The sequence below is a fragment of the Flagellimonas abyssi genome, from assembly GCF_019457905.1.
Taxonomy (GTDB): Bacteria; Bacteroidota; Bacteroidia; order Flavobacteriales; family Flavobacteriaceae; genus Flagellimonas; species Flagellimonas abyssi.
In genome coordinates this window covers 1-115343 of sequence record NZ_JAHZSV010000015.1, presented here as the reverse complement: position 1 = coordinate 115343, position 115343 = coordinate 1, and the positions used below count along the sequence as shown (strand labels likewise).

Annotated in this window: 92 protein-coding genes, 4 tRNA genes, 1 other RNA gene and 2 pseudogenes (1 of these 99 running past the window's edge); 56 read left to right on the top strand and 43 right to left on the bottom strand. The window is 41.2% G+C overall.

The window, feature by feature from the left end:
* The 10 genes from K1F36_RS12360 to K1F36_RS12315 all read left to right on the top strand — a co-directional run.
* A protein-coding gene (locus K1F36_RS12360) for a n-acyl-d-glucosamine 2-epimerase (RefSeq protein WP_220114103.1) crosses the window boundary here: on the top strand, positions 1-210 show its 3' end. It extends 960 nt beyond the left edge of the window; the window shows 210 of its 1170 coding nt (coding positions 961-1170); its start codon lies off the left edge, out of view; its stop codon occupies positions 208-210.
* The gene (locus tag K1F36_RS12355; protein ID WP_220114102.1) at positions 207-1805 is read left to right on the top strand and encodes a sialidase family protein; all 1599 of its coding nucleotides are present in this window, start codon (positions 207-209) and stop codon (positions 1803-1805) included. Before K1F36_RS12360 ends, K1F36_RS12355 begins: the two co-directional genes overlap by 4 nt.
* Before the next feature lie 9 nt (positions 1806-1814).
* Entirely contained in the window at positions 1815-3893 is a 2079-nt protein-coding gene (locus tag K1F36_RS12350) for a family 20 glycosylhydrolase (protein WP_220114101.1), read from the top strand.
* A complete protein-coding gene (locus K1F36_RS12345) occupies positions 3883-6498 on the top strand; it encodes a sodium:solute symporter family protein (RefSeq protein ID WP_220114100.1) in 2616 nt (871 codons plus the stop codon). Before K1F36_RS12350 ends, K1F36_RS12345 begins: the two co-directional genes overlap by 11 nt.
* Before the next feature lie 110 nt (positions 6499-6608).
* Entirely contained in the window at positions 6609-8129 is a 1521-nt protein-coding gene (locus K1F36_RS12340) for a sialate O-acetylesterase (RefSeq protein WP_258539053.1), read from the top strand.
* Positions 8130-8205: 76 nt separating this feature from the next.
* Positions 8206-9138: a hydroxypyruvate isomerase family protein gene (locus tag K1F36_RS12335; protein ID WP_220114121.1), complete on the top strand. Its 933-nt coding sequence runs from the start codon at positions 8206-8208 to the stop codon at positions 9136-9138.
* 14 nt (positions 9139-9152) lie between these two features.
* Positions 9153-10112 carry a formylglycine-generating enzyme family protein gene (locus tag K1F36_RS12330; RefSeq protein ID WP_220114099.1) on the top strand — a complete coding sequence of 320 codons (960 nt, stop codon included), beginning with the start codon at positions 9153-9155 and terminating at the stop codon, positions 10110-10112.
* Between the two features lie 24 nt (positions 10113-10136).
* Entirely contained in the window at positions 10137-11468 is a 1332-nt protein-coding gene (locus K1F36_RS12325; protein WP_220114098.1) for a Gfo/Idh/MocA family protein, read from the top strand.
* A gap of 37 nt (positions 11469-11505) precedes the next feature.
* On the top strand, positions 11506-12864 hold the full coding sequence (locus tag K1F36_RS12320) for a Gfo/Idh/MocA family protein (protein ID WP_220114097.1): 1359 nt from the start codon (positions 11506-11508) through the stop codon (positions 12862-12864).
* Between the two features lie 29 nt (positions 12865-12893).
* Positions 12894-13541 (top strand): sugar-binding protein, encoded by a 648-nt coding sequence (locus K1F36_RS12315; protein ID WP_220114096.1) that lies wholly within the window; start codon positions 12894-12896, stop codon positions 13539-13541.
* Here K1F36_RS12315 and K1F36_RS12310 read toward each other — a convergent pair.
* Complete coding sequence (locus K1F36_RS12310; protein ID WP_220114095.1) at positions 13532-14557, bottom strand: LacI family DNA-binding transcriptional regulator; 1026 nt, start codon at positions 14555-14557, stop codon at positions 13532-13534. The genes K1F36_RS12315 and K1F36_RS12310 overlap by 10 nt on opposite strands.
* Positions 14558-14695: 138 nt before the next feature.
* On the opposite strand from K1F36_RS12310, the gene K1F36_RS12305 reads away from it, so the two are divergent.
* From K1F36_RS12305 to K1F36_RS12275, 7 genes and pseudogenes are all read left to right on the top strand, one after another.
* Positions 14696-15811 carry a mevalonate kinase family protein gene (locus tag K1F36_RS12305; RefSeq protein ID WP_220114094.1) on the top strand — a complete coding sequence of 372 codons (1116 nt, stop codon included), beginning with the start codon at positions 14696-14698 and terminating at the stop codon, positions 15809-15811.
* Between the two features lie 9 nt (positions 15812-15820).
* Positions 15821-16690: a sugar phosphate nucleotidyltransferase gene (locus K1F36_RS12300; RefSeq protein WP_220114093.1), complete on the top strand. Its 870-nt coding sequence runs from the start codon at positions 15821-15823 to the stop codon at positions 16688-16690.
* Positions 16691-16782: 92 nt separating this feature from the next.
* Complete coding sequence (nagB, locus tag K1F36_RS12295; protein ID WP_220114092.1) at positions 16783-18714, top strand: glucosamine-6-phosphate deaminase; 1932 nt, start codon at positions 16783-16785, stop codon at positions 18712-18714.
* 8 nt (positions 18715-18722) lie between these two features.
* Positions 18723-19571 (top strand): hypothetical protein, encoded by an 849-nt coding sequence (locus K1F36_RS12290; protein ID WP_220114091.1) that lies wholly within the window; start codon positions 18723-18725, stop codon positions 19569-19571.
* A gap of 18 nt (positions 19572-19589) precedes the next feature.
* Positions 19590-21221, top strand: coding sequence for a sulfatase family protein (locus tag K1F36_RS12285; protein WP_220114090.1), 1632 nt, complete (start codon positions 19590-19592; stop codon positions 21219-21221).
* A 71-nt stretch (positions 21222-21292) separates the two neighbouring features.
* Entirely contained in the window at positions 21293-21988 is a 696-nt protein-coding gene (locus K1F36_RS12280) for a GDSL-type esterase/lipase family protein (RefSeq protein ID WP_220114089.1), read from the top strand.
* 163 nt (positions 21989-22151) lie between these two features.
* A pseudogene (locus K1F36_RS12275) lies at positions 22152-23963 on the top strand (sodium:solute symporter family protein).
* A 377-nt stretch (positions 23964-24340) separates the two neighbouring features.
* Here the strand turns inward: K1F36_RS12275 and K1F36_RS12270 are convergent.
* The 3 genes from K1F36_RS12270 to ssrA form a co-directional block, all read right to left on the bottom strand.
* Positions 24341-25786 (bottom strand): arylsulfatase, encoded by a 1446-nt coding sequence (locus tag K1F36_RS12270; RefSeq protein ID WP_220114088.1) that lies wholly within the window; start codon positions 25784-25786, stop codon positions 24341-24343.
* A gap of 235 nt (positions 25787-26021) precedes the next feature.
* Positions 26022-27248, bottom strand: coding sequence for a site-specific integrase (locus K1F36_RS12265; protein ID WP_220114087.1), 1227 nt, complete (start codon positions 27246-27248; stop codon positions 26022-26024).
* A 235-nt stretch (positions 27249-27483) separates the two neighbouring features.
* Positions 27484-27883, bottom strand: a transfer-messenger RNA (tmRNA) gene (ssrA, locus tag K1F36_RS12260).
* Between the two features lie 296 nt (positions 27884-28179).
* Here ssrA and K1F36_RS12255 point away from each other — a divergent pair.
* From K1F36_RS12255 to K1F36_RS12235, 5 genes are all read left to right on the top strand, one after another.
* On the top strand, positions 28180-29385 hold the full coding sequence (locus K1F36_RS12255) for an NAD(P)-dependent oxidoreductase (RefSeq protein WP_220114086.1): 1206 nt from the start codon (positions 28180-28182) through the stop codon (positions 29383-29385).
* 170 nt (positions 29386-29555) lie between these two features.
* A complete protein-coding gene (locus K1F36_RS12250) occupies positions 29556-29735 on the top strand; it encodes a hypothetical protein (RefSeq protein WP_220114085.1) in 180 nt (59 codons plus the stop codon).
* A 111-nt stretch (positions 29736-29846) separates the two neighbouring features.
* The gene (locus K1F36_RS12245; RefSeq protein ID WP_220114084.1) at positions 29847-30302 is read left to right on the top strand and encodes a COG2426 family protein; all 456 of its coding nucleotides are present in this window, start codon (positions 29847-29849) and stop codon (positions 30300-30302) included.
* A 91-nt stretch (positions 30303-30393) separates the two neighbouring features.
* Positions 30394-31266, top strand: a complete 873-nt coding sequence (locus K1F36_RS12240; protein ID WP_220114083.1) for a DUF808 domain-containing protein — start codon at positions 30394-30396, stop codon at positions 31264-31266.
* 13 nt (positions 31267-31279) lie between these two features.
* On the top strand, positions 31280-31648 hold the full coding sequence (locus K1F36_RS12235; RefSeq protein WP_220114082.1) for a DUF1801 domain-containing protein: 369 nt from the start codon (positions 31280-31282) through the stop codon (positions 31646-31648).
* 2 nt (positions 31649-31650) lie between these two features.
* On the opposite strand, the gene K1F36_RS12230 is transcribed toward K1F36_RS12235, so the two are convergent.
* The 6 genes from K1F36_RS12230 to kdsA form a co-directional block, all read right to left on the bottom strand.
* Positions 31651-33213, bottom strand: a complete 1563-nt coding sequence (locus tag K1F36_RS12230) for a PepSY-associated TM helix domain-containing protein (protein WP_220114081.1) — start codon at positions 33211-33213, stop codon at positions 31651-31653.
* Between the two features lie 3 nt (positions 33214-33216).
* Positions 33217-33516: a hypothetical protein gene (locus K1F36_RS12225; RefSeq protein WP_220114080.1), complete on the bottom strand. Its 300-nt coding sequence runs from the start codon at positions 33514-33516 to the stop codon at positions 33217-33219.
* Positions 33517-33519: 3 nt separating this feature from the next.
* The gene (locus K1F36_RS12220) at positions 33520-33852 is read right to left on the bottom strand and encodes a hypothetical protein (RefSeq protein ID WP_220114079.1); all 333 of its coding nucleotides are present in this window, start codon (positions 33850-33852) and stop codon (positions 33520-33522) included.
* A 2-nt stretch (positions 33853-33854) separates the two neighbouring features.
* Positions 33855-34571 (bottom strand): DUF4198 domain-containing protein, encoded by a 717-nt coding sequence (locus tag K1F36_RS12215; RefSeq protein ID WP_220114078.1) that lies wholly within the window; start codon positions 34569-34571, stop codon positions 33855-33857.
* 58 nt (positions 34572-34629) lie between these two features.
* On the bottom strand, positions 34630-36966 hold the full coding sequence (locus tag K1F36_RS12210; RefSeq protein ID WP_220114077.1) for a TonB-dependent receptor: 2337 nt from the start codon (positions 36964-36966) through the stop codon (positions 34630-34632).
* Positions 36967-37130: 164 nt separating this feature from the next.
* On the bottom strand, positions 37131-37949 hold the full coding sequence (kdsA, locus tag K1F36_RS12205) for a 3-deoxy-8-phosphooctulonate synthase (RefSeq protein ID WP_220114076.1): 819 nt from the start codon (positions 37947-37949) through the stop codon (positions 37131-37133).
* A gap of 73 nt (positions 37950-38022) precedes the next feature.
* Here kdsA and K1F36_RS12200 point away from each other — a divergent pair, with 73 nt between their 5' ends.
* The 3 genes from K1F36_RS12200 (at position 38023) to typA (ending at position 41122) form a co-directional block, all read left to right on the top strand.
* Positions 38023-38604, top strand: a complete 582-nt coding sequence (locus K1F36_RS12200) for a hypothetical protein (protein ID WP_220114075.1) — start codon at positions 38023-38025, stop codon at positions 38602-38604.
* A gap of 63 nt (positions 38605-38667) precedes the next feature.
* Complete coding sequence (locus K1F36_RS12195; RefSeq protein ID WP_220114074.1) at positions 38668-39225, top strand: hypothetical protein; 558 nt, start codon at positions 38668-38670, stop codon at positions 39223-39225.
* A gap of 97 nt (positions 39226-39322) precedes the next feature.
* On the top strand, positions 39323-41122 hold the full coding sequence (gene typA, locus K1F36_RS12190; protein WP_220114073.1) for a translational GTPase TypA: 1800 nt from the start codon (positions 39323-39325) through the stop codon (positions 41120-41122).
* A gap of 103 nt (positions 41123-41225) precedes the next feature.
* Here typA and ppgK read toward each other — a convergent pair whose 3' ends face one another.
* The 4 genes from ppgK to K1F36_RS12170 form a co-directional block, all read right to left on the bottom strand.
* Positions 41226-41984 carry a polyphosphate--glucose phosphotransferase gene (ppgK, locus tag K1F36_RS12185; RefSeq protein ID WP_220114072.1) on the bottom strand — a complete coding sequence of 253 codons (759 nt, stop codon included), beginning with the start codon at positions 41982-41984 and terminating at the stop codon, positions 41226-41228.
* Between the two features lie 97 nt (positions 41985-42081).
* Positions 42082-42765 (bottom strand): cell division ATP-binding protein FtsE, encoded by a 684-nt coding sequence (locus K1F36_RS12180; protein ID WP_220114071.1) that lies wholly within the window; start codon positions 42763-42765, stop codon positions 42082-42084.
* 177 nt (positions 42766-42942) lie between these two features.
* A complete protein-coding gene (locus tag K1F36_RS12175) occupies positions 42943-43971 on the bottom strand; it encodes a DUF3137 domain-containing protein (RefSeq protein WP_220114070.1) in 1029 nt (342 codons plus the stop codon).
* Between the two features lie 3 nt (positions 43972-43974).
* Positions 43975-44526 carry a LemA family protein gene (locus K1F36_RS12170; protein WP_220114069.1) on the bottom strand — a complete coding sequence of 184 codons (552 nt, stop codon included), beginning with the start codon at positions 44524-44526 and terminating at the stop codon, positions 43975-43977.
* Between the two features lie 263 nt (positions 44527-44789).
* Here K1F36_RS12170 and K1F36_RS12165 point away from each other — a divergent pair, with 263 nt between their 5' ends.
* Positions 44790-47813 carry a tetratricopeptide repeat protein gene (locus K1F36_RS12165; RefSeq protein WP_220114068.1) on the top strand — a complete coding sequence of 1008 codons (3024 nt, stop codon included), beginning with the start codon at positions 44790-44792 and terminating at the stop codon, positions 47811-47813.
* Between the two features lie 12 nt (positions 47814-47825).
* The gene (locus K1F36_RS12160) at positions 47826-49571 is read left to right on the top strand and encodes a TonB-dependent receptor (RefSeq protein ID WP_220114067.1); all 1746 of its coding nucleotides are present in this window, start codon (positions 47826-47828) and stop codon (positions 49569-49571) included.
* A gap of 110 nt (positions 49572-49681) precedes the next feature.
* On the opposite strand, the gene K1F36_RS12155 is transcribed toward K1F36_RS12160, so the two are convergent.
* The 3 genes from K1F36_RS12155 to K1F36_RS12145 form a co-directional block, all read right to left on the bottom strand.
* Positions 49682-51250, bottom strand: a complete 1569-nt coding sequence (locus K1F36_RS12155) for a RagB/SusD family nutrient uptake outer membrane protein (protein ID WP_220114066.1) — start codon at positions 51248-51250, stop codon at positions 49682-49684.
* 9 nt (positions 51251-51259) lie between these two features.
* Positions 51260-54364 carry a SusC/RagA family TonB-linked outer membrane protein gene (locus K1F36_RS12150; protein WP_220114065.1) on the bottom strand — a complete coding sequence of 1035 codons (3105 nt, stop codon included), beginning with the start codon at positions 54362-54364 and terminating at the stop codon, positions 51260-51262.
* Positions 54365-54683: 319 nt separating this feature from the next.
* Complete coding sequence (locus K1F36_RS12145) at positions 54684-55847, bottom strand: helix-turn-helix domain-containing protein (RefSeq protein ID WP_220114064.1); 1164 nt, start codon at positions 55845-55847, stop codon at positions 54684-54686.
* Between the two features lie 155 nt (positions 55848-56002).
* Between K1F36_RS12145 and K1F36_RS12140 the strand changes: the two genes are divergently transcribed.
* A complete protein-coding gene (locus tag K1F36_RS12140; protein ID WP_220114063.1) occupies positions 56003-57622 on the top strand; it encodes an amidohydrolase in 1620 nt (539 codons plus the stop codon).
* A gap of 80 nt (positions 57623-57702) precedes the next feature.
* On the opposite strand, the gene K1F36_RS12135 is transcribed toward K1F36_RS12140, so the two are convergent.
* Complete coding sequence (locus K1F36_RS12135) at positions 57703-58236, bottom strand: DUF2911 domain-containing protein (protein ID WP_220114062.1); 534 nt, start codon at positions 58234-58236, stop codon at positions 57703-57705.
* A 234-nt stretch (positions 58237-58470) separates the two neighbouring features.
* Here K1F36_RS12135 and asnB point away from each other — a divergent pair, with 234 nt between their 5' ends.
* From asnB to K1F36_RS12120, 3 genes are all read left to right on the top strand, one after another.
* Positions 58471-60141 (top strand): asparagine synthase B, encoded by a 1671-nt coding sequence (gene asnB / locus K1F36_RS12130; RefSeq protein ID WP_220114061.1) that lies wholly within the window; start codon positions 58471-58473, stop codon positions 60139-60141.
* Between the two features lie 254 nt (positions 60142-60395).
* The gene (gyrB, locus tag K1F36_RS12125; RefSeq protein WP_220114060.1) at positions 60396-62336 is read left to right on the top strand and encodes a DNA topoisomerase (ATP-hydrolyzing) subunit B; all 1941 of its coding nucleotides are present in this window, start codon (positions 60396-60398) and stop codon (positions 62334-62336) included.
* Positions 62337-62409: 73 nt separating this feature from the next.
* Entirely contained in the window at positions 62410-63420 is a 1011-nt protein-coding gene (locus K1F36_RS12120) for a DUF6588 family protein (RefSeq protein ID WP_220114059.1), read from the top strand.
* A 79-nt stretch (positions 63421-63499) separates the two neighbouring features.
* Here the strand turns inward: K1F36_RS12120 and K1F36_RS12115 are convergent, their stop codons facing one another.
* Entirely contained in the window at positions 63500-63871 is a 372-nt protein-coding gene (locus tag K1F36_RS12115) for a hypothetical protein (protein WP_220114058.1), read from the bottom strand.
* A 242-nt stretch (positions 63872-64113) separates the two neighbouring features.
* On the opposite strand from K1F36_RS12115, the gene K1F36_RS12110 reads away from it, so the two are divergent.
* Complete coding sequence (locus K1F36_RS12110; protein ID WP_220114057.1) at positions 64114-65040, top strand: malate dehydrogenase; 927 nt, start codon at positions 64114-64116, stop codon at positions 65038-65040.
* A 224-nt stretch (positions 65041-65264) separates the two neighbouring features.
* Entirely contained in the window at positions 65265-68231 is a 2967-nt protein-coding gene (gene secDF, locus K1F36_RS12105) for a protein translocase subunit SecDF (protein ID WP_220114056.1), read from the top strand.
* Positions 68232-68292: 61 nt separating this feature from the next.
* On the opposite strand, the gene K1F36_RS12100 is transcribed toward secDF, so the two are convergent.
* The 8 genes from K1F36_RS12100 to exaC form a co-directional block, all read right to left on the bottom strand.
* Positions 68293-69756, bottom strand: coding sequence for a glycosyltransferase (locus tag K1F36_RS12100; RefSeq protein WP_220114055.1), 1464 nt, complete (start codon positions 69754-69756; stop codon positions 68293-68295).
* A gap of 81 nt (positions 69757-69837) precedes the next feature.
* Positions 69838-71088 (bottom strand): ATP-binding cassette domain-containing protein, encoded by a 1251-nt coding sequence (locus K1F36_RS12095; RefSeq protein WP_220114054.1) that lies wholly within the window; start codon positions 71086-71088, stop codon positions 69838-69840.
* Positions 71089-71118: 30 nt separating this feature from the next.
* The gene (locus K1F36_RS12090) at positions 71119-71643 is read right to left on the bottom strand and encodes a GNAT family N-acetyltransferase (RefSeq protein ID WP_220114053.1); all 525 of its coding nucleotides are present in this window, start codon (positions 71641-71643) and stop codon (positions 71119-71121) included.
* Complete coding sequence (locus K1F36_RS12085; RefSeq protein WP_220114052.1) at positions 71644-72129, bottom strand: DUF192 domain-containing protein; 486 nt, start codon at positions 72127-72129, stop codon at positions 71644-71646.
* 4 nt (positions 72130-72133) lie between these two features.
* Positions 72134-73096 (bottom strand): prolipoprotein diacylglyceryl transferase, encoded by a 963-nt coding sequence (lgt, locus tag K1F36_RS12080; RefSeq protein WP_220114051.1) that lies wholly within the window; start codon positions 73094-73096, stop codon positions 72134-72136.
* 66 nt (positions 73097-73162) lie between these two features.
* Positions 73163-73384, bottom strand: coding sequence for a membrane protein insertion efficiency factor YidD (yidD, locus tag K1F36_RS12075; protein ID WP_220114050.1), 222 nt, complete (start codon positions 73382-73384; stop codon positions 73163-73165).
* A 63-nt stretch (positions 73385-73447) separates the two neighbouring features.
* The gene (locus K1F36_RS12070; RefSeq protein WP_220114049.1) at positions 73448-73834 is read right to left on the bottom strand and encodes a DUF779 domain-containing protein; all 387 of its coding nucleotides are present in this window, start codon (positions 73832-73834) and stop codon (positions 73448-73450) included.
* Between the two features lies 1 nt (position 73835).
* A complete protein-coding gene (gene exaC, locus K1F36_RS12065; RefSeq protein WP_220114048.1) occupies positions 73836-75359 on the bottom strand; it encodes an acetaldehyde dehydrogenase ExaC in 1524 nt (507 codons plus the stop codon).
* 206 nt (positions 75360-75565) lie between these two features.
* On the opposite strand from exaC, the gene K1F36_RS12060 reads away from it, so the two are divergent.
* Positions 75566-76474, top strand: a complete 909-nt coding sequence (locus K1F36_RS12060) for an AraC family transcriptional regulator (protein WP_220114047.1) — start codon at positions 75566-75568, stop codon at positions 76472-76474.
* Here K1F36_RS12060 and cysS read toward each other — a convergent pair.
* Both cysS and folE read right to left on the bottom strand, forming a co-directional pair.
* Entirely contained in the window at positions 76471-77952 is a 1482-nt protein-coding gene (cysS, locus tag K1F36_RS12055; protein ID WP_220114046.1) for a cysteine--tRNA ligase, read from the bottom strand. The genes K1F36_RS12060 and cysS overlap by 4 nt on opposite strands.
* Before the next feature lie 15 nt (positions 77953-77967).
* A complete protein-coding gene (gene folE / locus K1F36_RS12050; RefSeq protein WP_176620628.1) occupies positions 77968-78648 on the bottom strand; it encodes a GTP cyclohydrolase I FolE in 681 nt (226 codons plus the stop codon).
* A gap of 133 nt (positions 78649-78781) precedes the next feature.
* On the opposite strand from folE, the gene K1F36_RS12045 reads away from it, so the two are divergent.
* Positions 78782-80584 carry a T9SS type B sorting domain-containing protein gene (locus K1F36_RS12045; protein WP_220114045.1) on the top strand — a complete coding sequence of 601 codons (1803 nt, stop codon included), beginning with the start codon at positions 78782-78784 and terminating at the stop codon, positions 80582-80584.
* 112 nt (positions 80585-80696) lie between these two features.
* Complete coding sequence (locus K1F36_RS12040) at positions 80697-82139, top strand: T9SS type B sorting domain-containing protein (protein ID WP_220114044.1); 1443 nt, start codon at positions 80697-80699, stop codon at positions 82137-82139.
* A gap of 52 nt (positions 82140-82191) precedes the next feature.
* On the opposite strand, the gene K1F36_RS12035 is transcribed toward K1F36_RS12040, so the two are convergent.
* Together K1F36_RS12035 and K1F36_RS12030 are read right to left on the bottom strand one after the other, a co-directional pair.
* A complete protein-coding gene (locus K1F36_RS12035) occupies positions 82192-83694 on the bottom strand; it encodes an OmpP1/FadL family transporter (RefSeq protein ID WP_220114043.1) in 1503 nt (500 codons plus the stop codon).
* A 36-nt stretch (positions 83695-83730) separates the two neighbouring features.
* The gene (locus K1F36_RS12030; RefSeq protein WP_258539051.1) at positions 83731-85005 is read right to left on the bottom strand and encodes a hypothetical protein; all 1275 of its coding nucleotides are present in this window, start codon (positions 85003-85005) and stop codon (positions 83731-83733) included.
* A 94-nt stretch (positions 85006-85099) separates the two neighbouring features.
* Between K1F36_RS12030 and proS the strand changes: the two genes are divergently transcribed.
* The 6 genes from proS (at position 85100) to rpsT (ending at position 87455) form a co-directional block, all read left to right on the top strand.
* On the top strand, positions 85100-86575 hold the full coding sequence (proS, locus tag K1F36_RS12025) for a proline--tRNA ligase (RefSeq protein ID WP_220114042.1): 1476 nt from the start codon (positions 85100-85102) through the stop codon (positions 86573-86575).
* Positions 86576-86655: 80 nt separating this feature from the next.
* A tRNA-Glu gene (locus K1F36_RS12020) sits at positions 86656-86727 on the top strand.
* A 75-nt stretch (positions 86728-86802) separates the two neighbouring features.
* A tRNA-Glu gene (locus tag K1F36_RS12015) sits at positions 86803-86874 on the top strand.
* 75 nt (positions 86875-86949) lie between these two features.
* Positions 86950-87021, top strand: a tRNA-Glu gene (locus tag K1F36_RS12010).
* A gap of 75 nt (positions 87022-87096) precedes the next feature.
* A tRNA-Glu gene (locus K1F36_RS12005) sits at positions 87097-87168 on the top strand.
* Positions 87169-87203: 35 nt separating this feature from the next.
* On the top strand, positions 87204-87455 hold the full coding sequence (gene rpsT, locus K1F36_RS12000; RefSeq protein WP_207032733.1) for a 30S ribosomal protein S20: 252 nt from the start codon (positions 87204-87206) through the stop codon (positions 87453-87455).
* Between the two features lie 63 nt (positions 87456-87518).
* Here the strand turns inward: rpsT and K1F36_RS11995 are convergent, their stop codons facing one another.
* The 3 genes from K1F36_RS11995 to rho all read right to left on the bottom strand — a co-directional run bounded on the left by K1F36_RS11995 (position 87519) and on the right by rho (position 91429).
* Positions 87519-88205 carry a hypothetical protein gene (locus K1F36_RS11995; RefSeq protein ID WP_220114041.1) on the bottom strand — a complete coding sequence of 229 codons (687 nt, stop codon included), beginning with the start codon at positions 88203-88205 and terminating at the stop codon, positions 87519-87521.
* Between the two features lie 810 nt (positions 88206-89015).
* Positions 89016-89669 (bottom strand): hypothetical protein, encoded by a 654-nt coding sequence (locus tag K1F36_RS11990; protein WP_220114040.1) that lies wholly within the window; start codon positions 89667-89669, stop codon positions 89016-89018.
* A 128-nt stretch (positions 89670-89797) separates the two neighbouring features.
* Positions 89798-91429, bottom strand: coding sequence for a transcription termination factor Rho (gene rho, locus K1F36_RS11985; protein ID WP_220114039.1), 1632 nt, complete (start codon positions 91427-91429; stop codon positions 89798-89800).
* A 191-nt stretch (positions 91430-91620) separates the two neighbouring features.
* Here rho and K1F36_RS11980 point away from each other — a divergent pair, with 191 nt between their 5' ends.
* Positions 91621-92031, top strand: coding sequence for a DUF4293 domain-containing protein (locus K1F36_RS11980; protein WP_207032729.1), 411 nt, complete (start codon positions 91621-91623; stop codon positions 92029-92031).
* A gap of 66 nt (positions 92032-92097) precedes the next feature.
* Here the strand turns inward: K1F36_RS11980 and K1F36_RS11975 are convergent, their stop codons facing one another.
* On the bottom strand, positions 92098-92592 hold the full coding sequence (locus K1F36_RS11975) for a metallophosphoesterase family protein (RefSeq protein WP_220114038.1): 495 nt from the start codon (positions 92590-92592) through the stop codon (positions 92098-92100).
* 88 nt (positions 92593-92680) lie between these two features.
* On the opposite strand from K1F36_RS11975, the gene truA reads away from it, so the two are divergent.
* Positions 92681-93436: a tRNA pseudouridine(38-40) synthase TruA gene (gene truA / locus K1F36_RS11970; protein ID WP_220114037.1), complete on the top strand. Its 756-nt coding sequence runs from the start codon at positions 92681-92683 to the stop codon at positions 93434-93436.
* Positions 93420-95192 carry an ABC transporter ATP-binding protein gene (locus K1F36_RS11965; RefSeq protein WP_220114036.1) on the top strand — a complete coding sequence of 591 codons (1773 nt, stop codon included), beginning with the start codon at positions 93420-93422 and terminating at the stop codon, positions 95190-95192. Before truA ends, K1F36_RS11965 begins: the two co-directional genes overlap by 17 nt.
* A gap of 2 nt (positions 95193-95194) precedes the next feature.
* Here K1F36_RS11965 and K1F36_RS20155 read toward each other — a convergent pair whose 3' ends face one another.
* From K1F36_RS20155 to folP, 4 genes and pseudogenes are all read right to left on the bottom strand, one after another.
* Complete coding sequence (locus K1F36_RS20155) at positions 95195-95692, bottom strand: hypothetical protein (RefSeq protein ID WP_258539050.1); 498 nt, start codon at positions 95690-95692, stop codon at positions 95195-95197.
* 30 nt (positions 95693-95722) lie between these two features.
* Positions 95723-95977: pseudogene (locus tag K1F36_RS20400) on the bottom strand (DUF3667 domain-containing protein); the annotation flags it as partial.
* Positions 95974-96762 carry a diadenylate cyclase CdaA gene (gene cdaA / locus K1F36_RS11955; RefSeq protein WP_220114034.1) on the bottom strand — a complete coding sequence of 263 codons (789 nt, stop codon included), beginning with the start codon at positions 96760-96762 and terminating at the stop codon, positions 95974-95976. The pseudogene K1F36_RS20400 and the gene cdaA, both read right to left, overlap by 4 nt.
* A gap of 44 nt (positions 96763-96806) precedes the next feature.
* Positions 96807-97640: a dihydropteroate synthase gene (folP, locus tag K1F36_RS11950; RefSeq protein WP_220114033.1), complete on the bottom strand. Its 834-nt coding sequence runs from the start codon at positions 97638-97640 to the stop codon at positions 96807-96809.
* Between the two features lie 95 nt (positions 97641-97735).
* Between folP and K1F36_RS11945 the strand changes: the two genes are divergently transcribed.
* The 9 genes from K1F36_RS11945 to K1F36_RS11905 all read left to right on the top strand — a co-directional run bounded on the left by K1F36_RS11945 (position 97736) and on the right by K1F36_RS11905 (position 103536).
* Positions 97736-98281: a DUF1599 domain-containing protein gene (locus K1F36_RS11945; protein ID WP_220114032.1), complete on the top strand. Its 546-nt coding sequence runs from the start codon at positions 97736-97738 to the stop codon at positions 98279-98281.
* Positions 98282-98307: 26 nt separating this feature from the next.
* The gene (locus tag K1F36_RS11940; RefSeq protein ID WP_220114031.1) at positions 98308-98649 is read left to right on the top strand and encodes a four helix bundle protein; all 342 of its coding nucleotides are present in this window, start codon (positions 98308-98310) and stop codon (positions 98647-98649) included.
* Between the two features lie 54 nt (positions 98650-98703).
* Entirely contained in the window at positions 98704-99843 is a 1140-nt protein-coding gene (locus K1F36_RS11935) for a BT_3928 family protein (RefSeq protein WP_220114030.1), read from the top strand.
* A 37-nt stretch (positions 99844-99880) separates the two neighbouring features.
* Positions 99881-100285, top strand: coding sequence for a four helix bundle protein (locus K1F36_RS11930; RefSeq protein ID WP_220114029.1), 405 nt, complete (start codon positions 99881-99883; stop codon positions 100283-100285).
* Between the two features lie 115 nt (positions 100286-100400).
* The gene (gene tpiA, locus K1F36_RS11925) at positions 100401-101150 is read left to right on the top strand and encodes a triose-phosphate isomerase (protein WP_220114028.1); all 750 of its coding nucleotides are present in this window, start codon (positions 100401-100403) and stop codon (positions 101148-101150) included.
* Between the two features lie 11 nt (positions 101151-101161).
* Positions 101162-101989, top strand: a complete 828-nt coding sequence (gene prmA / locus K1F36_RS11920; RefSeq protein ID WP_220114027.1) for a 50S ribosomal protein L11 methyltransferase — start codon at positions 101162-101164, stop codon at positions 101987-101989.
* Positions 101990-102013: 24 nt separating this feature from the next.
* On the top strand, positions 102014-102289 hold the full coding sequence (locus K1F36_RS11915; RefSeq protein ID WP_220114026.1) for an ATP-dependent Clp protease adaptor ClpS: 276 nt from the start codon (positions 102014-102016) through the stop codon (positions 102287-102289).
* A 151-nt stretch (positions 102290-102440) separates the two neighbouring features.
* Positions 102441-103043, top strand: a complete 603-nt coding sequence (locus K1F36_RS11910; RefSeq protein WP_220114025.1) for a hypothetical protein — start codon at positions 102441-102443, stop codon at positions 103041-103043.
* 52 nt (positions 103044-103095) lie between these two features.
* Complete coding sequence (locus K1F36_RS11905; RefSeq protein WP_220114024.1) at positions 103096-103536, top strand: DsrE family protein; 441 nt, start codon at positions 103096-103098, stop codon at positions 103534-103536.
* 139 nt (positions 103537-103675) lie between these two features.
* On the opposite strand, the gene K1F36_RS11900 is transcribed toward K1F36_RS11905, so the two are convergent.
* From K1F36_RS11900 to K1F36_RS11885, 4 genes are all read right to left on the bottom strand, one after another.
* Complete coding sequence (locus K1F36_RS11900; RefSeq protein ID WP_220114023.1) at positions 103676-105664, bottom strand: ATP-binding protein; 1989 nt, start codon at positions 105662-105664, stop codon at positions 103676-103678.
* A 1393-nt stretch (positions 105665-107057) separates the two neighbouring features.
* Positions 107058-109040 carry a DUF3857 domain-containing protein gene (locus K1F36_RS11895; RefSeq protein ID WP_258539049.1) on the bottom strand — a complete coding sequence of 661 codons (1983 nt, stop codon included), beginning with the start codon at positions 109038-109040 and terminating at the stop codon, positions 107058-107060.
* Between the two features lie 6 nt (positions 109041-109046).
* A complete protein-coding gene (locus K1F36_RS11890) occupies positions 109047-110852 on the bottom strand; it encodes a DUF3857 domain-containing protein (RefSeq protein ID WP_258539047.1) in 1806 nt (601 codons plus the stop codon).
* A 112-nt stretch (positions 110853-110964) separates the two neighbouring features.
* Positions 110965-114264, bottom strand: coding sequence for a toxin-antitoxin system YwqK family antitoxin (locus K1F36_RS11885; protein WP_220114021.1), 3300 nt, complete (start codon positions 114262-114264; stop codon positions 110965-110967).
* A 220-nt stretch (positions 114265-114484) separates the two neighbouring features.
* On the opposite strand from K1F36_RS11885, the gene K1F36_RS11880 reads away from it, so the two are divergent.
* On the top strand, positions 114485-114991 hold the full coding sequence (locus K1F36_RS11880) for a DUF6843 domain-containing protein (protein WP_220114020.1): 507 nt from the start codon (positions 114485-114487) through the stop codon (positions 114989-114991).
* A 90-nt stretch (positions 114992-115081) separates the two neighbouring features.
* Positions 115082-115333 (top strand): hypothetical protein, encoded by a 252-nt coding sequence (locus K1F36_RS11875; protein ID WP_220114019.1) that lies wholly within the window; start codon positions 115082-115084, stop codon positions 115331-115333.
* Positions 115334-115343: the final 10 nt, after the last annotated feature.

Here is a 115343-nt window from a genome sequence, read left to right as displayed (position 1 = left end):
TGGGATTGGTATGATAGGGTCCACCAGTATACTTGGACCCATTTTCCGGACCCTGTCCATGGGGAGTGGTATGGGTACTTGAACCGACAGGGACACCCTCATTTAACATTGAAGGGAGGGAAGTGGAAAGGTTGTTTCCATGTACCTCGTGCCCTTTATCAATGTTGGAAGACATTCGAAAAAATAGAAAACAAAAAAACAGTGCAATGAATATGATCGATCGTAGGTTTGGAACGTCCATTTTGGGGCTCATTTTAATGTTGGCCCTTTCCTGTGGCAGCAAACAGAACAATGTTGTTGATATCAAGGCGCAACAACCTGTACTGCCGGTTTTGATAGGTAAAGATCAAAACCAAATTCTAAAAATTCAAATTCAAGTGCCCGATTCCTCCCAGGCGATAAGCATAGCGGAGCTCAAGTTTTCTTTGGAGGGGACATCGGATATCAATGATCTATCGGAGGTAACGCTTCATTACAGTACTAAGGACGATTTTGAAAGTGCTTCGATTGTGACAAAAACTTCAAATCTTGCACCGGAGTTCTCCCTAAAAGAGAATCGGTCCCTTTCCGCAGGAACACATTATTTTTGGTTGTCCACAAGCTTGAGCAGCAACCCTGATTTGACTGGTAAAATTGGTGTCAACCTCTTGGGGGCTATTCTATCCGATGGGTCAAATGTAACGCCCCGGATGGATGATGTATCCAGTGCACAGCGATTGGGTAATGCTCTAAGGCAGCAAGGACAAGATGGTATAGATACCTATCGCATACCAGGAATGGCCACAACAAATAAGGGTACCTTGATCGCAGTTTACGATAACCGATACAATGACCCAGTGGATCTTCAGGAGGATATCGACGTTGGCATGAGCCGAAGTACAGACGGAGGAGAGACCTGGGAGCCGATGAAAGTAATCATGGATATGGGTGAGTACGGTGGACTGCCAGAAGATCAGAACGGTATTGGGGACCCAGCAGTGCTTGTTGATCATAAGACGAACACCATTTGGGTTGCGGCCCTTTGGCTGCATGGATATCCTGGCAAACGAGCTTGGAATGCCTCTGAACCCGGATTGTCTCCAGACAAAACGGGGCAATTGATTCTAGTGAACAGTAAGGATGATGGTCTGACCTGGTCATCTCCCATAAATATTACTACATCCACCAAAAAACGGGAATGGCAGTTGTTCTTCAATGGGCCAGGGGCCGGTATTACTATGGAAAATGGGACTTTGGTCTTTCCGGCACAGTACAAGGATAAGAATCGAATACCTCATTCAACCATCATTTATAGTGAAGATGGGGGCGAATCCTGGGATGTGGGAACCGGGGCAAAATCGGAAACCACTGAAGCGCAGGTGGTACAGATATCCGAAGGAACGCTTATGCTGAATATGCGTGACGACCGCAATAGGGCCAATAGAAAGGACAGTCTGAACGGTCGATCGGTAGCTGTCAGTGGCGATATGGGAGAAACTTGGGAAGAACACCCGACATCGCGAAAGGCCTTGATCGAGCCCAATTGTATGGCGAGCATAGTTGCCTATGACCATCCACAACGTGGGAAAATTTTATTTTTTTCAAATCCTGATTCAAAAACCCGTCGTAACCATATTACGATAAAGACAAGTTTTGATCTGGGGATGTCCTGGCCAGAGGAAAATCAAATTGAACTTTATGCCGATGATACCTATGGGTACTCTTGTCTTTCTATTATTGATGAAAATCATTTGGGCATTCTCTATGAGGGGAAGAAGGAACTGTATTTTCAAAAAATCCCATTGAGCGAGTTGATCGGATCCTAAGATATATTGATGAAGGCACTTTTAATTTATCCCATACAGCTATTGACAAAACTTCAACTGGCGGTCTGTGGGATAGGAATCATTTTTGCTACGACTGCTGAAGCTTTAGCCCAAAGGGGTCAAGAAAAAGCATATCCCATTATACCCGTTCCAAAACATATCGAATATGGGAACGGGACCGTTGACTTTGATGGGTTCCACATACAATCCAATGATTTTTCTACGGAAACTTCCAGGTTGCTTCATGATTTTTTGGAGGGAAAAGGAATTCCGGACCGTAAGCGGGGGTTGGTGGTAAAACTGCAAAGGGATATATCCATTGAGCCCAATGACGAGTCATACGAACTCAAGATTGATAGTGCTGTGACGATTTCCACAGGTTCACAACAAGGAATTTATTACGCCATTGCAACCTTAAAACAGCTGTTTCGAAAAGTTGGTGGAAACGGACGTTTCCGTATGGTTGAAATCAAGGATTGGCCATCGTTTAGGATTAGGGGCTTCATGCACGATACTGGACGAAACTTTCAGTCTGTAGCGCAATTAAAAGAACAGATCGAGGTACTTTCCAATTACAAGTACAATATTTTCCATTGGCATTTAACGGATAATCCAGGATGGCGGTTGGAAAGTCGCAAATACCCACAATTGCAATCTGATAAGGCTTTTTCCAGAGATGTTGGACAATATTATACACAGGAAGATTTTAAGGAGATACTGGCCTTTTGCAAAGCGCGAAATATAACAGTTGTTCCCGAATTTGACATACCTGGTCATACGGAAGCCTTCCGCCGGGCCTTTGGTTTCGATAAAATGAACCATCCACAGGTATTGTCCATATTATTGGATTTATTCGATGAACTTATGTCGTTGGCCGATGCCAATGAGATGCCCTACATTCATATGGGTACGGATGAAGTGAGAAATAGAGCCGAAGAGGTCCCAAAAGAGTTTATCGAGACCATTGCCTTGCATATTCAAGAAAACAATCGCAAGGTCATTACGTGGAAGGAAGGTATCGAACTCAACAATGATATTGTGACCATACAACAATTATGGGCACAACATCCACCTTCAAAGGGCAAACAGTTTATTGATTCCAGAGCGAATTATATCAATCATTTAGATCCATTTGCAGGGATGGTAAGACTATTTTTCCAACAGCCAGGTCGTCAAAAAGAAGGAGATGATTTGGCTCTAGGGGGTATCTTATGTGCATGGCCCGATAACGACGTGAACGAGGAACGTGATATTTTACGTCAGAATCCCATCTACCCTTCCATCTTATTTTATTCGGATGCTATTTGGAACGGTAGACCCCAATACGACGAAAGGTTTTGGAGCACTCTTCCTGATGCAGGTTCTGAGGGCTACAATACCTTTCAGGAGTTGGAGGAAAAGGTGGTGCGGCATCGGGACCTGTTTTTTGCCAATAAAGAGTTTCCCTATGTTTCCCAATCCCGGATACCATGGCAGCTCATCGGTCCGTTCGATCATGGAGGGGATTTTTCAAAATCTTTTCCGGTGGAAAAGGAAATCAAAAAAAGCTACATTACGGATGCTGGGGTATTGAGCTGGAAAGGGCCTTATTATGGAGGGACCATACATTTAAAGCACTTTTTTGGATTCCCATCGATTACAGATGCCAAGCGTGGAACCTTTTATGCTACGACCCAGGTATATTCCCCTGAAGACCGTATACAGGATTTTTGGGTCGGTTTCCATGGTTGGTCACGATCGGGAGGAAGGCGTGGCGGCCCTTTTCCACAATTGGGCCAATGGCACCATACCCAACCTAAAATATGGGTGAATGGAAGCATAATAGCTCCTCCTGAATGGAAACAACCTGGGATAAGGGCCGATTCAGAAGAAATTCCCTTTCTTGATGAAGATTACTTTTATCGCGAACCCACAAAGATTCCATTGAAAAAGGGGTGGAACGATGTAGTTTTGAAGGTACCCTTTGGTGAGCCCTCCTGGAAGTGGATGTTTACGTGCATACCTATTAAAAGGACGGCAGAAGGTATCCGCGAGGCCAAAGGATTGAAATATAGAACGGCAATCAAAATGGAGCAGTATGATGATTAAACGGTTTATTGCAGTTGCAGCCCTGTGTTGTATCTCAGCCCTGTGCATGGGACAGGATCGACAAAAACTTATAGTGCAAAAACTGCCCAGCCTTTCGGGAAAGGGACTGGATACTTTCAATGGCTTTGCAGGAATGATGGGAGGTCGGCAGGATGGCGTGATAATTGCTGCTGGCGGTGCCAATTTTCCCGAGGGACTTCCTTGGGATGGTGGGGCAAAAGTCTGGAGCGACGCCATATATTTTCTCAAAGGGGAGCAGTGGCAACTCGCCTCAAAGACACTGCCAAGCCCATTGGCCTATGGGTCTTCCGTTATCCTGGAGGAAGGCATACTTTTGATTGGAGGGGAGAATTCCCAAGGGAGCATCGACCAAGTACTGCTGTTACAATTCAATTCCAACGACAATTCCATTGACATTACTGAACTTCCAAGCCTGCCGGAACCCCTGGCATATTCAGCTGCCGTGGTGGATAACGATTATGTCTACGTTGTTGGTGGGAAGAATGCGCAAAGGAGCACCAATTCCTTATATCGGCTGTCATTGACCAAAGAGTCTTGGGAAAAACTACCGGATTTCCCCGGTGAACCAAGGGCCCTGCATGTGGCGGCGATACAGGATACACAACATTCCAGAAAATTGTTTGTCATTGGGGGAAGGAATCAAATAAAGGGACAAAAATCGGTGCCATTGACCACTTATTTATCCTATGACCTCAATACAGGGGAATGGCAAGAGCAGGGAAGGTTAACAATCGATGATCGGCCTAGGGTACTGATGGGTGCCTATGGGCGCCCCACGGGATCGATGCATATTATGGTCTATGGCGGGTCGGACGAGGTGCTTTTCAACAAGTTGGAGGAAATCGCCTTGCGGATATCATCGGAATCCAATGATTCTCTTTTGAAAGACTTAAGGTCACGGCGCGATGAAATCTTGAATCACCATCCTGGATTTTCAAAGCAAGTACTATCCTATAATAGCATAACGGACCGATGGTTTGTATACGATACGCTGCCAAGACCCTTGCCGGTCACGGCTCTTTCCTTTGCTGATGGACAGGATGTGTTTATGGTCTCTGGAGAAGCATCCCCGGGTATTCGAACTACAACGGTTCAAAAAATTACGGAAGGGGAGGCAATGCAGCCATTTGGCACCATTAATTATATGGTGCTGTTCGGTTATCTTATGCTTTCTTTGCTTATTGGGGTCTATTTCTCCTATAAGCAAAAGTCAACCAACGATTACTTTGTCGGTGGTGGACGGATTCCCTGGTGGGCCAGTGGATTGAGCGTTTTTGGGACGTTGCTCAGCGCCATTACCTTTATGGCCATTCCGGCAAAAGCATTTGTAACCGATTGGTCCTTCTTTATGTTGAATATGGCCGCGATAGCCATTACTCCTTTGATTTCACTCGTGTTCATTCCTTTTTTCAATCGCTTGAAGATTACTACCGCCTATGAATTCTTGGAGGACCGTTTTAATTATACCGCACGGGCCTTTGGTAGCCTGTCCTTTATTCTGTTTCAATTAGGGCGTATTGGTATTGTTTTGTTGTTGCCCTCGTTGGCTATATCCATTGTTACCGGAATTCCGGTGGAAACCAGTATTCTTATCATGAGCGTACTTTGTATCGCCTACACCGCTTTTGGGGGAATTGAGGCCGTTATATGGACCGATGTCATGCAGGTCATTGTACTGCTGGGAGGGAGTGTGCTTGCTGTTGTGTGGATCATGCTGCATACGGAGAGTTCTTTTGGCGATATGATCACCTATGCTTCGGAACATCAGAAATTCAACGTAGCCAATATGGATTTTGATTTTACCAAGGCCACATTTTGGGTGGTTGCCATTGGAGGGCTCGCCTCGGCCATGGTAACCCAGGGAACGGACCAGACGATCGTTCAGAGATATCTGACCAGTACGGATATGAAAAACTCCCAAAAAACCCTGTATACCAATGCTGTGTTGACCCTTCCGGCCAGTATTATTTTCTTTGGTCTTGGGACCTTGCTGTTCATTTTTTATTCCGAATTTCCGGCGCGTTTGTCCCCTACGATTTCAAACAATGACTCCATTTTTCCAATGTACATCGTAAAGGAACTGCCCGTAGGGGTGTCGGGCCTTCTGGTGGCCGGTATTTTTTCTGCGGCCATGAGCAGCATCAGTAGCAGCCTCAATTCAGTTTCCACTGCTTTTTGCAATGATTTCTACAAACGATTTAAAATGGGTGTTCCGGATAAACGGTTATTGCGGATAGCTAGAATAGCGACCGTGCTAACCGGACTGATCGGGATGGTGCTGGCCCTTTGGATGGCCAATTCCAATATAAAATCCCTTTGGGACGAATTTTACAGATATCTCGGATTGTTCACCGGAGGTCTAGGGGGTATGTTCCTATTGGGAATGCTCACAAAAAGGGCGAATGCCAAGGGGACCCTTATGGGACTTTTTGCCAGTGCGGTCTTGATATGGTATATCAGTGTCCATACCGAAATAAGCTTTTTGATGTACGCCTTTTTTGGTGTTGTCTCCTGTTATGGATTTGGATACGCTTTTAGCTTGATGTTCCCTGAATCCGACCAAAAAGATATGCCAGGCAAATGATGTCTTCTGGTTCAAATAAAAAGGACAGGTTTAATTCAATGATGGCACCCAGGGATATTTTGAAAAGGATTGAATTTGGGGGTAAACCGTGCCAATGAATGATAATAAATATGAAAAAAGTCGCTACATACATGCTGGGTTGCCTGTTCTTATTGGGAACCTATACCATATTTGGTCAGGTTAAGCTACCTTCGATTTTTACGGATAACATGGTCATACAGCGTAATAAGCCCATCCATATATGGGGATGGGGTCGCCCTAATGAGATCGTGGAGGTTATGTTTGATGGGGAGGTCAAGGAGGTGACGGTAGAAGGCAATCACTCTTGGAGTATATGGCTACGTTCACGGAAAGCGGACACGACACCACACGTACTATATGTTCGTCATCAAGGCCAGGAAATTAGATTGAAAAATATTCTAATTGGTGATATATGGCTTTGTTCGGGTCAATCTAACATGGAATGGCCATTGGATAAGGAAATGCATTACCCCTCTGAGGTGTCCAAAACAGACCAAGGATTGTTACGTCTCTATAATCCCACCTATGCGGGTGAAAACATATACAACAAGGCCTTTGGTGATTCCATTGTAAAAAGGTTGAATAGGGAAGAGTTTTACTTAGGACATTGGGAGTCGAGCAATCAAACTACTTCAAGTTCCATGAGTGCAGTAGGATATTATTTTGGAAAAAAAATTCTTGAGGAAACCTCTGTTCCCATAGGATTGATACATCTAGCCATTGGAGGTGCCCCAATAGAGACATTTATAAGCGCCGAAACATTGTATGCTTCACGGGATTATCGAGGAAAAGTGACCAAGAATTGGCTTTATAACGATGCATTGCCGAAGTGGATCAGGGAAAGGGGCGTTCAGAACCTAGGTCGGGCAAAAGATGTTCTTGTGGACAGTTTGGGACCAAATCACGCCTACAAGCCTGGGTTTGCCTATCGGGCAGGTGTGCATCCACTTTTGAAAATGCCTATTAAGGGAATAATATGGTATCAGGGAGAGAGCAATGCGCAAGAACAGCCTCGGGTAGATGAATATGCCGAATTACAAGCAATGATGGTTCGGGATTACAGGGTAAAATGGGGCGACCTGCAAATGCCCTTTTACTGGGCACAACTTTCCGCGATTGATACCAAGAACTATAACGCTCATTTATGGCCGCAATTTCGGGATGAACAAAGAAAACTTTTGTACATGGTTCCCTATGGTGGAATGGCTGTTACCTCCGATATAGGAGCAAAAAATGACGTGCACCCTACGAATAAAAAAGCCGTGGGCGATCGATTGGCCCGATGGGCCTTACATAAGACCTATGGTCATGCCATTGTACCTTCGGGGCCTTTGGTCAAAAAGGTAAAGTTTAAAGGTGATCATCTCATGGTTTCCTTTGAGCACAGCAGTGGACTCACCACCAGTGATGGAATGGCATTACGAGGGTTTTCCTTGGATGGTAGGAGGGAGGTAAAGGCATATATCCAAAAGAGGCGGGTAATTATTCCCATAACCGAACAACCTGAATATTTATACTATGGTTGGAAAGCATGGACAAGGGGCAATCTGGTGAATTCAGAGGAACTGCCCGCATCCACCTTTAAGACATCTGTCAGTTACGATCGTTGACCGGTCGGTAAACTTAACTCAAGTAAACAGAAGTTCAAATGGGTCCCAATTAAAGAATAAAAAAAACTAGGATATGATGAATCGAAGAAATTTTGTAAAGGATAATGTAATGTTCTCAGGGGCCTTGGGCCTAGGGGTAACAGGAATATTCGCCCAGTCGGGAAAATCGGGTAACGGCGAGCCTGTTGTCCCGGGCCAATTCCATTTGAAATATGCCCCTCATTTGGGCATGTTCAAAGCTTTGGCAGGAGACGACCCCATCGACCAACTAAATTTTATGGCGGACATGGGATTTACCGCTTTTGAAGACAACGGTATGAAGGGCCGCTCCTTAGATCTTCAGAAACAAATGGCCGCAACTATGGAAAAACGTGGCTTGGAAATGGGTGTCTTTGTTGCCCACGAAATTTCTTGGAGCAAACCCAACCTAACCAATGGTGATACTTCACTCCGCGAAAAATTCCTGAAGGAAATCAGGGAATCTATCGAAGTTGCCAAGCGGGTGAATGCCAAATGGATGACCGTAGTGCCCGGTCATGTGGATCTTCGATTAAGAAAAGGCTACCAAACAGCCAATGTTGTAGAGTCGCTTAAACAGGCCAGCGCTCTTTTGGAACCTCATGGTTTAACCATGGTATTGGAGCCTCTAAACTTTAGGGACCACCCAGGACTTTTTCTTACGGATAGCCCTCAAGCCTATGAAATATGTAAAGCGGTGGGCAGCCCATCATGCAAAATCCTTTTCGACATCTATCATCAACAGATCCAAGAAGGGAATTTAATCCCAAATATAGATGCTTCATGGGAAGAGATTGCCTATTTCCAGGTAGGCGATAATCCAGGGCGAAAAGAGCCTACAACAGGTGAGATTAATTATCTAAATGTATTTAAGCACATTCATTCCAAGGGCTATCAAGGTATCGTAGGAATGGAACATGGCAATTCCGAACAAGGCAAAGCCGGTGAACAGGCGGTTATCGACGCTTATAAAGCAAGTGATTCATTTTAAATACTGTGAACTTAATGAAAATTAGAACGATCCATATTTTGTTAGCCTTAATGGTAACATTTGGTAATACCCATGCGCAACAGGAATCCGACTATACCCAAGATTTACCCGGGGTGGATGTCTCATTGGACATGATCACGATTCCCTCAGGAACATTTGATATGGGCAGTGAAGAGGGAGAACCAGGGAGAAATACAGACGAGGGGCCCATACGTGAAATTAAGGTCGAAGGATTCTGGATGTCAAAATTTGAAGTAACCTGGGAACTTTATAACCTGTTTATCGAAAGAGCCATTGACGATCTTGAAAATAGGTCAAAGGCAAACGAAATACAACTGAAGGCCGACGCAGTGTCTGGAGCAACGACCCCTTATGTGGACATGAGCCTGGGAATGGGCCGGGATGCAAATTATCCAGCCGTTAATGTCACTCAGCTGGCCGCTTCGTCTTTTTGTCAATGGCTGTCTGCGGTAACTGGGCGGTTTTATCGATTGCCGACCGAGGCCGAATGGGAGTATGCTGCACGGGCAGGGAGCGAAGGACCTTATCATTTTGGTTCGGACCCTGCAAAATTGGGAGCATATGCATGGTTTAAGCAAAACAGTGAAGGTTCTTACCATGCTGTAGGGGGAAAGAAGCCCAACCCTTGGGGGTTATATGACATGTACGGAAATGTGGCGGAATGGACCTTGGACCAATACCATGAAAATGGGTATGAAGATACCCGACTTCCCTTTGAGCCAGTGGTCAAGGAGTATCCAGTGGTCGTGAGGGGAGGTTCGTTCAAGGATGGGTCGGAAGGAATGCGAAGTGCCTCCAGAATGGCTTCCGATCCCATTTGGAAACAACGAGATCCACAATTTCCAAGGAGTAAATGGTGGTTCACCGATGCCGGTTTTGTAGGGTTTAGGGTGGTGCGTCCAAAAAAATTGCCGGACCCGAATGAGCTCAAGGAGTATTGGGTGGAAAATTAAATAAGAATAAAACATATGCGTAACATGAAAAATATGGATGGGACAAATAACAAGTCGAGAAGAAAGTTTATAAAAAATGCATCCATGGCATCAGGGGCGATGATCTTGCCCTCGCTGGGAGGCCATGGAATGGTCAATGTGTTCAACGAGAAAAAGCTAAAGATCGCCCTAGTGGGCTGTGGAGGTCGTGGAACAGGTGCTGCCAACCAAGCCCTTGAGGCCGATGACCATGTACAATTGGTCGCCATGGCAGATCTTTTTGAGGACCAGTTGAACTCCAGTTATGGCCATTTGTACGACAAATACAAGGATACCGGAAAAATCAATGTTAAGGATAAACATAAATTTGTTGGCTTTGAAGGTTTTAAAGAGGCGATAGACCTTGCCGATGTTGTAATTCTTACCACACCCCCAGGTTTTAGGCCCTACCACTTTGCCTATGCCATTGAAAATGACAAACACGTCTTTATGGAAAAACCGGTGGCCACCGACGCGCCCGGAATACGTAAGGTATTTGAGACTGCTAAGTTGGCCGATCAAAAGAAATTGAATGTCGTTGTCGGGCTACAGCGCCATTACCAGGAAAATTACATCAAAGTGAATTCACTTATCAAAGGCGGTGACCTTGGCAAAATCCTGTCGGGGCAGGTCTATTGGAACTCTTCCGGTGTATGGGTGCGTCAACGACAACCGGGACAGTCCGAACTGGAGTATCAGATGAGAAATTGGTATTATTTCAATTGGGTCTGCGGTGATCATATTCTTGAGCAGCATATCCACAATATCGATATAGCCAACTGGTTTATAGGGGAATACCCTGTATCTGCCCAGGGCATGGGCGGCCGCATGGTACGGAAAGGACCCGATCACGGAGAAATATTCGACCATCATTTTGTGGAGTTCACTTATCCCAGCGGAGCGGTCATCGCAAGCCAATGTAGGCACCAGCCCAACACCATGTACCGAGTGGGCGAGGCGTTCCAGCTGACCAATGGCAGGGTGGACACCCATGACGCAGGGGTCGCAAAGATCTATAACCTTGACGGTGAGGAAATACAGTCCATAGGAAACTCCAAAGGGCATAACCCCTACCAACAGGAACATAATGAACTGTTTGCTTCTATACGGAACAATACGGTGATCAACGATGCTTACAATGGAGCCAAAAGCACTATGACGGCGATAATGGGACGTATGGCCACCTACAGTGGAAAAGTCATCGGATGGGACGAGGCCCTAGCATCCGATCTACAACTTATGCCAGAAGAACTTAGCTGGGATTCTCCGACACCGACAAGCCCAGATGAAAATGGCAACTACCCTGTCCCGGTGCCAGGCCAGACCAAAGTGCTATAGTACTGACAAGGATTTACTGATATAAAATTTAGTTAATATGAGCTCAAGAAGAAAATTTGTAAAAAACACTTCCATATTTGGAACAGCAGTGGCGCTGGCCCCCGGACTGGCCCATGGTACCATGTATAGGTCGATTGGAAATAAGCTCAACATTGGTTTGATCGGTGTTGGACTTCGGGGTACCAATCACCTTTCCAATCTTTTAAGGCGAGACGATGTCCATATTGCTGCTATTTGTGATATCGATGAAAATCGAATCGGCGTTGCGATGGATTTGATATCCAAGGCCAATAGACAAAAACCAAAATCGTTTGGAAAGGACCCATATGATTATCGCAATCTATTGGAATTAAAAGACCTGGATGCTGTGGTCATTTCAACGCCATGGCTCTGGCACACCCGAATGACCGTTGATGCCATGGAGGCCGGAAAATATGCAGGAGTCGAGGTTTCTGCGGCCAATACCCTTGAAGAGTGTTGGGATTTGGTAAATACACACGAGCGTACGGGAACCCATATGATGATTCTGGAAAATGTGAATTATCGTCGTGATATCATGGCGGTGCTACATATGGTAAAGCAGGATGTCTTTGGTGAATTGGTTCACTTTCGCTGCGGTTATCAGCATGACCTTAGACATGTGAAGTTCAATGACGGAAAAACTGCCTACGGAAAGGGAGCTGAGTTTGGAGATAGGGGAATTTCAGAATCCAAATGGCGTACGGCGCATTCGGTAAAAAGAAATGCCGATGTATACCCAACCCATGGACTTGGTCCCATAGCCACAATGGCCGATGTCAATCGTGGCAATAGATTGGTTTCCATGACCTCCCATGCCACCAAAGGAATAGGTTTGCACAATTATATACTGGAAGTTGGAGGGGCGGACCACCCCAATGCCAAGGTCAAGTTCAAACAGGGGGATGTAATCACCTCTACCTTGGAAACGGCAAATGGCGAAACAATAATCGTTACCCATGACTGTAATTTGCCTAGACCATATTCTTTGGGCTTTAGGGTGCAGGGCTCCAAAGGGCTTTGGGAAGTGGATGGTAATCGGATGTATATTGAGGGACAATCGGAACCCCATCAATGGGATGAGGCAACTCCTTGGCTGGAACAGTACGATCACCCCCTTTGGAAAAAGTATGGTGAATATGCCTTAGGTGCAGGCCATGGTGGTATGGACTTTTTTGTAATGAATGCCTTTGTCGAAAGTGCCAAGGCCAATATCGCTCCACCTTTGGATGTTTATGATGCCGCTGCCTGGAGCGCAGTAACACCTTTGTCCGAAAGATCCATAGCCAATAATGGAGAGCCCCAGGATTTTCCTGATTTCACAAGAGGGCAATGGATTAAACGAGAACCATTTGACTGGGACAATGGTAGCTATTGAAACATATCACATGCTTTTGAAAAGGTAGGATGAAACAATATCCCGTATATCAAACCGTCCATCAAGGTGAAGGGAGAGTCAATTGGGAGCTTATTCCCCGCTTGGAAGCATTCATCAATCCATGGAGCCAAGGTACGATACAGAAAACACGGTTCATGGCACAACATGATTCCCATTGCCTTTATGCGCGTTTTGAGGTTTCGGAAACTTCCTTGAACGTTGAACGATTGCGCGATCATAAGTTGGAAGTTGTCAACTCTGACCGGGTGGAATTGTTTTTTACCGCCAATCTGGATTTGAAAAACTATTATTGTCTTGAACTCGACCCCTATGGTCGTGTCCTTGATTATGCCGCTTCCCACTATCGAAATTTTGATTACGATTGGAGATGGCCGTCGAATCAATTAGAAGTGAATTCGAGATTGACAGGGGATGGTTATCAAATAGAGGTGTCGGTCGGAAAAGCATCTTTGAATGCATTGGACCTAATCCATGACAACGGAATTTATATGGGAATATTCAGGGCCGACTGCAAAGGAGGAGGACAAAAGGGTAAAGGTCCTAAGATATTTGATTGGATCAGTTGGGTCGATCCAGGTACCAGGGAGCCGGACTTTCATGTACCCAGTGCTTTTGGTCGGTTGCAATTTTTGGATGCAATGCCTGCTCAAAGATAGCTGTTCACATTTTCCGAATTGATGATATCAATGGGTAGCAACTGTGAGTTGGGGAATTTTTTGTCAAAAAGCAATCTTTCAATGATATATCGAAGGGAAAGTGACGCCTGTTGCTTTGGGGCTTGATGGATCAGGAAGTTGATTTGGTCCTTCTTCAGGTAATCGATATTCCGTTCGATAAGATCATACCCTATAAGCGCTGAGTTCCACTCTTCTTGGTCCAAGACTTCTGCAACTTGGTAGGTTTTGGATGTGGTGACGAAAAAACCCGAAGGCTCGGATTCCTTAATGAACGATGTCAAACGGCTATGTACTTCATTTGAGCGTAAGGAAAGAGCAGTCAGTTTTTGGTATGGGCGCTTTTCCCTGAAAAATGACCTGAACCCTTCCTCTTTCTGTTTGATATGTATCGCATTGTGGGATTCATCGATATGAACGATTAAAATCGAGGCGGATTCAGGGAGCAAAATTGACATGAGTTTGGCGGCTACCCTCCCGCTGACAAATAAATCCTGTCCAACATGTTGTCCCATTTCATTGTTTAAGGGACTGTTGAAGGTACCCGTCACAATGTCCCTATCTTTCAATTCCTTAAGTAGGGTAGTGCTTTCCGTTTCGAAAAGCGGAACAAATAGCAAGGCATCCGGGCTATTCGCCATGACCTCGAACCCCTTGTTGAGAAACTGTTCCGGCAAGGACGGGTCAAAGTAGTGAACATTGAAGTCGATGTCAAAGGCCTCGAACTCTTGAATAATTTCATCAATTCCCTCGGAGCAAGAGGTCCAGTAGGGGTCTAAGGATGGATCGGGTATTAAGATCTGTATACGGAATACAGTATTGTTCTTTAGTATTCTGGCCAAAGGGTTGGGCTTATATTGCAGTTCTTCCATGACCTGATGAACACGATCATGAGCTTTTTGTGAAACTTTGCCCCGGTTGTGGATGACCCTGTCCACTGTTCCAATGGAAACATCGGCTAGGCGAGCGATATCTTTAATGGTAATTTTTTTCTTCACCAGACAAATATATTTAAAATAAATACTATTAATGTTAACGTTAACATTAATAGTGTGTTCGTACACATTTTTTATTATATTGCGACGGATTATGTCGAGCAAATCCATGTGTGACAGTTTTAAAAACAAAGGGATATAATGGATAGCAAGCCTAACCTATCAGGTAGGGAGACAGTTGTGGTCAAGACCCCAGGGAGGACTTGTTTGTTCGGTGACCACCAAGATTACTTGGAACTTCCTGTGATAAGCTGTGCCATTGATAGGCATATTACATTGGTCGCTAGGAAGAATACCACTGGTTTTTTGGTTATTGATCAACCAGACATGCGCCAAACACGGACCATAGACCCTAAAAGGAAGCTCACGGTCATTGAACAAGGGGATTTCTTTATGGCAGCCATCGATCTGCTGAAGGATTATGGTTGTTGCCCCGATTATGGATATGATATTGTCATCAAAGGCAATATTCCCATTAATGCGGGAACTTCAAGCTCCAGCGCCCTAGTCGTGGCTTGGGTGGAATTTTTGTTGTCCGCCTTTGGTTGCAATGTTCCCGTTACCAGGTCTTTGGTTGCACAGTTGGCCTATGAATCCGAGGTGGTCTATCACGGTAGACCTGGGGGGAGAATGGATCAGTTCAGTATAGCTATGGGTAATATCATTTACCTTGAAACAGGAAAGGAACCATACCATGAAACGTTTGAAAGGTTGATTCCTGGTCTGATCGTTGGGGAGTCTGGCATTCCTAAGGATACCTCCGGGGTACTCCGAGAATTAAAGGATAAGTCCCTATTGGCGGTAAAGACACTGAAAAAATATGTCAAGAACTTCGACTTGGGAAATGCGGATGTAAAAGATATTGATACTTACTTGCCCTATGTTCCGAAGGAATTGCAGGTATATTTTGTAGCCGCAATCCGTAACCATAGTATTACACAACGTGCGCTACTGGAGTTTAGAAGACCAGAGCTTGATTTAAAAAAAATAGGTGATTTGATGCTGGAGCATCATCTGGTGCTACGGGATTTTTTAAATATTAGCCTGCCCCTTATTGACAATATGATAGAAAGCGCCCTTGAAGCGGGTGCTTACGGGGCCAAGATTGTGGGATCCGGGAGGGGTGGTAGCATTGTTGTCCTATCGCCCGAGACTGTACAAGCCAAAGTTATTGCCGCCATCAAAGCGGCAGGCGCCAAGGATGCTTTTCAGGTCCAAGTGGACCCAGGATCCAGAATAATTGAAATGTACCATTAAAAATAACATATGAGTTCACTGAATAGTTTGGTGGTATTGGCCGGAGGAGCTTCATCCAGAATGAAGAAAAATGCCTCGAACCAGTCCATATTGAGTGCTGAAGAAATCCAGCAGGCCAATGAAAGAAGCAAAGGTTTGATAGGATTGGGAGGGAATGGACGTCCCATGTTGGATTATGTCCTTTATAATGCCAAACGTGCCGGTTATGAAAAAATTTATATTGTTATAGGGGAGCAAGGGGAATTGTTTCGTGATTTTTATGGTGGAAGCAATGGGTTTCATGGGTTGGAGGTGGTCTTTGCCATCCAACGTGTGCCATCAGAAAGGGAAAAGCCCTTCGGGACCGCAGATGCACTCTGTCAGGCCATGGAACAATATCCTGAACTACAGGAAAAGCGTTTCACTGTATGCAATAGCGACAATCTCTATTCTGTGGAAGCGTTTGACCTTTTGCGCAACACGGAATCACCGCAGGCCTTGATTACATATGATCGTGATGCCCTGGAATTCGATTCAGAAAGAATTTCACGCTTTGCCCTGGTCAAAATGGATGATTGGAACAATCTGATCGATATTATTGAAAAGCCCAAGTTGGATGAGGTAGGAAAATATAGGGATACCAAAGGTAAACTTAGGGTCAGTATGAACATATTCACCTTTGATGGGAAAAAACTTTTTCCTTACCTAAAGCACTGTCCGGTACATCCAGTACGACTGGAAAAGGAACTTTCGACCGCCTTATTGGGCATGCTCGGGAAGTTTTCTGGTGACATGAAAGGGATACCCATGGCCGAACATGTCCCTGACCTTACGGCCAAAAATGACATTGTGGAGGTGAAAAAGTACCTGAAGGAGCATTATTCGACATTGGAATGGTAGTTCCAAATAATATCCTTCGATGGAGGCCATGATATCAAGGCCAATAAGAATGATGAATTACAAAAATCTATGATATTCAATCTATAAATACAATGGAAACAATCACTAATCACAGTTCTATCGGTTACAAACCGGCGGGTCAATTTGAAGATACACGCTTCGAAAAGATCCACAACGTTATTTTTCAGGATTCCAAAGAAGGTTCCAAAATAGTGGCCGAGGAAATAGCACATCTGATCAAGGAAAAACAAAATAAAAGGCAGTCCTGTGTGCTTGGGTTGGCAACAGGATCCTCACCTATCAAAGTATATGAGGAGCTTGTGCGAATGCACAGGGAGGAGGGCCTGAGCTTTGGTAATGTGGTCACCTTTAACCTGGATGAATATTACCCCATGGAACGCAATAATGTTCAGAGTTACCATTATTTCATGCACCAACATCTCTTCGACCATATAGATATTGCACCGGAGAACATCAATATTCCAGATGGAACGGTTCCAAGGGAAGAGTTACAGGAGTACTGTAAAAGGTATGAGCAGGCTATTCAAGATGCAGGAGGTCTGGACTTTCAATTGTTGGGTATCGGCCGTTCCGGACACATTGGTTTTAACGAGCCGGGGTCCCATTTCAATTCCGTGACCAGGGACATCACCTTGGACCATATCACCCGTGTTGATGCCGCACCAGCCTTCAAAGGATTGGAAAATGTACCGAGGAAGGCGGTGACCATGGGAATCGGAACCATTAGTAAAGCCAAAAGGATTGTATTGCTCGCATGGGGACAGAACAAGTCAGAAATTGTACGGGATACCATAGAAGGGGAGATCAGTGCCCATGTACCTGCAACCTATCTCCAAGAACATGCAAACACTACATTTGTGCTGGACAAGGAAGCGGCTTCGCACCTTACCCGAATAGATACCCCATGGTTGGTAAGGACCTGTGATTGGACCAAGGATCTCACTCATAAAGCCGTAGTTTGGTTGAGTATGCAAAAAAACAAACCAATCCTGCAATTGACAGATAAGGACTATAATGATTCGGGGATGTCGGATCTTTTAAGTTCTGAGCAATCCTCATATGAACTGAACATCAAGACGTTCAATAGGCTTCAGCATACCATTACAGGATGGCCGGGAGGTAAGCCCCATGCAGATGATTCCAATCGTCCAGAACGTGCACAACCTGAAAGGAAGCGGGTCATTATTTTCAGTCCCCATCCGGATGATGATGTTATTTCAATGGGAGGGACCTTTGATCGTTTGGTCGCCCAAGGGCACGAAGTACATGTGGCGTATCAGACCTCCGGAAATATTGCGGTGCCCGATCATGAAGCGCTCAAAATAGCGGAGGTGGCCAATAGTTTGGAAAAATCGGAACTGTTTACAGAGGTCGTGCAAAATATATCCGACAAAACGGAGGAAGAATACGATTCGAAATTGGTAAGAAAACTCAAAGGGAATATCAGAAGGGCGGAAAGCTTGGCCGCTACTCGCTATATGGGAATTCCAGATAGTCAAGTTCACTTTTTGGACCTTCCCTTTTATGAAACCGGGGCTATAAGGAAAAAACCGTTGGGCGTTGATGATATCCGTATTATGAACCGTATTATTGAAGAGATCAAACCGCATCAAATTTATGCGGCCGGGGACTTGGCCGACCCCCATGGAACCCATCGGGTATGCTTGGAAGCGTTGTTTGCTTCCTTGGAGGAACTAAAGAGCAATGCCTTTATGGAAGATTGTTGGGTCTGGTTGTATAGAGGCGCATGGCACGAGTGGGAGACCCATGAGATCGAGATGGCCGTTCCGATGAGTCCGGCACAGGTTCTACGAAAACGAAAAGCTATATTTTTCCATCAAACACAAAAGGACGGGGTGATGTTCCAAGGAGAGGATCTCCGTGAATTTTGGGTGAGGGCCGAGGATAGGAACAAGGAAACCGCACAAAGGTATCAGTCCCTAGGATTGGCAAGTTATGCAGCAATGGAAGCATTTGTGCGTTATAATTTTCAACAGTTGTAGTTTTTGACATGATATTGGTCGCAGATTGCACAGCTTCAAAATGTGATTGGCACCTGTTGGATGCCAACAGGATTGGATTGTGCGAAAAAAGAACGATGGGACTCAATCCTATGATTGCTTCGGAAATGGAAATCAGGTCCCTTGTCCAGGAATTGAATGGAAGCTTTCGTCTTCATAGGATTTCCCGGGTTGAATTTTATTGCACTGGAGGAAAACAAGCGGTCCCCCAAAATATATTGCTCGGTTTTTTTCAGGAGTATGCGCCTGATATAAAAGTTGTTGTCGAGGAGGACCTGGACCTAGCGGTGAAGTGCAAGGGAGGGTCTCCTGCAGTGGTCTGCATTCTTGATGGAAACACCAAGAGCTGTTTCTATGATGGTCTGGAACTCCATAAACGATTACCGGATTTTGGATGTCCCATCATGGATGATGGCAGTAGTGTTTATTTTGGAAGAGAACTCCTTAGAAATTATGTCTTTGGGGTAATGCCCGAATCATTGAGAAGAAACTTGGAGGATTGTTATGGATTGGATGACTCAGAAATTCTGCAAGAAATTTACCATGGAACAAACCCAAGTGGTTACTTGGCAAATTTTGGTTGGTTCCTCATACAGAACCAAGAACATCCTTTTATCAAGGCAATGATTCAAATAGGGATCTGCAAGGTGTTTGACCATATCTTGGAGCCTTATGATAAGGAATTAAAGGCCCTGCCCTTACATTTCATAGGGGACCTGGCCTATTCTCTAAAGGATTCAATAAAAGTGGAAGCGTATAAGCGTGGATATGGAACCGTATTTTTTACCCAGAGTCCTATGGAAAAAGGGGATGTGCATCATCAACTAAACCTAGGGTAACCTTAAATTTCCATAAAGATGTCAAAGCAACCGTTGATTTATTTGATAGCCATTCTTTGTTTATTTTCCTGCGATAACCCCAATAGGGCAAAAGGGCAAGATGATGCAAATCGCCAAAAAAGACCGAATATCCTGTTCATCATGTCCGATGATCATGCCTATCAGGCGATAAGTGCATACGATACCCTAATTCGAACACCGAATATTGACAGGATTGCAAAGGAAGGAATGCTGTTTACAAATGCTTCGGTCACAAACTCGATATGTGCCCCATCAAGGGCTACCATTTTGACCGGAAAGCATGCACATATTAATGGGAAAATAGATAACCTTACTCCCTTTGATACCACACAGGTAACTTTTCCACAATTGTTCCAAGAGGCTGGATACCAGACCGCCATGTTCGGTAAACTTCATTTTGGCAATCGTCCCAAGGGCGTGGACGAGTTTATGATCGTTCCAGGGCAAGGACGTTACATTAATCCAGATTTCATTACTGAAGCTGGGGATACCGTCCAAAAAATGGGCTATGCCACCGATATAATTACCGATCTTACCTTGGAATGGCTTGATCAAAAAAGAGATACCTCCAAACCCTTTATGATGATGTACCTGCATAAAGCCCCACACCGGCCATGGTGGCCTAAAGCGGAAAAACTGCAAAAATGGTCCAAAATCAAGGTTCCGGAGCCTACTACGCTATTTGACGATTACGTCCATAGGGGAACAGCTGCCAAAACCGCGGAAATGAACATTTTAGAACATATGTTGATGAGCTATGACTGTAAGGTCTACCCAGACGTTTTGGAAGATATGGGCATTGAAATGGATCCTAGAAACCGAAACCTTTTTATAAATGGTGAGTTAAACCGACTTACGCAAGAACAACTCCAAGCTTATGCCCCGATTTTGGATTCCATCGCCGAAAACTTTATAAAACAATGGCCCCATTTGACAGAAGAACAAAAGATACAGTGGAAATACCAAAGGTATATGCAGGATTACTTGGCCAGTATTGAATCGGTGGACGACAATGTCGGCCGGGTTTTGGATTATCTGGAGAAAAATGGGCTATCGAAGAATACCTTGGTGGTATACACCTCCGACCAAGGGTTTTATCTGGGGGAACATGGCTGGTTCGATAAACGATTTATGTATCAACAATCCTTTAAGACCCCATTGTTGGTTCGTTGGCCGAACAAAATCGAACCAGGCAGTTCCAATGATGAGCTGGTCCAAAACTTGGATTTTGCACAAACCTTTTTGGATGCTGCGGGGATTAAGGTACCCAATGATATGCAGGGGGAAAGCTTAATACCGTTATTGACAGGCAATGATCGACAATGGAACCGGGAAAGCGTCTATTACCATTATTATGAATATCCTGCGGAACATGCTGTGAAACGCCATTATGGAATTTCAACTAAAACACATAAACTGATCCATTTTTATCATGATGTGGATGAATGGGAACTTTACGACCTTGTCGAAGACCCCAACGAGATGATAAATGTTTATAATGATGCCGAATACTCGAAAATACAAGCACAACTTAAGAAGGATTTGTCTCAGCTTCGAAAAACATATAAGGACTCAGAAGATCTTGATCAAAAATTTATCCAAACTTATAACGATAACCAACAGAATTGATCAATCCTTTTACGGAGGGAAGCAATTGGTGATGTCCGTACAAAAACAGGAATACTAAAAGAATTTGATTTATGATAAAGAACAAGGAGATATATAAACGTGGTTTGATATTCATAATTTGTTTTGTTTATGCGATTGTCTCTTTACAGGCTCAGCATAGTAGAAAGGTCGATAGTCTTGACAGGCCAAGTAACTTCTACGATAAGGTCGCTCAATTCAAGATGTTCCCAAACAGTACGGATGATATTGTTTTTTTAGGAAACAGTATAACGGCGGGGACAGAATGGAACGAATTGTTGAATGTGGACAATGCCGTCAATCGAGGTATTTCAGGGGACATGACTTTTGGTGTCCTGGAACGATTGGATGAGGTTACAGAAGGCAGACCGGCCAAGGTATTCATCTTGATCGGAATAAATGATTTGTCTCGGAATATCCCTGATAGCATTATCCTACGAAACTACCGGAAAATAATCGATCGAATAGTTCAGGAGTCTCCTTCAACGGAAATTTATGTGCAGACCCTATTGCCTGTAAACGATACGTTCAACCGGTTTGTAAATCATTACGATAAGGCTTCCAATATTCTAAACATCAATAGGGTCCTGCGAAAAATTGCTAAACAAAAAAATGTCGAGCTGATCGATCTATATCCACATTTTTTGGATGATAAGGGACGATTGGATGTTCAATATACCAATGATGGACTGCATTTAACAGCACAGGGCTACGCCCTATGGGCTAGGTTGTTAAGGCCTTACTTATAATGATTTATGAACGAATACTACAGAATATTGACCATCAAAGTTAGATGAAAGCGCTTTTTTAGCAGGTTAGTTGGTAGAGGGGGGCAGGGTTGTTCCCTGCCTTCCTCAAAAACTTAAAAACGTAGAGCCCTGTAATATCTCCAATCATTTTAAAAATTGAATTATGATAACATTGCAGCCATTGGATTATGTGATAATAATTACCTTTTTTGCTGTTACACTCGGGATAGGATTATAGGTATCCAAAAGTTCAGGAAGGAATAGTACCGAATATTTTCTATCCGGTCGATCCATGCCCTGGTGGCTTTTGGGCATTTCCATGGTGGCGACTACTTTTTCAACGGATACGCCCAATTTGGTCACTGATATTGTTCGTGCCAATGGTGTTGCAGGTAATTGGGTATGGTGGGCATTCTTGTTGACAGGTCTTCTGACCGTTTTTGTATATGCTAAGTTATGGAGAAGGTCCAATGTTAAAACAGATCTTGAGTTTTATGAGCTTAGATACGGAGGTGCCCCTGCTCGCTTTTTGCGTGGTTTTAGGGCCGTTTACCTTGGTGTGCTCTTCAATGTGATCACTATGTCGGCTGTTACTCTTGCAGCCATCAAGATAGGAGGGATCATGCTTGGTTTGGAGCCTTGGCAAACTGTTCTATATGCTGGTCTAATAACCGTGGTCTTTAGTGCTATTGGGGGATTTAAAGGGGTGGTATATACTGATTTCGTCCTCTTTTTCGTAGCTATGGGGGGAACCATAGGTGCAGCATATTATTTGGTCAATATACCTGAGGTTGGTGGGATGGAGGCCCTATTGGCCAATCCCAATGTCCAAATGAAAATGGATATTCTTCCTGAACTCGACAATGCGGATGCCATGATTACGCTGAATATTATCCCATTGTCGGTACAGTGGTGGAGTTCATGGTACCCGGGAGCGGAACCAGGTGGAGGAGGGTATATTGCCCAAAGGATGCTCTCGGCCAAAAATGAAAAGCACGCCATTATGGCCACTTTTTTCTTTAACCTCATGCATTACGCCGTAAGACCATGGCCCTGGATTTTAGTGGCCTTGGCCTCCATCGTTGTATTTCCCGACCTGGCAAGTCTTCAGGAAGCATTTCCCATAGTGGCGGATGACAAGCTCGGACATGATCTAGCTTTTTCCGCCATGCTTACCAAATTACCGGCTGGTCTTCTGGGTCTGGTTTTGACCTCTTTGGTTGCTGCCTATATGTCCACGATATCAACCCAATTGAATTGGGGTTCTTCCTATATTGTTTATGACTTTTACAAGGAACGGATTCGGCCGGATGGCTCTGAAAAAAGATTGGTATTGGTCGGACGGATATCGACGGTCGTATTAATGATCTTAAGTGCTGCCTTGGCTCTATTGCTTCAAAATGCACTGCAGCTTTTTGAAATTTTGTTGGTGTTTGGAGCTGGTACCGGACTGATTTTTATTTTGAGATGGTTTTGGTGGAGAATCAATGCATGGAGTGAAATTACCGCAATGTTCGCCTCTGGAATACTGTCCCTTTTATTAAAGCTGACTCCCTTGGGATCTTATTTGTTCGCTGTAGACACTGGATTGTTGCCCAATTGGACGGAATATCCAATGGTTGTGCTCGTCACCACAACGGCTTGGCTGACCGTTACCTATATAAGTTCTCCAGAGACAGATGAGGTGTTGTTGGAATTTTGCAAAAAAATAAGACCGGGAGGGCCAGGTTGGAGGAAAATCGTTCAGCGTGGGCCTATGGCGGGAATCAATATTGACGTGGAGGAAAGATGGACTGTCCCCGATGGAATATTGGCTATGTTATTGGGTACTGTTTTTATTTATAGCGCCCTATTTTCAGTAGGTTACTGGATTTATGGTAATTGGACATGGGCCATTGTTCTGACAATCGTTGTCCTGGCATCCGGAATTAGCTTATTCATGATATGGAATAAAATAAAACGTACGGTCAAATAGTGAATTGGGCCTATCATAATCATTACATTTATAAGGATTAAAAGTCAAGTGCCGGTCAAGGTTCCAAAGTATCTATCCGTAGAGGAAATCATGGAAAAATATCATCGCTCTAAAGAAAGTGGCTGTATTTTACAGCTAAATTGCAATCATTTGACATGACAACATGACAACATGTGGCAAAAAGAAATAGTCAAGGTGCAAGCGTTATTTGTTATATGGTCTAGGTTGTTTGGTATATCCGCATTAGAACGATTCGCTTGACTCCTTTCATTTGATCAAGTTAAGACCTATTCCAGATCTTTGGTCAAATCCGTATCCGAAGAAAAGGTGAAAACCTTAGATTCTGTGCGTGCCGTATCAAAAATTGATTGCATTTCCTACACTACTTCCGTATGCAATGGAGCAATATTGTTCTCTTCACCCAAGTCATCTTTTAAATTATAGAGCTCAATAGGAGCTTCTGGATTGTTTAGAACATCATATTTAACGGCCTTCCAGTCACCTTTTCTTATGGCTTGTCGCCCCCCTTTTTCATGAAATTCCCAATACAGATAATCATGTTGTTCCTGGTTTTCTTTTTGCAAAAGTGTAGGAAGAAATGAAATACCATCAAGGTCGTTTGGAGCGGCTATTCCCGCAATTTCGGAAAAGGTTGGAAAAACATCCCAAAAAGCTGATATGTGATCTGTTTTGCTGTTGGGGGTTACTTTCCCGGGCCACCTCACAATCATAGGGACTCTGATACCCCCTTCATACAAATCTCTTTTCAACCCCTTTAAAGGTCCATTGCTGTCAAAATATTCCGGGTCGGCTCCACCTTCCCTATGTGGCCCATTATCGGATGTAAAAATAATTATGGTATTCTTGGAGAGCCCCAATTCTTCTACCTTGGCCATAATATCCCCCACCTGATCGTCCAGTACATTGATCATTGCAGCAAAAGCGGCATGTGGATTTTTCTGGGAACGATAGGCCCCTTGATTGAATTTTGACCCATCATCGATGCCTTTATACATTTCTTCAGGTGGATAATTTCCCTTATGTTTCTCCATATAGGCTTCTGGAGCTGCCAGTTCCGCATGCGGAATAATACTGGGCACATATAGGAAAAAGGGGTTCTCTTGGTTATCCTCCAAGAATTTGAGCGTTTGGGCGTGTATTAGTTCCGGGGCATATATCCCATCACGCTTATTTGAATTCTCGGACAAAATGATAGAGTCCTTATTCGACCAAAGATGATAAGGGTAATAGTTATGCCCCATTCGTTGACAATTGTATCCGTAAAAAACATCAAATCCCTGATTTATCGGGTCACCTTGTGACCCTGGAAAGCCCAATCCCCATTTCCCGAAAGCACCTGTAATGTAACCGGCATTTTTCAAGGCCTCGGCAATGGTGTATGTATTATCTGGAATTGGATATTGCCCTTCTGGTTGAATTTCCTTGTTTCCTCTCACAACCGTATGTCCTGTATGCATACCTGTCATCAAGGCCGAACGAGAGGGTGCACATACGGTACTCCCGGAATAGTGTTGGGTAAAGACCATGCCCTGTGATGCCAGTCGATCAATATTAGGTGTAGAAAACTTTTCCTGACCATATATACCTAGGTCTCCATAGCCAAGGTCATCGGCTAAAATATAAATTATATTTGGTTTGCCGGCGATAGTATTTTTAGCTTCTTCCTTACAGGAAATAACGAGTATAGCGAAACCAATTGCGCCTAAATAACTGATTTTTGATTGCGTAATTGCAATCTTGGATATTTTCTTAAAAAACATGGTGTATAGTTGGAAGTTTGGATACGGATGGTCTTGTTTCATTTTTTTGGTGAACCCTGGTTTTACAAAACTAATATAAAAATCAAGTTGCTTGCTTAAATCACCCAATTCTAGATGATACTTATATTGGATACACCGTCATTTCTTCTAAATTTCTTAGGTAAATAAATAAAGGGTAAATCTGAATCCAAGCGTATGCATTGTTGATTGTTCAACAATGGTTGATTTATTGCTATTTCCTTGAGCTATGTTAGCTAGGGATATGGACCTTTTCAATTCACATTGTATTTTGTTTACCTAAAACCTCTTTCAATACAGCCATATCTTCGCTAACTTTTCTATCAATGATTTTGGCATAATGTTGGGTCGTACGAAGATTTTTGTGACCAAGCATTTGCCCAACAGTTTCAATGGGTACGCCATTGGATAGGGTCACGGTTGTAGCAAAAGTATGTCTGGCCAAATGGGTCGTCAAATTCTTTTTAATGGCACAGAGGTCGGCAATCTCTTTAAGATATGCGTTGGATTTCTGGTTGCTTAATACTGGAAGAACGCAATCTCCATTGGCTACTTTGGGATGATCTTCATATTTTTCAATGATGGCCAAGGCTGTTGGGAGTAGTGGAATTCCCAATCTGGATTTTGTTTTGGTCCGTTTGGATTTTATCCAAAGGGTTCCGTCTATATGTTTGACAATATGGTTTGGCTGTAGTTTTTGGACATCTATATAGGAAAGCCCGGTATAGCAGCAGAAAACAAACATATCGCGCACAACATTCAAACGTTGCCCTTCTATTTCTTTGCTCACCAAAATCTGCAACTCTTCCTTGGATAGAAATTCACGCTCTACGGTTTTGAAGTGCACTTTATAGTTGTAAAATGGATCTTTGCTGATCCACTCATGTGCTACTGCCATACGGATGATTTTCTTGAAGTTGTTGATGTATTTCAAAGCCGAGTTATGGTTACATTCTTTGGCAGTTTTTAGGAAGTACTCAAATCCTTTAATGAATTTCAAATCCACATCTCGAACAGGGATATCTGACTTTCCGAATTCAGACTTTATAAATTCAGCGATGTGATTTCTTGTGGTATTATATCTTTTATAGGTACCCAGAGCAAATTCAATATCAATTAGCTTCTTCATTTGCTGGTTGTGTTGATCAAAGAGTTCCAATAACATCTTAACCCTTTTGTCATTGCCTAAAAACTTATCCTTTACATCATGTACAGTGAAAAATTCTCCTTCTTCTACTAATTCATGGTGAATCTTATTTACCTTATGACGAACAGTGGACATGAATCGATTTAGTTCTTCCGCTTCAACTCCTTTTCCTTTCAATCTGTTCATTCTGGAGTCCCATTTTTCAGGATCGATTTTTCTATGAAGGCTTATTACTGATCGTTGGCCATTTACTGTTAATCTTAGGTATAGTCCGGCTTTCCCGTTCTTGTCGAGACGTTTGTCTTTAAGGTAAAATAAGACTGCAAAGGAATTTGACATATTTTGGGTATCGATTTATGTCAATAAAGGTATGAAAAATAACTTATTGGAGTTTTGTAAAATATTATAAAAGAGAATATTACAAGGATATCGATACCTTTTTTTAATTTTTAAAATGGGTATCGATTTGGTGCCTTTCAAACTGATTTTAATTGAGATTAAACGAAACCAAATAAAATAAAAAAACCTGTAAATCAGTAATTTACAGGTTTAATGTGTTGTTTTGATGGTGTTTTAGTGGAGCCGGAGGGATTCGAACCCTCGTCCAAACAAGCAATAACCATGCTTTCTACATGCTTAGTATCTGCTTAATTTTCGATGTATGCCTGACCAGATACGGCCTAACATACACTTATCTTCTTTAGGTTTTAGAGGTGTCGCCAAAGCGAGCGGACACCCTTGTGTTGACTTTTTTGGTGCTCCTAAACGAATCGCCGTCAACAAGGGCTATTCAGGAACATCTCGCTTCCCTACCTTGTAGGGACGAGGCAAATCTTACTATAATTCAGATTATGCGGCAAGAGCGTAATTATTTTCGCCAATTAAAAGTGTGAAACATGAGATTAACGAGCTATATCCCAGCGCTCGGCATGCTTACATCGCCATTGGTCTTGCTGTCAAAACCGGTCGGCCCCATAATGAGTTAGGTGAGCTTAGCTTACCGTAAACGAATTATGCCCTGAGCGAAGTCGAAGGGCATAAACATCTCTCACTTTTTTATCAAAGAACTCTTTTTAGAGCGTTACCCAAATATCGCTTCGCAACATTTCGGTCGGGCTATCGGCCGTACAAGCCTGCTTGCCGCAGGCAGGGTACTTGCCTCTATCCCTAACGCGGTCGGCAAAGGTAACGCATATCCATCAAACAATAAAAAGTTTGCTTACCCTGCCTTTTCCTCTTATTTTGGTCAACAATTATACCAAAATGTTATATGAAGTTCGGAATTATCAGGGAACGTAAAAATCCACCAGACCGCAGGGTAGTGCTATCCCCAGAAGAATGTCAAAATGTCTTGTCCAAATTCCCAAAGGCCGATATTTTGGTCGAATCCTCACCAATTCGAGTGTTTTCAGACCAAGAATATACCGATAAAGGCCTATCAGTGGTCAATGATATGGAAGTTTGCGAAGTGCTACTTGGCGTAAAGGAAGTTCCCATTGATGCGTTGATTCCCAATAAAAAATATTTCTTTTTTTCCCATACCATAAAAAAGCAACCTTACAATAGGGAACTGCTCCGAGCCATATTGGACAAAAACATCGAGTTGTACGATCATGAGGTAATTACCAACGCTAAAGGGGCCAGATTGGTGGCATTCGGGCGCTATGCGGGAATTGTTGGAGCCTACAACGGGTTCAGAACTTACGGATTAAAATATAACCTGTATCAATTGCCCAAAGCCGAGTCTCTTCTGGATCAGAAGGCCTTGATTAACGAGCTTAAAAAAATAAAGCTGCCCAACATCAAAATATTGCTTACCGGCAAAGGTAGAGTGGGCAATGGGGCAAAGGAAATGTTGGATGGTATGGGTTTAAAAAAAGTAAGTGTCTCCGAATACCTGAGCGACACCTTCAAAGAGCCAGTATATTGCCAGATAGATGCCTCTGATTATAACAAGCGTAAGGATGGTGTCCGTGGCAACAAATTGGATTTTTTCAAGAACCCTGGGGAATACAAATCAAATTTTTTCCGATTTGCCGAAGTGACAGATTTTTATATTGCGGGACATTTTTATGGTGACGGCGCACCATACCTGTATACCCGGGAAGATGCCAAACAACCGGAATTCAAAATAAAAGTAGTGGCCGATATCAGTTGTGATATTGATGGCCCGGTGGCAACCACCATTCGTCCGTCTACCATTGCGGACCCCATTTATGGCTATGACCCGTATTCTGAAAAAGAAACCGATTTTATGTCGGAAAATGCCATTGCCGTAATGGCCGTGGACAACTTGCCCTGTGAATTGCCCAGGGATGCCAGTGTTGGTTTTGGCGAAGCATTCTCTAAGTATGTAATCCCCTCGTTTTTCAATAACGACAAAGACGGAGTTCTTGAAAGGGCCCGTATGACCCAAAATGGGAAGCTGACCGAACGTTATGCATACCTACAAGATTACGTGGACGGTAAAGAATAACTCTTCGTCCAAAAAACATGCTTATAGGTTGACTGTGGACTGTTTTTTAGTATATTGTGTGTCCTAATTTCCGTAAGCCAGTGAAATTCAATTGGGTGTTTTCTGGAGATGACAATCCAGCAATGCAAAGGACTTGTATTGATTTAGAGTACAGCCTCAGACCAAGAATTATGCGATTCCTGTTGTCTAGACTGGATGTCGATACCGACTTTTCCAGCTTTCATTTCAATGTGGATGTGGACAATAAACGGGTTTCTATATCGGATAGAACTCCAAAGGAGTATACTAATCAAATTCTGTCTGGTTTTGATCAGGCTATAAATGGCTCATCATTTTCTTCCCTGGCTTAAAGTTATTTAGAACTTAATCTACATAAATCACAATTAATAAACTTTTAAGGGTTGCCAAAGACGCAAAATGTAAATTCCTGATTAATTTTGTCAGCTTAAATTATAACTACGTTGCACAAAGATTTGATTATAGCGGCACTTTGGAGTATATCGCCTTTTGGAGAGGCCAAGGTCGGTATTCCCTACGGGATGTACCAAGGGGTTAATGAGTATGTTGTATTTATTGTGTGTTTTTTGGCCAATGTAATGGTATTTCCTTTAATGATGTTCTTTTTGGAATACATCAACCGTCATTTGATCAAATGGCGTTTTTATAAAAAGTCCGCTGTCTTCGTAGGTCAAAGAGCCAAAAAGGGTTCGGGAAACAAAATACAGCGTTTCGGATTCTTGGGGATTGTATTGTTTGTTATGATTCCCCTGCCAGGTACAGGGGTTTATGCCGGTAGCATAGCAGCATACCTATTCAAAATGAAAAAACGTGAAGCTTTTGCGGCAAATACAATCGGAATCTTTTTCTCCTCTGTAATTATTTGGGCGGCCACCTTAATGTCCATGGAAGGCATTTAAGACAATAGTTTTTTCGATTTTGACCATTATTCTTAAGGTTGGATTTATTTATTTTGTCTCCAACTTAAATCACTAACCTTAAACAAAGCTTATGGCATCAGGTTTTTTTGCTGTTTTAGATGATATTTCCGCACTTATGGATGATGTGGCAACGATGAGCAAGGTCGCCACAAAAAAAACAGCAGGTATTTTGGGGGATGACTTGGCGGTGAATGCCGAAAAGGCAACGGGATTTTTATCCAGCCGGGAAATTCCCGTACTATGGGCCATTACCAAAGGTTCATTCTTGAACAAATTGATTATTCTGCCCATAGCATTTTTGTTGAGTGCCTATCTGCCCGTTGCTATTACTGTTATCTTAATTTTAGGTGGGGTCTATCTGGCTTATGAAGGGGCGGAAAAGGTATACGAGTACATTTTTCATAGAGGAGAGGAAGCCCATGACGCCGCCCCCACCGAAATACCTAAAGAAGATTTGCCGGAGCTTGAGAAACAAAAAATAAAGCAGGCCATCATCACGGATTTCATACTTTCTATTGAGATTGTCATTATTGCATTGAGTACCGTGGTCAATGAACCATTGACCATTCGTATTGCCACTGTGTCCGTCGTGGCGTTATTGGCCACTGTTGGGGTTTATGGTATTGTTGCTTTAATTGTTCGTATGGACGATTACGGTTACAAGCTCATTAACCTGAACGAACAAACGGATAGCTTCTCCGATAAGGTGGGTAAAGTTTTGGTGAATGCACTTCCAAAAATCATCAAAGGCTTGTCAATTGTTGGAACCTTGGCCCTATTGTTGGTTTCAGGGGGTATTTTTACCCATAATATTGAATTTTTCCATCATTTGTTCCCAAGCCTGCCCTCCTTGTTAAAGGATTTTATTTTTGGGCTGGTCATCGGATTTGTTGCGCTTCTAATATTGAAGTTGGTGAAAAAGCTGTTCAAAAGTAGGTCGTAAGCAAGTCATTTTTATGAATCCAGCAGAAGAGTATATCATCAACCAGGCAGAACCTTACAGAAGCATTTTGTTGCACCTAAAAGCGGTGATAGAGTCTGTTGTTCCTGATGTTGACATGAAATATAAATGGAGCATCCCTTGCTTTTATGCGGGCAAACAGCCCATCTGCTATTTAAATGTTTCCCAAAAAAAGAAGTATGTGGACATAGCCTTTTGGAATTCGGCCCATCTCACATTGCATTTGGATAAAATGGTCAATGAAAACCGAAAGGTGGTCAAATCGCTTCGCTATTTTTCGTTGGAAGAAATCGACCAAGAGGTGTTGGAGGAGGTTTTACAGGAATGCTATTCGCTTAAACATAAAGGATTTTACAAGAAGTAGGTTTAGGAAGGTGCGAGTTCTTTTTTAGGGGTATTCAGTTTAAAGAAAGCTATCCAGAGCGATACAATTCCCAAAATTAACCAGAGCAAATCCACCAAAAGAATGTGCTGGTATCCATTTTGATAGGCTATCCAAATCCAATTGCCCGATGCAATCCCGTTGGCAATCGGAACCAACAATCCCAAAATACCACCAGAGATCAATGTCCATTTATTGGTAAAGGCAATATCCTTTTTAAGGATAAAGAAAACAGATGCAGCTAACCAAACAAGAAAATAGGTCTGGTACAAAAAGGTGCGGTTGACTTCTGTTGCAAACTTTACAAGGATAAACTCTAGAGCAGTAATGGGAAGTAGGGTAAGGCAGATGGCCATATACCAATTGGCTACTTGTGCGTTAAATTTTCTGCGTTTTTCTGGGATATTCTTTTTATCACGAGCTACAAGCCAGATCATGATCCCGGATAGGATAACAAAACAGGAGATCAGTCCAAGAATAAAAGATATTAAACGAAGCCCGATGCCCGCATAATCACCAAAGTGAAGACGGAACATCATGTTTTTAACTGCATCCAAATATGAATTGTTTTTCGCAGGAACTTTTTCGTCCACGATGGAACCATCGGCCATATTGTAGATTCGGTATCCAAGACCATTTAATTTAGTTTCGTAACCAAGGTATCCGCTGATGGCGGCATGCATATTTTTGTCCCCGTAATTAAAGATGTGGGTTTCGGTCATTCTAAAATTGGGCCATTCCTCCTTCATTTGGCCCACAAGTTGATCAAGATGAATCTCTTTGTTCAGTTTCTCGTTCTGAAATTCATATACAGGATGATTGTACTCCAGGTCTTCAAATAGTTTGTTTTGGTCACCATCGTACATTCCCATCACCACAGGAAGAATCAAAACGCCCTTGAGCAAAAAGAAGGCTCCGGTAACGGCATACACAAATTGAAAAGGGAAACCGATTACCCCTAAAGCAGTATGGGCATCCGTCCAAATAGTTTTGATCTTGGCCCACGGCCTGAAGGTGTAAAAGTTGGAGACAATCTTGTTCCAATGCACCAAGATTCCCGTGATAATTGCAAATAAGAAGAAGAAGGCCACCAATCCCGATAAATATCTGCCGTAGGGATATGGGATTTGGTCCAAAAAGTGAAGGCGGTACAAAAACTCGCCCAAATGGTAATTGCCCTCGTAGCTTCCTTTGGTATTGTCCACCGTATCCAAATAAAAAAAGACGCGGGCTTTGTCTTTTTCAGTGGCTAGAGAGTCTTGAGAAGCCCCAATGCTTACGGAAATATTTCTTTCATTATAATAATGGCGCAGCTCCACATCACGACCATAAAGATTGTGTTCTTTGGAGAGTTCGTCAAGATATTGGTCCACGCTTCCGGATATTGCATCTTCCTGGGTCACGGTATGCCCGCGTTGCCAATTGGTAATCTCATCCCTGAAGAAGGAGAACGAACCTGTAAAGAAAATAACGTAAAGTGCAACGCTGATTACGATACCGCTTACGGTATGCGTGTGGAACAATATATTGTAGATGCGGTTTCCCATGGTTTAAACAAGTGGGTTGGTTTGGTTTCCGAAATAAAAGATCACAAAGAGCACAAGGCTTGCCAAAAGATAGATGCCCCAGATTTTCCAGCCATTTTTGCCCAAAAAAGCAACAACCATTAAAATGGCCCATAGGATAAAAGCGGAAAAGGTACTGGTGATGATCACGGTAACGTGATTAAACCAGCTGGCCAGTGCCATATGAAAAGTTACGGCAACGATCAAACCGCCCAAAATGGCAGCGGATATCTTGGCAAAACGTTGCGAGGTAGATGGGGTCAGGTATTTTTTGTTGGCGGGCATAGTTTAAAACAGAAGAACTTCAAAAATAAATGAACAGGTAAAAGTCAATAGTAAAAAAGTATAGTTCAGCAATCGCAAGGGAGCCAAGAGTATAACTAAACTGGCAATCGTCATTAAAATGATAAAAAAGGTAAATGTTCCTGCACCTATGCCCCAATAAAAGCAGCTCAGCCCCAATGATAAAATCATTAAGGCCAAGCCAATGTACTTGGATGCTCTTCCGTGTTCTCCAATCGATTTTTCAAAGCCCAGATTCCCAACGGCCGACATTTTTTTTGATGTACTGTACAGCAGGTAAAAGGAAATTGAGGTTAGAAGGGAAATTCCCGTGAACATTGTTATTGTTTTATACAGTAGGTGGCACAATGCCAGATAAACTCATACTCTTCGCCATTGTAGGTGCCTGGAATCTCCTCTTTGGTCGTGGTCTCCACAATGTATTTTGTATTCCAAGGCAAAGCAAAGGAAACTTCGCCGTTGTCATCGGTGTACAATGTTTTCGACCATAGGTCGGAGACATAGACCTTAAGTTCGTTTTTGGCTATGGGCTCTCCCTTGTACAAAACTTGGAGTTTGATTTCCTTCCCGTCATTTTCCAATTGTTTTACCACTATTCCTTCTGGATTTTCCGCTTTGGTATCGCCATCGGTTCCCACTTTTACTTTTGCGGTAGAATGATAATGTGTCTTAAAAATCCCGAAATCGTATTGGGTATAATCGATCACATCGATTTCATTATTGTTCAGGGCAATGGTATAAACACCGTTTTGTGATGGGGTAAAACTCGACAAGTAATGGTCTTCTTTAGCTTTTGTGCTCAATTGGGTCTTTGTGCCATCGGGAGCTATTACCCAAAGGGTAAATTTAGAAACTGCAGGAAAGGCTTCACCTTCTACTTTTTCAATAACTCCATAAGTGTACTCACCATAGTGTACACGTACTTCCTGTGCTTTACCAAGTTTTCCAGTTCCATTGGTCTCTATCCACAAGTAGTGGGCCTGGGCGGTAAGGGTCCCAAAGAGACAAGTTAAAAAAAGAATGAATTTTGTTTTCATGATCATTTGCATTTAAAGGTCCATGATGTTGCATGGGCCCTGATTAAATTGTTTCGGTTTAAAAACTATAAGCAACGGTAAGTCTTCCATTGATTCCCGGTTCCGATTGCCAATAGAGGTAAGAGCCATAATTGGCACCGGAATATAGATATTCGTCCAAAATATTGTTGATGTTCAACTGAACCCTGAAGTTGCTGTTTCTCCATGATAGGGCACCATCCATCCTAAAATAATCTGGAAGGTCGGACTGGTTATCAGCGGCCCAGGCCCATGTAGATCTATCTACTTGGTATTGGTAGCCTAAAGAAACACCGAATCCGTTCAACGATGATGTCTGGGCGAAGTTGTAATTTAACCACCCATTGGTTACATGTTTGGCATGACCGGCCACTCTGGTGCCTACAATGTCAGGATTGGGGTCTTCGGTTACTTCTACCTTGGTATTGGCATAGTTCAAGATTATATTTAGTTCTGGAGTAATTTGTCCTTGTAGGTCGAATTCTACTCCCTTTGACTGTACTTCGCCCAAATACATGGAGAAGTTAGGATTGGAAGGGTCTGTGGTCAAGATGTTCTCTTTGGTGATTTGATAGACCCCTAAAGAAGTCCTTAATCGTCCATCGAAGAAACTTTTCTTAATACCACCTTCAATATCGTTGGCATCAACAGGGTCGTTCAAAGGTTCCATATCAACACTCATTCCTGCTTGAGGCAAAAAAGATTGGTCGTAGAGTCCGTAAACGGTCAAATCGGGCAAAATATCAACGCTCAAACCAACACGTGGTGTAAATACGTCATCGTTTTCCGTTTTTCCTTGCGTGTACAAGTTCGTGTACCGTCCGGCCAAGGTCAATCGAATTTTATCATCCAAGAAACCAACCTCATCTTGCAAGTAGTATCCTCTTAACGTATTTGCACTATATGGGGCACCTCCGTTTCTGTATTGAACATTTACTGAACGGTCGAACTCTGGAATAGTAACACCATATTGGGGATTGTAAATATTAAAGGGTGTTGCAGTATCTACAGGAAGTGTTACCGAGAAATCAGCCCAATAGGATTTATCGCTAAAGTCGAAACCTCCCAATATTTTATGTGAAACAGCACCAGTATTGAAAGCACCATTAATATATAACTGAGCATATTTACCTACGGATAGTGCATCCCACTGGGATATGGTCCTAACAACATCTCCGGTATCGCTATCAAGTCCTGCTATCCATGCAGAATTTCCAATTTGATCATATCTTAAATATGCCATTTGACCTTCAACGCTCCAATTATCTGAAAATTCGTGTTTGGCATTCAAAAAGAAAGTAACTTCTTGAATGTCGGTTTTTGGATAATTGGTGTCAACAAAGTTGAAGTCACGGGGCAGGCTCGCGTATCCATCTTCCACAGGCGCAAAAATATAGGCAGACCCCAAGAAGGATTCAGCATCCTGCAAGTTCATTTCAGCAGTAATTGAGGTTTTGTCGCTAAACTTATAGGTTAGGGCAGGAGCGATGCCAAATCTATCGGTTTGCTCATTTCCTCTATGGCTGTCAGTAGTTTGGTACATGGCGTTGAAACGATAGAGCAACTTTCCATTTTCGGAGGCTTTGCCACCCACATCAACAGTACCACGATAAAAGTCAAAGCTACCTGCTGTAAAAGATGCGTTGGCAACAAACTCTTCTGTAGGTTTTTTGGTAACTACATTATAAAAACCACCGGGCTCACCTGCGGACATCATAAATCCGGCCGGGCCTTTTACAAATTCAATGCGTTCCACCGTGTTCATGTCTTCGGCCAATGGTCCCCAGCTGTCTTGGACGTTTACTCCGTTCCTGAAAGCTGGTAAACGGAAACCACGCATGTTGATCCGGGCAAATTGTCCCCAATGTTCCAACATGGTAACACCACTCACATTTCGGGTAAGTCCGTCCATTATGGTGGTTACTTGCTGATCTTTTAAGAGCTCGTCGCTGATGACCTGTACATTTTGTGGCAGTTTCACCAATTCGGTTTTTAGCCGAAGCGAAGTTGAAGGCTCCCTTTCCAAGTATTTGTTTTGATGTCCCTCAACAATAACTTCGTTGAGCTGCTCTTGTTTCTCCACCATTTTAACCGTTGGAACTTGTGTGGTTTGTCCAGCATTGATCGTGATGGTCTTAGTTTGCATTCCAAAACCTACCATAGAAAAGGTAAGCGTGTAGGCGCCAGGAGCAAGATTTTCAATTTTGTAAGAACCCGAACTATCGGATGTGGCGCCCAAACTGGTGTTGGACAGCATAATGTTTACATCTGATAGGGCGTTGTTTCTTTGATCGGTCACTTTTCCTTCCAAACTTCCTGTTTGGGCTTGTGAAAAAGAGAAGACAGCTAGGCTGAGGATGAGTAATATATTCTTCATTAGTTATTTGTAATTGGTCTAAATAAATTTCGAATGCAAATGTATGTCCCAACATTTAATCAGGCAAAAAATATTTAGACTAATTATAAATAAACTTAAAAATTAAATATAATTATCTTAAAATCAGTTTGTTGATTTTGTTAAAATTGTAGTCTCGGAAGAGTTTACAGTGAATTGATAGTTTTTCTAATTGCAGTCAAATCCGTCAAAAGTTTTTCCAATAAACTTAAATCCAGCATATTGGCGCCATCACTTTTGGCATTTGCAGGATCAAAATGGGTTTCCATAAAAAGTCCATCTACACCAGCTGCGATTCCTGCTCGGGACATTGTTCCTATCAGCGCGGGTCTTCCGCCGGTAACTCCAGAGGATTGGTTGGGCTGTTGAAGGGAGTGTGTAACATCCAGTACAACTGGGGCATATTGCTTCATGGTAGGAATGCCACGGAAATCTACGATCATGTCTTGGTATCCGAACATGGTTCCACGATCGGTGATAATGGCCTGCTCATTTCCAGTTTCCGTTACCTTGGTAACGGCATGCTTCATGCTTTCAGGGCTCATAAATTGCCCTTTCTTCAAGTTGACGACCTTGCCTGTTTCTGCGGCAGCTACGACCAAATCGGTCTGCCTAACCAAAAAGGCAGGAATCTGAAGAACGTCCACATATTCAGCAGCCATGGCGGCATCAGAAATTTCATGAATGTCGGTTACGGTCGGAACACCAAAAGTCTCCGAAACTTTTCGAAGAATTTTTAAAGCTTTTTCATCTCCAATTCCGGTGAAGGAATCCATGCGGCTCCGGTTCGCTTTTTTAAAACTACCCTTGAAAATATAAGGAATGTTAAGCTTATCGGTAATGGCAACCGCCTTTTCTGCAATTCGCATGGCCATCTCCTCGCCTTCAATGGCGCAAGGGCCTGCCAATAAGAAAAAATTATCGCTCTCCGTGTGTTTTATCTGTGGAATTTTGGTGATGTCCATTTCTTAAAGTTTGCACAAATATACTATTAAACCATGGTATCCTTTTTAGATTTATCGATACAAACCATCGACCATGAAAAATACATACGTTCTTATTTTAGTTTGTTTTGTTTCAACTTTCGCAAACGCTCAATGGCAAGAGCGGGGAGGTACTTTTGATTTGGCCCATTTGGAGCGACATCAATTTAAATTGAATTTATTGAGCCCTGGATTTACCTATGAACTGGGTCTGTTTAAAAACCAGAGTGTGTCCACCAACCTTGGTTTGGCCAATGCTACATACGAAGAGGGCTATGTACTCGGTTTGGCAATGAACAACCGTTACCGCTATTACCATAATTTTGATAGGAGGGAGCGGTTGGACAAAAATACCTCTGGTAACTCTGGGAATTATATCGCCGCCGCTCAAGCTATTTTCTTTTCACAACTTCGGATTTCCACAAACGTTGAAGGTCCGGACGATTTCAATCTAGGTTTTTACGGACTGGCTTACGGTATACAGCGTACGTATGAGAAAGGCTTCAATTTTAATTTGGAACTTGGGGCAGGATATTACAAAGGGGATGGTGTGCCCGATGGTTATGGACCTTTGATAAACTTTACCTTTGGTTGGGTGGCGACCAAACGGAAGAAAAAAGACCCGTATTTTGACTAAAAAGCACATTAAAGCATACTATTTTGCTCAACTTAGGGTTATAGTACTACCAAATTAACCTACATGCGTCGCTTATTATTTTTGGCTTTCCTTTTGATTGGATTTCTGACCCAAGCCCAATATGGGACAAACTGCGAAATCCGCCAGTTTAAGCTCAATGCTTTTAATCCCGGTATTGAGTATGAGATGGCTTTGGGCGTGAACAGTACGCTGGATATTCGCGTAGCATATCAGGTCGCTCTGGAACCAGCTAGTTCCCAACCTTTGGAAGATTTTGATTTTTTTCCTGCCATTACCGTTCAAAACCGATATTACCACAACTTGAACAGTCGGGAAAGACGCAGGAGGTCCATTTATGGGAATTCGGGCAACTACATCGCACCATCAGCAGCTATCTTTTCTCCCGGAGACCGTGTGGTCGAGGGGCAACTGGTAGATGGTATTCACGGTTATGGTGGTCTGGTTTATGGCATTCAACGCAGTTTTGATTCAGGCTTCAGTTTCTCTATTGATGCCGGTGCCGGCTACTATGTAGGGCCGTTCAAAGGAACCATTCAACCCGTTGTAAACTTGAGTATTGGTTGGATTATCAGCGAAAAACGCTGGTGTGTTGGTCTTTAGATTTGGAACTATCACAAAATCAATAAGATAAAAATAATATTTAGGAGTGTTGCACAAGAAAAAATAGCAGTATCTTTGCGGGCTTAAAAAATAGGTTATGTCCAAAATCAAAAATATTGCAATCATTGCACACGTAGACCACGGTAAAACTACCTTGGTCGATAAAATCATGTACCATTGCCAGTTGTTCCGCGAAAACGAGAACAAGGGCGACCTGATATTGGATAACAACGACCTGGAAAGGGAGCGTGGAATCACCATTGTTTCCAAAAACGTTTCCGTTGTTTACAAAGACACAAAAATTAATATTATAGATACCCCTGGTCACGCCGATTTCGGTGGTGAGGTAGAGCGTGTTTTGAACATGGCCGATGGGGTTTTGTTGTTGGTGGATGCCTTCGAAGGGCCAATGCCACAGACCCGTTTTGTGCTTCAAAAGGCAATTGACCTTGGTTTGAAGCCTTGCGTGGTGATTAACAAAGTGGATAAAGAAAACTGTACGCCGGAAGAAGTGCACGAGAAAGTATTCGATTTGATGTTTGAACTGGGTGCCGAAGAATGGCAGTTGGATTTCCCAACCGTTTACGGTTCTGCAAAGAACAACTGGATGGGCGAGGATTGGAAAGTACAGACCGAGAACATTGAGCCGTTGTTGGATATGGTGATCGAACACGTGCCTGAGTTCAAACCTCAAGAAGGTACCACTCAAATGTTGATCACTTCGTTGGATTACTCATCGTTTACAGGGCGAATCGCGATTGGTAGATTGCAACGTGGTAAACTTCGAGAAGGACAACAGGTTTCTTTGGTGAAAAGAGATGGTTCCATCGTAAAAACTAGGATCAAGGAACTTTACACTTTTGAAGGCTTGGGCCGTTTAAGAGTAGAAGAAGTGGTTGCTGGTGATATTTGTGCCATTGTGGGTATGGAAGGATTCGAGATCGGGGATACCGTTGCCGACATTGAAAACCCAGAAAAATTGAAGACTATCGCTATTGATGAGCCTACCATGAGTATGCTTTTCACGATCAACGATAGTCCGTTTTTTGGTAAGGATGGAAAGTTTGTTACTTCCCGTCACATCAAGGAGCGTTTGGAAAAAGAATTGGAGAAAAACTTGGCGCTTCGTGTACAACAAACCGATAGTGCCGATAAATTCTTGGTCTATGGCCGTGGGGTATTGCACCTTTCTGTTTTGATCGAAACCATGCGTAGGGAAGGTTACGAGCTTCAAATTGGTCAGCCACAGGTTATCATCAAGGAGATTGATGGAGTTAAATGTGAACCGGTGGAACACTTGACCATTGATTTGCCAGAAGAAGTATCAGGAAAAGCTGTTGAGATGGTATCCATCAGAAAAGGGGAAATGACCAGTATGGAGGCAAGAGGTTCCCGAATGGTTTGTGAATTTGTAATTCCATCCAGAGGAATCATCGGTCTTAGAAACCAATTGTTGACGGCTACCGCAGGTGAGGCCATTATGGCGCATAGATTTTTTGAATATCAACCATTGAAAGGGGATATCGCCCAGCGATTGAACGGTTCTTTGGTTTCCATGGAAAACGGAACAGCGATTCCTTATTCCATCGATAAACTTCAGGAAAGAGGTAAGTTCTTTATTGACCCGGGAGAGGATATCTATGAAGGGCAGGTAATCGGCGAAAACTCCCGTCAGGATGATATGACAGTGAACGTGACCAAGACCAAAAAACTATCTAACGTTCGTTCTTCTGGAGCTGATGATAAGGCAAAGATTGTTCCTGCTATCAAATTCTCTCTGGAAGAAGCATTGGAATACATTCAAAAGGATGAATACGTAGAGGTGACTCCAAACCACTTGAGACTTAGGAAAATATACCTAAAAGAGGTAGATAGAAAAAGAAATAAAGTAGTTTAAGATAATTCAATTTGACATTTGAATAAAGCGGATGGAGTGATATACTTCATTCGCTTTTCTTTTTAAAACAAGCGAAGAGGCCCAAGTTCTTTAATCTTAAAATTTACTGCAAATGTCCGTGGTGCTGTTCTCGCAAACACGCTACGGCAGCTCCAATGATACCTGCATGGTTCATTAATTCAGCCTTGATTACCTCGGTCTCAATATCTATATGATGACTGAATTCCTCCCAATTTTTTGAGGTTCCCCCGCCAACAATGATAAGGTCGGGGCAAACGATAAGCTCCACCAGTTTTAGAAATTTATTGAAGCGTTTGCCCCACTTTTTAAAACTGAGCTCTTCTCGTTCTTTTGCCGAAGCGGCCGCCCATTTTTCAATCTTTTTGTGCTTTTTGTATGGAATCTGGCCCAGCTCAAAATTTGGGATGAGCACACCGTTATAGAAGGCACCACTACCTAGTCCTGTTCCGATGGTAATCATTATTACAAGACCATTTTTACCTTTTCCAATACCATAGTTCATTGAGGCATAGCCAGCGGCATCTGCATCGTTGAGTACGGTAAATTCATGTCCGGTATATTCGGTGAATAATTCATCGATATTAACACCCACCCAACTTGGATGAAGGTTTCCTGGCGATTTGCAAACCCCGTTTTTTACTATGGATGGGAATCCACAGCCCACAGGTCCTTCATAATTGAAGTGTTCCACGATTTCGGCCACCACTTTGGCCATATCTTTGGGTTTTTTTGATTTTGGGGTTGGAATTCGGAAGCGTTCTGTCAACATCTCTCCAGTTTCGGCGTTTACTAGGGCACCTTTAATGCCCGACCCGCCAATATCAATACCAAGAATCTCCATAGAAAGGAATCAATGTTAGTTTGAACAAAGTAACAAAAACTTTTGATGACCAAGTAATTTCAGTGGAAATCAATCCACTAAAAAGGTGTTTTGGGTGTTATATCGCTTTTTGGATTACCTCGAACACTTTGCTGCCATCACATTTTAACGTTTTATGCGGATATTTTAGGATTAGGGCGTAATCGTGGGTCGCCATAATAATGGTGCGCCCATTTTGGTTGATGTCCTGAAGAACTTTCATCACCTCGACACTGGTTTGCGGGTCAAGGTTACCTGTAGGCTCGTCCGCCAAAATCAGCTCAGGGTCGTTGAGCAGGGCCCTTGCAATGGCAATCCGTTGTTGTTCACCACCTGATAGTTCGTGGGGAAACTTAAAACCTTTGGTTTTCATGCCAACCTTGTCCAAAACCTCCTCGATTTTATCGTTCATTTTCTTGGGGTCTGTCCAACCGGTCGCTTTGAGAACAAAATTGAGATTATTGTTGATGTTCCTGTCGGGCAGCAATTTAAAATCCTGAAAAACAATGCCCAGCTTTCTGCGTAAAAATGGAATATCCTTTTCTTTCAAGGTCTTTAGGTCAAAATCCACTACCTGTCCTTCACCTTGTTTTAAGGGAAGGTCGGCGTAAAGGGTTTTCATAAAACTACTTTTTCCGCTACCTGTTTTTCCGATTACATAGACGAATTCTCCCTTTTTGACCTCGAGGTCAACATCGTTGAGAACCATGTTCTCGTTTTGGAATACCGCTACGTCTTTTAATTTTAGAATGGTTTCGGACATAATTTTATTTCAGCTTCTTACACAAAAGTATTTGAAAATATGCTAAGCGACATCAAAATAAAAGGTTAATCCCAAATTTATTTTGAAACTTCCACAGATTCGTTTTTCCAGATTCTGGTGTTCAGGTTTAAATCTTCCACAATGCCTATGGCAGCATAAACATCATCGTGTATCTTTTCAAAAAACATTGGAGGTCAATAAGTTTTTCTTCTTGTCAAAACACAAAAAACCATGTGGATGCTGTATGCCCAGATACAATTTGTTCTTATTGAACGACAGCATAATGGGTTTGTCAATTTTTCTTTTTAATCGGGTGATTTTTTCCATTAGGGAGGTGGATAGAATATATCGGGCCTCAACTTGATCGGTACTGTACACCATAAAATCGTTTTCAAACTCCATATCTTCCAGATGTACAAGTTCACCTCTTGCAGCATTCAAAGTTTGTAGATTTTTTGCCAGATATCCGACCCTTTTTTCCATTGCATCGGGCAAAACAATGGTGTATCCCTTAAACTTTTTATTAAAATCGACCACGGCAAACATTCCAACAAAACTACTTCCTAAATTCTCTGTGGAATGATGTTTGGAAAAATAAGGCCTCATATAATTATAGGCAAAATTGAGGTAGGGGAACAAAGGAATGTACATCAAAAAGGAACCATAAACCCCCTGGTTGATGATGTTGACATCTCCCATGGTTATTGATGTGTTTCCTACTGTTCCTTTTAAAGTCCCAAAATGGAGGTTATAACCACCCTGCTTGTTTTGGCTTTTTTTGATTTGGGCATAGGAGGGGAGCAGTTTACTTTCTTCAATCAGTTTTGGGGTAATCTGTCTTTTGGGGTCAAATTTCAGTTCGGGCACCATTTTATTCAGGGCAATCGTTATTATTTCCCTTTCCATTGCCTTGTATTTATTTTTGGTGGTATAGGAGGCAATCATCGTAATGAAAAAAGGCACCCAATATAACGTTGCTATCACTTGAATGGGGTTCCACGAACTTCCTTCGGTCACATTGGCAATCCATTTGCTAAAGCCGGCATTGTTGAAATATGTAATGATGGGCAAAAGCAAAAATCCAAAAATCATTAGTGACATTAAAATTGAAAATACACTTTGATAAACAATATGTTTCCTTCGTATTTGTTCTGCTTTCAATAGAAGCGGATGCAGCTCGTCCCTGATTTTATTTAAATCTACCATTTGCTACGAGTTGAATGAAATCTTTGGTACGCTTCTCTCTTCTTCCTTAATGATGAAGAGTGTTCTTTGCTGGTATCCCATCATTTTACCCATAAGGTTCGAGGGGAACATTTCAATGGCATTGTTGAAGGAGTTTACGGCGGCATTGTATGCTCTTCGTGCTGCGGAGAGTTGTTCCTCCACTTCGTTAAGGCTGGATTGCAACAATAAAAAATTCTGATTGGCCTTTAAATCCGGATATGCTTCGGCGCGCACCTGCAATTTCCCCAACATGATTCCCAACTGACTTTCTAACTGAAACCGTTCCTCAGTTCCCACTTCTTTGTCCAATATTTTTTCTCGGAGTCGGGTGAGCTCGGTCAAGGTTTCCCGCTCGTGCTGAATGGAGCCTTTTACCGTTGTTACGAGTTGGGGAATGAGGTCAGTTCTCTTTTTTAGCATCACATCAATGGTGCTATAAGATTCTTCGACCTTGTTTTTTTTACTGATTAGGTTGTTGTATAGGAAAACACAAAACAATAGGATAAGGACAATAATCAAAATAAAATAAGACATCTCAACATGGTATAAATTAGACAATGGAACACAAACAAAAGGATTGTCCCTTTCTTGTAATCGTAAAGCCCAAATGGGCTTTATATGTTGAGGTTTGGAATTCTAACTATTGAAGGGGTTTTCAATAGAGGACTTAAAAATACTATTTCGTGCCAATAAATCAAGTTCGGCTTCGTAAATTTCGGTAAATGACAGATTAAAATATACTTTGGCCTTAAATTTGACGTTATGTGTAAAGTCAATCGAGAAGAGCGTAGAACACTATGAATCGAAAAAACCTCCTTTTAATTCCCATTTTTATGGGAACTTTTTTTGTGCTATCCGCACAGGAAACCAAGATATATACCCACGAAAACAAAGCCTATCAAGATGCCTTGGCGCTCTACAACAACGAGCAATACCAGGCCGCTCAGAACATTTTTGAGTCCGTAAAGGCATCCACCAAGGATGGGGAGACCGAAGCCAATAGCGCTTATTATGCCGCGAACGCCGCTATACGTTTGAATCAGCGCGGAGCGGATAAAATGATGAAAGACTTTGTAGAGCGTTACCCAACATCTACCAAGCGAAATTCAGCATTTTTGGACGTGGCCGACTACTATTTTGAAACGGGAAAATATCCCTACGCTTTAAAATGGTACAAAAAAGTGGATGAGAGTACCATGCCCTATTCGGAGCGGGAACGTTTTAACTTCAATAATGGTTATGCGCTTTATGCGTCCAAACGTCCGCAAGAGGCAGAACGCTATCTGAACAAGGTAACGACTTCCCAAAAATATGGTTCACAGGCCAAATATTATTTGGGATATATTGCCTACGAACAGGACGATTACAACTCGGCAAGTGCTCGGTTCGACCAAATCCGAGACCCAGAGTTGCTGGATGAAAAATTGACCTATTATCAAGCGGACCTGAATTTTAAGCTTGGTAAGTTCCAAGAGGCCATTGAGTTGGCCAAAAAACAATTGCCTAAATCAAATAGGGAAGAAATTTCTGAACTCAACAAAATTATCGGGGAAAGCTATTTCAATTTGGAACAATATGCCGAGGCCGTTCCCTATTTGGAAGCATATAGGGGCAAGCGCGGCAAATGGAACAATACTGATTATTACCTCTTGGGCTACAGCCATTATAAATTGAGCAACTACGATCAGGCCATTCAACAGTTCAATAAAATCATTGGGGGTAGCAATGCAGTTTCCCAAAATGCATACTACCATTTGGCCGAGTGCTATTTAAAATTGGATAAAAAATCCGAAGCATTGAACGCGTTCCGAAATGCTTCGCAAATGGAGTTCAGTCCAGAAATCCAAAAGGATGCTTGGTTGAACTATGCCCGTTTGAGCTACGAAATCGGAAACGCCTACGAACCGGTTCCGCAAGTTTTGACCTCATATTTGGATAAATATCCAAAGGATGAGCATCAAATGGAGGTTCAAGAGCTATTGGTGGACTCGTATATCACTTCACGAAATTTTGAGGGGGCCATGCAGCTGTTGGAAGAGAACCAAAACTACGCAAGCAAGGAAACCTATCAAAAAGTGGCGTACTACCGAGGAATTGAATTATTTATCGATGGTGATTACGAAGGTGCTTGGGAACGATTTGATAAATCCTTGAAAAGTGCATCGAACGCCAATTTTGAGGCCCGGACACTTTATTGGAAAGCGGAATCAGCTTACAGATTGAACCGTTTTGAGGAAGCTTTGGTTGATTTTGTGCGTTTCCAGAACTCACCAGTTGCCAAATCGCTTCCAGAGTACGAACATTTGGATTATAACCTGGGCTATTCTTACTTCAAATTAAAAGACTATAATAGTGCCATTTCATATTTTCAAAATGTTGTGGGCTCCAATGCTATCGATAACCAAAGAAAGAACGATGGTTATTTGCGTTTGGGCGACAGCTATTTTGTGAACAGTAAATATCAATTGGCAAAGAAGGCGTACGATACGGCATCCAGTATGAATGGTCCTGAGCGGGATTATGCGGCGTTCCAGAAAACACTATGTGATGGCTTTTTGGGGAATAATTCCGCGAAAATCGATGGCCTGAACGAGTTTTTGACCAATTATCCTTCCTCATCCCTTCGAGATGATGCCCTCTTCGAACTGGGCAATTCCTATATCAACAATAACCAAGAAAGTTTGGGGCTGCAAACCTACGACCGTATCGTCGCAGAATACGCTACGAGCAAATTTGCGCCTCGTGGACTGTTGCGTTCTGGATTGGTGTATTACAATTCCAGCCGAAATGAACAGGCGTTGAGCAAACTTAAGGAAGTGGTCCAAAAATATCCGAACACCCAAGAGGCCAAACAAGCGGTGGCCACGGCCAAATTGGTCTACGTGGACGAAGGCCGGGTAAGTGAGTACGCTGCATGGGCCAGAAACTTGGATTTTGTAGAGGTGACCGATTCCGAGCTGGATAATGCAAGTTTCGAATCCGCCGAAAGAAAACAAATCGAAGGCAAAACACCTGCGGCTATCCGAGGATATGAGGATTACCTGAAGCAATTCCCAAGAGGATTGCATGCCCAAAGTGCTAATTTCGCATTAGCGCAATTGTATTTTGCCAATGGAGAAAAAGATAAGGCATTACCTAAATACAAAGCTGTTGCCGATGACGGCAATGGCGAGTACACGGAACAAGCTTTAACGCGTGTTTGTGAAATCTATGTGGATAGGAAAGATTATAATAACGCTATTCCGTATTTGAAAAGATTGGAGAACACTGCGGATATTTCGGAGAACAAAACCTTTGCCCAATCCAATTTGATGAAAGGATATTATGGCCAAAAGGATTATTCGCAGACCATTGCTTATGCCGAGAAAGTGCTGAAGGCCCCTAAAATTGATGACCGTATTAAAAGTGATGCGCAGATCATGATTGCTCGTTCGGCCATTGCTACGAACAATGAGAACTTAGCTAAAACTGCTTACCAGGATGTGAAGCAGATAGCATCTGGAGAATTGGCGGCCGAAGCTTGGTACTACGATGCCTATTTTAAGAATCAGGAGCAGAATTATGAAGCTTCTAACGAGTCGGTTCAAAAATTGGCAAAGGACTATGCTGCATACAAGGAATGGGCAGGAAAAGGGTTGGTAATCATGGCGAAGAACTTCTACAATCTGGGAGATGCCTTTCAGGCTACCTATATTTTGGAAAGTGTCATCTCCAACTTTTCCGAATTTGATGAAATCGTTTCGGATGCCAAAAGTGAACTGGCCACCATTAAGGCCAAGGAAGCAGAGAGCAATTCATCCGTAGACCTCAACGAAAACTAAACGAGACACAACATGCAAAAGAGAACCTATATATTTTCATTACTTTTTTTGAGCCTTTGCGGAATGGTTATCGCCCAAGAAGAGGATAACATTGGTACGGAAACGGTAACGGTGGTAAAGCCGTATTCCCCGACCGTTTCGGATGCCTTTAAGATCAAATCGTCCCCCAGCTTGAACGATTCCATTGTGCTTCAAAAAAAGAAAATCAATTACAGTATATTTTCGGTGCCCGTGGCATCCACCTTTACCCCGGCAAAGGGAAAAGCTTCGGGAGTGGAAAAAACTCCACCACCCACCTTGTACAATTCCTATGCATCAATCGGTTTGGGCAATTACAATAATGCCTTGGTGGATTTTTATACCAGTCGGGAATTCAACAGGGGAGAAGATTTGTTGGATTTTGGTCTGACCCATAACTCGTCCCGTGGTGATTTGGATTCCACCCCTTTGGAGACCGATTTCTATGACACCAAGTTGAATGCTTCCTATGCCAAAAAGGACCGTTATATGGATTGGGGTGCGGCCATAGGGTTGCAACATCAACTTTACAATTGGTACGGAATTCAGAGCGAACTGTTCAGTGAGGGTGAGATCAATGCCATGGATGAAACACAAAACTATTTCAATGCCGAGGCCAAAGCGCATTTTAATATGGAAGATTCTTATTTTAAGAGCGGAAATCTTTTGTTGAGACGCTTTTGGGATGCTACTGAATCTGCGGAGAACCGCGCGGTGATCAATCCAACATTTGAACTTCCCATAACCGAGGAGTTGATTACGATTTCAGCTAAAGTCGATTATGTAGGGGGTAGCTTTGAAAATGGCTCTATTACGGAAGGAGTGAATTCAGGAGAGAAAAAGTATAGCAATCTTCAGGCAGGGGTAACGCCGAGTTTATTGATCCTGCGTGATGACTTGACCATTAACTTGGGGGCCAATATTGTTTATGGTCTTGATATGGAAAACAGTGAGAACAATTTTTATATCTATCCCGCTGTAACGGCATCGTACCGTGTGATGGACGAAAATGTAATCGCCTATGGTGGAGTAGAAGGGGAGTTGAAGCAAAACTCTTATTACGATTTTGTAAATGAGAATCCCTTTGTTTCACCGACTTTGGATATTATTCCAACGGACCAACAATATGAAGGCTATTTAGGTTTGAAAGGGCAGTTGACCTCCAATGTGGGATACAACATCAAAGGCTCCTATATGGCCGAGAATAGAAAGCCATTGTTCTTTCATAATCCTATTAATACTTCTCGGGATGATGAAAAAAGCTATTACTACGGCAACTCTTTTCAGGTGTTTTATGATGATGTGAAAACGTTAGGTGTTTTCGGGGAAATCAATGTGGACGTCAACCGTAATTTCTCCCTTGGTGTCAATGCGGAATTCTACGATTATGATACCGAAACCGACAATCCAGCGTGGAACCTACCCTCCATTAAGGGGTCGGTTTTCATGGATTATCAAATCTCCGACCAATGGTATATGGGTGCCAACTTGTTTTATGTAGGTGAAAGAGATGATTTGTTATCCCAAATTAATCCGCTTGATTCCGAGTTGCAATTCCAACAGGTAACCTTAGATGGTTTTTTTGATGCCAATGCACACGTAGGATATCGATTCAATGAGCAACTATCTATTTTTGTAAAGGCATCAAATATTGCCAACAATAGTTACCAGCGTTGGGCCAACTTTAGGGTTCAAGGTTTCCAAGCCTTGGCAGGAGTGTCCTATAAGTTTGATTTTTAAAGAAGATGAACTATGAGCTCCGGAAAACAGAGTTGATGATAGTATAAAATTAAAAACCCGTGGGAGAGCCCACGGGTTTTTTGTTGATATACTTTTTATAGTCTGGAGTATTACCAGCCTGGGTTTTGTTGTTCGGCCAGAGTTGGATTGGCATTGACCTCTATCTGAGGAATTGGCCAGAGAAACTTGAAGTCTGCATAAGGCACAGCAGGAACACCATAAGGACCATCGTATGGAGTCCCCAAAGTGTACAATTCTGCAGCAGGAGTTCCATTGGCTACCTTTTGTGGTATTCCGTTGATGGGTTGAAGATCATCTCCTTGAAGTCTGTGAATGTCGGACCATCTTCTGCCCTCCATTAAAAACTCGATTCTTCTCTCTTTTAGGATTGCACCAACAAGTTCTCCAGCATTGGCAAAATCACCGGCTACATAAGCTTGGGTAGCTGGATCAGCAAGAGATCTGTTTCTAACTTGGTTTAATAAAGACAAGGAAGCTCCTAGATCGGCAGCTGCTCTTCTAGCTTGTGCTTCGGCCATGTTCAACAATACTTCAGCGTAACGGATAACAGGAGAAGCATCGGTATAGTTTACCCCATCTTTATATTTTAGGGTGAATTTTGCTCCTCCAGCCGTAAATACCATTCCGGTACCTACTTCCGTTTCGGTTGAATTGTCCTCGCGACGCAAATCGTCCGCCAACCAGCTAGGATCCCTCCAGATGATAGGACTAATGGCCACCAATCTTCTTCTGTTGTACTGTGAGGCCAAAGCAGCGTTCACACCTGGGTTCATGGTTGCGGCTTGTGTCAATGAGAAAATTGACTCGGAATTTCCATAACTGTCAAGAAAGGGGCCATTTGGAGAATCTTCCAAAGTGTATTCACCAGTAAGCTTGTTGCCTTCGGCGATAACCCCGTCCCAATCTCTCATATGAAGATATACCCTTGTTTTAAACGCGATGGCTGCGTTTGCAGACGCCTTGGTCAATGATGTGTTGGTGATCAGACTCTCTGCATCGTCCAAGTCTTGCAATACTTTTTCGTAAACCTCTGCTACGGTGTTTCTGCCTAGTACGATTTCAGAATCGATTTCAGCCTGAGTGTCAATACCTACCTCCCTGTAAGGAACTCCAGGGTGTGAAGCGCCTGCAGAAAAGTTATAGGGTCTTGCAAAGAAGTTCAATAACTCAAAGTGTGTAATGGCACGCAAAAATTTCGCTTGTCCAATATAATCATCGGCAACAGCTTGGGTAATGATACCTGCTTCAGCTGCTGTGGTAACTCCTTCAATCACCAAGTTGGCCCTGTTGATCAAACGGTAGCCATCTACCCAATAATAAACGTTGTTCGCAGTTGTCGGGTCGTAGGTGGCCGTATAGGTCAACTGATAGAAGGTAGCGGTATTAACTACATCTTCTCCTCGGTTGTCCCCTTGTTGTACGAAAGCAGCACCCCAGATATATCCACGCCCAGCATTGGGGTTAGTTGAGTTATACTGACCAATTGCGGCAGCATTGTACATCCCGTTAACCGAACTCTCGATCAACGAGGCGGATGAATATGAGTCACTCAACGAAATGTTATTGATAGGACTCAGGTCCAAAAGAGTTTCGTCGGAACATGAGATCACACTAATCCCGAAAAAGGAAAGGGTGATGTATTTGAATATCTTTTTCATTTTAAAGAATTATAGATTAACATTTAGACCTATGGATAATACTTTTGATCTTGGTGTACCATTAATGTCTACACCGCTGGACTCCATTTCCGGGTTCAAGCCCTTATAGTCTGTAATGGTCAATAGGTTTTGTCCTTGGATAAAGAACCTTACCATGTCCACATTCAACTTATCAGTTACTAGTGATGGGAGTTTATAGCCCAAAGTGATATTGTCCAAGCTGATAAAATCACCTTTTTCCAAGAATCTAGTTGTAGCATGTCCTGTTAGGTTGGTAAAGGTGTTGCTACTTGCGTAAAGCCTAGGTGTAATTCCATCTCCAGGATTGGAAGCACTTTGCCATCTTCCCAAAATCTCAGTAGAGTTGTTATTGAAGTTTTGGGTCACCAAATCTCTACGAGTTGCATTGAATACCTCGTTGCCACCACTATAACGGAACATAAAGCTAAAATCGAAGCCTTTGTATGTGAACCTGTTGATTACGGAGCCGTAATAAGTTGGCAAGGAGTTTCCAAGAATAAACTTGTCGTCCGCAGCACTTAAAGAAGAAGCTTCTGATAGGTCTCCAGGATTGCTGGGGTTGAATACAAAATAGGTCTGTGTGTCCAGGTTGCCCTGTACCAAAGAACCATCAGCTTTATAGTACACTGGGTTACCGTTAGCAGGGTTAACGCCCCAATATCTGTGTCCATAAATAGAGTTGATGGATTCTCCCTCTCTAATAATCAAGTTGGGAGCGATGTTAGTGTTGGTAGAAGTACCTCCAATAATATCTTGGCCTTCGGGAAGGTTGGTTATCTTGTTTTTGTCCAATGTCAAGTTAGCGGAAACATTCCAGCTGAAATCCGCTGTGTTGAAAGGAGTGTAATTTACGGCAAATTCAAGGCCTTCGTTTACCATATTACCAATATTTTTCTTGATTCTACTGTCCGGCACACCCAATGATTGAGGAACAGGTACATCAAGAATCAAACCATCAATATCATTTTTATAGTAGTCAAAACTGATGGTCAATTTGTCTGACATGAAGCCTAAATCTACACCATAATCTGTCTTTTTGCTGGTTTCCCAAATCAATAGGTCGTTTCCAAATTGGGTGAATGCTATACCGTTTAGGGTGCCGTATTGTGAAGCCGAGGTCAATCCTAAATAGGGATAGTCTCCAATATCAGTGTTTCCTACTTCAGAGTATGAACCCCTGAGCTTGAAGAGGGAAATAGCAGGGTTCAAACCACTGAAAAATTCCTCGTTGGCAATGTTCCAACCTGCAGAATACCCGGTAAAGTTATTCCAACGGGTAGCTTCGCTCAATTTTGAAATACCATCCCTTCGTATAGATCCTTGAAGAAAATAACGTTGTTTAAAGTTATAGCTTAAACGACCTACATAGGAGCTGATACCGTTTTCTGTTACACTACCACCGGAAGTTTGTGTACCATAAGCTCCGGTAACTAAGTTTTTGTTGTAGAACTCATCCAAAAGATCGGTACCAGTTCCAAAGAAACTTTTGAACTTATCTTTTTGAAATTCCATAACAGCAGTAACACCAATGTTGTGAGCATCGGCAATACTAGTGTTGTAGTTGATGATGTTCTGAGTATTCCAACGTAGATAATCCTGATTGTTGTTTTGTAACCTACCATTGGATCCTCTACCGTCACCATGGATGGGGCTGTAATACAAAAATCCATTGGTAATGGTATTGTTGGCACTGGCCTGAAATCTGTAGGTAAGACCTTCCAATAGTTTCACCTCTCCAAAAGCGCTGGCCAAAGTATTGTTTGAGATGGACTGGAATTTATTATTGGCAAGTACGTAGCCAATATTGGAAATATTGTCGCCAACAGGGTCTGTGTTGTCCCATTGACCTACTACGCTTCCATCTGCGGATAGGTTAAAACCAGTAGGGTTGCTTGGGTCGTAAATAGGAATATTGGGAAGCTGTCTGGTGGCATTGAAAATGTTTCCTGAAAGTGAGTTTCCTCCCGTATTCAATCCATTTAATTCAGTTCTAGTGATGGCAAGGTTGCCACCAACGGTCAACCAATCAAACACATCATGCTCAAGGTTGGTCCTGATACTGTGACGCTTCATGTTATTGGATACGGCAACACCATCTTGATCGGTAAAACCTAAGGACATGAAATATTTGGTCCTATCGGTTCCTCCATTTATAGATAGGTTGTGGTCCATTTGCAGGGCGTTTGAATTAAGTACAGCTCCTTGCCAATCAGTGTCATATTCATTTCCAACGGCCCATGGAGTTTGTCCTCTGTTGGTACGTTTTTCGTTTGCAGTTTCCAAGAACTGTGCTGTGTTCAACAAATCAAAGGTTTTGATAGGTGATGCAAAACCGGTCACGACATTGTAACTCACTTGGGTAGAACCTTTTTTACCTTTTTTGGTGGTGATCAAGATTACACCATTGGCTGCACGAGATCCATAAATAGCTGTTGCGGCACCATCTTTTAGAATCTCAAAGGATTCAATGTCATTAGGGTTGATGCTGTTCAGTGCGTTGGTCGATGCATATCCCCCAATATCCCCTGTAATAATCGGAATACCGTCCACAACTACCAAAGGATAAGTTCCAGAACTAATTGAGCCTAGACCCCTGATCCTGATTCTTGGAGCTTCCCCGATAATACCGTTGTTTGTGGTAATCTGCACACCGGCTGCTCTACCGGCCAATTGGCTTTCGAAACTGGGTGTTACAAGGCCTTGGATGTCTCCTCCGGATACACTGGCAATTGCTCCTGTGATTTCCTTCCTTTTTTGAACGCCATAACCGACCACTACAACTTCTTCCAACGCTTGCGCGTCTTCTTCCATTTGTATGTTTATGACGCTCTGTGCGCCAACTGTCGCTTGGGTCTCTTTTTGACCCAGATAAGTAAATACTAGGGTCTGGCCCACTTCTGCTTGTAAGTTATAGTTACCATCAAAATCGGTTTGGGTACCTTGTGAGGTTCCCTTGATAACAACGTTGACGCCAGGTAATGGCAATCCGCCCCCATCAGTTACCGTACCACTTATCATTTTTTCCTGTGCGGAAGACAGATGTACAACAAATGCCATCAAAAGTGTCAGTAATACTTTTGTTTTTGTTCTCATTTAATTTGAGTGTTAATTAATAGAATCATTTTTGAATTAGTTTTTGACTAAGAAAAGCCGGTCAATTTTTTGGTGACTAATCCAAATAAACAAATGGGCCAGTTAGACGACATAATGTTTTGAAAAATGACCGTGCTAATCTTAATCAATGGATAAAATAAATGAGAGGTGATGGGATGATGATTACGACCGACCTAGGTTTATGGTTTGCCGACGAATATATACCTTTACTTTATATTAAGTATTTGTAAATAAGATATTTATGTTTATGTTAAAAAACTTGGACTAGGTAGCTTTCACTTAAAAAAAGCAAAAAAAATTACTGGTTTAAAGCTTTGATATACTGGACTGGAGTCATACTTTTTCGCTTTTTGAAAGCGTTGTAGAAAGATACTTTATTGTTAAATCCAGACGCATAAATAAGGTCGGAAATTGAGTCTATTTGATGCGGGTTTTCATCAATATGAGCCAAGCATTCATTGATGCGATAATCATTGATGAATTCATAAAAGTTCTTATTGAATTCTTGATTGATAACTTGTGAGAGACTGTAACGGTCTGTATTGAGTTTTTTGGCCAAGGTCTCCAGCGATAATGTAGGATCCAAAAACATTTTTTCCTCCATGGAACTTAAAAGTTGTAATCTTAATGTGCTCGCCATGGCAATGGTCAAGCCGGAATTTTGGTATTTTTCCTTGATTTGGGTATTGTTCAGTCTAATTTGTAAAGGTTCAGTAACAATAGCAGGAAATAGATATAACAGGAAAGAGATGATAATAATAAAAACCGAAAAAAAGTAGGCGATTATATATCTTGTTACATTAATAAGTGAAAATTCATCTTTAAATAGGGCTCCTATTATTGAGATCAGAAATATTGAAAAGAAGAAAATAACCAGTATTCTTAACCAATTTCGGTCCATGCTATCAATCCGTTTTCGATACTTGATATATTGTTTTATAATCAAAGCCAAGAAAAAGGCAAAATAAGAACTCTTTAAGTAGTAACTGTTCAGTAGTTGAACCCCTTGTAGTCTGAGCCCGTTGCCAGGCATATCACTATTGGTGTTGGTCAGAATTAATATTGATAACAAACTAATAATAAAAATTACGAAGTACTGCAATATTGCTGCTGTCCTCATTTTTTGATGCGGATACACCTTTCTTTGGATATAGAGGAATAGGGATGGGCCCAAAAGAAAGGAAATACTTGAATAAAACGGGATTTTGGGTATATGCAGAACACCATCCCACCATAGTAAAGTAAGCTCTAGAAGAATGGCCGCCATGGCAATTATGAAAACCCCCATGTACAGATTATGTTTTTTCAAAAAAATAAGGTAACTGCCAACTCCAGCCCCCAAAAGGGATATTCCAATGAATATAAAATGGAGTAGATTGAGTTCGCTGGGGATGGCGGTCTCCAAAGTTTTTAAAGGCAGTATAGCCTTTGTCCAAAAGGAAAAAGCTGATACAATGTCCATAGGTAAATTAGCTATCAAAAATGTTTTGAAAAGTAGTGATAATAATGAATCGAAATTCTTAAAATTTAAATTTTCAAAAAATATTCAGCTCTTTATTTAGGTGACCACGATTTCCCTATCCTTACTTTTTCTATTTTTGAAGGAAACCGATAGAAATGAAAAACTTCCATCTAATTGTGATTGCTCTTCTTGCCTTTTCATGCGAGAATAAGGAACAAGCTGACCTTATCATTACGAATGCAAATATCTATACGGTAAATGCCGATTTTTCCAAAGCATCAAGTATGGCCATAAAAGATGGAAAGTTTGTTGAAGTTGGCAGTACCGAAGAAATTTTAGCAAAATATGGAGCCCAAGAACAGATTGATGCCCAAGGCAAAACCATTGTCCCAGGACTAATAGACGCCCATTGTCATTTTTATGGATTGGGACAAAATCAGCAGGTGGTTGATTTGGTGGGAACCCAAAGTTTTGATGAAGTGATGGAACGGGTAGTGGCGTTTCAACAAGAGCGTCCCTCCAATTTTATTTTAGGAAGAGGATGGGACCAGAACGATTGGGAGGTAAAGGAGTTCCCTACCAAGGATAAACTGGATGAATTGTTCCCCGATACTCCTGTGGCTTTGGAACGTATAGATGGTCATGCCTATTTGGTAAATCAAAAAGCATTGGATATGGCTGATATAAACATTGATACCAAAACTGAAGGAGGTGAAATCGTTAAGGAAAATGGAGGTATTACTGGAGTTTTGGTGGATGGCCCAATGAGAATGATTGACAATGTGATTCCAAAAGCGAGTCTAGAACAAAAAATACAGGCACTTAAGGACGCCGAGAAAATTTCGTTGGATTACGGATTGACCACGGTAAACGATGCCGGATTGCCAAGGGATATCATCGAATTGATAGATAGTCTGCAACAAGCTGGTGAACTATCCATACGAGTGTACGCCATGGTATCCAACTATCCCGAGAATCTGGATTACTTTTTGGAAAAAGGAATTATCAAAACAGAAGGGTTGAATGTTCGTTCTGTAAAAGTATATGGTGATGGTGCATTGGGTTCTCGAGGAGCAGCATTACGGGCTCCCTATTCCGATAAGCCCGGTCATTTTGGGGCCATGGTGACCCCAGTGGACCAGATTGAAGCACTTGCACAGCGAATTTCGGCAACCGATTATCAGATGAACACCCATGCTATTGGGGATTCGGCCAATATAGTGGTGCTTCGTGCTTATGAAAAAGCATTGGAGGGCAAAACCGACCGCAGATGGAAGGTGGAGCACGCTCAAGTGATTTCACCATCCGATTTCGATTATTTTAAAAATGGCATTATTCCTTCGGTCCAGCCTACCCACGCCACTAGCGATATGTACTGGGCCGAAGATAGGTTGGGTGCTGAGCGTGTCAAAGGTGCCTATGCCTATAAAGATTTATTGGATAAAGCAGGTCTAGTTGCCTTGGGAACCGACTTTCCAGTAGAGCAGGTAAACCCATTCTTGACTTTTTATGCAGCTGTGGCCCGTCAAGATGTGGAACAATACCCGGAAGGCGGTTTTCAAAAGGAGAACACCTTGAGTAGAGAAGAAACCTTAAAAGGTATGACCATCTGGGCGGCCTATTCCAATTTTGAGGAGGATGAAAAAGGAAGCATCGAGCCTGGTAAATTTGCCGACTTTGTGATATTGAGCGATGATATTATGACGATTCCCTCTGAAGAAATTCCAAATGTGTCTGCCGAGCAAGTTTTCTTGGGCGGTGTTCAGAAGAAATAATACCTTCCATTAATAATAGTAATGCAGAAAACAAAAAAGCCCCGGTTTGGGGCTTTCATAATTTATAAAACTAAAACTTTTTAGTAGCTAATGGGTAAGGTAGCTCTTGTGGTGCCCCATCCCATGACCAAGTTTCCTTCATCGTCAAAAGCAATACCAAAAGCTTCCAATTCATCGCTATCGGTTGAAGCCTTGGCGGTAGCACGAACCACGTCAGCATCACTATCGTAGGAATAGGCTCCCCATTGGTGAAGATTGTTGTTCAAGATTACCGTCCACTCATCTTCACCTGGAATGGTAAATAAAGAGTAGGAGCCGGCTTTAATGGTCTTTCCACCAACTGTGGCATCTTTGTAAAATGTAATTTCTGTGGCTTCGTTGGCACCTGTTCTCCAAACCTTACCTACAGGAGCCAATTCGGCCAAGCTACGTCCTTTTAATTGTGGACGGCTATAAATAACGCGGGCTGCTTTGGTGGTTTCCTTAGAACTAGCAGGATAATACGCAATGTCCGCAGGGCTTTTGTCCAATCCACTGAATTTTTGGGCCACGGCATCCGTTGAGAATACCAATCCTGTGCAAAGCACTAAAAGTAATACTGTTAATTTCTTCATGATCGTGATTTAAGTTTATTTCAAAACTAGTTAATTCTGTTCAAACAATCAGACGGGGAAATCAAGTAACCTTACAATGGAGCTCGGGTTAAAAAGATGAACTATAATTTTTATTACAAAATGATATTTATTCACATTTTAAAGTTTTAATATGTAATCTTTTTAGAAATAAGAGTTTTGTTTTTTAATAATTAAATTCACTTTTGTTTAAAGATTGTTATTAAATTTATTTTTATGTGTGGTATTGTATGCGCATTTGATGTGAAGGAAAGTACGGAAGTGCTTAGGCCCCAATTATTGGAGATGTCGAAGAAGGTTAGGCACAGAGGTCCGGATTGGAGCGGGATTTATTCCAATGAAAAAGCTATTATGGCCCATGAGAGATTGGCCATCGTGGATCCAGCTTCAGGAAAACAACCGTTGTTGAGCGCCGATGGCAAATTGGTGCTTGCCGCTAATGGCGAAATATATAATCATCAAGAGCTCAGAAAGCAGTTCGATGGTAAATATGATTTTAAAACGAAATCCGACTGCGAGGTTATTTTAGCATTGTATCAGGAAAAAGGACCTGATTTTGTTGATGAGATGAACGGAATCTTTGGTTTCGCCATTTATGATTCGGAAAAGGATGAGTATTTCATTGCCCGTGATCATATGGGGATTATTCCCTTGTATATAGGTTGGGACAAAAATGGTACTTTCTATGTGGCTTCAGAATTGAAAGCTTTGGAAGGAACTTGTTCCAAGATTCAATTATTTCCTCCCGGACACTACATGCATAGTTCCGATGGTGAATTTGTTAGGTGGTACAAGCGTGATTGGATGGAGTACGATGCTGTCAAGGAGAACGAAACCAGTATTCAAAAAATAAAGGATGCTTTAGAGGCGGCGGTTCACCGTCAATTGATGTCCGATGTGCCCTATGGCGTATTGCTGTCTGGAGGATTGGATTCTTCCGTGACTTCTGCAATTGCAAAAAAATATTCCCAAAAACGAATTGAGTCCGGAGATACTGCCGATGCTTGGTGGCCGCAATTGCACTCTTTCTCGGTAGGGTTGGAAGGTTCGCCTGATTTGGCTGCTGCCCAAAAAGTGGCCGATCATATCGGAACAGTGCACCACGAAATCAAATTTACCATTCAAGAAGGGCTAGATGCGATAAAAGATGTTGTATATAACCTAGAAACTTACGATATTACAACTATAAGAGCTTCAACTCCAATGTACTTAATGGCAAGGGTGATTAAATCCATGGGTATTAAAATGGTGCTTTCAGGTGAAGGGGCGGATGAATTGTTTGGTGGATACCTGTATTTTCACAAAGCTCCAAGCCCAAAGGATTTTCACGAAGAAACAGTGAGAAAACTGGATAAGCTCCACATGTACGATTGTCTTAGGGCAAACAAGTCATTGGCCGCTTGGGGTATTGAAGGGCGTGTACCTTTCTTGGACAAAGAGTTTATGGATGTAGCAATGAGCATCAATCCAAAAGATAAGATGATCAATGGCGAACGAATGGAGAAATGGGTAGTGCGGAAAGCGTTTGAAGATTATTTGCCGGACAGTGTGGTATGGAGACAAAAGGAACAATTTTCGGATGGTGTAGGATATAGTTGGATAGATACTTTAAAAGCCGTAGTGGCCGAAGAGGTTACCGACGAGCAATTGGAGAATGCCCATTTCAAGTTTCCGATTCAGACACCTACATCGAAAGAAGAATATTATTATCGTTCAATTTTTGAAAGTCATTTCCCGTCGGATGCGGCAGCGTTGAGTGTACCACAAGAGCCATCAGTGGCCTGTAGTACCAAAATTGCCTTGGAGTGGGACGAAGCTTTCAAGAACATGAATGACCCATCGGGAAGAGCCGTGGCTAAGGTTCATACCGATGCGTATGTGAAATAACCCCCGTTTAAACCAACCAAACGTTATGAAGCAGTAATCTAACTAGTTTCATTTTTTAATTAGTCCGAAAAGCCCCTTATCCAAGGGGCTTTTTAGTTGTCTGTAGCAGTAGGAGGGTATAAGCTCCAAACTAAGTCGTTTTCCACAGTTTTTGTTGATAACTTAGGGTGTCCAACAAGCAGTTTAAGGCCATTTACACAGGGTATTGATTATATTTGTAAGATTTGAATTTTTGAGGCAAATACAGAAAATATATGAGCGAAGAAGCTAACAAGAAACAATACTCCGCGGATAGTATCCAGGCCCTCGAGGGAATGGAGCACGTACGTATGAGACCTTCCATGTATATTGGAGATGTAGGGGTCAGAGGATTGCATCATTTGGTCTATGAAGTTGTGGATAACTCCATCGATGAGGCGATGGCCGGTTATTGCGATAAAATCGAGGTGACCATCAATGAAGATAACTCCATAACCACCGAAGATAACGGTAGGGGTATTCCTGTGGACCTTCATAAAAAAGAAGGAGTTTCTGCCCTTGAGGTGGTAATGACCAAAATTGGTGCAGGTGGTAAGTTCGATAAGGATTCCTATAAAGTTTCCGGAGGACTCCACGGTGTCGGTGTATCTTGTGTCAACGCATTGTCGACTAGGTTGAAAGCGACAGTTTATCGTGATGGTAAAATCTGGGAGCAAGAATACGAAAGAGGAAAAAGCCTTTATCCCGTTAAAAGTGTAGGGGAGAGCAAGGAAACAGGTACCATAGTGACCTTTGTTCCAGATGATACCATTTTTACCCAGACAACAGAATATAATTATGAAACCTTGTCCAATAGAATGCGCGAGCTTGCCTATTTGAACAAAGGGATCACCATTAGGCTTACGGATAAAAGGAACAAGGACGAAAAGGGTGAATTTATTTCAGAAACTTTCCATTCCGAAGAAGGTCTGAAGGAATTCATCAAATTCTTGGATGGAAACAGAGAGCCTTTGATTCAGAACGTAGTTTCCATGGAGGGCGAAAAAAACGGTATACCTGTAGAAGTGGCCATGGTCTACAACACAGGATATTCCGAAAACCTTCATTCCTATGTAAACAATATCAACACACACGAAGGAGGTACGCACCTTTCAGGTTTTAGAAGAGGTTTGACAACTACTTTGAAAAAGTATGCGGATAATTCCGGGATGTTGGACAAATTAAAGTTCGAAATATCCGGAGATGATTTCCGTGAAGGACTAACGGCCATTGTTTCTGTAAAAGTTGCAGAACCGCAGTTCGAAGGTCAAACAAAAACTAAATTAGGTAACCGCGAAGTCACCAGTGCGGTAAGTCAAGCCGTTTCCGAAATGTTGACAGATTATTTGGAAGAAAATCCAGATGATGCCAAGCAAATTGTGGAAAAAGTAAAGCTGGCCGCTCAAGCTAGACATGCTGCTGCGAAGGCGCGTGAAATGGTTCAGCGTAAAAACCCGATGAGTGTAGGCGGGCTGCCAGGGAAATTATCCGACTGTTCCGAGCAAGACCCGACCAAATGCGAAGTGTTCCTTGTGGAGGGGGATTCCGCAGGTGGAACGGCAAAACAGGGAAGGGACAGGAATTTTCAGGCCATATTGCCATTGCGTGGTAAGATTTTGAACGTGGAAAAAGCCATGCAGCACAAGGTTTTTGAAAACGAGGAAATCAAGAATATTTACACGGCTTTAGGTGTTACCATCGGAACCGAAGAGGACAGTAAGGCGTTGAACTTGGATAAACTTCGTTATCACAAGGTGGTCATCATGTGTGATGCGGATGTCGACGGTAGCCACATTGAAACTTTGATTTTAACTTTCTTCTTCCGTTATATGAGAGAGCTGATAGAAGGCGGGCACGTATATATTGCCACTCCGCCATTGTATTTGGTGAAAAAGGGTGCCAAAAAACGCTATGCGTGGAACGATAAGGACCGTGATGCAATCAATGCAGAAATGGGTGGGGGAGCAGGTATCCAACGTTACAAAGGTCTTGGTGAGATGAATGCCGAGCAGCTTTGGGATACCACTATGAATCCAGATTTTAGAAAGTTGCGTCAGGTTCAGATTGACAATGCAACGGAATCCGACCGAATATTCTCTATGTTAATGGGGGACGAAGTCCCACCTAGACGTGAATTTATAGAGAAAAATGCCGTCTATGCCAATATAGATGTATAGATAACAAGCATTTCACAACAAAAACTCGCCTTCGTAGGGCGAGTTTTTTAGTTTTGGGTAAAACTTCAAGATTATGAAAAGAATAATTGTAGCCCTAGCGTTGGTCTCCGTGACCATGGGCAAGGCCCAAGATTTGAACGATATCTTTGTTTCAGGTGTGGCGGATGCAGAACGATTTGCCAATGCCTATTTGTCTCCCGTTTCTGAAGGAGCCATTTACAGCATTTCCAATGGATGGTACAATACTGCGGATGCTAAACCCTTGGGCGGATTCGAAATTTCAATCATTGGAAACATCACAGGCTTTAAGAACAAAGATGATAAAAAGGCATTTTTGTTGGACCCAGCGGATTATGAAAACTTGGACTTTGTGCAAAACCCTGGCCAAGCCAGAATGGTATCAACCGCTTTAGGTGACATTGAGGGAGTAGAGGTATTTGTTGAAGACCAAAGCGGTGTGTTCCGTGAGGACTTTGTGCTTCCTTCGGGACTTTCATCGGAAAACCTAAATTTTATCCCATCGGGATATATCCAAGCAAGTGTTGGTTTGGTCAAGGGGCTGGAAGTCAAAGCACGCTTTTTACCAAAAATAAAATTTGATGACGACGCAAAACTCGGGCTCTTTGGCGCAGGATTGCAATACGATTTCACTAAAATATTGCCCGCGGACAAGGTAATGCCTGTCGCCATTTCAGCGGTCATAGGATATACCAATTTAAATGGAGAGTATGATTTTACGGACTCTGACTTTATTGATGGAAGTAATCAAAGAATCGATGCAAGCTTTAAAACTTGGAATTTTAGTGCTGTCGTTTCAACAAAAAACATTCCTGTAATCAATTTTTATGGGGGGCTTGGGTACATTACCGGTAAATCGGACATCGACTTGCTGGGGACCTATCAGGCAAATGGACCTTTCTTTTCGGAGACCGTAGAGGACCCTTTTACGGTGTCAAAGAATGCAAGTGGGGTAGCCGCCACGCTGGGCACTAAATTAAAACTTGGCTTTTTTAGGCTTAATGCTGAATATAATATAGCTGAATTCAGCACCTTCACCTTTGGTGTTAACTTCGGATTCAGATAGAAAGAAAACAAATCAACCGACCAAAACTAAAGAAGGCCCCATAAAGGGGCCTCCTATTTTCATATATGTAGTCTTCACGTCATTCCCTGGTGGCGAAGACCGAGCCATTATCCAAGGTCAATATCTCTGGTGTTTTTGCTTTTTCCAAGCTTACGGTAATGTCCGTTACTTCGGGATCACCGTAAATAATGGAATAGGTTCCTTTTTCTTGGGACCACTTAAAATCAGTGTAAAAAATCAATTTGGAGTTCGAATACCTTTGGTACCTGCCTAGGTATACATCGTTGAAAATCCATTCTTCGCGAACGGTGCTGGAATTTTTGTCCTCAATACTAGAAGATTCAGTTTTTGCCCAGATGCCCAGAATAGGGTCGTGGTTCTCTGGTACGCGAGTACAGTTGCTTATGGCGATTATGCCAACAATCGACAACAATGAAAAGAGCTTTTTCATAGGTCAAGTAGGTTACGTTAAATTTGGGACTATAAGAACGTAGCTTTGTAGGAATCTATTGCATAAAACTTATAAAATATTTCTTTTTTTAGATACAAACCATTGTAATCGGCTTTTCTCCGCTTCAAAATAACTTTGAGAAGGTATAATTTGATAGGATTGACGCGCTAAAACTGGTAAAAGTCAGCTTCTTTCTGCGTCAAATGCATTATTTTTGAAGACTAAAATTTAAATCTATACAAATGAAAGTTACCGTAGTTGGAGCAGGCGCAGTGGGAGCAAGCTGTGCAGAATACATAGCAATGAAAAATTTTGCGGCAGAAGTTGTTTTATTGGATATCAAAGAAGGATATGCCGAAGGTAAGGCCATGGATTTGATGCAGACGGCCTCTTTGAACGGTTTTGACACCAAAATAACAGGAAGCACCAGCGATTACAGTAAAACAGCAGGTAGTGATATCGCAGTGATCACCTCTGGGATTCCACGTAAACCGGGTATGACGCGCGAGGAGTTGATCGGCATCAACGCTGGCATCGTAAAAACTGTTGCAACAAACCTTATCGAGCACTCTCCAGAGGTAACTATAATAGTAGTGAGCAACCCTATGGATACCATGACCTATTTAGTACACAAGGCAACTGGATTACCAAAGAATAGAATTATTGGAATGGGCGGTGCTTTGGACAGCGCACGTTTTAAATATAGACTGGCTGAAGCATTGGAAGCTCCGATTTCTGATGTGGACGGTATGGTAATCGGTGGACACAGTGATACGGGGATGGTTCCTCTAATTGGTCATGCCACTAGAAACAGTGTAAAAGTTTCCGAATTTTTGTCCGAGGGTAAAATGAACTGGGTCGTGGAAGAAACCAAAGTTGGAGGTGCCACCTTGACCAAATTGTTGGGAACAAGTGCATGGTATGCTCCTGGTGCCGCGGTATCTGGATTGGTACAGGCCATTGCATGTGACCAAAAGAAAATGTTCCCATGCTCCACACTATTGGAGGGTGAGTACGGATTGAATGATATTTGTATCGGTGTCCCAGTTATTTTGGGTAAAGGAGGTATCGAAAAAATCGTTGAAATCGAATTGTCCGATGCAGAAAAAGCCAAAATGCAAGAGAGTGCAGAAGGCGTTAAAAAAACAAACGGACTTCTAGAAGTCTAGACCAAATCAACAATAACCAACTAAAATGTCATTTCGGACGCGACCTCAAAGAGTTTTGCCATCAATTTGGATGGAAATTTAAAGGTTTGTCTGGAATGACATTTTTATTTTAACAGCGTAACCATCAACCGTAATTGCAATTACATCAATTTCTATTGTCAAATGTTATCGGAAATGATATATTTGCACGCTGTTTAAGAAAACTTCTAAAAAATTAACAATCAATGCAGAATAAAGGACTTATAAGGCTTTTCGCGATCCTTTTTGGCTTGGTGAGCATCTATCAGTTGTCTTATACTTTCATCACTAACAAGTTGGAGGGAGACGCTGAAGCATACGCAGTTAGCCAAATTTCGGAGGCTGAGGAAGATTATGTTGCAAAGCGTGAAGCTTTAGAGGCATCGTATTTGGACTCGATCAGTGATAACACTGTTTTGGGCTTTACGAGCTATGAAGATGCCAAGACGAAAGAGTTGAACAAAGGATTGGACCTTAAAGGCGGTATCAATGTTACCCTGCAGATTTCCGTTAAGGATATCTTGAAAGGCTTGGCCAACAATACCAAGAACCCAGTTTTCAACAAAGCATTGGCCGATGCGGATGAAGCATCCAAGAGTAGTGATAATACTTACTTGGAGCTGTTTTTTGAGGCTTTTGACAAAATAAAAGGAGACACCAAATTGGCATCACCGGATATTTTTGCCAATAAAGGTCTTAGCGATGACATCAATTTTCAAATGACGGATGATCAGGTGAAGCCAGTCATCAGAAGAAAGATTGATGAATCCATTGTATCTGCATTCGAAGTACTTCGTGAGCGTATCGATGGTTTTGGGGTAACCCAACCAAACATCCAAAGAGAAGGAAATTCTGGCCGAATCTTAGTTGAGCTTCCAGGAGCAAGGGATATTGCCCGTGCACAGGAATTGTTATCCAGTACCGCACAATTGGAGTTCTGGGAAACCTATCCACAGAGCAACAACAGCATTGGAAACTTTTTGGTAAGTGCCAATGAGCGTTTAAAAGAAATCTTGAAGCCCGAAGCAAAAGAAGATACCGAAGCAAAACCTGAATCCGAAATCGATTCATTGCTTTCCGATGTTTCACAGGATTCTTTGGACATGACCGCTCAGGCCAATCCTATTTTGGGCAAACTTATTCCTGCTAATCCAGGTAGTCACGCCATTGCAAGGGCCATGGTTTCCGATACCGCCGAACTAGGCGAGTACTTGAGAATGCCAGAGATCAGAAGGTTGTTGCCAAATGATATTCAATTTACCAAGTTCCTTTGGGAGCGTCCGGCACAAGATGCCGAAATTGTTGATTTGTATGCCTTGAAATCCAACAGGGAAGGTACGCCCAGAATTAGCGGAGATGTAGTTTCCGACGCACAGGATACCTTTGATCAATTCAATAAACCTGCTGTTAGTATGACCATGAACACTCGTGGTGCAAAAGAGTGGGAAGCGTTGACGGGTGATGCATATAACAACCAGACAGGTATCGCCATTGTTTTGGACAACAAAGTGTACACGGCACCGGGTGTTTCTTCAGGACCAATTTCTGGCGGGCGTTCAGAGATTACAGGTACATTTACTGTAAACGAAACAAAAGATATCGCTAACGTACTACGTGCAGGTAAACTTCCTGCTTCCGCAGATATTATCCAGTCCGAAGTCGTAGGGCCATCCTTGGGACAAGAAGCTATCGACAGTGGATTTATGTCCTTTGTCATCGCTATGATTTTTGTGTTGGTATGGATGATTTTCTACTACGGTAGAGCAGGGGTGTTCGCAGACATCGCATTGGTATTCAATATTTTGTTGATTTTTGGAGTATTGACCAGCCTTGGTGCTGTGTTGACATTGCCAGGTATCGCAGGTATCGTTTTGACCATTGGTATGTCGGTAGATGCCAACGTACTTATCTTTGAGAGGATAAAAGAAGAATTGGCCCGTGGAAAAGGAAAAGCCCAAGCCATTGCCGATGGTTTTGGAAATGCCTTGTCTTCTATTTTGGATGCCAACATTACTACTGGATTAACGGCAATTATCCTTTTCATCTTTGGGTCTGGACCAATTAAAGGTTTTGCCACTACATTGATGATAGGTATTGTTACTTCCTTGTTTACGGCCATATTTGTGACCAGATTGATGATTGAGGCCTATACTAGTAAAAAAGGTAGACGATTGGATTTCAGTACGGGGATTACCAAGAATCTTTTCACCAAGATGAACATCGATTTCTTGTCCAAGCGTAAGATTGCTTACATTGTTTCTGGAATCTTAGTAGCGGTAAGTGTATTCTCCTTGCTTACCAAAGGATTGAACCAAGGTGTTGATTTCATTGGTGGACGTTCGTATCAAATCCGTTTTGAGAAAGCAGTGAATCCTTCAGAGATTGCTTCTGAACTCAATACTGAATTTGGTAGTGGAACCATGGTGAAAACCTTTGGTGATGCCAATCAAATCAAGGTGACTACACCATACAAAGTGGACGAAGAAGGTGTGGAAGTGGACACGGAAATTCAAAATAAACTTTACACCACATTACAAAAATACTTGCCAGATGGTACCTCTTTTGACGACTTCACCGTGGGTGCATCCGAGAAATCAATCGGAATCCTACAATCCGTTAAAGTGGGTCCGACCATCGCAGATGATATCAAGAAAAATGCATTCTTGGCCATTATCGGTTCCTTGGCGGTAGTTTTCCTATACATCTTATTGCGATTTAGAAAATGGCAATTCTCATTGGGTGCCGTGGTTGCGGTATTCCACGATGTAATGATCGTGTTGGGTATTTTCTCGCTAACAGGAAGCATCATGCCATTTAATATGGAAATCGACCAAGCCTTTATTGCGGCAATCCTTACGGTAATCGGGTACTCACTGAACGATACGGTGGTAGTATTCGACCGTATCCGTGAGATTACAGCCCTAAAGGGATTCAATGATGGAGTAAATATTAATGATGCATTGAACAGCACTTTGAGTAGAACGTTGAACACCTCGCTAACCACGTTGATCGTGTTGTTGGCCATCTTCATTTTTGGAGGTGAAAGCCTAAGAGGATTTATGTTTGCAATGATCGTAGGTGTAATTGTAGGTACATACTCTTCCGTATTTATCGCAACACCTGTGATGTTCGACTCATTAAAGAAGAAAATTGCTGCTGCTACAGGAGCATAGTTTTTCGTTTTTTTATATTACACTTTTATAATAAAGGCCCTCAATTTGGAGGGCCTTTGTTTTACGCTTTGTTTGTGGATAATGTTCCCAGCCATGATAATAATTGACTGAAAAGAGTGAAGTTCTGGATGACCCTGAGCTGCCCGTTAAAACCCCATTTATCCCTTTCTTTTGGATGATTGAGCATATAGGCCAAGGTTTTGGATAAGTTCTCAATGTCGGTTGGATCTTGGTTGATCTTCCCTGTTTTGTTATCAACCACCTGATATTTGAGTCCGGCCGCATTGGAAACCAGAACAGGTTTTCTTTTCCACATCGCTTCCGTTGCCGTAAGTCCGAATCCCTCTTGAATGGAGTTCTGTACAATAATGCTGGATGAACGCTGAAGTGCATTTACAATCAATGCATTTTCTTTTGGATTGTCCAATGGCAGTAATAAAATGGCGATATCGTTCTGCATGTCTTTATCCACCGTTTTGTAGGTTTCTGTCAATTCTTTGAGGACCTCTTTACCTTCTGGATCGTCGGAAACAAATGCAGGGTCAGGGCCACCCAACACCAACAATGTCATTTCAATACGTTTGTACTCCAGACTTTTGGGGTCGCCATTTTTTCGATTGTCCACCTTCATTTTGATAAAAGCCTCCATCAGTTCCTTAAAACCTTTTAGGCGATCCCATCTTGAGATCTCGGTAACTATTGGACGATAAATCAGATCTAGGTTTTTTCCAGCGTCCAACACATCAAAAGAACCATCTGGCATTACCCTTCTCACTAAATGTTTATATCGATGATAAAGAATGGCCTTATGATCATCCAGTATGCCAGATTGATATAAAATTCCGATGCACTTGTGCAATTGCAGTTCCCGGTTCTTATGACTCAAAGGATCAATAGCAGGTGGTATAATAGAGGTTCTGTTTTTCAAGGGGTTTGGAACGTAGGATGGCAGACTAAAAACAAAATGATCATAATCGTTAGTGTAGGGTTCCAAAAATTTCCAAACGGCATCGGTAACGTCGGTATCATCTTCCAGACCAATATGGCACCTCCAAATAATAGAAACGTTTTTTTTCTTTTTGATCATTGCGGCCAATGGCATGGGCTGGGGATCATGTACCACAACAATATCTCCATCATTGATAAGTTCCAAGGCCTTGGATAGATTATTTTGGTTGACTTCCTCATAAATTTTCCGGTCTTCTTCCGTAAAAATGCCATTGCCGCTTCCGTGAATGGCATTGTGTATACGTTTGGTCAGGTCAAAAAAGGCATCCTTTTTTGCTTCTATGACGAGCCATTCAATGGAAACGCCAAGTTCCCGTAAAATTCTCATTTGACTCGGGAGCATTTCGGCGACCCCACCACCAATGGCAGTGGAATTTATCATCCAGATGGTTCGGCCTTTAAGTGATTCAATAGGTTCTTTGGACTGATCCGTGAAATCTAGAACAGAGGAGTAGAGGGAGCCGTACGCCTTGTAATCCACAAGTTTGGCACCTGGCTTTACAGTAATCTTTTGCATGTAAGGGAGGGTTAAATGTTGAATTCCCTATAAGATAGCAAAAAAACAGCTGATTTGTTTAAGTGTTTCTTTATGAGTCAATTAAATACTTGATGTAGTTCCTTTTGAACCATTTTCCGATGGGCGAAGTTCAAAAATATACTCGGGATCTAACTGTGGCTCTTTGCGATGCGAAACAAAAACAATAGTGGAGTCACTTTCCTTGGCTATTTTGTTTACCAACGCTACAAATAAATTTGCGCTGGAATCATCCAAACCTGCTGTGGGTTCATCCAAAATAAGTAAGGGAGGGTGTTTTACCATTGCGCGTGCCATCATCACCAAGCGTTTGTTGCCAACAGAGAGGTCTCGAAAGTGATCATTCTTTCTGTTTTTTAAGTTTAACAGATGTAACCATTCATTGGCCAATTGTTTTTCACTATCGGTTGGCAGAACATACAGTCCAATGGAATCATGGAGCCCCGAGATAATCATATTTTCCAAGGTGTGGTAACCACGAAATTTATTCGTAATTGCTGGCGTGTAGTATCCAATTTTTTGTTTCAGGTCCCAGACACTTTCACCACTTCCCTTTTTTTGTCCAAAAATGGTCAAATCTTCACCGTATCCTTTGTGGCTATCACCGGTAATCATCGATAAAAGTGTAGACTTGCCACTGCCGTTAGGGCCAATGAGTTGCCAAAACTCCCCTTTTTTGATAGTCCAATCGATTTCGTCAAGTACTTTGCGTCCATCAAAACTTACCGATACCTTTTTGAAGCTGACCAGTTCCTTTAAGTCAATACTGATAGGGGATAACGGTGGGGGTATTGTTCCATTGAAATTGATGGATTCAGTTTTATTTTCTTCCCAAAAAGCATCAGGGGATTCATATTGATGCAAGCTCTCTCCATCCAGTTTGAAAAAATGGGTCGTATCAGGCAAAATATCATCCAGCCTACTTACCAACTGAACCACGATTTTGTTTGAAGCGATATCCTGAAGTTGTTCCTTGAGTTGGGCCTGCGTGGCCACGTCCAAATTATCATAAGGATTTACGAGGATGATAAAATCAGGATCTTGATCCAATAAATAGTTGAGCAAAGCTTTTTTCTGTTCACCACTGCTCATGGTTTTTAAAGCCTGTTCGCTGTCCTTTGTCAGTATTTTGATATCATGTCGCTCCTCTTCGTCCATATACCTATTGATTTCTGAACGGGAAAAGAGAAGGCCGTCCAGTTGCTGAAACTCGGTCAAACCTGGAACAGCGTGATTGCGGAGCAAATTTTGAACTAATTGGTCGGTGTTCGAATTGTTTTGGGTAAGGATAGCGTAGCTTTTGGATAGCTTCATGGAGAATAACGTAAGGCCTTAAAATTACGATTATCCTCGCTTTACCCGAAAAATATGGACCGGATTATTCTTGTACGTAGTGGTTTTGTCCAAAAACATACCGTTTTTTTGAGCCACTTTTTGAGAAGGTACGTTGTCCACATGGATAATGGAAATCAAAGAATCCGAGATACTGTTTTCGAAAGCAAACTCCTTACATTTTTGTGCAGCTTCAAAAGCATAGCCTTGTAACCAAAATTTAGGTAGAATTGAGTATCCAATCTCCAGTTCCTCGATATTATCCACCATCTGGACAAGCAAACCGCAAATCCCGACCAGTTCACCTGTTTCTTTTGAAATAAGAGCGTTCATGCCGCCCAAGTCATTTTCGTAGCGTTCAAAAACCCTGTCAAATTGAGATGTACAGGCTTCAATAGGGTCGGCAGGAAGACCTTCCCAATATTGGGTGGATTTTGGATTGTGATAAAAGGGCAACCATTCCTCAAAGTCCGATTCTTTCAGCTTACGAAAAATCAGCCTTTCCGAGGTTTGGTTTTCTAAAAGGTATTTCGACATTTAATTGCGGGAAAAGGAAATGCTATCGCCTACTTGCAACCCCAATTGGTCGGAAAGTCCCGCATTTATTTCCAATACATATTTTGCAGGAGCTCTTGAAGGCAGGCTGCTCTCATCCAAAGGTTTTGCATTTTTTTGGAAGCTAACGACTTTCATTCCAGAGTTGATATAAATAATATCCAGAGGGATTTCGGTGTTCTTCATATAAAAATTCTGCTCAGCTTCTTCTGGTTGAATAAACAACATTCCTCGGTCTTGCTGCATGGACTTTCTATACATGAGCCCTGTGAGGGTCTCGTACTCCGTTTCTGCAATCTCTATATCAAAATTGGCTTTAATGGAGTCTGTTTCCGATGATAGGATGTTAAGCTCACCTTCTTTGGTGAAGGATACATTTTCCGTTTTGATGGATTGTTTAGGCTCCGATTTGCACGATGCGGAAACAATGACAAAGACCAAGAGCGCTATTTTTCCGATTTTTCCCATACTGTTATAGTTCTACAGGTTCTGGTTTTACCATAAAATACACCCCTATTAAAATCATGGGTATACTAAGCCATTGTCCTGTGGAGAGCATCCCTAATGTATCTTCGAATCCACCTTGACTCTTTTTGTAAAATTCCACGAAGAAACGTACCACGAACAACAGTACCATAAACAATCCAAAAAGGAAGCCTGGTTTGTTTTTCCAATCTGTTTTCCAGTAAAGAAGGTAAAGTGTGATGAATACCAAAACGTAGCAAAATCCTTCATACAATTGTGCGGGATGACGGAAAGGAATGGATTGTAGCACTTCGGAGAATTCCGGATTGTGCTGAATGGCTTTATAGGCAGCATTAGGAGTTTGCTCCTTGGTCAAGGCCATGGCCTGATACGCTGGCATATCATCCGAATCACGGATAAATCGTGTCGCTAAAAAATAGGACTTGTCGACTACTTTTCCATTGATTTCGGAATTGAAAAAATTACCGAACCTAACAAATGCAGCACCAATGGCGGATGGTATCACCAACCGGTCCAATAACCAAAGCATTTTAATGTCTTTCCATTTACGGGTGTACAGCCATATTCCAATAATGGCGGCAATAGTGGCACCGTGACTTGCCAAACCGGTAAATCCAGTAAACTCATACCCGTTTATGATACCAAAAAGGTTGCTGTTCGCACTTTCTCGTATGGGTAGCAGGATTTCCGCTAAATGGTCCTTGTAGTAGTCCCAATCGTAAAAGAAAACGTGCCCCAAACGTGCTCCGAGCATTATCGATACCACGGTGTAAATAAAAAGGGAATCCAGTTTCTCCATGGATTTCTTTTCGTTCAGGAAGATTTTCTTCATAATGAACCAGCCTAGAACAAAGGCGGCAATCCACAATAAATTATAATATTTTATCTGTATGAAACCCAATTTAAACAGGGTTCCTTCGGGGTTCCAATCAAATCCGAGAAAATACATTTATCTAAATTTTGGACTAATATAACTACTTTGAATGGTTGCACGGGTTAATTAAAGTGCAATTTTTCAGGGTACAGGGTCGTAACCGCTTCCACCCCAAGGATTGCAACTGACAATTCGCTTAAGGGACAACCATCCTCCTTTGAACAGCCCATGCTTTTTTAGGGCTTCCAACGTGTATTGCGAACAAGTTGGTGAATAGCGGCATGTTGCGGGAAGCATGGGGGAGATAAAGAGTTGGTAAAACCGTACCAACAGTACAAATGGCGCTATCAAAATTTTCTTCATGTGAACCTCAAGTGTAGGATAGGGGCAAGGTAACAAAAAGCCCCGACAAAGTCGGGGCTTGGATTATACTTCTTCAGCAGATTGAACGGGTTCAAGATGTTCCCGTTCCTCATCCGTGTACATGCGCGATTTGATGACAAAACGGAGTCCCAGCGGAATTTCCAGACTAAAACTGGCACCACGTCCCGTAGTCACATCGACCGTAAGCTGTGTTTGCTTCCAGTACTCGAACTGGTCCTTGCTCATAAAAAAATCACATCCATGGAGGGTGCCCAATTTTACATCATTTTCGTTGAGCATCAACTCGCCTTTTGGAAAACACATGGGGGAGGAGCCGTCACAGCAGCCTCCGCTCTGGTGGAACATGAGTTCGCCATGGCGCTCCCTTAACTGGTCTATGATTTTTATGGCGTTGTCCGAAACCAACACGCGTTTTATCAAATTCTCCATCCTAGAAAAAGCCCAATTTGTTCTTATCGTAGGAAATCAGCATATTCTTGGTCTGGGTGTAATGGCTGAGCATCATTTTATGATTTTCTCTACCGATACCCGACTTTTTGTATCCTCCGAACGGTGCGTGTGCTGGATAATTATGGTAGCAATTTACCCAAACCCTACCGGCTTGTATCTGACGGGAGATTTTGTAGGCTTGGTGCATATCGCGTGTCCAAACTCCGGCGCCCAGTCCGTACAGGGTATCGTTTGCGATTTCCAATGCTTCTGCTTCATCTTTAAAGGTGGTTACACAGACTACAGGTCCAAAAATTTCTTCTTGGAACACGCGCATTTTGTTGTTTCCCTTTAAAATAGTGGGCTGTATGTAATATCCGCCTTCCAAGCCTTCGTTATAAGCGGCTTCACCACCGGCCAACACTTCACACCCTTCTTCTTTACCGATTTGGATGTAGTTCATGATTTTTTCAAACTGGTCGTTGGAGGCCTGCGCGCCCATCATGGTGTCTGGATCTAATGGGTGGCCCAGTTTGATGGCTTTGGTTCGCTCCACCACACGTTCGATGAATTTATCATAAATGCTTTCTTGTACCAAAATCCTTGATGGACAAGTACAGACTTCGCCTTGGTTCAATGCAAACATAACGGCACCTTCCAAACATTTGTCGAAGAATTCGTCATCGGCATCCATAATGCTTTCAAAGAAAACATTGGGGGATTTACCGCCCAATTCCAAAGTAACGGGTATGATGTTTTTTGATGCATATTGCATAATCAATTGACCCGTTGTGGTCTCTCCGGTAAAGGCGATTTTTTTGATTCTAGAACTCGATGCCAAAGGTTTTCCAGCTTCAATACCAAATCCGTTGATGATGTTGAGTACACCGGCCGGAAGGATGTCTTCTATCAGCTCCATCAGTATTAATATGCCTACAGGTGTCTGTTCCGCAGGTTTTAGAACGACACAGTTTCCTGCGGCCAAGGCGGGAGCCAATTTCCAGGCGGCCATCAGGATGGGGAAGTTCCAAGGTATGATCTGTCCGACTACACCAAGGGGTTCCATAATGTTCATGGATACGGTGTTGCTGTCCAATTCACTTACCGAACCTTCTTCCGCACGGATTACACCTGCAAAGTATCTAAAGTGGTCCACGGCCAACGGCATGTCGGCCGCTCTGGTCTCTCTTAAGGCTTTACCGTTGTCCCATGTTTCTGCACGGGCCAATACTTCAAGATTTTTTTCCATTACATCGGCAATCTTCAACAGCAAGTTGCTGCGGTATGTTGCGGATGAATTGTTCCATTCTGGGGCAGCGGCCCAAGCGGCGTCTATTGCCTTGTCCACATCTTCCGCAGTGGAACGTGCAATTTTAGTAAACGCATTCCCATCAACAGGGGAAATATTGTCAAAATATTCTCCTTTGGTCGGTGGGGTCCATTTGCCACCGATAAAATTTTCATACTGATCTTTGAACTTTGGTTTTTCCAAAACATCGCGTTCAGTAGTTTGTACATTGCTCATAATACTGTTGTTAAAGTTAATTTTATGTTCTTTCTCACTTTTGGCAAGTGACTGATTCTAAAAGTATTGATTTTGAACTCTGTATATCTGACGTATTCTATTAATGACATGACCAATCCTCTTTGTTTTTATGTTTTTAACAAAATATCACATCATATTTTTTATATTTAATAAGTATTTAGATAATATATTAAGTAGGTATTGATATGCGGTTGCCAGATCAATTTTTTAAGGAACGAAAGCTTGAGCATTTGGTCGAGAATCAAACCTCATATACATTGAACAATGCTTCGATGCATGTGTTCGAGACCCATTTGCAGGCGGAGAAGGTTTTGCTACAATTTGACCAACCTGTACTTGCTTCCATGTTAATAGGAAAAAAGGTAATGCATCTTAGAGACAAAAAATCTTTCAATTTTCTACCTGGTGAATCTTTGATACTTCCTTCCAATGAAGTTATGTGTATCGATTTTCCCGAAGCGAACGAAGAGAATCCGACACGTTGTTTGGCCATGGCCATTTCCGATGAAAAAATAAATAAGGTCATCAATTTGATGAACGAATCCATGCCCAAGCACGATGGTTCGGAATGGGCCTTGATGGATTACAATTACCACTTTACCAACGATGCCAGTATTTATGGAATAATTCAACGATTATTATATCTGTTCACGGAGAATCACCCTTCCAAGGATTTTTTTGTGGATAATATGCTCCAAGAGCTGATAATTAGAATCTTGCAGGGGAATACCCGAGAAAAATATACACAGAATGCTTCTAAAATAAGTTCCAACAACCGATTGGTCTATGTAATCGAATATATCTCTCAGCACCTGCACGAGCCTTTAACGGTCGGCGAGTTAAGTAAAAAAGCATACATGAGCGAGTCTCATTTCCATAAAACTTTTAAAGACGAACTGGGCGTTACACCGATTGATTACATCAATAGCGAGCGTATTAAGATGGCTATCAATCTCTTAAAAAATCCTGATAGGAAAATAAAGGAAGTTTATATGGAATGTGGGTTTGAGAACCGTTCTTATTTCAATCGACTTTTTAAGCGAAAAATCCATGTTTCACCAGGTGAATACCAATCAAAATTTATAAAACACTAGTTTACGCTAAAGGTTGTACCGTCCTTGCCATCCTTAATCTGGATACCGAGTTCCACCAATTGATTTCTGATTTTATCAGAAGTGGCAAAGTCTTTTTTGGCACGCGCCTCATTCCTAATGTCAATTAACAAGTCCATCACTCCGTTGAGTGTGTTGGAATCATCTTTGCCCATGGATTGATTTTCAATACCAAGTACATCGTAAACAAAGGCTTTGAACGAACTCGCCATAAAATCTTTGTCCTCAGCTGAAATGGTTTCCTTATCCTCTTTAATTAAGTTGATGTGCTTTACGGCCTCGAACAATTGTGCTATTAAAATAGGGGTGTTGAAGTCGTCGTTCATGGCATCGTAGCATTTCTGCTTCCATGCGGCTACATCAAAATCTGACTTTTCACCTATTTTTAATTTATCAATGCTGTCGAGGGCATCCATTAAACGGCCATATCCTTTTTCGGATGCTTGCAAGGCTTCATCACTAAGGTCCAAAATACTGGTGTAGTGTGCCTGCATCATAAAAAAGCGAACTACAGCTGGTGAGTAGGGCTTACTCAAAATATTATTGTTCCCACTAAAAATCTCTGAGGGATAAATATTGTTGTCCGTGGATTTGGACATTTTTTTACCGTTCAGGGTCAACATATTGGCATGCATCCAGTAGTTTACGGGAGATTTTCCGGTGCTGGCCTCTGCCTGCGCAATTTCACACTCGTGGTGAGGGAATTTAAGGTCCATTCCTCCGCCGTGAATATCAAAGGTTTCGCCTAAATATTTGGTGCTCATCGCGGTGCACTCCAAGTGCCATCCCGGGAAACCATCGCCCCAAGGGGATGGCCAGCGCATAATGTGTTGGGGTTCCGCTTTTTTCCAAAGGGCAAAATCCTGAGGGTTTCTTTTTTCGTCCTGTGCGGTAAGCTCGCGGGTATTGGTAATCATGTCCTCCAACTTTCTTCCGCTCAACTTGCCGTAGTCATGGTCCTCATTGAACTTGATCACATCAAAATAAACCGAACCGTTGGCCTCGTAGGCCAATCCTTTTTCAAGGATTTCCTTTATGATTTCAATCTGCTCTATAATGTGACCAGTGGCCGTGGGCTCAATGCTCGGGGGCAATAAATTGAACTGTTGTAGGGTATTGTGGAAATCCACCGTGTAGCGTTGCACGACTTCCATTGGTTCAATCTGCTCCAGTTTTGCCTTTTTTGCAATTTTATCCTCGCCTTCGTCCGCATCGTTTTCCAAGTGGCCCGCGTCCGTAATATTGCGAACATAGCGCACCTTGTATCCCAAGTGTTTGAAGTACCGGAAAATCATATCAAAGGACATGAAGGTTCGGCAGTTGCCCAAGTGAACGTTGCTGTAAACGGTGGGTCCACAAACATACATGCCCACATGGCCTTCGTTTATGGGTTTGAATATGTCTTTCTTTCCAGTAAGTGAATTATGGATTCTTAAGGTTTGGTCTTTATAAAGTTGCATTTAAATGGTTGGTGTTTAAAATTCGGTGTCCAAGTTAATGTAATCCAAAAACTCTCTTCTGGTGGCCTCTTCTTTAAACTTTCCACCGTATTCGGCGGTCACCGTGCTACTGTCAATATCTCGAATTCCCCTAGAGTTTACACAAAGGTGCTTGGCATCGATAACACAAGCTACATCTTCAGTACCCAAAACTTTTTGAAGTTCTTTTACAATTTGGATGTTCATTCGTTCCTGAACCTGTGGACGTTTGGCGTAATAATCCACTACGCGGTTCATTTTGGAAAGTCCAACTACTGTTCCGTTGGAAATGTAGGCGATATGTGCCCGGCCAACGATGGGCAACAAATGGTGTTCGCAAGTAGAATATACCACAATGTTTTTCTCGACCAACATCTCACCGTACTTGTACTTATTGTCAAAAGTTGAGGATTTTGGTTTTCTGTCCGGATGAAGTCCGCCAAAAATTTCCTGAACGTACATTTTGGCCACTCGTTTGGGTGTTCCCTTCAAACTGTCGTCATCCAAATCAAGGCCAAGGGTCAGCATGATCTCTCTTACGCTTTTCTGTATTCTTTCGATTTTTTCTTCGTCGCTCAATACAAAAGCATCATCCCTTAACGGGGTGTCCGATGAGGAACCTACGTGGTCGTTTCCTCTTTCTTCATATTGTTCTTCCAATGCCTGCTCTAGTTTCATAGCTATTGCTTAAGGAGAGCAAAGATATACATTAATGACCGATTTAACATCCGGTAACCGACGTTTGACAACATAAATTATTGTTAACCCTAACGTCACGGTACTTTTATAATGCCCAAACGTACAGTCTTTTATGTTTAGACCCTTTTTTAAGACCTTATTTCTACTATTGATTTGTCAGGCTGCGAATGCCCAAGTTGCACAAGATTGTGTAGATGCGGTTCCTATTTGTAGTAACACCCCTATTAATGGAGGTACCAATGGTTTTGGTACTGATGATTTTAATGGAGCGGCTTCCAGTGGATGTTTGGAGCAGACCACCACCGGGGCCATAGAATCCAATTCTGCTTGGTATCGATTTAGAACGGCCGAAGCGGGGCAGTTAGGTTTTAATATTGGGCACAGCAGTGACGAGGATTGGGATTTTGCCCTATATCGCGCAACGGATTGCAGCAATCTGGGTGAGCCTGTGCGCTGTAATTTTTTTGATAATAGTGAAAACACCAGTTTTATCGGGGTAGGGGAAGATCCTACGGGCGATTTGGATTCTGTTCATTATGAAGATTGGCTCCAAGTTGAAGCTGGTGAGGACTACTACCTTTTTATCAATAACTTTAGTAATGTCAACTCTGGTTTTTCCATTCAGTTTACAGGAAATATATGGGTGGACCACCCCAATAGTGCATTGGATTGCACCATCATAAACAATTTGCTTGGGCCACCAATCGCTGCTTGTGAAGGTGATAATATTGTGTTGGACGCTACTACTACGGGAGCCACTAATTACGAGTGGTATAATGATACTGGAAGCGGATACCAACTGATAGCAGGTGCTAATGCGGCTACTTATGATGTTCAAAGTACAGGACAGTACCGAGTGGTTGTCACTACATCTACCGAAAATATAGTGAGCGATGTTCAGGTGGGATTCAATGAAGTGCCTGTTACAGGTGTGTTAACTGATGAAACCTTTTGCCAAGAAGCTAACATGGCATTTAACTTGAATGATAAAAATTCCGAGGCATTGAATGGCATGAACCCTGATGATTTTGTGGTCAGTTACCATAGTTCGCAAGCAGATGCTGATGCAGGCAATCACCCTTTGGAAAAACAATATATTCCAACTGGAGGTCTCGAAACCATATTTGTTAGGACTACTTCTTTGGCGAACCCAGAATGTTATGATGTATCCCAAAGCTTTACTTTGAATGCTATTGAAACTCCGATTCTAAGTTTTTCGGACCAAGCTGTAATCTGTGAGTCGGTTGGAAGTCTGGAAATAGGGGAAACAAATCCTAATCCAAATTATACCTATCAATGGAGTACAGGTGAACAAACACCGTCCATATCAGTTTCCGAAAGCGGTCAATATATGTTAACGGTGACCAATCAATCCAACGGAACTCTTTGTGAAACCAGCCGTACCGTATTCGTGGAAGTTTCTACGATGCCGCAAATTTCCAGTGTGGACATCGAGGATTTGAGCGTAAACAATACGGTAACCATCAATACGGACAACAATGGTATGTACGAATATAGCATGGATGGCGGGGATTTTCAAGTGAGTAATGTGTTCGAGGGCGTGCCTCCCGGTGTTCATACTGTGCGTATGCAAGACCCGTATGGATGCGGCATTGTTGAAGAAGATATTGTTGTGGTTGGGTATTTGGCAATTTTTTCGCCCAATGGAGATGTAATGAACGAGACTTGGCAAATCGAGGGATTATCTACCTTAAACTCTCCTATTGTTACGATTTATGACCGATATGGTAAGCTCATCAAGCAAATGAACGAGTTTGACCCCGGATGGGATGGCAGCTTTCAGGGTAAACCATTGCCATCAACGGATTATTGGTTTAAATTATCCTATGTGGATGATAATGGCAACCGAACTTTCGCCAAGCATATCCAAAGTCATTTTTCCTTGAGACGTTAGCACAGATGTTGTTAGTCGATTAAGAGCAAATTTCTTCGATAAAAAATACTAAAGGTAGGGTTAATGGAGTTATAAGGGTTGTAAGTAGAATAACCATTAGCCCCAAAATTCTATGAGAGCCCTATTTAGCGCTATCTGTTGTTTCTTTCTATTTCAGGCGATTAGTGCGCAAAACTCACCAGATTGTAGGACAGCCATTCCTGTTTGTGCAGATGAACCCATTTTGGGAACCACTGACGGTAGCGGTGATATCGATGATTTTGATCCTGAGATAATTACCCAAACAGGCTGTTTGGAAAAAGGGAGTGTGAGCTCTGCCAATATTGAGAACAATACGGCCTGGTACGTTTTTAGGGCGGGTACGGACGGACAAATCGGTTTTGATATTGAAGCACTTCCAGTGACGCCAGGTAGCCCGATTACCTCGGAATGGGATTTTGCTTTGTATGGCCCTTTTGATGAAACCATGAACGATAACTTCTGCACCATAGTTGGAGATGGCAACGCGCAGCCCATTCGGTGTAACTATGAATACAACGATACCGGTTTTACAGGAATAGGGGTGAACCCTGTTGATGGGCGAGAGGGTGCTCCCTTTGTAAAGTCCAGCCAGAATACCTACGATGAATGGTTGAATGTAAGACAGGGGGAGATTTATTACCTGTACATCAATAACTACAATACCAATTTTGATGAAGAGCCAGAGTCTTTTATGTTGACTTTTACAGGTTCTTCTGTGGATGAAGATCAGGACAATGTCTTGGATTGTACTTTGCGAGATGAATTTTTAGGGTTTGATATTGTGGCCTGTGAGGGCGACCCGGATATTACTTTGTCCGCTTTAAATTCTCCGGTAGGACCAAGTATTTCAAATATTATTTGGGAGTTGGATGCTGATGATGACGGTACTTATGAAACCGTATTGGCCACAGGTGCCAGTGAAATAGAATTGATTGTTTTCAGTCCAAATTCTGGTCGCTATCGGGTTACAATCGAGTCCACGTTTGGTACCACGATTACCGATGATATCCTAATCACTTTTTATGGCACTCCGGAGCTAGAAGAAGTTCGGGTCATTGATGATTTGGTGAATAGTGACCAGACTGACCCGTACAATGTGGAAATTGTTCCGGTGGGAGACGGGAACTATGAATATGCCATAAATGGTGGCGAATTTCAGGATGATCCTATTTTTGAGGATGTTCCTCCGGGCACCAATACCGTTATCATTAACGATAAAAATGGTTGTGGTACTACCCAACCTATCGAGTTTTTGGTGGTTGGTTACCCAAAATTCTTTACCCCTAACAGCGATGGTGCTCACGACAACTGGACTGTTTACGGGGTGGAGCGATTGGAAAACCCTGTGGTATATATTTTTGACCGCTATGGTAAACTCCTAAAACAAGTGAATGTGAACGTTGGATGGGATGGTACTTTTAATGGTAGGGATATGCCTTCATCCGATTATTGGTTCCGTTTGGAATATGGGCGCGATGAGGATGGTCTTATTGTGGCCAAGTCGGTTCGCAGACATTTTTCATTGGTTCGCTGATATAAAAAAGGCCGGAATTTCTTCCAGCCTTGTACTTTCTATTTTTAGATTTTTAAAATTTTAGTGTGTAGCCTAAAGATATATTCGTGTTTATTCTGTTGATAAGCGCTGCGTTGTCGACTCCGCCATCAAACAAATAGGAGTTCACATCTTGTTCGGTTCTGCTGTAGGCCAAATCCAATCGGCTAGCTCCAAAATTGTAACCTATACCGGCAGAAAAACCGTTCAGGTCTCCCACAAAATCTGTGTCCTCATAAGGGCTTTGGTCATATCGGTAACCTCCTCTAAGGCTAACTTGGTCTATTCGGTATTCACCGCCTAGACGGAAGGAGTTCACAGCGCCAAGTGTATCGGAGATAAAATCATTTTCAGCAGCAAAGCTAGGATCGGAAGTTGGTCTGAGTTCCGCTTTGGACATATCTTGGTAAGAGTAATCAAAGCTGATGAGTCCATCTTGTCCAAATACCAAAGCGACACTACCAGTGTACTTTTCTGGTGTTTTTATCCTGTATTCATCGTAAAGGTTTACGATGGTAAAGTTGATGAAATCAATATCCGATACCGCTAAGTTTGAGTTGATTCGCTGTGAGGTATCGTCCGTTAGGGTGTACCATGTTGGCGATTGATAACTGGCTCCAACGCGAACCGTTTGATTTACCTTAGCGATGGCTCCTAGACTGAACGAGAATCCGTAACCTTCGGTATGCAAAAGATTGTCAAAGGAAATACTCTGAATCGGAGATTCGGCATCATAACCTTCTTCATCCAAATAGGAAACCCTGTCATAGAGTACGTTATGGAAGTTTAAAGATGCACCCAAGTATAGGTCTTCTTTGTATTGGCTTGCAAAGTTCAATGTGAATTTACTATTGTAACCAGAAGTGTTCCGAACATATCTTTGGTTTACAGTGCCGTATTGCGCATTGGAAAAGTAAGAGGTGTTCTGGTCATCATCTTCAACAGGTTCAATAATACCCGCTTGGAACCCAAGAAATGCCTGTTGGGCGGAGTACCCTAGATTGGCACCGATATCCAAATAAGCATCTTCAATATACTCACCTTGCTGGGTACGTAATGGACCTAGAGGTTCGCCATCGGCAAAATTCAGAAAATAGTTGTCGATTCCTACGGGGCTGGAACCTGTAACGACCAATTGATTGTCGAAGTTCTCGACCAAATCATAATTAACCGCTAGTGCAATTTTTTTCCAAGGGCTATCGGTAGATGAGTTCCATACAAAAACACCGCCGATTTGGTTAAAATCCAATGAATTGTCCGTGGAATTTCTTGTGGTATTGCCATAAAGGGCATCGTTGTTCCTATGGTAGTTGGATCCTGTAATCGATATCTCGCTAAAATTGAATACTGCAGAACCGGCAGGATTAACGTTCAAGGCCGATAAGTCACCGCCCAAAGCTCCAAATGCACCGCCCATAGCTTGAAACCTTGCGGTTCCCTGTAGGTTTTCTGTGCTGTAGCGCATAACATCATCTATGGTTTGGGCACTTGCAAAAGTGCATGCCAATACCATTATGAAAGTTGAGATTCTTTTCATTTATTCTGATTTAGATTAATCTATAACTTTGTGAAATTAAGGTCTACCGCCACCACGTCCACCTCTACTACCACCTGATGAGCGAGATGCGCCGGACGATCTTGAGCCACCACCGGAGGAACGGCTTACACCGGAGCTTCTAGAACTGCTTCCGGAGCTACGATAACTACCGCTAGATCTACTGCTTCTGGAAGAGCCGCTACTGCGATAGCTTCTGGAACTAGATCCGGTAGAGGAACGGTTGTAACTTCTGCTCGGTGCCGTACTTCTGGATTGATAGCTTCTAGAGCTTCGGTTGTAGGTCCCGCTACTTCTAGTAGAGGGGGAAGTGCCATAGGAACGGTATGTTCTGGAGCTTCCATTATAACTAGGGGAAGTACGGGTACTTCTACTTGTTCTATAATTCTGGTTTCTGGAAACTGCGTCAGCACTTACGGACCTTCTTACGTTGGACCTATTGCTATAGCCATTGGAACTTCTTCTGTTGGCCAAGCCATTACTTCTGGAAACGTTTCCATTGGAACGTCCACTGTTATTTCTAAATCTTGTCGAGTATCCGTTTGACTTAGATGTAATTGCAGTGCCGGGTATACGGGAAGTATATCCTCTTCGTCCTGACATGTAGGCGTAGTTTCTGCCATAATAGCCTCTGTTGTAATATGGACGGCCCCAGTAGTTGCCGTAGTATCCACCCCAGCCGTAATATCCGCCCCAACCAAAGTTGCCGGCCCAGCCCCAACCGTTGTATGGGTGTCCCCAGCCGTAGTATCCGCCCCAGCCCCAACGATTATATCTCCAAGGATTGTTCCATCCCCATCCGTAGTATGGAGAGTTCCATCCCCAGCCGGCATTCCATAACCATGGGTCGTTCCAGCCATAATAACCGCCCCAGCCCCAGCTGTTGTCATAAACGTTGATGGAAATGCTGGTAGGATTGTCTCCCCATCCAGGATTTCCGTTATAATTATTGTTGTATGCGAAATAATCGGTTTGTTCGCCGTAAGGAATTGAATCGTTTTGTGCTTGACTGGAATAGCTGTCTATATCTGTAAAAACTTCGCTATCCAATACTTCGCCAATTTCGTTTGCGCGGTCACCAAAGTATTCACCGTACATATTGCTTTCCTGCTCTTCGATTCTCATGGCTTGGGCATTTCTCTTTTCAACACCAACAACGCGATCGTTGGAAGAATAGATGCCGTCATCATAATAAGAAGCTTGTTGATAGGAACCACAGGAAGCCACAAAGATGGCACTGACCATCAATACAGCGGGGGTTCTAAGATTATTGTGGAGTAAAGACTTTAACATGGCGCAATTTTTATTGTTGAACATACTAAAAATAATTAGTTTTACCCAATCATTTTATTAATAAAGTCGCAAGTTTTGTGCCAAACTACAATTGATGGGTAAAAATTTAACGAGCAGAGCAGAGGATTATTCCAAATGGTATAACGAACTGGTGGTAAAGTCGGATTTGGCTGAGAACTCGGGTGTTAGGGGCTGTATGGTGATAAAGCCGTACGGTTACGCTATATGGGAGAAGATGCAGGCACAATTGGACAAAATGTTCAAGGAAACAGGTCATGAGAATGCCTATTTTCCATTGTTCATTCCAAAATCATATTTGAGCAAGGAGGCAAGCCATGTGGAAGGTTTTGCCAAGGAGTGTGCCGTGGTCACCCATTATCGTTTGAAAAATGCCGAGGATGGCAGTGGTATAGTAGTGGATGAAGACGCCAAACTGGAGGAAGAACTCATTGTTCGCCCAACTTCGGAAACCATAATCTGGGATACGTATAGAAGATGGATTCAATCCTATCGTGATTTGCCTTTAAAAGTAAACCAATGGGCCAATGTGGTGCGTTGGGAAATGCGGACCCGTCTTTTTCTTAGAACTGCCGAATTTTTATGGCAGGAAGGGCATACCGCACACGCAACCCGAGAGGAGGCAATTGAAGAGGCCGAGCTTATGATGAACGTATATGCCGAATTTGCTGAAAAATATATGGGTGTTCCCGTAATCAAAGGGACCAAAACAGAAAGCGAACGTTTTGCCGGTGCCGAAGAAACGTATTGTATCGAAGCCTTGATGCAGGACGGTAAGGCGTTACAGGCAGGAACATCCCACTTTTTAGGTCAGAATTTTGCAAAAGCGTTCGATGTAAAATTTGCCAACAAAGAAGGTACACAAGATTATGTATGGGCAACATCTTGGGGTGTTTCCACTAGATTGATGGGTGCCTTGGTGATGACCCATAGCGATGATAATGGTTTGGTGCTTCCGCCACAGTTGGCACCAATTCAGGTGGTAATCGTACCTATTTATAAAGGATTGGACCAGTTGGATGCCATTTCTGAAAAAGTAGAACCTTTGGTAAAGGAGCTACGCGATAAGGGCATTACCGTAAAATATGATACCCGAGATACCCATAAACCAGGTTTTAAATTCAATGAGTATGAGTTGAAGGGAGTTCCCGTGCGTTTGGCTGTTGGTCAGCGTGACTTGGCCAACGGTACTTTTGAGGTGGCCCGAAGGGATACCCTGTCCAAAGAAATCGTGAAAACCGAAGAGGTAGTGGAAAAAGTGGTTTTGTTAATGGATGAAATCCAAGAGAACATCTTTAACAAAGCGTTGGATTATAGAAAGGGGCACATTACGGAAGTGGATTCCTATGATGATTTCAAAAAAGTTATCGAGGAAAAAGGAGGTTTTGTTTTAGCGCATTGGGACGGTTCGGCCGAAACCGAGGATAGGATAAAAGAGGAGACCAAAGCCACTATACGTTGTATTCCATTGGATGCAAAAGAGGAACAAGGTAAGTGCATGGTAACAGGAAAACCGTCCAATAAAAGGGTGTTGTTTGCAAAGGCATACTAAAGAGGTGGCAAAAAATAAAAAATACTGTTGCAAGACTTAAAAATAGTTGTATTTTTGCATCCGCAATTATGCAACCATATGGCCCGTTCGTCTAGGGGTTAGGACGCCAGGTTTTCATCCTGGTAACAGGGGTTCGATTCCCCTACGGGCTACAAAGAAGAGTTTTTAAGCTTGAAAAGCTTTTATTTTTTAACTTTGAAGCTTAAAATTTTTTAGACTGAAATAATGGCCCGTTCGTCTAGGGGTTAGGACGCCAGGTTTTCATCCTGGTAACAGGGGTTCGATTCCCCTACGGGCTACAAAGAAGAGTTTTTAAGCTTGAAAAGCTTTTATTTTTTAACTTTGAAGCTTAAAATTTTTTAGACTGAAATAATGGCCCGTTCGTCTAGGGGTTAGGACGCCAGGTTTTCATCCTGGTAACAGGGGTTCGATTCCCCTACGGGCTACAAAGAAGAGTTTTTAAGCTTGAAAAGCTTTTATTTTTTAACTTTGAAGCTTAAAATTTTTTAGACTGAAATAATGGCCCGTTCGTCTAGGGGTTAGGACGCCAGGTTTTCATCCTGGTAACAGGGGTTCGATTCCCCTACGGGCTACAAAGAAAGGATTTAGAAAGAATTAATTGTAAGCAATGGCAAACCATAAGTCAGCATTAAAGAGAATTAGAAGAAACGAAGCAGTACGTTTGCGTAACAGGTATCAGCACAAAACTGTGCGTAATGCTATCAAAAAATTGCGTAACGAGGAAGACAAGAAGGCTGCTGAAGCTTTGTTGCCCACTGTAGTTGGTATGATCGATAAATTGGCAAAAAAGAACATCATTCACAACAATAAGGCAGCAAACCTTAAAAGTAAATTGATGACTCAGGTTGCAGCAATGTAATCGTGTCCAATCATAATATGTAGAACGCCTCCTTTTAGGGGGCGTTTTTATTTGTGCAAAGTTCTACCTAAAGGCCTTTCTTTTATGTACCATGACCCCAATCATAAAGGTGCCATACATAAACAAGATAAAAATCCAAAGAACACCGCGTAGGTTATAGTTGACCCAAATTTTAGGAGCTTCATAACCTATTATTATCAGAAAAGGGAAAATTGAATGGAAAACGGCAAGCCCCAAACTGGTCCAGAACATCAAATTGTGTTTTTTTGGGTATGGGTTGAACTCAATTTTCTTCTCTTTGTAGTACAGCCAAATACTGAATAATAATACCATGGATGCAACTAGATCTGCATAGTATAGATTTGAGTAGAATGGGTCTTGGAAGAATAGGCTAATGGCATAACTTAATAAACTTATCCCTGCACCTATTTTTACCCATTTCTTGTGCACTTCTTTATGCAATACCTGCCAATAGACGAAATAAAAAAACAAAAATGTTATCACCGAATAGATATTGTAAATGATAACATTGTACCAATTGTATTTGTTGTTGCTCACCACTTGGAATTCCTCATGGAACTTTATAAAATATCCCAGCAACTCTGTTAAAAATGTATACATGAGATACATGGGGTAATATTTTAATGGTGTATCAAAATAAGTGCGGTAACAGGCCACAGATACCAACCAAACAATAAGATAAAAAGGAATAATGTAATGTTCCGAGATAAAGGTTAGAATCGCATCCATAATCCTATGGTAACCGTCTAATGGACAGTGCGCTGGTTTCAGTTTGGTTGGACGGCAAAAATAACAAAAAAAAGCCTCCCAAAAAGGGAGGCTGGTATACGTTGTTTTAGAATATCACCTGAATGCCCTCCTTTTACCGATCAGCAGACCAAAAATGATAAATCCATACATTAATATTATCGATGTAACCAAGATGGGTTTTAAAAATATCCAGATTCCATATACTGCCTTAATCTTATAAAATGTTAGGATTAAGGGAAATGGAATATAAAATGCCAATAGACCTATAGTCACCCAAAACATCAAATTAAATTTTAAAGGATGACTGCTCTCTTCATTGAGTTTTTCTCTTAGGTACATAAGTGAAATCAAAACCATGAGAACGGACCCAAAGATATGGGCATAGGTCGTCTGATAAATCAATGGATTGACTAAAATGCCATTCACCAAATATCCTAACACGCATGCTATGATGAGATAAAAAACCAGTTTTTTGAGCTGGTCACTTTTTAATATTTTTCGATATACATCGAAAATGTATACGAAAAATACAACTTGATAAATATTGTAGATTACAATATTGTTAGGGGTGTATTTGCTATCGGAAAAAAATTGAAATTGATCGCTATATGTGATGAAATATCCCAAAATCTCATTAAAGAAAGTGTACATAATAATCATTGGGAAAAACTTTAGAGGTGTATCAAAAAACCTCCTATACCTGTAGACCGAAATAATCCAAGTCGCCAAGTACAGTATCACAAAGATCTGATCCCAAATGAGATTTAAAACTTCTTGCAGGGTCATTCTTTATTGGAAGTCCGAACCAAAAGGAGGAGGATATGAATTTCCATGATTTAAGTTCAAACTTGTACTTCCGCTCTGAAAGAAGGCGGGTGCAAAACTGGCCTGCGAAGTGTTGGGTTCACTTTCTTCTCCAGTTTCTGTGGTGCCAACAACCGCTTTTATTGGTTTGGCCTTTCCATCTGAACCTATATAGAAGCCCTCTTCTTTGCCATCGATCATGGTAGTGGGTACAATAAATATGGAGTTTTGTCTAGGATGGACCACTTTTTTTCCATCAGGAAAATTGGGTTTATCAGGATAGTTTGCAAAGTAAATCCTTAAGGATGCAACCTTAACACCTGCCTCATGAGCTTCCTGCTCCACATATTTCATGTATTGTTCCATATCGGCATAGCTAAAGGATGTAAACCGGGATGGAACAAATTTTTCATCAGCGTTCCGTTCGGCCTCAAATGTTCGTATAATGTCTATCCTATTCTTGGTGTAATTATCATATAATGATTTGGATTCTTCCAAAGAAATGATGCCCTCCGGCGGAGCCACTTTTTCTTGCCCCGGTTCGGTCGGTTCTTCTTTTTTAGGTGCTTCTTGACAGCCTCCCAGTAGTAATAAAATTGCCCCAAAAGAAGCGATCAGAATGGTTTTGTTGTTTTTCATAGTTAAGTATTTAGTTCAGTTTTGAGGAAACCGGAATAAAGATATGCCTTTTCTGTAAATTGACTCAATAAAAAACCCTTCAAAACTTGAAGGGTCTATTGTTATATTGTAAGAAGTACGGTGTGCTTTTACTCGTTCATGGTGAGTAAAAACTCCTCGTTGTTCTTCGTCTGCTTTATGCGTTGCTCCATAAACTCCATAGCTTCAACAGGATTCATGTCGGCAAGATACTTTCGCATGATCCACATACGTTGAATGGTGTTTTCGTCCAACAACAAATCGTCTCTTCGTGTAGAGGAAGAAATAAGGTCGATGGCAGGGAAAATCCTCCTGTTGGAAATTCTTCTGTCCAACTGAAGCTCCATGTTACCGGTACCCTTGAATTCCTCAAAAATAACCTCGTCCATTTTGGAGCCGGTTTCTGTTAAGGCTGTTGCGATAATGGATAAAGAACCTCCATTTTCAATGTTACGTGCCGCACCAAAGAAACGTTTTGGCTTGTGAAGCGCGTTGGCATCCACACCACCACTCAATACCTTACCAGAAGCGGGTTGTACAGTGTTGTAGGCACGGGCCAAACGGGTAATGGAATCCAATAAGATCACAACATCGTGACCGCATTCCACCAATCTTTTTGCTTTTTCCAATACAATATTGGCAACCCTTACGTGTTCTGTGGCTTCCTTGTCAAAAGTGGAAGCAACAACTTCTCCGCGTACGTTACGCTGCATGTCCGTAACCTCTTCAGGGCGTTCATCGATCAATAGGATGATTTGGTACACCTCAGGGTGGTTTGCCGCAATGGCATTGGCGATATCTTTCAACAACATGGTCTTACCAGTTTTGGGCTGGGACACGATCATTCCCCTTTGTCCTTTTCCGATAGGAGAGAACAAATCCATGATCCTTGTTGAAATTGTACTTTGCTTTTCCGCCAATTTGAACTTTTCCTTTGGAAACAATGGAGTGAGATGCTCAAAAGCTACCCTATCACGAACCACTTGTGGGTCCAGTCCATTGATTTTGTTCACTTTGATCAGCGGGAAATATTTTTCACCCTCTTTTGGAGGTCTAATGTTCCCTAAGATCGTATCACCGGATTTTAGTCCAAATAAACGTATCTGGGATTGTGATACATAAATATCATCGGGAGAAGAAAGATAGTTGTAGTCGGATGATCTAAGGAATCCGTAACCATCTTGCATAATGTCCAGGACACCTTCACTCTCTATAATACTATCGAACTCGAACTCTGGTTCTTTGTACCTGTTTTTCAGGTCCTTGTCAAAGTTGCTGTTCTTTTTGTCGTGATGTGGTTTGTTGTTCTGGTTGTTTCTTCTATTGTTGTTCTGATTTTTTTGAGGACTATTATTGTTGCTATTGCTATTGCTATTGCTATTGCTATTGCTCTGTGGCTTATTGTCCTTTTTGGGTTGGGTGCTTTGTCCCTTTGAATCGTCTTTTTTGTTTCTGGGCTCCCTTTTTGGAGGAGCTTTATCGCCACTTTCATTAGTAGTGCTCTTCTCCTCGGTCTTTTTTGGACGAGGTGTTCTGGCCCTTTGTGGTTTGGATTCAGGTTTTTCTTCGGTAGTCGCTGCTACAGTTTCCTTAACTGCTTTGGGATTGGAAGCCTGTAAGTCCAATATTTGGTAGACCAGGTCCAATTTTTTCAATGATTTGAATTTGGGAACATTAAGATCCTTTGCAATTTCTTGCAGCTCAGGAAGCTTTTTAGCTTTTAGATCGGAAATCTCGAACATTAAGTAATGGAATAAGTTAAACTTGTGTGATTCTAAAATTTGAAGTAAAGTTATTTATGAATGCTACTGGAGAAAGAATTCCTAGGTAGGTGCTTGATAATAACGAGACAATATTACAAATAATTTTTCAAGAATAAGGCCTTAATTCTCAAAAAGACGCCTATTTTTGCCATTCGAAAGCAATTTGTACAATGATTCAACGGATACAAACGTTATTTTTGCTCATAGTAGGCCTTATTTCAGGTGTGCTGCCGTTCTTTTTGAACTTGTGGGTGGAAATAGGTGGAAAAGAGGTGTTTGCCCAAGACGAAGTGTTGGTGAGCCTAGTTTTTTACACTGTGACCGTTTTGGCAGTTGTATCTATTGTAATGTACAAGAAAAGACAAAATCAATTTGTGGTGAACAGATTGAATATGATATTGAACCTTTTTTTACTAGGATTTTTCGTTTATCGATCGCTAAGCTTATCCGGAGAAACTGTGGTTTCTGAGAAGGGTATTGGGATGCTGATTCCTGTATTTTCTATCGTTTTTCTGGTCTTGGCCAACAGGGCTATCAAAAAGGATGAAGATCTTGTAAAATCTGTTGATCGCTTACGTTGAACCTAACATCTTAGTAGTATTAGTGCGAAAAAACCCTGGCTTTGGCCGGGGTTTTTATGTATTTGGCTATCGCTTGCCCAATTCCACAACTTCTAAATCCGATATTTTTTCCCCATCGATAACAAAACGCAACATAGTGCGTACCTGATGAAAACCATGTTTTCCACATGCCCCTGGATTCATGTGCAACAGCCCCAATTTTTTGTCGTGCATTACCTTTAATATATGGGAATGTCCACAAATAAATAGTTTGGGCGGATTGTTTCTGATTTCATCCCGTACCCGAATATTATAGCGGTTCGGATAACCGCCAATGTGCGTAATCCAAACATCGACCCCTTCGCACATAAATCGGTTATTTTCTGGAAATTCTTTTTGAATCACATGGTCATCAATATTTCCGTGCACGCCTCTAACCGGTTTTAGGGCTTCCAGCTCATCGGTAACAGATAGGCTTCCAATGTCGCCTGCATGCCAAACTTCATCAGCTTGCGCTGCATATTTTAAAATGGTTGGGTCCATATGGCCATGCGTGTCGGAAAGCAACAGGATTTTCTTCATTTCGCTAAAAATATGCTAAAAACCAACGGTCGGATTTATGTTGGAAAGGATTCAATTATCTTTACAGGCTTAAAAGTAATCCATTCCATTGAGATATTTCGTCCAATTTTCTTATTTCGGCAAGGCATATCATGGTTGGCAGAACCAGCCCAATGCCATCACCGTGCAAGAGGTTTTGGAAAAAGCACTGTCCACATTGTTACGTGAAAAGGTTGAGGTGATAGGTGCCGGGAGAACCGATGCAGGAGTGCATGCCAAGCAGATGTTCTGCCATATGGATGTTGATTCAATATCGGATATTGATGAATTGGTGTACCGATTGAATGCCTTTTTACCGGATGATATTGCCGTACAGGCCATATTTCCTGTTATCGATACAGCCCATGCCCGTTTTGATGCTGTGGAACGCACTTACGAATATTGGCTGGTCAAGGAAAAGAGCCCCTTTCTTTTTGATTATGCCCACTTGGTAAAGCACCCTTTGAACTTGCCATCGATGAACAGGGCGGCGCAATTGATGTTGAATTACACTGATTTTGAATGTTTTTCCAAATCCAATACCGATGTAAAAACATTCAAATGTGATGTCCGCGAGGCAGTTTGGACAGTAGATAAGGAAAAATGGGTCTTTACCATTACGGCCGACCGTTTTTTACGGAACATGGTCCGTGCAGTGGTAGGAACGTTGTTGGATGTGGGGCAGGGTAAAATGTCCCCTGAGGATATTCATAAGATTATAGCAAGTAAAGATAGGGGAGAGGCGGGTGTCTCCGTCCCGGCAAAAGGATTATATTTGACCAAGGTTTCATATCCAAAAGAGATTTTTGATGAGCAAAAAGGATGATGTAGGAAAAGCGTTTGATTTTCGATTGTTCAAGCGTGTTTTTTCACGGACCAGGCCCTATCGAGGCATTTTTTGGCTGGTGGCCATAGTGGCCATTTTATCGGCGGCATTTGCTATCGGAATTCCCTTGTTGGTCAAGGAAATCATCAACAAGTCTCTGGAAAGTAAGGATTCTGAGCAATTGCTCAACAATGTTATGCTCATGCTTGCTTTTTTGCTCGGCCAGGTAATTACGCAATTATTGTTCAATTATTATGCGAACCTATTGGGCGAGTCGGTCATCAGGGATATTCGTATCAATCTTTTTGAAAAGATGACAGGTTTTAAAATGACCTACTTCGACAATTCTTCCATTGGAGTTTTGGTGACCAGGGCCGTAGCGGATATGCAGCGCATTGGCGAAATATTTAGCCAAGGGTTTTTTATGATAGTTGCCGATGCTCTTAAAATGCTATCCGCAGCCATTATTATGGTGGTCATTAACTGGAAGTTGGCCTTAATCGTATTTGCCATTATGCCAATTATCCTAATTGCTACACGGCTATTTCAACAAGCCATGAAGGTGGCATTTGTGGAAGTTAGGGCACAGGTATCCAATCTTAATTCATTTGTACAGGAGCGAATAGCTGGAATGAAAATCGTTCAACTCTTCAACCGTGAGGAGATTGAAAAGGAGAAGTTCCGTGTTATCAACGAAAAGCATCAGAATGCTTGGTTGAAAACGGTCTGGTACAACTCCATATTCTTCCCTATCGCTGAAATATCCAACTCCATTGGTATTGGGTTGGTGGTGTATTTTGGTGTGATTCAGAATATAGAAAATGTGGGGATGGACAACAAGGGGGCCATTTTGGCTTTCTTTTTCTTGATGGATCTGCTGTTTAGGCCCCTACGTCAAATCGCCGATAAGTTCAATACCCTGCAAATGGGAATGGTAGCTGCCAACCGTGTATTCAAGATTTTGGATACCGATAGCCATATCGACGATAACGGTACCGTGGAGAAAAAAGATGTGAAAGGAGATATTGAATTCAAGGATGTACATTTTGGCTATGTGCCCGATGAAGAAGTACTCCATGGAATTTCGTTTGATGTAAAGGCAGGTGAAACCGTAGCCATTGTCGGTGCCACAGGTGCAGGAAAATCGACTATCATTAATCTGCTCAACCGATTCTACGAGATCAACTCCGGTAAAATTTTGGTGGACAATGTGTGTTTGGACGACTATACATTAAAGTCGCTCCGTTCACATATCGCTATTGTACTGCAAGATGTATTCTTATTTGCAGATACCATTGCGAATAACATTTCACTTCGTGATAATGATATCACCACGGAACAGATTGAGGCGGCCGCCAAGCAAATTGGAGTGCACGAATTTATTTCGAGCCTTCCAGGTGGGTACCAATACAACGTAAAAGAGCGTGGAACGATGCTCTCCAGCGGTCAGCGTCAATTGATTGCCTTTTTAAGAGCCTATGTGAGCAACCCGAGTATTCTTATTTTGGATGAAGCTACATCATCCGTGGATACCTATTCCGAAATACTGATACAAGAAGCTACCGACAAGATTACCGAAGGCAGGACTTCCATTATTATAGCGCACCGTTTGGCGACCATTAAAAAAGCGGATAAAATTATTGTAATGGATGCCGGTAAAATCATTGAGGTCGGAACCCACAAGGAACTGTTGGAAAAAGGTGGCTACTACAACGATCTTTACCAGGCGCAGTTTTTGGCAGAGGAAGTGGCTTAACTCTAATTTTGAGGTGGAGGCACAAAATCATCAATGTTTAACATACCGGTTAACAACATGATAAGCGGTATCAATGTGGCAATCATCATATAAAGAATTACAAAACCCATATTGAAAAATATTAACCTTCCAACCAGTGCCAACCCTTTTGAACTTGATACGCGAATAACTACGAAGCAGGCATATAAAAGCATCATCAATGAGCCAATTAATGAAAATATCATAAAGTTTTCTGGAGCAAATAAGAGAATCAAAACTGATGGGATAAAGATTACGACGCTATAATGTGATAACGTGTACATGAAAATGATGGTGCGCTCTGCAAAATTATATTTCTTTTCATCAAAACACAGCCACCCAGAAATGGCCATCAATGGAATGAAAAGAATAAATACCAAAGATTGATAGTCCATTATGAAACCCATCAATTTTTGTTGAAATTTTATTTGTTCTTCTGTGTCATAGAAATCGAAATCAAGCAAATCGATGGATTTCGACATAAGGAAAATTTGAACTCCTGAAAGCGTTAAGGCTATCCCTAAATAACTTATGGGGTTCAAGTATTTCCTACGAAGCCCCTGTATGTACCCTTCTATAACTACCTCAGGTTTGGTGAACAGATGCACAAAGGTGTTCACGAATGTATTGTCGAGGTTAAAATACCGTTCAAGTATATCGGTCCAGAGATTTTTAATTGTAATTCTGTTACGTATAACTTTTCCTCCGCAGTTGGGACAATAAAGAAAGTCCGTTCTTAAGGTGTCACCGCAATTTTTGCACGTCATTGCTCCAAGTCCTTTTTAATGCGTTTTGCCAATTCCTCCTTGTTTTTAAAAGGAATAAAATCGCCATTTTTTATGTAGGATATGGAACCTGTTTCTTCACTGACCACAAGACAGAGTGCATCTGTTTTTTCGGTAATGCCAACAGCGGCTCTGTGGCGTAGGCCAAAACGAAGGGGGATATTGCGGTCGTTGGAAACGGGCAAAATCACTCTGGTAGCGGTAATGAAGTTTTCTTGGATTACAATGGCACCATCGTGCAGCGGACTATTTTTGAAAAAGATACTTTCTAAAATAGGCTGTGTTATTTTTATATCCATCGTATCTCCGGTAGATTTTACAAAATCCAAGGAGTTGTTCCTTTCTATAACGATGAGTGCACCAGTTTTGGATGAGGCCATGCGTTCGCAGGCATTTATGATGGCATCAACATCCGTGGTGGTGGAGACAGCTTCTTGTTTTAAAAACTTAAAGCGTCTTAAAAAATTTCTTTTGGAGGCAAAATTAGTGGAGCCGACCATTAACAGAAACTTTCGAATCTCTTGTTGGAATACAATGATCAGGGCGATAAGACCTATGTTCATAAAGCCACCCACCATACTGCTGATCATTTTCATTTGAAGCAATTCGGTAAGTTTCCATAATGCCCAAACAATCACGATACCTATAAAAATATTGATGGCTACCGTTCCCTTTACCAGTTTGTAAATGTAATAGAGGAGTGCGGCCACTAGGACTATGTCGATGACATCCGTAATCTTGAATTCGATAAAATTTAAAAAATCCAACCGCAGCGTTTTTGTAAAATTAGCAAAAATAGGAGAACCTCAAATTAGAGGGCATTCTCTTTTAAGGCCGTTACAAGTTTAACACATTCCATGGCTTCTTTTACATCGTGGGCCCGAATAATATTGGCTCCTTTTAAAAGTGCCACGGTATGCAGCGCGGTGGTTCCGTTCAAAGCTTCTTGAGGTGATGATTCCAGCACTTTGTAAATCATGGATTTTCTGCTCAGGCCTATCAAAATGGGTAAACCAAAGGTTTGAAACATATCCAAGTGGTTGAGCAATGTATAATTTTGCCCAGTTGTTTTGGCAAATCCAAACCCTGGGTCTATTATCACATCGTTGATTTTTTTTGATGTGGTCTCTTTGATTTTCTCTGAAAAATAATACCTGAGATCGTTGATGAAGTTGTCGTAGGTCGCTTGCTTTTGCATGGATTTCGGAGTGCCCTTCATGTGCATCATAATGTACGGAACTTGATGATTGGCGACTGTATCGAACATTGCTTCATCCAGATTTCCAGCTGATATATCGTTGATCATGGCCGCACCGTGTTCAATGCTTTCAGTTGCCACCTTGCTCCGAAAGGTATCCACCGAAATCAAAGTATCAGGAAATTTCTTCAGGATAAGGTCAACAACGGGAATCATCCGTTTCAATTCCTCATCTTCCGGAACATGCTCGGCACCGGGTCGGGAGCTATAGGCACCCATATCAATAAAGGTTGCGCCATGGTTGAGCATATACTCAACTTGGTCAAGTATGGATGCTTCGTCCTTGTATTTGCCGCCATCAAAAAAGGAATCGGGCGTTAGGTTGAGGATGCCCATCACTCTGGGCGTTTTTAAGTCTACAAGCTCACCTTTGCAGTTTATGGTCATAAAAAATATATGCTTTGTCGGGTTTCATTATCTTTGGCAAAGTGCTCATGGGCACGGATAAGTTGGACGAAATTTACGCAAATTAGCAACAATACATGCAGCAGACTTCCCAACAATACGATGAGGTGATACAAACCTGTCGTGAATTGTTTTCAAAAAAGGCCAAGGATTATGGTACCGCTTGGCGAATCCTTAGGTTACCCTCATTAACAGACCAGATTTTTATAAAGGCACAGCGCATTCGCGGTCTTCAACAGAACGATGTGCGCAAGGTGGACGAAGACGAGCGTTCCGAGTTTATCGGGATTATCAATTATTCCATTATGGCGTTGATTCAGATTAAGAAAGGCGTGGTGGAACAGCCAGATTTGACTGCTGAAGAGGCCATTGCCCTTTATGATGAGCAAGTAGCCATTACCAAAAAGTTGATGGAGGATAAAAACCACGATTATGGTGAAGCGTGGCGAGATATGCGTGTAAGCTCCCTTACCGATTTGATTTTGCAAAAGTTATTGCGCGTAAAACAGATTGAGAACAACCAAGGTGCGACTTTGGTGAGCGAGGGTGTGGATGCCAACTATCAGGATATGGTAAATTATGCAGTTTTTGCACTCATTCATTTGGGTGTAAATACCAAATGATAAAATCCAAATAACAAAAATTCACTTTGAATAACAAGTATGATTTAGAAGATAGAACATTCAATTTTGCAAAGAATTGTAGAAAGTATGTCAAATCATTGAAAACCTCCGTCATAAACATTGAAGATGGAAAACAATTGATTCGTTCTTCTGGTTCTGTTGGAGCCAATTATATTGAGGCAAATGAAAAACTGGGGGACAAGGATTTTAAGTTTAGATTGAAAATAGCAAGAAAAGAAGCAAAGGAATCGGGGTATTGGTTACGTTTGCTGAAGGATTCAAATCCTGATAGTGATTTAGCGCAGAATTTGATTGAGGAATCTATCGAGTTAAGAAAGATATTATCATCAATTTTGAAAAAGGCTTAATCGAGAGGAAATTGGGTTTTGTTTTTTTAGGATTGGAAATTTATTTTGAAAAATATGAAATATTTGGTCTGGATATCAAGAATTATAGTAGGGGTGTTGTTCATTATCAGCGGGTTGATAAAGTTGAACGACCCCATGGGTTTTTCCTTCAAACTGGAAGAATATTTTAGTCCAGGGGTATTGGACATTCCTTTTTTGACTCCCTTGGCATTGGCCATTTCTATTTTTGTGGTTATTGTTGAGGTGATTTTGGGCATTTTACTATTGATTGGATTTAAACCCAAATTCACGGTTTGGAGCCTACTGCTCATGATCGTGTTCTTCACATTCTTGACGTTTTATTCAGCATATTTCAATAAAGTTACGGATTGTGGCTGTTTTGGAGACGCCGTCAAGCTAACGCCTTGGGAATCCTTTACTAAAGACGTGATTCTATTGGTGTTTATTTTGATTCTGTTTTTTGGCAGAAAATATATTATACCATTGTTCAGTTCCAAAGTCAATTGGATAGTTGGGGTAGTGTCGTTGCTGGCTTGTGCCCTGTTTGCAAATCATGTATTGGCCCATTTGCCATCGGTGGATTTTAGGCCCTATAAAATTGGTGCTAACATACAAGAAGGAATGTCCGTTCCCGAAAATGCTCCGAAACCCATTTATGAGTATGCTTGGCGTTTTAAGGTGAATGGTGAAGAGCAAATTTATGTAACGGAGGGCGACTATCCTACGGTAGATGGAGAATTTATTGATGTGGAAACTACTCAGATACAAGCAGGGTATGAACCTCCCATTCATGACTTTACCATTGAACAAGAAGGGCAGGACTATGCTCCTGAACTGCTGGAAGAGGATAAGCTGGTAATGGTGATTGCTTATGATTTAAACAAAACAGCAGGTTTGACCAAAGGAGCAACTGTTGATGATATTAAGGAGGCACAAAAGGAAGTTTATCCAGAGGTAAAGAAAACTACTGATAAGGCAATTGAAAACGGTTACAAAGTCATTGGAATGTCCGCTTCGAGCAGCGATATGGCAAATCAGCTAATCGATACCTACGGACTGGATTTTGAATTCTATTTTACAGATGAAACAACTTTAAAGACTATTGTGCGCTCTAATCCAGCTATTTTAGTGCTCAGCAAGGGGACTATTCAACAAAAGGTACATTACAACGATTTTGAGGAACTGGAGTTTTAATGTTTGTTGTTTTTCAGTTTAAATGTTTTGATGTAAGATGGGTAGGATAGATAGGTTCGAAGATTTGGAAGTCTGGAAAATTTCCAGGGAACTGTGTCAACTAGTAGAGCACCCTTTTCAAACAACTGAGTTGGGGAACAATTATGCGTTGCGTAACCAAATGGAGCGAAGTTCAGGTTCAATTATGGATAATATAGCAGAAGGCTTTGGAAGAGGTGGGAATAAAGAGTTCCATAATTTTTTGAGTTTTTCAAAAGGTTCGTGTACAGAGTTGAAATCTCAATTTTATCGTTCTTTCGACAAGAAGCTAATCTCTAATGAGGATTACATGAAAGCTCTGGAGATGACAGAACACTGTAACAACAAAATTGGGGCGTTTATGTATTACCTTCGAAACACTAAAATAAGAGGACAAAAATTCAACAATAGGGAAAAAGAATAATTTTTACACCAAACACCAAACACCAAACACCAAACACCAAACACCAAATACCAAACACCAAACACCAAACACCAAACACCAAACACCAAAAGAGTATAACATAACAACAAATAACATGAGAACAAAGATTGTAGCAGGAAATTGGAAGATGAACAAAAACCTTCAGGAAACGGAGGAATTGTTGGCCGAGCTTTCCGCCAAACTACCTGATACCAATGCAGATGTGATAGTAGCGCCAACATTTGTGAACCTTCAAGCCGCAAAACAAGCATTGCAAGATTCCAAAATACAAGTGGCAGCCCAAAATATGCACTTTGCAGAAAGTGGGGCATATACCGGGGAAATTTCTGCTGATATGTTACTTAGTTTGGATGTGGATGTTGTCATTTTGGGTCACTCCGAAAGGCGTGCCTACTTTGGTGAAGACGATGAGTTATTGGCCAAAAAGGTAAAAACAGCTATCGAGAAGGGTCTAAAAGTAATTTTCTGCTTTGGTGAGGAATTGGAGGATAGAAAATCCGACAACCATTTTGCCGTAGTGGAAAGTCAGTTAAAAAACGCACTTTTTGATTTAGATGCCAGCGCTTGGAGCAAGATAGTACTTGCCTACGAACCCGTTTGGGCCATTGGTACTGGAGAAACGGCGAGTCCAGAGCAAGCTCAGGAAATGCATGCGTTCATCAGAAAAACAATTGCAGATGGATTCAATTCGTCTATTGCCGAGGATGTTTCCATTTTGTACGGAGGAAGTGTTAAGCCTGCCAACGCTGCCGAAATATTTTCAAAACCAGATGTAGATGGTGGTTTGATTGGAGGAGCTTCATTGAAAGCTGAAGATTTCTCGGATATCATCAAGGCCATTTAAAAGCAAATCCATTGGTCTATCTAGAATACGACTTTAAAATAAGCCCGCTCCAACCCGCAACCGATATTTTGATTGCGGAGTTGGGGGAATTGGGGTTTGAGAGTTTTGTGGAAAATGAAACAGGACTATTGGCTTACATTCTCAAATCAGAATGGAAAGAAGATGCCTTGGAAGAACTATTTGTGTTCCAAAATCCAAATTTTGAAATAAGTTGGTCACAGAAGGAAATCGAACAGCAGAATTGGAATGCAGAATGGGAAAAGAATTTTCATCCCATAATAGTAGGAGATAGGTGTATGGTTCGAGCTCCATTTCATGAGGCGACCAATGTGGAATACGATATCATTATAGAACCAAAAATGAGTTTTGGTACGGGGCACCACGAAACCACACATATGATGTTGCAACATATTCTGGACAATGATTTCGATGGAAAATCAGTTCTGGATATGGGATGCGGAACAGGTGTGCTGGCCATTTTGGCCAAAAAGCGTGGCGCGGGAGATACCGAGGCTATAGATATTGATGAATGGTGCTTTTTGAATACCCAAGAAAATGTAGAGCGAAACGGTTGCTCCGATATCAAAGCCTTTCAAGGAGACAGTAGTTTGCTAGAGGGCAAAAAATATGATGTGATATTGGCCAATATCAACCGAAATATTCTACTGGAAGATATATCGGTCTACGCTAACTGCCTCAAAAAAAACGGTTCCTTATTTTTAAGTGGCTTCTATTTAGAGGATTTGGATGCAATTTCCTCAAAATGTGGTGCATATGGTTTGGAATTTGAAAAAAATCTGGAGAAGAACAATTGGGTTGCGGCAAAATATGTAAATTAGATAGACATAAACTCCGTTAATAAAATGAGTACTAGAGAAAAAGAGTTGGAAGATGTCCTCTTGGAAGAAGAGACAACAAATGAGCACGAAATAGTTCTTTTTAACGACGATGTGAATACCTTTGACCACGTGATAACCACCTTGATCAATGTATGTGAGCACACTCCCGAACAGGCGGAACAATGCTCGCTGATTGTGCATTATAAAGGAAAATGCACAGTAAAAACAGGTGAATATTCTTTTCTTGAACCCAAATGCAGTAAATTGCTTCAGGCCGGGTTGAGTGCGGAAATCGTTTAGCTTAGCATATCCCACACATTTTATTAGAGAAAACCAACATCCTAACAGCAAAGTTTATGAATTTTTTATCCTGACCTAACTCTACTGATTCCCCATTTCTTTACATTTAGCCTAACGACCAAAACCAACCATAAACCGCCCATTTTTAAAAATGAGTGAATTCTTTAAGGCTGAATTGAAAGACCGTTTTTTGGAATATGCTCTCGAGCGGAGCGACTACTTTCAAATATATACCCTGTACGACGAATTTTTGAGGCCCAATTACAGTTTGGAATATGTCCAGAAACTGGTACGGGAAATCCTAGCTTATGACTCCACTCTTTTAGATGTTATGGGAGGTAACGGATTGGATATATTTATGTTGGCATCCACTTCGAGCACAGAGGACTTTTTAGAGGAGGGCGGATTTATGAATCTTTATGTAAAAGAAGAGGAAAAGTGGGATACCTTCCTTGGACAACTGTCGGGAATGCCAAAACTGACAAAGGAGGAGAAAAAGCAAATCAAAAAAGCTACACCCGACTTAAAACGTGAAAAACTGATGCTTATGGGATTGATTTCGGCGGTTGCAGTCAGTTTTTTGTTTACCCTCATCAGTATTTTTAATGAAACACTTTTAAAACCTGAGTATGTTCCCGCAGATGAATTTGAACGCAGAATGGAGCAATTGCGTGAACAGTATATATTGGAGAACCAAAAACTTCAACTCGATTTGAAAGAAGCCCAACACGTGTTGGATTCATTACAGAAATAGATTATTTAAAACAGTAATTGTATTTTTAAAGAGCAACTCAAAACAGTATAACATGAAACCATTTCTTTACACCATTATTTTAACAATCCTGACCGTTTTTTCGGGACCTATGCTCGTTGCACAGGAAAAGTTTGATGCAGAAATTGTATCGGACCTACAAAAATCAAAGCAATTTGCTTTTGGTGTCAGTGAAGAGCGGCATTTTAGAGGGGTGTTGCATTTGTATGATAAACTTTTGGCAAGCGGTGTGGAGATTACCGATTATGAAATTGTTGCAAAGGGTAAATTCGTGAAGAACTTGGTGAAAGGTTCTGAGTTGGAAGACTTGTACCAAAAGTATAAGGGAAAAGTTCGAGTGAGTGTATGCAGCGTGGCCATGAAAAAATTGGGGGTTTCTGAAGACCAATTAATTTCGGGCATGGAACCTGTTGCCACATGGACTGTACGGGTACTTCAGTTACAGGCGAAGGGCTATAATGTCCTAACGTACTAATTGTTGTAGTGGAAAATATGGATAACAAAAAACGCCGAAGCAAAGCCTCGGCGTTTTTTTATTTGTCTGTGACCGCGGCAGGGTTAATTATATTTTTTAATATATTGATAATCAGTTATTTTAAATATTTATTGGGTAGTTATTGGGACGTTTTTTCTCCAATTTTATTTAATGTTTCAATAGTATCCATAGGAACAAAAGGATAGCACTTAACTATTATTTGGGTTACCGCTTTTTGAATCTCTCCTTCATTCTTAAATTTATCAAGAGCTGAGAACACTTTTTTTAGTTTGTCCACTATTTCATGTCCTTTCATTTCTAGATACCATTCTGGGATTTCAATTTCCTTCCCATTAAAATATTTAATTGTCTTTTTGGGACTTTCATATTTGTAAGCAGGAAATTCATTTTCAAATTCATTGAAAAAAACCATGATGAAATGTTGTAATCTTTCAATTGGTTCTTTTCCAATTGAATATTCATTGTAGATTTCTGGGATACCAATTTTAGATTTTATCCCGTTTGCATTGCCCAGTTCATTCAATAGGCAAATAATGTAAAGAGGATCCATAATATAATTTTCAATACTGTAGCGTTTGTCTAGGCCATGAACAACAGTAAAGTTCTTTTCTACGTTTTTTAAATCCCAATCGGCGATTCCGTAACATGTTTTATTTCCTGAATCTCTTAAATCCTTTACAATCTTGTATACCTGTTCACAGTTACCCTTACCAGAGGAGTTCGATATAAAATATAATTTATGGTTTAGGTCTTGATGTTGTTGGTAAGCAGTATATATGTTGCTATAATAATATGTGTCGGTTGGACTTTCTACAAATACTTGTCTATGGCTTTCGTAATCGATACTTAGGGTAGGGATTAAACCGGTTAAAGATTTTAATGCCTCGTCTTTTGTGATTTTCTTTAAAGAACTTTGTGGACCGTTTGTTAATTTATAAATGCTGTTTTCAGATGCAAGAGCAACTGTTGTCGGTGAATGCGTTGTTAAAATAACTTTGATTTCGAATTTCTCAGAAAATGTTTTTTCAAGAACATCCAAAAGAAGTTTTGACATTTCTGGATGCAAATGAGCATCAGGTTCATCTAAAATTAATAGTTCTGGAAATTTTAAGTTCTCTGAATAATACTCAGATGAAAATAACTTTACGATAAGGCCTATAATTATTTTTTCTCCAGAAGATAGGTCGATGAATGCTATGTTGTCCCCAGAAGATATTTTTGTGAGTTTTATTTCAATCTCATACTGAGGATCAAAATTGCTAGTGCTTATTGGATTGATGTTAAAATCAATTCTATTTTCATCAAATATTTGATTGATTAATTTCCAAGGAGGTGGGTATTTGTCAATGAAGTCAGTATCCGAAATTGAATCATTCTTTTCACCATATCTTTCTTTTCGGAAAAATGCTATTTCGTTTTTATATCTTCTCTTGGCATAATGGAAGAATATCAACTCAATTTTAGATAAAAACAAATCATTGCTGTCAAGTAGATTTTCATCAACGGTGGTGTTCAAAAAATCATTGAATTCTAATTCATTTTCTGGTTTACCAGTTTCCTCAGAAATTTTTCTGGAAATATCGATAACACGCTGATCTATTGATAAAATGTCGTAAACAAGAATGTTGCCAATGGAAATTGAATTGAATTTAAAAGCGCCTTTATGTGTCGGATTTTTTTCTCGTGAGTGCCCTACAAGTAATTCCATAAAATAGGAATTTTTCCTCAGCTCTAAATAGTCAATTTGAGAGGTACCTATTTTTTGATATAATCCGTTGTCTTTTAAAAAATGATATAACTTTTTAGCATGTGGCTTAATCGCTTGGTATTCTTTGTATTTAGTGTGGATAAATTTTTTCCAAATTTCATAACTCATTTTTGGTGAATCAGTTGTAGACACACCTTCAGTTTGAATTGTATTAATTTCTGGAAGAAAAGTGATATTGATATTTACGACCTCTTTATCTTGATTAAACTTTTTGCTTATAAGGTTAAGCAATTGTGTCTTTCCAGATCCATTTTTCCCCGTGATTACTGCCAATGGGTTTAATTCATCACTTTCAAATGGCTCAAGTGATTTATACTTGTTTTTAAGGGTGAGCTTCATTAAATGTGTTTTGATAACGTTATAACCAAATGGGGGAGGCTTAAAGATAGAAAAACCTGTCAGAAAAGATTAATAATTTAAATATTGGCTGGGTCCTAGTGGGTCATTAGTGGGACAAAATTGCATTTTTGAAAAGTTAAATAACTGATATTCAGATATTTGAAAATTCAATTTTAAGGTAGTGCGACTCTTAAAAATTTCAAAATAAAAGCCTAAGTATCAAATACTTAGGCTTAAAAATGGTGTTCAAACTTGTGACCGCGGCAGGATTCAAACCTGATTGCGAAGTCCTTATATTTAAAGGATTTTAAGACCTTACAAAATCTGTTGACCGAATTACTGTCTTTTAATTTGGTCGTAATTCTCGATGATTCAACTTTCGATATAAAGATAATAATTTTAAATCTTTGAAATTACTTCAAACGAGGATTAGTCCATTTTTAAATAATTAGAATCCTGATGAGTCATTAGTCAGTTTTGAAGCCCCAAATCTTTCCTTCAACTTTTGCACTTGGTCCCTATCTGTTTTTTGTGGTGTTTGGGAAGATATGTTTAATCAACGACTTCTAATCAAAAAAAACACTGAAATTATTGATAGCTTAGCGCACCAAAGAAAGGTATTTGGGTTTTCACGCTCGCGTGAAAAAACGAATAGCAAGAGGGTGATGCGCAAATTGCGCCATCACGGTTGTATTTGGGTTTTCACGCTCGCGTGAAAACACGAAGAGCACGAGGGTGATGCGCAAAGTGCGCCATCACGGTTGTATTTGGGTTTTCACGCTCGCGTGAAAACACGAAGAGCACGAGGGTGATGCGCAAATTGCGCCATCACGGTTGTTTTTGGGTTTTCAACATTTTGAAAACCAGTCAATTGAGATTATTTTGGAATTCTATGCAAAATCAGGGGCTACAGTAGACTTTTCCGAAATCTACAGTAAAACCTTTGGGAAGCCCTATAAACACTGAAAATTTTTGACGAAAAAATTGACGCAATTTGACGAAAAAGCAAAATTGGGCCTATGGAAAAGCAATCTAAAGCTTAAAATAACGGAGGGGAGATTGGAACTATACAAAATTGAGGCCAACAGACCATTGGATTACCTCAAATGATGAGAAAAGAATATTGGATTAATAGTAAAAATTGCCTTGCCCAGTAGTATTAGTTAAGGGTAAGATCTGGGGCTTGCAGCACTCCACTTCGTTTCGTTCGCTTCTATATCGATTTCTATTTCAAGGCCGGGTTTTTTAAGGTACCGTTTTATTGAACTTACAGGTTATGGTTTTTGGATGTGCACGAGCGAGTACCATGGAACAAAGTTTGGACCTTCAATTAGATGCACTGCTCAAAGAAGGGGATTGCAATTCAACCTCGCATTTTCAATTTCAGCATAAATTAATTAGTTGGCTCTAATACCAATGTAACTTTATTGAAGTCTGCCGCGCTATTAATCACTTTTCTATACTCTTCAAATATGGATGGCGGGACAATATTGGTCTTGTAATACTCATCCGCTTTTACGGTTATGGTATTACCATCAACTTTGTAGGATGAAATGAAGGAAAAAAGGTTTTCTCCATTTTCTTCATAGACATTTTCCATGACCAATTCATCCAAATTGGCCACCTTATATCCTTTAGGAACAATTACCTTTATTGTACGGATATAGCTTCTGGTATGTTCGTTTTCCAAGGGCAGTTTTCGTTCTTTTTCTTGATACATTTCAATTTGCGAACCAATCAGCTCACCTATCTTGAACAGATACTTTCTCCCAGCTTTTTCGACAAATGCGTTTGATTTGGCCTCTATTACAAAATGGATGGGATCTACACCGAAAAGATTAGGGTCTTCGTTCACTATGGTTGACTTTTCCACCGTTACGTTCTCATTCATGAATTTAGCTAAACTTTCGATGATATTAGTTCTATCATCCCCTTTAACCATGTGCATATATGGGTGTATTGGAAGGGCATAATAACCAGTAAAAGAACGATCTAGTCTAATTGAATTAAATGTTGGATCATGAGCGTCAAACTGAACGTCAAGAACCATTTCATCAATGGTTTTATCTGCGCTCAATGGGTCTATATACTTTATTTTGCCAACTCCCGACTTAAAGCTTCCAACACTAACCTCCTTTACAAATAGGCCATAATTGTCTGTTAACCATGCTGGCGGATACCCATATCTTGAGTTCGTTTCCGTAGCCGACAAATATGTTTTGAACTTTGGAAAATAAATAAGGTAGTCATTTAAAAAATTGTGAGCCTCAAATTCCTTGTCAAATTTTAAGCTCTCCCTGTTGCTCGTGATTACGATTTCATGTTCAATCCCCAAATGGTTAAGAAGCGCAATATATAGCTTCATCATACCACTGTTATTAGCGACTTTTTTAGATAAAACCTCTTCCAAATCCTTTAGCGCATCATCCCCTCCCTTTGACAAATAGAAATCAGCTTTTATGGTATTATCTAGCCTTCTAATTTTTGCCTCTACGCTTTCATCTTCTTTTTGTATTGTCTGTGCAACAAAACTTTCAATCAATGATGTTGCCTTCTTTGTGGGCTCATTGTAATAATAATTATATATGTTTTGTGACACATCTCCGTACGAGGAAATATCACTCAGATTTTTGGCGGTGTTCCTATCCAATTTATAGACTAAATAGGCTCTTGATGCATCGTAAGGAGACTGTGCTTCGTTATCAAGACCATCTATGGACTCAATATCCAATTTCCAGTGTAATCGGTCTTTCACCAAAGTGTCCTTTGTGATCTCTGGCAAACTATTGTAGGACTTAAATGCAAATATCAAATTGGAAGGGGAGAATAAATCAAAACCTATATTTTTTTTGTCATATTCAGTCTGCAATCGAAAAGCTGTCCCTCTAAAACTTGGTTGCTTTTTTTCCACATAAAAATATTCGATAACACTCCCTTTTTCAATGCCTTCAAAAGCAAAATACTTATAATACTTACCTGTCTCTTCATCTTGAGCACTCAATATTTTTGAATCATCAAGCTCAATAATCTTTCCTCCTTTTGTTATTACTCTTGCCTTGCTTTTAAGCAACTCGGATGTATTGGAATATGGTAGATATATCTTGTTATATGCATCTATTCTTTCATTGTTATTTAGCCATAAAGCTTTATGTTCTAAATAATATTCCTCAAGTGCACTATCATCAGAATAGGCAAACTCAACAACATATTTTTCTTTTAATGCCATCATTGGTTTCTCATCCGAAGTACCTATAGAATAATCCGGATTGCTATCCCAATCATAATTGGACACATAAAGAGTATTCTGAGAATAAGTTACCAAAGCCGGTAAGAGGAGAATGATGAATATCGATAGTTTTTTATTTAAAATGCTCATTGTCAATTATATTTTCTTTAATACAACAACTTCTTTATACCCTTGCTCAATCTTCTTTATAAGGTCGTTGACCTTCTTTTGAGTATTGGTGTCAAGTATTAAGCTATTGTGGTCTATATGGTGTTTATAAATTATTTGGTTGTCTACCAATTCATATCTAATGCTGCTGCTTATGTATTCGTTTGAAATATCGATATTCTCAGGTAGATAGTCTACTTTGTATCCTTCAGGAATAAAAAAAGTGTTTTGGAAATCGAATGAATCCAAGTATTTATGTTCCAAGGGCATTTCTCTATCATCGTCTGTTTTCAATAATGCCATGCCTTTGTTAAGGTTTAGATTTATATAGATTTCATCACCTATTTTCTTGGCATAGTTGGACACGTTGAAGCCATAATCAACGATAAAATCTTTGTCATAGTCAAACCTATTTGTTTCAACGAATTCAGTTATCAAAAAACTATTGTTCCCTTTTTCAAAAAACCACTTGTAGTAGTCCCTTATTTTATCCTTTGAATCTTGTTTTTCAAGATCATAGAAAAAGTTTATTTTGGTATAGCCTGTCAATTCTGCTTTGGATGTTCCCGTTAAATCACTTCCTTTCAATTTTATAGTGGCAAAATCTTTATATACACTTTTTTGCGATTCAATAACAGGTACTTTTTTAAGCATAAATGAATCCCTTCCAATAGAAACAAGTGCTTCTTTCCCCTGAATAAATGAAGTAGGAACCTCTAAAGGGTTATATCTCCCTGTTGCATCTAAATAGTATGATTTGCCTTGGTTTTCGTAGTACAAAATCATGTGATTGTCAACGGATGGAGTAGGAACATCCGAATAACTATAAGGAATACTCCTTGTGCCTATCCAAGCTAAATTTCCTTTAATACCCGCAATCTCCAACATTTTAAATAGTAGGCTTGTATTGTCTTTGCAATCCCCATACTTTTTATTGAAAACTTCATTTGCTTCCCTTGGCACGAACCCTCCTAAAGCATATTCAAAAGCTATATACTTGATGTTTTCTTGGACCCAATAGTAGATTGCTTTGACTTTTTCCAGTTCATTCTTTTTGTTTTTGGTTAAGTCATTTACAATTTGAATCAACTCATCTGAAGTTTTTTCTTTATTGATATTTTTAGTTAAGGAGTAATACCAGCTATAAAGGTTAGAAACATCGTTCCCGACATCAATTGTTTCACCATTGTATTTATAGGAAGAAATTATAGGGATTATATGTGGCAATATGCTTTTATAAGTTGGCGAACGGCTCTCATACTTAAATTCATCCATATCCTTCAACTCCCAAGTATAGATATTACTTTTCCTAGTTTGACTCTTTGAAAACTTGATGGGAATACTATCCGTGTTGAATTCCTTAAAACGAAGGTTTATATCCTTATCAGCAATAATCGTAAACTTATTATTCTTGATAGGGTAAAAGTTCCCAAAATAGTGGGCATTCAAAAACCTTGGGTTCTTTATGGTTTGCTCATACTTTAGCTTGGTTTTGGTTCCGGTACCTAAACGAGGAAAAATAAAATTTATGGATTTTAAGTCATCGTAGAATGCATTGTCCAAATCATCCTTTTCTTTGAAATCAGAAACACTGAATTCTTGATACTGATCTCCTTCGATAGCGTAAGAAGATGCTTCTATACTCTCTAAATCATAAAAGGTCGAAAAACTCAAAGATTGTTTGGCATTATTTTTTGCCCCATCGTCCAAGTAGATGTCTTCCTCAGAAAAGTCTTGAGTTATCTTAAATTTACCATCATCAAGGCCAATCGTCAATGTCGATTCTTGGCTCAATCTTATTGAATGCGAATTTGGGTATAGTTCCTTATATCTTTTATACTCAGAAGTAATTTGAGAGTATGAACTAAACACAAAAAAGAAAGCGCATAAAACGACTAAAAATTCCCTAAAGGGTCTTAGATGATATGATACTGTCATCAAAATATAATTCTTCTTTTTGCAATTTACCATCTTCATTATATGATTTGGAAACACCTTCCTTAATGTCGTACAAGTAGTTCACTTCTTTTCTTAGATTACCGTTCGAATAATATTCTTTGGCAATTCCATCCCTTTTGCCTAACTGATAAACCTCTTCTTCTTTTACATTTCCATTTGAAAAATACTCCAATCTCTTCCCATCAAACTCTCCGTCAATGTAAAATACCTCTTCTAATAATTGGCCCGAGTAATAATATTCCTTAAACTCATTAATCAACAGTCCATTCTTGTATTCCATTTCCCTAGAAACCTTGCCATTGTCATAATAGGTGACAATTTTTGCCGTTTCATTTTCAATTGGAATCATTGGCAATTCTTTTGAATTTTCATCCAAATAACTATATCCAATCATGCGGCCATATTCATAAAACCTAACGATTTGCAGATTCCCATCTGGGCCATACGTTTCTCTTCTTCCATGGTATTCATCATTTAAATACTTGACCTTTGTATAAATATTTCCATTTTCATAATAGGAGTTGACTTCGCCTTCCCGTTTGCCTAACAAGTAATTGTATTTAAGATCGATACTTCGATCTTCATGGTAAAATACGTAATCTCCCTCCAACTCACCATTCACATAATTTGCTTCTGTTTCAACGTTGCCATTATCATGAAACCATATCCACTTACCATGCATTTCTCCATTTAAATATTCACCCGTGGTCTTTTTTCTTCCATAAAAATCAAAGAGAGTACATGGGCCGTGCTTTATACCATTTACATAAGTGAATTTAACACTCGGTTTTTTATTATAATGGTATATTATCATTTCATACTTTCCATCATATCCTTGATGATTGATTTCATAAACAATGTTACCTTGTTTATCATAAGCAATGTCTTTTACGTTCTCTCCAAAATCATATATGCTAGAGTTCTTCTTAATTCCTTCTCCAGAAAAAAACTGTTGTTCCCCGTGTAAAATTCCTTTGTGAAAAAAGTTGATTGCTGTTACCATACCAGCAGGAGAATACGTTCTCCACTCACCATGCTGTAGATTGTCCTTATACCAACCCTGCGACTTCAATTTACCATTAAGATGATACTCTGCATAATATCCATTTAATGTATCATTCGTATAGGGAGAAACAGAGAGGAGCTCTCCATTACTATAATATTTTTTATACTCACCGCTCAGCTTATTGTCTTCATAATTTCCTTCATCAGAGAGTACGCCATGAGATGTATAATATTTCCATTTACCAACTTTTCCACCTTTAATGTCATATAGCCCTTCAGAAATTATCTTCCCATATGGAGAATATCCCTTATAATAAAACTCCCCACCCTTCTTTCGATTTTCATCAATCACAGCACCTTCTTTGTCATAAAACTTATATGCTATTACTTCACCTTTTCGGTACTCAAATTGATAGTGGATTTTTCCATCTTTATCATAGTACTTGTACTCACCTGTTGTTTTCCCCTCGTCATCATAATAGAAATCACTTTCAAGTGTTCCATTACTGTAAAAGTTTTGCCAGTGACCAACATAATAACCGGTATTGGTTTGCCCCACCTCTTTGGGATTACCATTAGGATGGTAAGTTTTATAAGGTCCATTCCAATAACCACCCTTGCTATTTGCATCCATGGAAAGCTTTCCGTTAAGGTAGTAACTGTGTTCGGGGCCATTATTCTCCCCATTCATAAAGTTTATTTCAGTCTTTACCGTGCCTGTTGGGTAATATTCAAAATAAGTCCCATGGGCATTACCCTCAACATATTCTACTTTTGACTCTAATAGCTCTTCACCAACATCATAGAAAGATTGATAAGTACCAGCCAACAAATCATTCTTAAAATGCTTTTTCTGTTGTAAGGCACCCTTTTCTGTAAAATATCTGTATTCACCATCAAGCTTACCCTCTTTATAAGAAGCAATAATTTTTTTATTGCCATTCTCATAATATTGGTGGTTCAAACCATTTAAATTTCCATCAATGTAATTTCCGGTCTCGCTTTTTTGTCCATTATAATTGTACCACGTCCAATCTCCCTCTCTATTTCCTGATGAATTAAAATTGCCTGTAACTGTTATTCTGCCTTGGTCGTTATAAAAATTCCATTTCCCAGAGGGAGTATTATCTTTCATTTTGCCAATAGCTCCCAATTTTCCATTTTCATAGTAATAGGTAATAGTTTCCGTTTTTCCATACCACTCTTCGGTGTTCTTTTGGACAATATCTTCCCATTTTTGTTTGGCTATGCCATAAAATTCAGAAATCTCATCTGTCTTTTTTTCAACTATTTTTTTGAAAGATTCATTTTCGATAGAGTATGAAAGCGTATAGCTAAAAACATCGAAATGCCCATTGTTTACAATCCATTGATAAAATGGAACAAACTTTTTATCCCAAAACCCACCATTACCCGTAAAGTTCTTCAAGGATTCCAAAAGAGCATGATTCTGTCTGGTTAATGCAATATCAATTTCATTGCCAGTTTCATATTTCTCATTCATAGCCACCCTGTTGTTAAGAATCAGATCTATCTCTTCAAAGCTGTTGTCGTCAATGGAAATATTCAAATTAGGATTTCTAGAGTTTTCATTTTTGGACCTTACAACATCATTAAGGGATTTTAGAGTAGCAAATGCGTTCTCGGCATCTGGTTCAAGCAGCAAGTACATATCAAAACACATTAAAGCTTGACTCATTAACTCCTGTTTGTAACATATATTTCCTAACTGTAAATACACTTTTTTATATAACGGGTCTAGAAGGATGACCTTTTGATACATTTTGACAGCATCTTCTATCTGGCCTAAGCTTTCAAAACTCAACCCCTTATTGAACCAAAGGGTTTTGTTCATGGGAAACTTTTGGAGCCCTTCATCACACAGGGTTAAAGCCTCTTGGTATTTCTCCTTACCAAGTAATGCCACTACCTTGTTAATAATGTACGAGCTGCATAAATCTTTGCAATCCTCTTGAAGACCAAGTTCTGTCAATCGAATCACTTCATCGTAATTTTTAAGCAAAATGTTAAAATATGATTTGGTGACAATGCTGGACAAATAGGTGGAATCATTTGGATTTATTTTATCCAATAGCTCAAGGGCTTTATCATATTGCCCTTTTTGTTGCTCATTGGCAACCTGACTGATAATTGAATCAAAGTCAACAAAAGGTATTTTTTCCTGTGCAAAATTGAAATAACTAACTGATAAGGCTAAAAGTATGAGGAGAGTTTTCTTCATTTTTCAAATATAGAAAAGGAACTTAAAATTCAACAATTAATGTAAGGGGTTTCGATATTTATATTTATATATTCGATTAAATAATTGATTTTTCTTTTTCTAAAGATGCCATTATCCTTTTTATGGAAGAGCACTTCTAAAACTTGAAAGTGGCTAAAGAAGAATAACCAAAAGTTCAAATAAACGATAATGTTCCATTCATATAAATCTTCGCAGATAAATGATTAGAATAACCATTTTAATTTTACTTATCACAATGGTTGGTTGTGCTCAAAAAGCAGAAGATACCATTAGATTAATACCCGAAGGATATGAGGGTGCCGTTGTGATAATCTATAACCAAGAGGATGGTGCTCCCAAAGAATACGAAGAGAATGCGCGTGTTTACAGAATTCCAGAAACTGGAGTATTACGAACACAGTTCGAACCAAATTATGGGGTTCAAAACCATCAGTTCTTCTATGTGGGCAGTAATGGAGAAAGAAGCAAAATCCAATTTGTCATGACCAATATTGAGGGGTTCGCATCTGAAAATAAAGGAAATGATAAAATCTTTGCTTATTTGGAGCAGACAATAGGTGAAGTGGAAAAGTACAACCCTGATACAAAAGAATTAATCTACATAATTGAACCAGCAAGAACATTTTATATCGGTAGAATGAAGGATATCGACAAGGATTATCAAGAGCAGCTAAATTTTACGTTTAAACATCATAAAAATCAATAACAAAAAAGACTCTCTTTTCTTGCGAGATTATGACCATTGAAGATTTACATAAGAATAACAAGGAGTACATAAGTTCAATTAAACTATTTAATGACAGATAATTATTCCATTTTTAAAGTTTACCCTACTAAAGAATTAGCTCTAGAATTCAAAGAATTACTCGAGAAGGAAGGTATAGATTCGGTACTTGGTGATAATGTTCCACCGGTCGATATTACTTTTTCTGGAAGCACTCTGGAACATCGGTATGAAATACGAATTAAGCAATCTGATTTTCCAAGGGCCGAAAAAATTCTCGAGAATCATGCAAATGTAGCCTTACCCCTTTTAGGACATCGCTAAATTCATAAAA

Excerpts from the sequence above, each read along its gene's own strand:
- K1F36_RS11905 (WP_220114024.1), top strand. The coding sequence starts at position 103,096 with ATGAAACCATTTCTTTACACCATTATTTTAACAATCCTGACCGTTTTT.
- K1F36_RS12160 (WP_220114067.1), top strand. The coding sequence starts at position 47,826 with ATGCAAAAGAGAACCTATATATTTTCATTACTTTTTTTGAGCCTTTGC.
- K1F36_RS12195 (WP_220114074.1), top strand. The coding sequence starts at position 38,668 with ATGCGTCGCTTATTATTTTTGGCTTTCCTTTTGATTGGATTTCTGACC.
- secDF (WP_220114056.1), top strand. The coding sequence starts at position 65,265 with ATGCAGAATAAAGGACTTATAAGGCTTTTCGCGATCCTTTTTGGCTTG.
- K1F36_RS12170 (WP_220114069.1), bottom strand. The coding sequence starts at position 44,526 with ATGTCTTATTTTATTTTGATTATTGTCCTTATCCTATTGTTTTGTGTT.
- K1F36_RS12220 (WP_220114079.1), bottom strand. The coding sequence starts at position 33,852 with ATGTTCACGGGAATTTCCCTTCTAACCTCAATTTCCTTTTACCTGCTG.
- exaC (WP_220114048.1), bottom strand. The coding sequence starts at position 75,359 with ATGAGCAATGTACAAACTACTGAACGCGATGTTTTGGAAAAACCAAAG.
- ppgK (WP_220114072.1), bottom strand. The coding sequence starts at position 41,984 with ATGGAGATTCTTGGTATTGATATTGGCGGGTCGGGCATTAAAGGTGCC.
- yidD (WP_220114050.1), bottom strand. The coding sequence starts at position 73,384 with ATGAAGAAAATTTTGATAGCGCCATTTGTACTGTTGGTACGGTTTTAC.
- K1F36_RS12285 (WP_220114090.1), top strand. The coding sequence starts at position 19,590 with ATGTCAAAGCAACCGTTGATTTATTTGATAGCCATTCTTTGTTTATTT.
- K1F36_RS12340 (WP_258539053.1), top strand. The coding sequence starts at position 6,609 with ATGAAAAAAGTCGCTACATACATGCTGGGTTGCCTGTTCTTATTGGGA.
- K1F36_RS11995 (WP_220114041.1), bottom strand. The coding sequence starts at position 88,205 with ATGGATGCGATTCTAACCTTTATCTCGGAACATTACATTATTCCTTTT.
- lgt (WP_220114051.1), bottom strand. The coding sequence starts at position 73,096 with ATGTATTTTCTCGGATTTGATTGGAACCCCGAAGGAACCCTGTTTAAA.
- K1F36_RS12350 (WP_220114101.1), top strand. The coding sequence starts at position 1,815 with ATGAAGGCACTTTTAATTTATCCCATACAGCTATTGACAAAACTTCAA.
- K1F36_RS12060 (WP_220114047.1), top strand. The coding sequence starts at position 75,566 with ATGCGGTTGCCAGATCAATTTTTTAAGGAACGAAAGCTTGAGCATTTG.
- K1F36_RS12320 (WP_220114097.1), top strand. The coding sequence starts at position 11,506 with ATGAGCTCAAGAAGAAAATTTGTAAAAAACACTTCCATATTTGGAACA.
- asnB (WP_220114061.1), top strand. The coding sequence starts at position 58,471 with ATGTGTGGTATTGTATGCGCATTTGATGTGAAGGAAAGTACGGAAGTG.
- K1F36_RS11965 (WP_220114036.1), top strand. The coding sequence starts at position 93,420 with ATGAGCAAAAAGGATGATGTAGGAAAAGCGTTTGATTTTCGATTGTTC.
- K1F36_RS12355 (WP_220114102.1), top strand. The coding sequence starts at position 207 with ATGAATATGATCGATCGTAGGTTTGGAACGTCCATTTTGGGGCTCATT.
- K1F36_RS12215 (WP_220114078.1), bottom strand. The coding sequence starts at position 34,571 with ATGAAAACAAAATTCATTCTTTTTTTAACTTGTCTCTTTGGGACCCTT.
- rho (WP_220114039.1), bottom strand. The coding sequence starts at position 91,429 with ATGTTCGAGATTTCCGATCTAAAAGCTAAAAAGCTTCCTGAGCTGCAA.
- rpsT (WP_207032733.1), top strand. The coding sequence starts at position 87,204 with ATGGCAAACCATAAGTCAGCATTAAAGAGAATTAGAAGAAACGAAGCA.
- K1F36_RS12240 (WP_220114083.1), top strand. The coding sequence starts at position 30,394 with ATGGCATCAGGTTTTTTTGCTGTTTTAGATGATATTTCCGCACTTATG.
- K1F36_RS11975 (WP_220114038.1), bottom strand. The coding sequence starts at position 92,592 with ATGAAGAAAATCCTGTTGCTTTCCGACACGCATGGCCATATGGACCCA.
- K1F36_RS12155 (WP_220114066.1), bottom strand. The coding sequence starts at position 51,250 with ATGAAAAAGATATTCAAATACATCACCCTTTCCTTTTTCGGGATTAGT.
- K1F36_RS11935 (WP_220114030.1), top strand. The coding sequence starts at position 98,704 with ATGAAATATTTGGTCTGGATATCAAGAATTATAGTAGGGGTGTTGTTC.
- K1F36_RS12305 (WP_220114094.1), top strand. The coding sequence starts at position 14,696 with ATGGATAGCAAGCCTAACCTATCAGGTAGGGAGACAGTTGTGGTCAAG.
- K1F36_RS12255 (WP_220114086.1), top strand. The coding sequence starts at position 28,180 with ATGAAGTTCGGAATTATCAGGGAACGTAAAAATCCACCAGACCGCAGG.
- proS (WP_220114042.1), top strand. The coding sequence starts at position 85,100 with ATGGGTAAAAATTTAACGAGCAGAGCAGAGGATTATTCCAAATGGTAT.
- K1F36_RS11910 (WP_220114025.1), top strand. The coding sequence starts at position 102,441 with ATGAGTGAATTCTTTAAGGCTGAATTGAAAGACCGTTTTTTGGAATAT.
- K1F36_RS12100 (WP_220114055.1), bottom strand. The coding sequence starts at position 69,756 with ATGCAAAAGATTACTGTAAAGCCAGGTGCCAAACTTGTGGATTACAAG.
- K1F36_RS12045 (WP_220114045.1), top strand. The coding sequence starts at position 78,782 with ATGTTTAGACCCTTTTTTAAGACCTTATTTCTACTATTGATTTGTCAG.
- K1F36_RS12200 (WP_220114075.1), top strand. The coding sequence starts at position 38,023 with ATGAAAAATACATACGTTCTTATTTTAGTTTGTTTTGTTTCAACTTTC.
- K1F36_RS12030 (WP_258539051.1), bottom strand. The coding sequence starts at position 85,005 with ATGTTAAAGTCTTTACTCCACAATAATCTTAGAACCCCCGCTGTATTG.
- K1F36_RS12135 (WP_220114062.1), bottom strand. The coding sequence starts at position 58,236 with ATGAAGAAATTAACAGTATTACTTTTAGTGCTTTGCACAGGATTGGTA.
- K1F36_RS12250 (WP_220114085.1), top strand. The coding sequence starts at position 29,556 with ATGCGATTCCTGTTGTCTAGACTGGATGTCGATACCGACTTTTCCAGC.
- nagB (WP_220114092.1), top strand. The coding sequence starts at position 16,783 with ATGGAAACAATCACTAATCACAGTTCTATCGGTTACAAACCGGCGGGT.
- K1F36_RS12145 (WP_220114064.1), bottom strand. The coding sequence starts at position 55,847 with ATGGACATTGTATCAGCTTTTTCCTTTTGGACAAAGGCTATACTGCCT.
- K1F36_RS12210 (WP_220114077.1), bottom strand. The coding sequence starts at position 36,966 with ATGAAGAATATATTACTCATCCTCAGCCTAGCTGTCTTCTCTTTTTCA.
- K1F36_RS12335 (WP_220114121.1), top strand. The coding sequence starts at position 8,206 with ATGAATCGAAGAAATTTTGTAAAGGATAATGTAATGTTCTCAGGGGCC.
- K1F36_RS12040 (WP_220114044.1), top strand. The coding sequence starts at position 80,697 with ATGAGAGCCCTATTTAGCGCTATCTGTTGTTTCTTTCTATTTCAGGCG.
- K1F36_RS11915 (WP_220114026.1), top strand. The coding sequence starts at position 102,014 with ATGAGTACTAGAGAAAAAGAGTTGGAAGATGTCCTCTTGGAAGAAGAG.
- tpiA (WP_220114028.1), top strand. The coding sequence starts at position 100,401 with ATGAGAACAAAGATTGTAGCAGGAAATTGGAAGATGAACAAAAACCTT.
- K1F36_RS12140 (WP_220114063.1), top strand. The coding sequence starts at position 56,003 with ATGAAAAACTTCCATCTAATTGTGATTGCTCTTCTTGCCTTTTCATGC.
- K1F36_RS12280 (WP_220114089.1), top strand. The coding sequence starts at position 21,293 with ATGATAAAGAACAAGGAGATATATAAACGTGGTTTGATATTCATAATT.
- folP (WP_220114033.1), bottom strand. The coding sequence starts at position 97,640 with ATGACCATAAACTGCAAAGGTGAGCTTGTAGACTTAAAAACGCCCAGA.
- K1F36_RS12115 (WP_220114058.1), bottom strand. The coding sequence starts at position 63,871 with ATGAAAAAGCTCTTTTCATTGTTGTCGATTGTTGGCATAATCGCCATA.
- K1F36_RS12175 (WP_220114070.1), bottom strand. The coding sequence starts at position 43,971 with ATGGTAGATTTAAATAAAATCAGGGACGAGCTGCATCCGCTTCTATTG.
- K1F36_RS12345 (WP_220114100.1), top strand. The coding sequence starts at position 3,883 with ATGATGATTAAACGGTTTATTGCAGTTGCAGCCCTGTGTTGTATCTCA.
- K1F36_RS12120 (WP_220114059.1), top strand. The coding sequence starts at position 62,410 with ATGAAAAGAATAATTGTAGCCCTAGCGTTGGTCTCCGTGACCATGGGC.
- K1F36_RS12035 (WP_220114043.1), bottom strand. The coding sequence starts at position 83,694 with ATGAAAAGAATCTCAACTTTCATAATGGTATTGGCATGCACTTTTGCA.
- gyrB (WP_220114060.1), top strand. The coding sequence starts at position 60,396 with ATGAGCGAAGAAGCTAACAAGAAACAATACTCCGCGGATAGTATCCAG.
- K1F36_RS12070 (WP_220114049.1), bottom strand. The coding sequence starts at position 73,834 with ATGGAGAATTTGATAAAACGCGTGTTGGTTTCGGACAACGCCATAAAA.
- K1F36_RS12300 (WP_220114093.1), top strand. The coding sequence starts at position 15,821 with ATGAGTTCACTGAATAGTTTGGTGGTATTGGCCGGAGGAGCTTCATCC.
- K1F36_RS12225 (WP_220114080.1), bottom strand. The coding sequence starts at position 33,516 with ATGCCCGCCAACAAAAAATACCTGACCCCATCTACCTCGCAACGTTTT.
- K1F36_RS20155 (WP_258539050.1), bottom strand. The coding sequence starts at position 95,692 with ATGTCGAAATCCATCGATTTGCTTGATTTCGATTTCTATGACACAGAA.
- K1F36_RS11880 (WP_220114020.1), top strand. The coding sequence starts at position 114,485 with ATGATTAGAATAACCATTTTAATTTTACTTATCACAATGGTTGGTTGT.
- K1F36_RS11980 (WP_207032729.1), top strand. The coding sequence starts at position 91,621 with ATGATTCAACGGATACAAACGTTATTTTTGCTCATAGTAGGCCTTATT.
- K1F36_RS11885 (WP_220114021.1), bottom strand. The coding sequence starts at position 114,264 with ATGAAGAAAACTCTCCTCATACTTTTAGCCTTATCAGTTAGTTATTTC.
- K1F36_RS12090 (WP_220114053.1), bottom strand. The coding sequence starts at position 71,643 with ATGTCGAAATACCTTTTAGAAAACCAAACCTCGGAAAGGCTGATTTTT.
- K1F36_RS12325 (WP_220114098.1), top strand. The coding sequence starts at position 10,137 with ATGAAAAATATGGATGGGACAAATAACAAGTCGAGAAGAAAGTTTATA.
- kdsA (WP_220114076.1), bottom strand. The coding sequence starts at position 37,949 with ATGGACATCACCAAAATTCCACAGATAAAACACACGGAGAGCGATAAT.
- K1F36_RS11900 (WP_220114023.1), bottom strand. The coding sequence starts at position 105,664 with ATGAAGCTCACCCTTAAAAACAAGTATAAATCACTTGAGCCATTTGAA.
- K1F36_RS12230 (WP_220114081.1), bottom strand. The coding sequence starts at position 33,213 with ATGGGAAACCGCATCTACAATATATTGTTCCACACGCATACCGTAAGC.
- K1F36_RS12110 (WP_220114057.1), top strand. The coding sequence starts at position 64,114 with ATGAAAGTTACCGTAGTTGGAGCAGGCGCAGTGGGAGCAAGCTGTGCA.
- K1F36_RS12265 (WP_220114087.1), bottom strand. The coding sequence starts at position 27,248 with ATGTCAAATTCCTTTGCAGTCTTATTTTACCTTAAAGACAAACGTCTC.
- K1F36_RS12150 (WP_220114065.1), bottom strand. The coding sequence starts at position 54,364 with ATGAGAACAAAAACAAAAGTATTACTGACACTTTTGATGGCATTTGTT.
- K1F36_RS12270 (WP_220114088.1), bottom strand. The coding sequence starts at position 25,786 with ATGAAACAAGACCATCCGTATCCAAACTTCCAACTATACACCATGTTT.
- folE (WP_176620628.1), bottom strand. The coding sequence starts at position 78,648 with ATGAAACTAGAGCAGGCATTGGAAGAACAATATGAAGAAAGAGGAAAC.
- cysS (WP_220114046.1), bottom strand. The coding sequence starts at position 77,952 with ATGCAACTTTATAAAGACCAAACCTTAAGAATCCATAATTCACTTACT.
- K1F36_RS11990 (WP_220114040.1), bottom strand. The coding sequence starts at position 89,669 with ATGAAAAACAACAAAACCATTCTGATCGCTTCTTTTGGGGCAATTTTA.
- K1F36_RS12095 (WP_220114054.1), bottom strand. The coding sequence starts at position 71,088 with ATGAAGCTATCCAAAAGCTACGCTATCCTTACCCAAAACAATTCGAAC.
- K1F36_RS12235 (WP_220114082.1), top strand. The coding sequence starts at position 31,280 with ATGAATCCAGCAGAAGAGTATATCATCAACCAGGCAGAACCTTACAGA.
- typA (WP_220114073.1), top strand. The coding sequence starts at position 39,323 with ATGTCCAAAATCAAAAATATTGCAATCATTGCACACGTAGACCACGGT.
- K1F36_RS11945 (WP_220114032.1), top strand. The coding sequence starts at position 97,736 with ATGCAGCAGACTTCCCAACAATACGATGAGGTGATACAAACCTGTCGT.
- K1F36_RS11895 (WP_258539049.1), bottom strand. The coding sequence starts at position 109,040 with ATGAGCATTTTAAATAAAAAACTATCGATATTCATCATTCTCCTCTTA.
- K1F36_RS12165 (WP_220114068.1), top strand. The coding sequence starts at position 44,790 with ATGAATCGAAAAAACCTCCTTTTAATTCCCATTTTTATGGGAACTTTT.
- K1F36_RS12085 (WP_220114052.1), bottom strand. The coding sequence starts at position 72,129 with ATGGGAAAAATCGGAAAAATAGCGCTCTTGGTCTTTGTCATTGTTTCC.
- K1F36_RS12290 (WP_220114091.1), top strand. The coding sequence starts at position 18,723 with ATGATATTGGTCGCAGATTGCACAGCTTCAAAATGTGATTGGCACCTG.
- K1F36_RS12330 (WP_220114099.1), top strand. The coding sequence starts at position 9,153 with ATGAAAATTAGAACGATCCATATTTTGTTAGCCTTAATGGTAACATTT.
- K1F36_RS12180 (WP_220114071.1), bottom strand. The coding sequence starts at position 42,765 with ATGTCCGAAACCATTCTAAAATTAAAAGACGTAGCGGTATTCCAAAAC.
- K1F36_RS11875 (WP_220114019.1), top strand. The coding sequence starts at position 115,082 with ATGACAGATAATTATTCCATTTTTAAAGTTTACCCTACTAAAGAATTA.
- K1F36_RS12315 (WP_220114096.1), top strand. The coding sequence starts at position 12,894 with ATGAAACAATATCCCGTATATCAAACCGTCCATCAAGGTGAAGGGAGA.
- K1F36_RS11930 (WP_220114029.1), top strand. The coding sequence starts at position 99,881 with ATGGGTAGGATAGATAGGTTCGAAGATTTGGAAGTCTGGAAAATTTCC.